The sequence below is a fragment of the Candidatus Phyllobacterium onerii genome, assembly GCF_028331445.1.
GTDB lineage: Bacteria > Pseudomonadota > Alphaproteobacteria > Rhizobiales > Rhizobiaceae > Phyllobacterium > Phyllobacterium onerii.
In genome coordinates this window covers 284589-398068 of the sequence record NZ_JAQMHX010000001.1, presented here as the reverse complement: position 1 = coordinate 398068, position 113480 = coordinate 284589, and the positions used below count along the sequence as shown (strand labels likewise).

Genomic DNA, 113480 nt, shown 5'->3' with positions numbered 1-113480 from the left:
CGAGCATTTCCGCGCCGGTGATCGATGCAACCGATATTCTGAAAGCTGCGCTCGAAGCGATGCGCCGGGCTGTATGCAGTCTGGCAATCGTTCCGGGTCATGCGCTGATCGACGGGCGCGACGTCGCCCCGGGGCTTCCCTGCCCGGCGACGGCGCTGATCAAGGGCGATCAACGTTCCGTATCGATCGCGGCGGCCTCCATCCTCGCCAAGGTGACACGCGACCGGATGATGTCACAGACCGGCAAATACTTTCCGCTTTATGGTCTGGAAATGCACGCCGGATATGGGACGGAGTACCATCGCAATGCCATGGAGGCACATGGTCCGGTGGTCGGTCTGCACCGCTTCAGCTTCTCGCCGCTGAAAGAGCGCCAAGCCTAAGGTCTGTTGGCATTCACGCCATGGCGGCCTGCAAACGGCGTTTTTCTGCGCTGCGGTGCTCACGTACCAAAATGTACGCTGCGCTCCGGTACTCGAAAACCACCGTTTTTGCCGCGACCAGACATGAATCTCAACAGACCTTCGTATTTCAACTCGGCACTACCAGATTTCACTCATCGGTTGAAATTCTTGCGCCAGATTCGGACTTTCTTGCATCGGAATCGCCAACTCTTGTGCGAGATTCAAGGATTCCTGCGTAAAATATCTACGGGATTCAGATCAAAGTGAGAATTAAAAAGAAAGCCGCCTTTCGGCGGCTTCGTGAACGTTCGAAATTCCCGTTCTTAGCTTTAGTTAAGGCGGGATTTTACTTCGGTCAGCGATGACTTGAAGAAGTCAGCGGATGTCTTGGCGTCCACCTTCTTGCCAAGAATATGGCTGGCCGCTGCGACAGCGATATCGACGGCGGAAGCCCGAACCTCGTTGACGGCTTCGGTCTCGGCCTGAGCGATCTTCTGCTCGGCGAGCTTCTTGCGGCGCGTCACATATTCTTCGGTTTTCTGCTTGGCTTCCTCGAGAAGGCCATGGGCTTCACGCTCGGCAGCGGCGACGATCTCGCCCGCTTCCTTTTCGGCTTCCTTACGCTTGCGCTGGAACTCCGCAAGCAGGGATTGTGCTTCCTCCCGCAGGCGGCGGGCTTCTTCCAGCTCATCGCGAATTTTATCAGCGCGACCGTCGAGCGATTTGTTCACGACTGCCGGAACCTTGAGATAGATCATCAGCGCCAGGAAGATGACGAGACCGACCAAGGCATAGAATGTTGCGTCGAATTCCATTGTGGTTCTCCTCAGCCCCGAACAGCTTTGACCGCGGCGGATATGCTTGCCTTGTCGATGCTACCGCCGAGGATCTTCTTGACGATCTCGCTTGCAGTATCTTCCGCAATCGTACCGACTTCCTTCATCGCCTTGTCCTTGATGGCGGCAATGCTGGCTTCGGCGTCGCTCAATTTTTTCTCGAGAGCAGCCGAAATGTCCGCCTGTTCGGCGTCGGCTTTTGCCTTGGCTTCATCGCGGGCGGTCTGAGCAATGCCACCGGCCTTCTTCTTGGCGTCGGCCAGTTCCTGCTCGTAGGCAGCAAAGGCGTCATCCGAGTCCTGCTTCATACGAGCAGCCTGATCGAGATCGGTCGCGATGCGATCACGACGGGTTTCGATGATACCGCCGATGCGTGGCAGAACCACCCGGGACAGGAACAGGTAAAATGCGGCAAATGTTACCGCCAGCCAGAGAATCTGCGATGCAAAATGGCTGGAGTCGAAGGGCGGGAAAACACCTTGCTGATGCGGCACACCGGTTTCAGTGTGCGTCTCTGCTGCGTGGGCGTCAGGCGTCGCGCCCGGTACAGCCGGTTCCGGTGTACCATGCGTGTCGGTCTGAGCGACTGTTTCCGTTGTGGATGCGGCGTTCGCCGAAGACACAAACATATATAATCCCCTTGAAGTCGGGCGTTTCCCAAATCAGCAAACATGGTTTGCTGCAGATAAGAAACTGGCCACGCAAAGCGCAGCTAGTGGTCCGATTCTAACATTTGCATTCCGCCTATACCAATCACTCACAAATGTTAGAATCGAAAGACCACTAGCAAATTCAACTTGCTAGTGGAGCTTTGGATTTGACATTCGCCTGAGAGACCGATGTCACGCGGGATGCGAATGTCAAATCCGCTCCACTAGTATCAAGCGCCGTTCAGATTAAACAGCGAAGAGAAGCAGAAGAGCGATGAGCAGCGAGAAGATGCCCAAAGCTTCGGTAACGGCGAAGCCGAATACCAGACGGCCGAACTGGCCATCAGCTGCTGAAGGGTTGCGCAACGCACCGGAGAGATAGCTGCCGAAAATATTGCCGAGGCCGAGGGCCGTTCCGGCCATACCAAAACAAGCAAGACCTGCACCGATGTACTTTGCTGCTACCGGATCCATATTAAACTCCTTTTAGATCGATTCATCATTGATAGATTGCGTTTGGCGGAACTCCGCCGGTGAAGTCTTTTTTAGTGACCGCCGGGATGGACTGCGTCGTTCAGATACATGCAGGTCAGCACGGTGAAGACGTAGGCCTGAAGGAAAGCCACCAAAAATTCGAGACCGGTCAGCGCCACTGTCATCGCAAGCGGCAGCACGGCTCCGCCTATACCGAGCGCACCGAGAGCGCTCAAGGAAGCGACGAAACCAGCAAACACTTTCAACGTGATGTGGCCAGCAAGCATGTTGGCGAAAAGACGAACCGAAAGGCTGATCGGACGGGAAAGGAACGAGATGATCTCGATCGGCACCACCAGCAAAAGCAGCGGCGCGGGTACGCCGGATGGAATGAACACGCCGAGAAACTTGAAGCCATGCTTGGCAAAACCATAGGCAAGCACGGTGCCAATCACCAGAAGAGCAAGCGCAAAGGTGACGATGATCTGGCTGGTGACTGTGAAGAAATAAGGAAACATGCCGAGCATATTGGCAACGAGCACGAACATGAACAGCGAGAAAACGAACGGGAAGAACTTCATTCCGGCGTTGCCTGCCGATTCGCGCAAGGTCGAGGCGACGAACTCATAGGCCATTTCCGAAATGGATTGCAGGCGGGTTGGAATGAGACCGCGATTGGAGGAGGTCAGATAGAGAAATGCCGATGCAACGCCAACCGTTGCAACCATGAAGGCAGACGAATTGGTGAAGGATAGATCAATTCCACCCAGATCAATGGGAATCCACTTGGTGATATGGAATTGATGAATCGGATCGTTGGACACTGTAACCTCGTCTCTCTCGCATCATTCCCGCAAGCATCAGCCCGCAAGGCTATTCCGGTTTGTCGCGCTCGGCGTCCTTGATGGACTGCAGACCACTGTTTTCCGCCACACGTCCCGCAGAGCGCAGGATATTCAGCGTTCCAGCACAAAAACCAAGGAGGAGCAGAATGATAAGCCCCCAAGGTGAAGTACCCAAAAATCGGTCAGCTAACCAGCCCAACCCCGCACCAACCAGAACGCCGGCGATAAACTCGCTCGACAGCTTCATGGCCTGCGCGACACCGGAGGCGGTTTCCGTCCCCTTGTCGTCTGAACCGGACTTTCGCGCTGCACCTCTAGAAGCAAGTCTTGCCCCCAGAGCACGGCGACGGCTCTCCAGTTCCTCCGAAGTCAGCATCTTCCCTGCACCCGGCGTGCTACCGACAGAACCTGACTTATCGGGATCCTTACCCGTGGCCAATGGCATGTCCTTTACACGCTGAATGCGAGGCTTCACCCCCGCTTCGAAGTCGCGCGCAACATATTGTTACGGTCCACGCTAGTCAAGGCGCATACCCGAGACTCTCAAGGGTAATTTTCGTGGTGAAATTCAATATGTTAGCCAAATATGACTATATGTCTCACCTCTTGATCGAAGTTTTGCGGTCGAATCCCTGCGGATCGTGCAGATGTGGGGCGCTTGAACGGAGCCCAATCGAGTGGTGAGACACGACAATTCCAGATGTCGCGCAGCATGGTTCAACCCTGCGTTTCTTGCGGGTCGCATCGTTCCAACCGTAAATGAAAGCGGACAGCATCATGCGATTTGAGGGCTAAAGCAGAAAGCACCGAGCCAGCAGATGCATCGGAGGGATGGCCGCTTCGACCTTTGGGCAATGGCCCTGCCCTCAAATCTGGAGGTGCACTATGCGGAAATTTCCGTTTAGCGTCACCCTTATGTTGAAGAGGACCCGGACAGGCTGGCAAGTCGTGTTCCAGGTCCAATTCTTCACATGAGGAACGGGGGACGGGCGAAAGCTCGTTCCCCACTCCAGAACGAATATAGCAGCTTTCGCGTTGTTTCCAAGCGCCCGAGGATCAAATCCAGCCGCCACCGTAGGTGCGATAAAAGATGTGCTGGCCGATCCTGTCGATGCGCTTCATCGTGTGGGCCCACATCGCCCGGACGTAGACCGCGTGATAGTGCGTGGCCGAGCCAATCTCGGGCAGGAAAATCCGCCCCGATGTGACGGCCATGGCGACTTCCTGCGCCACTTTCCACTGCTTGGGCTCCGTTACATTCAGTTTACGTCCTTCGCAAGCAAAGGAAAACTGGCAGCGGTTGATCCAGTCATCGTTCTGGTAGACGACCTTGCAGATGGTTTTTGGATAGGCCGGGTTGCGGACGCGATTGAGAATGACCTGTGCGACGGCAGCCTGGCCTTTGACGCTTTCACTTCTCGCTTCAAAATAAATGGCGGTTGCCAGGCATTTCTGTTCTTCCTTGGTGAATACGACGGGGGGCAAGGGCGTCGCAAGCCAGTCATGGTCGCCGGCGCCGAGCTGCGGAATAAAGCGGCCCGGGAGTTTCGGCTCATTCAAGATCGTGTCGAACGGAGATGTCTTGGAATAATCCGGAGCTGCAGGGGCATAACCGAGTGCCAGAACGTCCGGCTGATTGTTGTTGACGAGGTTTGCCAGCATCGGCGGCAGATCCGGTTCAGGCTTGTCGGGGGCGCGGTTGTGGAATGCGAGCGCGATCTCGAATTCCTTGCCGGCAATCTTCGGCTTGGCAAAGGCCATCTCGACCTCAACGCCATGGCTCGGGCGAATCAGCATGCTTTGGCGCTGCAGGATAGAACCGGCGCTGAACGCCTTGGGCGGTGCTTTTTTGGAGATTGTGACGATGCGGCCCTGCTTTTCAGCGCGATTGATACGATCTTCATCCGGTGTCGCGCCGGGTGCTTTCTGCGAGCCGTTGATGACGATCGGGCCAATGCCGGGAGCATTGATACCACTCGCGGGTATGCTGGACGTGATCGCTTTTTCGTCAACGAAGGACATGTTGGCCTTCTGGATGGAGCCGGCCGGAGATTTTTCCAGATAGGAAGTCCAGCGGCCTTGCCCGGACTCAGAACCGGACAGCATGCTCGCCATGTCCTGGTAGGCGGTGACGGTTGGGGAGAGCAAGTAAATCGCCGCTCCGATGACCAGTGGGCCAATGATATTCCGATCTGTCCGGTTACTCAGCTGGGAACACGCCCGCAACAATCCAGAGAAACGCACGCCGATACCCCACTCACAACCGAACAATTCTGGTCGTAAAAATGAAGCATTAACCTTGATGGAGGGTTAACGGAGTGCGGAGAACGGTAGTGAAAATCCTCCCCCTACCGCTTCTTCTTTGCCCGTCCGGCGAAGGGATTGTCCGAGGTGCGGAGCACAAGACGAATAGGAACACCCTGAATATCGAACGTCTCGCGAATCCCGTTGGCGAGATAGCGCACATAGGATGTCGGGAACGCATCGGGACGCGAGCAGGAAATGACGAAGCCCGGCGGGCGTGTCTTCACCTGCGTGATGTACTTGATCTTGAGGCGCCGGCCGGCGACAGCGGGTGGCGGATGATGCGCAAGGACGCCTTCCAGCCAACGATTGAGGCGGCCGGTCGAGATGCGGCGGTTCCAGATCTCGTCCGTCGAGGCAACAGCAGCCATCAGCTTGTCGATGCCTTGGTTGCGCTCACCCGAGATCGGCACGGCGCGGATGCCCCGAATCTGTGGCAGGAGGCGCTCGGTCTTTTCGCGCAGGTCAGCGAGGACCATCTGGCGGTTTTCGACGAGATCCCATTTGTTGAACGCGATGACCGGCGCCCGACCTTCGCGGATGATCAGATCGGCAATCTGCAGATCCTGCTTCTCGAAGGGGATCGTCGCGTCGAGCACGATGATGACGACTTCGGCAAAGCGGATGGCACGCAGCGCGTCGCCGACGGAAAGCTTTTCGAGCTTGCCCTGAACCCGCGACTTGCGGCGTAGGCCAGCGGTGTCGAAAAGCTTGATCTTGCGGCCGTTCCACTCCCAATCGACGGAAATGGAATCGCGGGTGATACCGGCTTCGGGACCGGTGAGCAGCCGGTCTTCGCCAAGCATGGTATTGACGAGAGTGGACTTGCCGGCGTTGGGGCGGCCGACAATCGCGATGCGCAGCGGCTTCGACGCATCATAGGCCGGGATATCGTCGGCGTCGGGATCATCGATATCATCGCCGATCAGTTCATCGAGCGAGCGCGGAACCGCAGGGATGGTAACGGCGATGCTATCGCCTGCATCATCCTTTTTGTGCTCATCGGGGAAGACACGCTCTTCGCCCATGATTTCGACAATGGCATCGCGCAAGTCCGGGAAACCCTGGCCGTGTTCGGCCGAAATCGGCGTCGGCTCGCCGAGACCGAGCGCATAGGAATCGTACATGCCGGATTCAGCGCCGCGCGCCTCCGCCTTGTTGGCGACCAGAATAACCTTCTTGCCTGCACGCCGCACGAGATCGGCGAAGGTCACGTCGGTCGGAGTGATGCCGGCCTTGGCATCGACAAGGAAGAAGACGAGGTCAGCTTCGCCGATGGCAAGTTCGGTCTGAGCGCGCATACGGCCTTCGAGCGATTCGCTGTCGACCTCTTCGAGGCCTGCCGTATCGATGACATCGAACTTCAGATCATAAAGCTTGGCGCCATGGACGCGGCGATCGCGGGTGACGCCGGGCAGGTCGTCGACAAGCGCGATCTTGCGGCCGACGAGCCGGTTGAACAGCGTGGACTTACCGACATTCGGACGGCCGATTATTGCGACGGTAAAGCTCATTGAATTCCTGTTCTTCAGCCGGCGGCAGCGGCAGGTGTGGCGCCGGTGCTCTTCAACAGATCAAGCATGGTATCGGCAAACTGGCGCACATTGGCAGGTGCAGCCTGATCATCGGAAATCTGCTGGAACAGCTTGGTCGCATCTGCACCGCGGCCGGCCTTCCAGGCGGCAAGACCAAGCGCTTCGCGGGCGGAGTGGCGCATGGGATTGCTTTCGGATGAAAGGGGCTCGGCGCGGGACGCCACGTCATCATAGGAGCCGGTATCGACGAGGATGAAGGCGGCGCGGAGCTTGGCGAGATCGCGGATGGCCTGCGGAATGGATGTATCGGCGGAGACCTTGTCGAAGGCGACGACCGCACCGGCAAGATCGCCTTTCTGGGCGATGACACCGGCCGCACGCATGCGCGCCAACACCGGATAGGCGCCGTAACCATCCTTTTCGAGCTGGTCGAGGGTCTTCAGCGCTTCGTCGTTCTTGCCGTCGCGGACAAGGTTGAGTGCGGCGAGAAACTGATCGCCGGACTGCGAAGCCTGCTTTTCCGTCCAGTACTCGTAGAAGGCAAAGACGCCAGTGCCGACAACAAGAGCCACAACCGCGCCAATCAGGAGCGAGCCATAGCGCTTCCAGAATGCCTTCACCTTGTCGGAGCGCAGTTCTTCATTTACCTCACGGAAAAAGCCGTCGTCAGTCATGGTGCCTCTGGGTAGCCTTGTGCCACCGGATCAATTGATAAAACGCGGTGCGGCTCTCGCCGTCCGCGCATGGAGTTCAGGGGCTTTTAGTCGGAAAAGTGACGCGATGTAAGGGCTAAGTTGAAAATAGCCCCTATATCAGTTCACATCGGCTGAACGCCAATCAAAAGCGCATGCAATTTCCATACGAAGAGCACGTAGAGCACGAGGCCGATGACAATGCCGATCACATCGTTGGAGACCGGGCCGGGAACGATATAGGGCGCCGCAAGCCCTGCCCGCTCCTGCCGTTTGATGGCGATGCGATCGACGACGGCCCAGGCCAGGAACGACAGAAACAGGATGAGCGACGCAAGATCGCCATTGGCGAGGAGGTGTGCCAGCGCCCAGGTCTTGATGGCGATCAGCATCGGATGTTTCAGCGCGGGTTTCATGCGGCCGGCTTTTGCGATGAATATACCGAGGAAAATGAAGGCGAACAGCATCAGCAGCGCGGTGATGTGCTTCATCCAGACTGGTGGCTCGTAGAGCACCGGAGCGTCGGGCCGGGCCAAGCCATAGCCCCATACGAGAAGCACGAAACCGACGAGCGAAATGACCGAGTAAAGGCCTTTCCACGTGTTCTCGCCCCACTGCTCCATCCTGGCGAGACGCCATTCCGGCGCAACGATGCGTACCGAATGAATTCCAAGAAAAACGATGATCCCAAGAATCAGTATCAGCATGACCGCCTCCCTCAATGCTGGCGGGAAGATAGACCCATGCGGCACGGGTTAGAAGGTGTATCGCTTGCGGTGGATCGCCGCGTCCGATCATCGCCACATTTCACCTGTAGCCACAAACATCCCTCCCCCGGAGCCGCGTATCCCGCATCATGCGTTCGATCTGTACCGTTCTCGCCGCGTCCCTCGCGTTCTCATTATCTGTGCCTGCCCTGGCAACAAGCGGGGTGGAGCTGCGCGGTTCGATTGGCGCCAAGCCGCAATACGTGCTGATCTCGTTTGATAATTCCGGCAGCAACGAACTTTGGGACCGCAGCCGGGCATTGGCACAACGTTCAAACGCCAAATTCACCTATTTCCTCTCCTGCGTATTTTTGATCGATCGCGACGACCGCAAATCCTACCAGGCGCCGAATGAACCGGCGGGACGCTCCAACATCGGCTTTGCCACCTCGAAGGAGGATATTGCCCAGCGCCTCGACAATATCTGGCGGGCTCGCAATGAAGGCAATGAGATCGCCAGCCATGCCTGCGGGCATTTCGACGGCAAGACCTGGTCGAAGGCGGACTGGGAACATGAATTGACGACATACAAACAGGTGCTCGGCGATGCCTGGAGCAAATATGGCAGCGACCCGGAGCCAGCAGGCTGGAAGCACTTCGTCGATACGGAAATACGCGGGTTCCGCGCGCCTTATCTTTCGGAAGGTCCCGCACTGCTTTCAGCGTTGAGGGACAAGGGCTATGTCTTCGACGGCAGCGGTGTATCGCGCGGTCCGGCTCTGCCGCTGCATGCCGGCGGCCTCTACCAATTCGGACTGCCGACGATCGACGAGGGGCCGAAGAACAAGCCCGTCATCGCCATGGACTATAATCTCTTCGTGCGCCATTCGGGGGCAGTGGAGCGCCCCGATCACCTCGACGAATTCGAGAACCGCGCCTACGACGCCTTCAAGGGCGCCTTTGAGCGCCAGTATGAGGGAAAGCGCATTCCGTTCCAGATCGGCCTGCATTTTACGCTGATGAATGGCGATGCTTATTGGCGTGCGCTGGAGCGTTTCACCAGCGAGGTTTGCGTCAAAGCGGACGTGCGTTGCACGACTTACAGCGAATATTTGAAGGAGACTGGCGGAACAATGCCGGTCGCCGGCGCGGAACTGGTGAAACCTGCCGCGAGCGGCGGTATCTGACCGCCCACTAACGCGGCTCTCAAGCTTCTTCGGCTTGTGTCCGCAGATAATGCTGGTCAATCTCGGGCAAGGGTTCGTCGTAGATCACCGATTCGAAGGCGCGTAGACGTTTGTAGATCGACAGCAATTCGACGATCGTTGACCATGAATTGACGAGATACTGGAACGACTCGCGCACCTGGTCGAACACGTTGGATATCTGCGTCATCAACCCCAGCGAAAGTTTGCCCGCGGCGATCGAAGGGATGAGCACGAGCAGCGAGAAGATGTTGTCGGCCTGGAGATAGAGGATGCGGGCGACATTGAAATACAGATAGTTGAAGTACAAACGGAAATAGTTTTTCCTGACATTCGAAAACAGCTGGGCCATCGTCGGTGGCTGTGCCCTGCTCTCATCGTCCTCGCCGTATACCAATTCCTTACGATATGCCGCCTCGACACGCTGATTGCGGAACTCCAGCCCTGGCAATCTGTACCCGACCACAGCGAGAAAAACCGTCCCGAACAGGGACCAGCCTACCGCGGCCCATACCAGCGCAAAGGGTATTTCGCCGATGATCGGAAGTTCGGTTACTTCCTTGGAAAGCGTGAACAGCACGGGCAAGAAAGCGATCAATGTCATCACCGAGCGAACCAGACTGACACCGAGGCCTTCCACGGTCGTGGAAAATCGCATGGTATCTTCCTGAACGCGCTGCGAGGCACCCTCGATATGCCGAAGCTGTTCCCAATGCTCCATGTAGAAATTGTTCATAGCCGTGCGCCAGCGGAAGATATAGTGGCTGATGAAAAAGGCATTTATCGAGCCAATCGTGACCGCCACGAACGCAATACCCGAGATATCTACGAGGCCGAGATATAACTGTTCGGCGGTGACGGGGGTCGTTTTGGCGAGCGCCGCCTGGATGAGATCATAATACGGCCCGTACCACGCGTTGAAAGCAACGCTGACCTGAACGGAAAAATAGGTGGCAAAGATGATCAATGCGGAGCCGAGGACGGACCAGTTTTGCCATGGATGCGGACTGTAGAACGCCCAAAAAGCATAGAACAACAACGTTGCGGCGGCGTAGTAAATGTAGAACCAGAGAAATGGCTTCGACACAAAGAGTGCAACGCCGACAATCGCCGGCGTACCCGGCGCGGCGGGTGGCAGACCAAAATTGCCGCCAAACTGCTGGCCACCAAAATACCAGAGGAAGATGGCCGCCAAGGCCCAAAGTATCGCGGAAATGAAAAAGAGCTTTGGCCTGGGAAAGAATGAGACAAACACGTGGCGGGTTCCTCGAGTGAAAAGTCTGCAGTTTGGTGGTGTTACGAGTTGCACGACTTTAACAGCATGAATAGGGCAAAGAAGAAACCGTCGTAATTAAATTGCTGTAATGATTTGGCTATGTGGCGCTAACACTGCTGCGCAACAGCTGTGCGTGGTTCGACACGCTCACCATGAGGGTGTTGGGTTGATTGCAGGAGCCAGAGATTGCAGGAGCCAGAGATTGCAGGTTTCAGATCATCGGGTCCTGCCGGCTATACCTGCAACCAACCCAACCTCCTCATGGTGAGCCTGTCGAACCACGCTCAATGTTAGAATAATCCGGTCAATCAGTTGCTTATCAACGCTTTTGACGCCCAGCGGAAAATGCAAAGAGCGCCGCCACAACGAGACCCGCTGCCGCAGCAAGCGTGGCGATGGTGAAGTCGCCGGTGATGTTGGCGACATATCCGCCGATCAGCGGTCCGATGATCTGGCCGATACCGAATGCGGCGGTCATCACCGCCATGACGCGGCGTTGTGAATGCGGCAGAAGCACCCGTCCAGCCTGAAAGCCGAAGGCGGTGATGACGATGAACGTCAGCCCCAGGAGGAGACCGCCCAGCAAGGGCCCGGCCGGCGATGGCAGGACGACGCTCGCTGCGACGCCTATCGCCTGAACAGCACACCCCAGAGCGAGCGCGACAAACGGACCGGCACGCCGCAAGAGCGGTGTCCAGAGCCAGACAGATATGGCGCCCGCAGTGCCTGTCACGAACCAGACCAGCGCTTCCATCCACGGGCTGCCATGGCTTGAGCGAACGATGGCGATGATAAACGTTGCGGTAATGATGTAGCCGAAGCCGAACAGGCCATAGGCAATGTTGATCTTGATGAATTCCGGCGTCCAGACGATGGGCGGCTCCGTTGCAGCCGAACCGCTGCGCACCGGGCCTTGCCGTATCAGCGCGAAGACGGCGATGAGGCCGAGAGCGGAAAGAACGGCCGCGCCGATCCAGTCTTCCCGCCAGCCATGGCCGGTGGCCGAACTGAAAGCAACGAGCAGAGATGAAATCGCTATTCCGGTGCCAACGCCGCCGAAATGCATCGCCTGCAAATCTTGCCGGTTTGCGGCGGCGAGATGACTGAAGACGATCGTTGCGGTGAATACCAGCATGAAGGCGCTGGCAACGCCTGCAAAGAAACGGATGATGGAAAAGAGCATCACTCCATCGCTGACGCTCATGGCGAAACAAAGCGCGGCGCTTGCGGCGAGAGACACATAGACCAAAGGTCGCTCGATGCCCGACGCCCAGCCGAAACCGGCGATGATCGCGCCGAGCAGATAACCGAAATAATTGGCCGAGGCGATAAGACCGGCGTCGCCCGGTGTCAGGCCAAGCTCGCTCATCATGCCGGGGAGGATCGGTGTGAAGATGAACCGGCCGATACCCATGCCAACCGCCATGGCCACCAGACCGCCAAGAGCGAAACGAACGGGAGATGCGGCAGGTTGGATCATCGGCGGGACATTATCGCCGCGTCATCGGGTGACAAGCCAATAAATTTGATCGTTACGTGATTTTGTGTGATCGGTTGGGGAGCAGATCGTTATCCAATCGTCTGCTTGATCTCCACACCGCGGCGCGTGATGCGGTAGACAGCCGCCGGGGGCAGATTGCAGAAGGCGCGGCCTATGCACACGGCCTCGAGGTCAAGTTCGTCCAATACAGCTGTCGGCACCGGACAGCGAAAGCCATAGGTGAATTGGTAAAACGCGCCATCGTTGCGCAGATTGCTGAAGGCTCCGTTGAGAATAGCCGCGACCTTGTCGGGCATGCTCAGGAACGGCAGGCCGCTGACGACGGCACCCGCCGGTTCAGCCTTGAACAAATCCTGTCCGCCGAGCTGTGAGGCATCCATCTGCAGGATTCGCATACCCGGGAAGCGCGTCTGCAACAATCTTGCGAATTCAGCACCGTATTCGATCAACGTCAGGTTACCGGGGCTAACACCCCGCGCCAGCAAGGCATCCGTAAAAACGCCGGTGCCCGGGCCAAGTTCGAGGACGGGACCGGAACCGGCACCGATTTCGCTGGTGATGAGCCTTGCCAAAGCCGCACTGGAGGGAGCGATCGCGCTGACTCGCGATGGATTTGTGATCAGGGCGCGAATAAAAGTCCATACGTCGCTTGTCGTCATGAAATTGTTCCACCGTGTTCACTGCCTGATTCGGCCAGCGGTGCGGGCATCAGCGACCCCAATTGCGCAAATATTACGGCTTTTTGCAACTGCGCTGCAATTAGTTTGCCGGTGCGGGCATTGCGCCCCGCAAGTCGACCCATCCATGAAGTTTGTTTGAGACGCTTCTTGCCAAACTCAATTAATTAGGTAAGTTACCTAATAATATGAATTTCGTGAAGGCGCATCCATGCTCGTGGGAATCGATATAGGCGGAACGAAGACGCAAATGATGGCGGCCAACGGCCTGGCGGTCTCCGATATATCGATGCCGACCTCTGAGTGGCGAGCGCGGGAAAACGCTGAAGCCGACGCAGCCACGCTCGTTGCAGCCTTGACGAAAGTGACCGGAGGCAAACTGCCCGGAGTTCTGGTTGCGGGTTCGCATGGCTGCGATACCGACGAGGAATGCGGGGCTTTTCAACAGCGGCTTGCGCAGCTGCTGCCGGCAACGGTTGTACTTGTCCTCAACGATTCAGAACTGCTTCTTCCAGCGGCAGGCAAGGATGTCGGCATCTCTGTTATCTGCGGCACAGGCTCCATCGCCGTTGCCCGGAGCGATGACAGGCGCATGATCGCCGCCGGCGGCTGGGGATGGTATCTCGGCGACGAAGGCAGCGCCGCCGGTCTGGTCCGGGAGGCAGCACGCACAGTGCGCAGATCGCTCGATTCGGGCGAACCTCTGGAGCCGCTGGGCCGCAGCCTGCTTCAGGCACTTGGCATCGACAATCCCGTTGAACTCGGGCGTGCGCTCGGCGATCAGGGAAGCGCCGCCAGGATTGGCAGTTTCGTACCGCTGGTCTTCGCGGCAGCCGATGCCGGATCGGCGCTCGCTCTCGATGTCATAGCACAAGGCGGCAAGGCGCTCGCGGCGTTGGTCTCGCGCCTGATCGATCGCGGCGCACCGGGGAACGATATCGTTACGGGGGGCGGCGTCATCACGCGCCAGCCTCGTCTTTTCGAAGCGTTTCAATCGGCACTCGCGACCGTCGCACCGGACTGGAGATTGACGCTTCTGCGGGAACCGCCGGTGGTCGGCGCCATGGCACTCGCGCGGCAACTGCAGGCGGGAGAGCGTCCGGCCTATCTGCCGCTTCCCCATATAGCCGGCACCATCTCTAACGAAGACGACTGGAGGGCGGCATGAGCGAACAAAGGATTATTCCTGCGCGCAACTGGGGCCAATGGGTGATTGCCATCCTCCTCATCGCGATCGTTGGCTTTCTACTGGCCATGGTCATCATGAGCCGCCACATCACATGGTCGGCGATCCCGCAATATCTTTTCGACGAAACCATTCTCGAAGGCATCAAGCTCACCATCCTTTTCACGGTGCTTTCGATGCTGATCAGTATCGTTGCCGGCGGTGTGCTGGCGATGATGCGTCTCTCGCCGAACGCGATCGTCAGCGGCTTTGCCAGTCTTTACATCTGGTTCTTCCGCGGCACGCCGCTGCTCGTCCAGATCATCTTCTGGTTCAACATCCAGCTCTTCATCCCGAGTATCGATATCGGCTCGATCCATTTCGATACGAACTCGATCATCACCGCCTTTGTCGCCGCCTTGCTGGCCCTCAGCCTCAACGAAGCGGCCTACATGGCGGAAATCATGCGCGGCGGCTTGATGGCGGTCGACAGCGGCCAGCAGGAGGCCGCGAAGGCGTTAGGGTACACGCCGACCCAGTCGATGCTGCGCATCATCTTTCCGCAGGCGCTGCGGGTCATCATCCCGCCGATCGGCAACCAGACGATTTCGATGCTGAAGACGACCTCACTGGTTTCGGTGGTGGCGGCGCAGGATCTCCTGACCCGCGCCCAGAACATCTACGCCAAGAACTTCCTCATCATCGAACTGCTGATCGTTGCCAGCATCTGGTACCTCGTGATGACGACGGTCGCTTCGAGCTTGCAATACGTGATCGAACGCCGGCTTGGCCGGTCCACCAGCGATGCACCCATGGCCTGGCGTGCTGCCCTGCGCCTGCTTCGTGCCGAAGGGAGCAATGGATGACCCAGCAACCAGAATTCACGACCAGCGGCGCTATGGTGGAAGCTCTCGACGTTCGCAAGTCATTCGGCGCGCACGAAGTCCTGAAGGGGATCAACCTGACGATCCGCAAGGGCGAAGTCGTCTGCCTGCTCGGCCCGTCGGGGAGCGGCAAATCGACATTCCTGCGCTGTATCAACCATCTCGAACGCATGAGCGGCGGGCGCATCCTCGTTGACGGCCATTTGATCGGCTACAACGAGCGCCATGGCCTGCTCTACGAGATGAGCGGCAAGGAACTCGCTCGGCAGCGCCAGGACATCGGCATGGTGTTCCAGCGATTCAATCTCTTCGCGCATCATGACGTGCTCACCAATATCTCGCAGGCACCGATGCTGATCCGCGGCCAATCGCGCGAACAGGCCTTCTCCCGTGCCAGGGAGTTGTTGAAGCTCGTCGATCTCGAGGGTCGGGAGGATGCCTATCCTTACCAGCTTTCCGGGGGCCAGCAGCAGCGGGTCGCCATTGCCCGCGCACTTGCCATGAACCCGAAGCTGATGCTGTTCGACGAGCCCACCTCGGCCCTCGATCCGGAACTCGTCGGCGAAGTGCTGGCGGTCATGCGCAAGCTTGCGGCCGATGGCATGACCATGCTCGTCGTCACGCACGAACTAGCCTTTGCACGGGAGGTCGCCGACCGCGTGATCTTCATGGATCAGGGCGTCGTGGTCGAAGAAGGCCCGGCGCGGCAGGTCATCGACGCGCCGCAGCACGAGCGAACCAAAACATTTCTCAGACGAATGCACTGACCGGACCGGCAACCATTTGTCTGAAGGCCGCACGTCTTTCACGTGCATCAAGAAAAGGGGAATGCCATGAATACCAGATTGTTGAAACTGTCTCTTGCCACCATCGCCATCCTCATGGCGGGTACGGCTGGCTTTGCCGCCGGCACCGACCAGAAGCTGCACGACATGCTTCCGGAGAAAATCAAGACCGCGGGCGAGATCAAGGTGGGAACCGAACCGCAAACGCCGCCTTATGATTTTTATGGGGAGGACAACAAGACCATCATCGGACTGGAGCGCGAGCTGCGCGACGAGATGGGCACGCGTCTTGGCGTGAAGTTCACGGACATGCCGGCGCAGTTCGCCAGCATCATTCCGGGCATACAGGCCGGCCGCTTCGACATCGGCATGTCGGCTTTCGGCGATTTCGCCGAGCGTGAAAAGATCGTGGATATCGTCAACTACATGCTTGAGGGCACCAGCATCATCGTGCTCGAGGGCAACCCCAAGAACATCCACAAGTTGAAGGATGCCTGCGGTCTGAATGCCGGCGCGGTCCAGGGCTCGATTCCGCTCGAACTGCTCGACAAACAAAAAGGCCTGTGCCCAGCGGACAAGCCGCTCAACGTCATGCAGTTCCCCTCCAACGACCAGATCAAGATCGCGCTGCAGAGCGGGCGCGTCGATCTATCCATGGATACGACCGGCGTTGCCGCCTACAGCCTGCAGCATCAGCCGGAAGGCAACAAGAAGATCGAACTCGTTCCCGGTGCGCAATACGCCGTCGGGTATCAGGCCGTGCTCGTCGGCAAGGAAAGCAACCAGCTGCGCGACGCCCTCGCCGCCACGCTTCAATCGATGATCGATGACGGCTCCTACGCCAAAATCTTCGACAAATGGGGTCTTGGCGAAAACAAGCTCGACAAGATCACCATCAACGACGCCGCCCGCTTCGCCGACTATCTGAAGCTCGACTGACGCAGCCTTCTCTCAAGGCCGGAGGGCATCGCGTCTTCCGGCCCATAAATCTCATCAGCATACGGAATGAAAAATGACCGACAGAGTCCCCTACCGCGAAGCTATCGCCCTGCAGCCCGCCGCTCTCGAAGCCTGCCTGAACAGCGTTTCCAGGACGCTGGATACGATCGATCTTGAGCCGCTGAAATCGGGAACGATCGTCCTCGCAGGCATCGGCGCCAGTCTCTACGCGGCGGTCGTTGCGGCGGCGCAGATGCGCAATCAAGGGATGCGTGCCTTTGCGCTTGCGGCGACCGACCTTTACGACCCATCCATCGATGCGGGCGATGCCTATATCGCATTTTCCGCTTCCGGCCGCAGTATCGAGCCGGCGAAGGCGATGGAAGTGCGCCCGGACAAGCCGACCTACGGTATCGCAACGGCAAGCGGAACGCCGCTCTCCAAGGTCGTTCATCACATGATCCCGACGAATAGCGGCATGGATAGCGGTCCGAACACCACCAGCTATCTTGGCTCGTTGCTGACGGCGGCATTGCTTGCAGACAAGGCCGGGCGCCCTTCCGGTACCGATTGGACGGCGCTGCCCTCGGCCGCAAAATCGGTTCTCGAAACGGTCAAACCGCAGGTCGAAAAGGCCGCGAAGATGCTTGGCAACCGCAAGGCCATCGACTGCGTTGGCGCAGGCTGCGCCTATGGTACGGCGGGATATATATCGCTGCTGATCCGCGAGGCGGCCCGTATTTCGGCCCAGGATTGGGACACGCTGAACTTCCTGCATGGCCCGATGGAACCGAACGACAAGGATAGCGGCGTCATCCTTTTTGGCGATGGCCGGGAAGTGCAGCTTGCCAGGGACCTTGCCGGCTTCGCCATTCCGGCGGTGTTGATCACAAGTCGCAGCGACGTGACTGACGCCGACAATCTCGTCGTCATCAACGTGCCCGCATTCAGTCCCGGTATTGGCGATGCCATCCTGCAGGCCATTCCGGCGCAGCTGATTATCGCCACGCTCTCCGAGGATGCGGGGCTCCCCGTCTGCAACTTCCGTTACCGGCAGCCGGACACCAAGCTCGCTGTTTCGTGAAGGAAACTATTGGCGGACAGGTTCCGCCAAAGTCCCCGGAAAAAGGAAGGCAGCGCTGCTGTCTTCCCCGAGCAAACCGGCCATGGCGAAATCAACGCCCAGACGCACCGCGCCAAGCACCGTCGCCTGGTTTGAAAGTTCGCTGACCCTGATCTCCACCGGCCAGCAAAGCTCCCTCACGACCTTGTCGACACCTTCGAGCAGGATCGCATTCTGTCCGACACCCCCCCCGAGTACGACGAGCTCGGGATCGAGTATACTGACGCAGGATGCAACCAGATTGCCGATATCGTTCGCGTGGCGTTGGATGCAGGACCGGGCATGACCGGAAGTCTGCGCGCGTGAAAACAGCTCTGCCGTCGAGAGCGGAGGCTCCCCCTCCGATGCAGGCCAATTCTCCTTGCAACGCTGCAGGAGCTGCACCGAACCGAGGTAGGTTTCAACGTGCTGGAAGCGGGGCTTCTCCGTTTCGGACCAGGGGAAAGGCAAATGCCCGACCTCGCCCGCACCGCCGCGAAACCCGCGAAACAGCTTGCCATCCAGGACAATCCCTACACCGACCTTGACGCCGATCTGCAGATAAATGGCAAAGGAATGATGTTTGGCCGCTCCCTCGTGATATTCCGCCAGCGCTGCGCAATTAACATTGTTCTCGACCACAATCGGCACATTGTAGGCGTCTTGCAGCCTCTGTAGCGTCTGCGCAAAATCATCACGTGCTGGAAGCCGCTCGAGTGTCTGCGAGATTATATTGGGCAGAGCAATCGCGATTACCCGTAGCGGCCCGTGGCTTTTCCCGCATTGCGACAAGAGAGATTCGATCGCCGTTTCGATTGCCCGGAACCGCTGCACCGGGTTTTCGCCATCAACGCCGACCGGCTGCTGCAACTCGACAAAATTCTGACCATCGAGCTTCGACGCCATCGCATGGATCTGGGTGGTGCCACAATCGACGCCAATCGCAAAACCGGCCTCCGCACCGAGCCCATACGTCACCGCGGTGCGGCCAACGGCCCCCCTTGCGACACCATTCGAGGCTACAAGCCCATGGGCTTCGAGTTCGCCGACGGCGGCGGACATTGTTGGCTTGGAAAAAGCCAGCGCGGCGCTCAGTTGCGGCCTCGTGACCGGTCCGGAACGCGAGATCATTTTCAGGACTGATCGAGCGCTTTCTGTAAGTGGCTGATGGACGATCGGGGCAGCAATGGTTTTCAAGGGATATCGTTTCAAAATCTGTCCGGAAAAGGCTTCGCATGAACTGCCACGCGACATGGATGTTCGGTAAGGCAGTTTACAATATATGTCTTCGATACAGAAGTCCCGCCCGTCGACGAACGTCGCCTTCGAAACGTCACCCTGCTGCTGCGGGTTTCCGTCCATCGGCGATGACACATGCTTCAGGCAGCTTTTCGCCGTCGAAGACTGAAATGACGGTTTTTGCCGCAATCATGTTGGTTCGGGCGAGAGCCTCCACCGACGAGCCGGCGGAATGCGGCGTGGCGATCACATTGGCCAGTGCGACAAGTTCGTCCGAAACCGGCTTGAAGGCGGGATCGCCTTCACTGACATAGACATCCAGCCCTGCCCCGGCGATCCGGCCACCCTTCAATGCAGCCAGAAGGTCCCGGTCATCGACAAGCCCGCCACGCGCGGTGTTGATCAAAATGGCGGTAGGCTTCATGAGCGCAAGCGCGGCACTATCGATGAGGAACCGCGTTTCCGGGGACAAGGGAGCGTGCACACTGACGACATCGCTCTGCCGGAGGAGCGTCTGCATATCGACATAGGTGATGCCGTTGCCTTCGCCATATTCCCGGTCGGGACGGGGGTGGCAGACAAGAATGCGCGTTTCAAAACCCTTCAAGCGTTGCACCAGGCTCTTGCCTATACGGCCAAGCCCGATGATGCCGACGGTTTTCCCGGAAAGGTCGGAGCTTGTCAGAATGGACCAGTTGCCCGCCAGCATGCGGTTTTGCGATTCACGCAGGCGACGGGCGACGGCAAGCATCAAGCCGATGGTGTGGTCGGCGACCGAAGCATCGTTACCGCCCGCGCCGATGGTGAGGACACGGCCGAGGTCTCTGACAGCATTGACATCGACCCGGTCATAACCCACCCCGCGCCGCGCCAGAACCTGTAGATCCGGCAGAGCGGTCAGCAGTTCGCGTGTGACATAAGCCTGACCGACGATCCAGCCGGATGCGCCTTCAAGCAGGCTGGCCAATTGCCGCGTTGCCAAGCTGCCATCGCCCTCACCCTTTTGCCATTGGACGATATCAACCTCGCACCCATGCTGTTTAAGGTAGGCGTGCGCCTCTTCATCGAAGAAAGGCGAGGTAACAACGACGCGTCTATGCGAACTCTTCATAATCTCATATCGATTGACGGGATTGGATCCCTGCTGGTCAGCAGAGTGTGGACACTATCGCCACTCCTGTGGCTTTCAAAGCAAAAATCGGTACGAAAACAATTTCGGGGTTTCGCCATCTATCAGCCGATTCCGGTCCCGATCAACTGTCCGCTGCAAGACAGGGAGTTGACGCGAGCCCGAAATGAGTTTTTTAATGGCCGCGTCGCTGGACTAATCAACGGCATACCGGCGATTGAGAGCCCATGTGCTCCAGCCAGGTGGGAGCACAGACATGCCCCAAAGACCCAATTTCAAACTTTCATGCCCTGATTGCGGAGAAATCTATCTCCACATACCCCATGGTATAACAAACTCAACGGTCATCCACTGCAGCATGTGCGGCAGCACCCTGGGAACCTGGCTGCAGACGGCAGCCTCTTTTATTGCCGATGGCGGTCAAAATGAAGGGTTCGGAATGCGTGACGCACCAATCATGGGGGAAGCGGCAAGAGATGCGCCACAATGACTGGTCATATCATGTCTATGGCCCCGTGTTCCTTATCGGCGTTGCACTTGCGGTAGGTTTCGGCTGGTTGTTGCATTGACCGGCAGATTTCTGTTCACGCCTGCTCGCTGCGAATGAATTCGCCATGCTTTGCCTCGTGCGGAATTGACCAGCCGAAATAGACTTCCGCATCGGTGATTTGGCCATCGCGCACCACCAGGATCTCCGTGTTGCGAAACCGATGGCCGTCGGTGTTGCTTCCTTCATAGGTAACAAAGACCTTGTCAGCGTAGGGCACGAGGTGAATGAACTCGAAACCCTCGACCATCTCGCTATTCGGCCAGCAACGCGCGAAATAGGTGGCGCGGTCAATCCGGTTGTCGAGTGGACTGGTGAAGTGAAAGTCCTCGGCAATCAGCGCCTCTATCGCCGCACGGTCCTTTGCGACGTAGGCTTCATAGCTGGCGCGGGCAATCTCGGTTATATCCTTCGTCATCGATCATTCCTTCATAAGCGAAGCGATCGTTTCGTCTCGCCGACAGTCGGTCAACAATCGTACCTGGACTAATTCGCCGGGGCCGGGTTTTTCGTTTGAGTATCTCCCCCGGAGCCCGTTTGAGGCGTGGGGTTGGGGTCGACCGGAGTGTTCGTTACAGGCTGATCTGTCGAAGACGCTGCCGGGGGTGCGCTCTGCTCTGCGCTGCCGTTGCTTCCAACTCCTGCCGCGTTGTCGACGCGCTCGCCATACAATTCAGCCGCGCCCCATGCGACAAGCGCGAGGAGGAGCGCTACGATCAGCACGTTTAGTACTGGCCGTCCGAGTGGCCCCTGGCGCGCTTCATTCGTTGTTTCACGGACCGGGGATTCTGAAGGTTTGTTGTCCATTGCGCCATCCTTTCACTGTAAAAGATGAACCGATCAACGACAATATGGTTCCCCGAAATTCTATGATCGCTGGCGAACGCCGGCGCCCTTCATCAGGACGCCGGCTGCAGATATGTTGTTAGTTGGGTACGCAGAATCCGCGTGGCGTTAAGTGAAATCCGCGTGGACATGCCCGGTATACCGGACGATTCCGCACACAATTTCCGTAGCGGTTGACATGCCAACCGGGGCCGCACCGCGCAACTCTTCGGTTGGGAACACAGCGTCCCCACCGGTTCACGTGCCATCCGCGACCACAACGCCAACCCACCTGCTCGACCGGAGTCGATACTTCCGGCGACCCGGTCGCGGGTGTGATCGGAGCCGCCATGGCTGGCGCACCGAACGAGAACAATCCACCGATTAAAACAAGTGCAGAAAGTCCTGATTTGAGTGACATGCAAGATACCTCCTTTTCAACATGCCCCGTGCCTTAAAAAATAAGTCGTCAACATGAATGGGAAATGAACAGAAGCGTGCATCGCTTTCTATGTTTGGAACCATGAACCGGCTTCAATGACAAGCCAGAATTAAGGTGCGCTGGAACGCGAGAAGATAGACTATACTGTTTTCAGCAGTGGGCCGTGCAGTGAAGCGCCGCTCGAGAAATGATAATGAACGACAATAGATCCTGGCTTCTTGAAATAGTTGTGTTTGCAATCATCCTTGTTGTGCTTCTCTCGGCGAGTTTTTCCTTTCTACCCTCGTAATACGGTTGCGGCACGTCAAACCGGCTACCTGCAGGGGATCGTTGCGCGGCCTTGCTGGAACTTGAGGCGAATGTAGAGCGTTTTGCGGTAATACAATATTGTAGGAGGAAGTGATGAACGCTCATGCCATGCCAACGAAGGACGAAATCGTGGCCCTCGAGAAATCCTATTGGGACGCGATGAAGGCGAAAGACGGCCGCCGCACTTCGGAACTCTCGGGAAAGACTGCCCTCGTTACCGGCACACAGGGCGTTATGCGTATCGAGAAAGAGAAAATGGGGAAGATGACCGAGGAAGGAAAATGGAGCCTCGAATCCTATGTCTTCGAAGATGTCGAAGTATCCACACCCTCCCCGGATATTGCGCTCATTGCATATACAGTTCGGCAGAGCGTCAAGATGGACGGCAAGTCGCAAGATATGAGAGCAGCCGATAGTTCTGTCTGGATACGCGGGTCGAATGGATGGGAGTGTCACGCCCACAGCGAGACACTTTTAAAGTGATCCAGCGCCACTAGAACCTTGTAATACGGTTGCGGCAGGATGTTGCCCGGTCATCAGATGATAAGCGTCGCGCTGCCCCAGGCGATCAAGGCGATTCCGGCGGCGCGACCAACCCATTGGCCGGCAGGAAACACCTTTTCAACCAGCACCAGAACGGCAAGCGCGGCGATCCACACCAAATTCATCACCCCACCAACGAACAACAGCGCCATCAGCATCCAGCAGCATCCGACACAAAAGGCCCCGTGCAGTACGCCCAAACGCAGCGCGCCAAGCGCGTGGGGACGCCAGTGGCTGGAAAGGAATGCCGTCGGCGCCCGGCAATGCGACAGGCAGGCGCTCTTGAGCGGCGACAATTGATACAGGCCCGCGGCGATTAGGACGATACCCGAAAGCCAGCGGCTCTGCGAACTCATCGTCGTTGAGACGAATGCCTCGCGTTCGAGCAGCCAGTGCAGGCCGGCTGCCACAATGGAGAATCCCAGCCAGACCAGGAGGTAGCCCGCCATAAATACGCCGGTGGGCGCCAGCTTGTCCTGGATCTGACCCTGCGTGAGCGCCTGACGGTGCACGCGCGCATAGAGCAGGACAGTCGGCGCGGCGCTCGGCGACATCATGGCGACCATCATGATCCACCACATGGCGATCATCAGCGTCCAGATTGGCATCCCCCAGATCCGAGGTTCCGCCTCCATGGCCATCCCGCTCATATCCATGCCCGGCATGTCGGAGGTCGTGTCGCCGGTTTGCAAGTGTGGGAACAATGCGAGCCTCGACATCTCCCACGCATTCATGTCGAGCCCTGCACCCGCGACTATATAAAGCCAGGCCAGCAGGCACAGTATCACCAGACCCGCGATCGTGATGAGCCGATCGCGTCTGAGCAGGCGTTCGAGGGGCGACGCGCTGTCCATGCGGCGCGTCAGGCTCGCACGACCCCTTGATTGTTGAGATGCAACCGCGCGAACTGGCCGTAGCTGTCCTTCATGGCCACCTGAACCGGCCCGGTGGTGCTGCTCGAAGCGCTACCAATCTCGGCGACCGCATATTCGAAGCCGTTCGGCAACACGATCTGAGCGCGCGAGTCGGCGCCGGTCACCTTGTTGCGGATCGGTTCGCCTGCCGTTTCGATGTAGTCCTTGACGAAAATGCGGCCCCTGCGGCCGTCGATGTCGAGTTCGAGGTCGATCTTCGTGAAAACCGGATCATTCATTTTTGTCACGGTTGAGGCGTAGACGGCGAACATCGTCGCGAACGGGTCGGTGTCCTGGCCAGTCATGATGCGCAGCAGCGCTTCCCGCTGCCGGTCGGTTGCGCGCTCATCGACGAAAGCGATGGCTTCGCCGTTGCCTTCGTGGATGGCGCCGGGCCACTTGAAGATTGCAGCAAGCCGCAGGCCGTCGAGAACCGTCTCGCCATGGTGACCTTCATCGATCTGGATGCCCGCAACGGCATGGCAATGGCCCTTGTCGGGCAGTGCATTGAATTGACAGTTGCAGCCATACTCGCAGGTGCAATTGACGAGTTCGCGTCCCTTGATCTCCCAAGAAGTCATGCTGTCCTCCCTGATCTCGAAATATCAAACAACCATCATACACCTGTGCCAGCAGCGCCGCCATCCCGCCGCGCCATGGAGGACGGCAGCCCAACACGCTTTCTCGCCGGTCCAGGGGCCGCCCGCCGCCCAACGCGCATTTGGACAGAAACAGGAGCTTGACCACCACCCCAGACCGGAACATACATAAAGGCGGGTCAATTCTCGGCGGAAATGCCGGGGCAGTTCTCGGTGGGTAATCAACAGACATGATATCCGAAGCGAGCACGACTCGCCGCCCAAACACCACTGGTCTGCGGCGATTCCTGGATCTCCAGCAGCAGCGCGATTGGATGCACGGCAAGACGATCCTGCGCGATGCCGACGAGCGCTCGGAGTCCCTGGAACTGCGTCTCAGATACGTTGCGCGATTTGAGAAGCTGCTAACCCGACCGCAGGCGCAAGAGGTCCTGGAGATTCTCGGGCGCTACGGCCGCGACTGCATCCCGATCCCGCGCCGGACCGAGCGGTATTACTGGTCGGTTTCCTGTCTGCCGTCGACTCCGGGCAAGGCGCTCGTTCGCGTCAATGCGAGCTGGATGGAGCTCTTCTCGCTCTATGCCGACGACGGGGACATCCGCGCGCTATTCCTGGTGCACCTTTCCGATTTCACCACCGACCATTCACTCGATCAGGGCCGGGTGGACGAAGCGTTCCTCGAGCGCTGTGTCATGACGCCGGAAGACGTCAGCTATTTCTTCCCCCGCGGCGAGGATATTTTCGGCATCAAGGTCCGCGGTCACTCCTCGATCGGCAAATTCCTCGCGGCGCCCCGTGCGTTGCAGGCGATCCGGGCGTTCAACCTGACGCACATGAACCGGGGCCGGAACGCCTATCAGGCGAGCCACTGCTACAGCCTGGCGGATCACATGCTGCGTGGTCCTATGCGCTGAGCGGCGTCAGTCGCGCGATATGGACAGCCCCGCGAGAAGCGGAGCATACGCGACGAGCCTGCGGGATACGAACTCCGTAAAGAGCCGCACGCGCTTCGTCTTGCGTGTCTCCCCCTGTGTGAGAAGCCAGAGCGTTCCGTACATGTGCAGCTCGGTGCCCGGCACCCTCACGAGTAGGGGGTCGGCATCTCCGACGAAGCACGGCAGTGTCGTGATCCCGAGCCCTTGCCGTACAGCAACGATCTGCGCCCCGGCGTCCGTGGTCCTGAATGGAACCCCCGTGGTGCGAACCTCACCCTCGCTGGCCCAATCCGGAATTCCATGAATGCTTATGACGATCCACCGGATGGGATCAGGCGCGCCCGCACGCCATGCGGCTAGTCGGTCGCGGGACATGTAGACGCCGCCGAACAGCTCCGGTCCCTTCAGGCCGTGAAGGTTGAGCGGCAGGGTTTTGCGGTCGTAGACGACGCGGATCGCCACGTCAGCCTCCCGGTTGGTCAGATTTGCCAGATCGCCAGACGACAAGATTTCCATCTCGATGTCCGGATGCAGACGGGCGAAATCGGCGAAATCCGGCATGAGGAGGTGTGTCGCGAGGGGCGGAGCCAACGTCACCCGCAGAAGCCCGCGAACGCTCTGGTCGCGACCGAAGACGCGCGTCTCGAGCTGGTGCGACGACGCTTCCATCTGGTTCGCGAGCTCGAGGACCTCCTCACCCGCAGCCGTCAGGCGGTAGCCCGAAGGCAGCTTTTCGAACATCTGCGACCCGAGGCGTTCCTCGAGCTGTGCGATGCGCCGCAGCACTGTGGTGTGGTTCACACCAAGGCCCTCGGCGGCGGCCCGGACTGAGCCTCCGCGCGCCACGGCAAGAAAATAGCGAATGTCATCCCAGTCGATCATGGTGCAATCCTGCACCGCGCGGTGCGCCTTCCAAAGCCCGTATCTAACGCATCGTACAGCAGTGCGAGCCGCCATCATAGCTTATGTCGACGAACGCGGCTCAATTCCGAACGGCGAACGCCGATCGTCGCGGCTGGCGTCAATCGTCCAGCCGGATCGATTTTGCACCACCGATGTGCGCGTTTCCGCACTCCACAACTGACGCCGGCGGACCCATTTCGAGGTTCTCGGAGGCAGACGCTGTCCGATACGACGAAAGGAGAAGTCATGGGAAAGCTTGAAGGTAAGGTTGCAGTCATCACGGGCGGATCGAGCGGCATGGCGCTGGCGAGCGCCAAGCGGTTCGTTGAAGAAGGCGCCTATGTTTTCATCACGGGCCGTCGGCAGGAAGCGCTCGACGAGGCCGTCAGGTTGATTGGCCGGAACGTGACCGGCGTGCGCGGCGACGCGGCCAATCTCGACGACCTCGACCATCTGTTCGACACGGTCAAGCGGGAAAAGGGCAGGATCGACGTCCTGTACGCAAGCGCCGGCATGGGCGAAGCCGTCCCACTGGGCGAGATCACCGAGCAGCACTTCGATGCGGCCTTCAACCTGAATGCGCGCGGCACGCTGTTTACGGTTCAGAAGGCGTTGCCGCTGTTCAACGATGGCGGATCCATCTTCATGACCGGGTCAGTTGCTTCGCTCAAAGGTTTTCCTGGTTACAGCGTTTATGCGGCGAGCAAGGCGACGTTGCACGCATTCGCGCGCGGTTGGCTCAATGAGCTGAAGGGCAGGAATATCCGGGTGAACGTGCTGCACCCGGGGCCAATCGCCACACCGATGCAGGACCAAGTCCTCACCGAGGAGGCGAAGCAGATGTTCGAATCCCTGATCCCGCGGGGAACGATGGGGCGTCCTGAGGAAATTGCAGCGGCCGCGCTGTTTCTTGCTTCGGACGATTCAAGCTTCGTGAATGGAGTGGAATTGTCTGTCGACGGCGGCTTCTCGGCCATCTGAAATCGCGTCGGAAGTAGCTGACCGTCCGGCCGCGCGGAAGTCGTTCACGGCAGGACGTCTACCCAAAGGTCGCCACACGGATAACCCAGCGCCGTTGAAGGCCGGGGAATCAATATCAACACAAATCGGAGAAGTATCATGAGCTATGCGATTGTAGGATTCGGTAAGATAGGCCAGGCTCTCGCCCACGCCTTCGCCCGTAAAAATATCAAGGTGGCCGTCGCGAGCCGCCGGCCACCCGAGGCGGTGGCGCCGCAGGCTCGGGCCATTGGGCCCACGGTCGTCGCCAAGTCGCTGCGGGATGCACTCGAGGCCGACACAATCATCTTGGCGGTCCCGTTCGGGGAGCATCGCGAGGTTGCGAAGGCCCTGCCGAGTTGGGAAGGCAAGACAGTCATCGACGCGACGAACGCGTTTCCAGTCCCTGAAGAGCTGAACGGCCTCCCGTCCTCCGCCTTCGTTGCGAAGGCGTTCACCGGCGCCAAGCTCGTCAAAGGTTTCAATCACTTGATTGCGGCCACCCTGGCTGCCGATCCGATCGTCGAGGGCGGGCACCGGGTCGTCTTTCTGTCGAGCGACGATGAAGACGCGATCGCTCCCGTGGCGGATTTGGCCAAACAACTCGGGTTCGCACCCGTCAAGCTGGGAAAGCTCAACGAGGGTGGCGCGCTGGTGCACGCACGCGGCCGCACCTGGGGCCAGCTCATCTTCCAGGATTTGTTCAAGAAGGAGCAGTAATCGATCTACGATCGTGTGATCGACGCCGAGAACTGGTCGCGCGCTAGAGCAGCGCGCGACCGAATACTCCCTTCACTCCCACTCGATCGTACCGGGCGGCTTTGAAGTGACGTCGTAGACAACGCGATTGATGCCCTTGACTTCATTGATGATGCGCGTTGCGGCCTGACCAAGAAAACTCATGTCATAGTGGTAAAAATCGGCGGTCATGCCATCGACCGAGGTCACAGCACGCAGGGCGCAGACGAACTCGTAGGTACGGCCATCGCCCATGACGCCTACGGTCTGCACCGGGAGCAGCACGGCGAAGGCCTGCCAGATGACATCGTAGAGACCGGCCTTGCGGATCTCGTCGAGATAAACCGCGTCGGCCTCGCGCAGGATTTCCAGCTTCTCACGCGTGATGCCGCCCGGGCAGCGTATCGCGAGACCCGGTCCCGGGAAGGGATGCCGACCGATGAAATGGTCCGGCAAGCCAAGCTCCTTGCCGAGCACCCGCACTTCATCCTTGAAGAGTTCGCGCAGCGGCTCGACCAGCTTCATGTTCATGCGTTCGGGAAGGCCGCCGACATTGTGGTGCGATTTGATCGTCACCGACGGTCCGCCGGTGAACGACACGCTTTCGATCACGTCGGGGTAGAGCGTGCCCTGTGCAAGGAAATCAGCACCGCCAAGCTTTTTGGCTTCCTCTTCAAAGACTTCGATGAAAAGCCTGCCAATCGTCTTGCGCTTCTTCTCGGGGTCGGATTCGCCCTCGAGTGCGTTGATGAAACGATCCTGCGCATTCACGAGAATCAATGGCAGATTATAATGCTCGCGGAACATCTGGACGACATCGGCGGCTTCGTTCTTGCGCATCAGGCCGTGGTCGACGAGGATGCAGGTCAGCTGGTCGCCAACCGCTTCATGGATCAGCAGGGCCGCAACAGAAGAGTCGACACCGCCGGACAAAGCACAGATGACTTTCTTGTCGCCAACCTGCTTGCGGATGAGATCGACCGCCTTTTCACGGTAGGCCGACATCGACCAGTCGCCTTCAATTCCGGCAATGCGATGGACGAAGTTTTCCAGAAGCTTAGCCCCGTCCGGTGTGTGCACCACTTCCGGGTGGAACTGGACGGCGTAATATTTTTTGGCCTCGTTGGCGATCGCCGCGAAGGGCGCACCCGTGGAAGTGCCGACGACCTTGAAGCCATCGGGTATCTCCATAACCTTGTCGCCATGGCTCATCCACACCTGATGGCGTGTGCCCTTGGCCCAAACGTCATCGAACAGCGCGCATTCTTCCTGAATGTCGAGAAAGGCGCGGCCGAATTCGCGGTGATGCCCGGCTTCGACCTTACCGCCGAGCTGGGCGCACATGGTCTGTTCACCGTAGCATATACCGAGAACCGGGATATTTGCGTCGAAGACTTCCTGCGGTGCGCGCGGACTGCCGATATCAACAGTGGAGTGCGGACTACCCGAGAGGATGACTGCTTTCGGGTTGATGCGGTGGAAGGCTTCGCCTGCGGACTGGAACGGAACGATCTCGGAATAGACGCCAGCTTCACGCACGCGCCGTGCAATCAGCTGCGTCACCTGACTGCCGAAATCGACGATGAGGACTGTATCTGGATGAGTGGGTGTGTTCATGGCGGGCCTTTAAAGCAAATGTCGAGTCGGCGCAATGGGTTACTGGCGCCTACGACGAAAGTGATTCCGATCGTTCACAGGATGGATGAAGAGGGTTGTCCTCAACGTCAATGAGGATTATCTCCCCCCTTGCGGGGGAGAAAGCGATTTCAGCATCTTAGCTCATGCTAAGTGCTAGAAATCGCAAGAGAGGGGATATGATTTATTCTCTCTATTCGTTCAATGCTTCACGCAAAATGTGTGAACAGACACCGTCTAGATTGTTTGTCACCTCATCGTTCCAAAAACGCAGGGTCCTGAATCTCAGACGTGCGAAATGCAGATCGCGCTTGATATCTGCGTTGGAAGACGAGTGCTGGCAACCATCGAGCTCAATGATGAGCCTGGCTTCCAGACAGACAAAATCGAGGATACAATTTTCAAGGGGAAACTGGCGCTTGAACTTCAAACCGCCCAATTGCTTGTTGCGGATTGCCTGCCACAACGTATTCTCGCCCTGTGTCGCATCCTGGCGCATATGGCGCGCAAACGTGCGGATCCTTGGTGTTACCTCACGACGTATGTTTGCCTCCTGAAAATCCCCTCTCTTGCGATGTCTAGCACTTAGAAAGAGCTAAGATGCTGAAATCGCTTTCTCCCCCGCAAGGGGGGGAGATAATCGCATCGGCTTTTGCACTAATCCGCGCTTTCCGCGAGCTTGGCACAAAATGCAAAATAATCTTCAAGGGATTCAGCAAAAGCTTGCCTCAGGTCAGACGCTGACGATGCCTGAAACGTGATCACGTCACGTAAATCGATAGTCTCGCCATGAAAAACATTGGCGCGTTCGTCGAACTCGATAATGGCATCGTGGCCGTCGCAATGCATCCTCGTCATCATTCGATTATGCAGCAATATCATACGTCGAGAAATAGGTCCAAAGTATCAAATAGAGATACTGCCAGCCTCAATCGCTGCAGTCATCGCTTCGACCGCGACTGCCAGTTTTTCATCGATGACGTGCAGATATTCCTTCCAGTCATCCACATGGCGAAGGTCCGCCGAACCATCTGAAATGCCGCGCAAGCCGATGAGCGGCAGCTCGAAGCGCTGGCACGCGCGCAACACGGCGAAGGTTTCCATCTCCACCATATCCGCATCGATCTGATCGTAGGCGCTGCCGGAGACGATGTTGGCTCCGGTCGACAGGGAAGCTTCCTTCACACCGGGTATGCGATAGCCAAGCGGGACCACAATCGGCAAATTCAGAAAGGGAGTTGCGCCTTTTTTGAACCCAAGCGCGGAAGCATCCATGTCGCGGTACGAAACGCTGGTGACCTGGTAAACTTCTGTCTGTTCGAGCGTGCGCGAACCGGCTGAACCTAACGACACGACGAGGTCTGGCAGCGCACCATTTACCGCAAGGCTCGCCAGCGTTGCCGACACGCTTACCGCTGCCTCCACCGGACCCACGCCGGTAATCAGCGGTGTAAAAAGCCGCTGCAGATGCAGCCCGTATTCCGCGTCGACGGCCATGACAAAGAGGACATTTTTTCCGCCGATCATTGTTACATCCTCGAACACATCAGCCTGCATTGAGCCTCCAAAGCGACACATTGAGAAGCGACGCGAAGGCCACCCACAACAGGTAAGGCACGAACAAAAGCGCCGATACCGGTTCAGAACTCCACGTCAACTTGATGAAGCCGATGATGGTTATCAGTAGTAGTACGATGACGATGAGCGCAAGACCCATCTGCTGGAAGCCGAAAAATGCCGGCGACCAGAGAAAGTTCAGCGCCAGTTGCGCCCACCAGAACTCCTGGGGTACGCTCAATCCACGATCCCACACCCGCCACCCGGCGATGGCTATGAGGATGTAGAGGATTGTCCATACCGGAGCAAAAATCCAGTTCGGTGGATTGAAGGAAGGTTTGACGAGACCGGCGTACCATTCGCCGGGAAGAGTGATGTAGCCAATGGCGAGACCGCCGCCGATAACCAATACGAGAAACAACAGAAGCGCTTGAGAACGGGACATGCATATCCTCTCTTCAACGAAGGTCGCAGCCCGTTTGTAGCTTTATTTTTCCCGCCTGAGAACTGAAATGAAGAAGCCATCGGTTGATGTGGATAGCGGAGAAAGGATTGCTGTTGCATCCTTGAAAAGCGGTTTCAATTGGGACTGAGCGGAGACCGCCTGCTCCCATAAAGGCTGCGTATCGACGGCACTGTATTCGCGGTTGGCATCAAGAAAGGCTGCGACCTGGTCGCCGTTTTCTGGCGCGAACAGCGAACAGGTTATGTAGACCAGCCGGCCGCCCGGTTTCACGTAAGCCTTCGCCGCATCCAAAACCTCGCGCTGCTCCACTTCGCGGCGCTCGAGCTGCTGCTCGCTGAGGCGCCACTTCGCGTCGGGCCTGCGCCGCCACGTGCCTGAACCCGTGCAAGGCGCATCGACCAGAACCATATCCATCTGGCCTTCGAGCGGGGAAAGATCACCGACATTGGCATGGGCCTGCGCATTGCGCACCCCTGCCCGCTTCAGCCGGTCGAAAATGGGTGCAAGGCGGGCGCGCTCGGCATCATACGCATGGATCTGCCCCTTGTTGCCCATCTCTGCCGCGAGCGCCAGGGTCTTGCCACCCGCCCCGGCGCAGTAATCGAGCACCTGTTCGCCAGCCTTGGCGTTTGAGAGTTTCGCCGCGAGCTGCGAGCCCAGATCCTGCACTTCGAACAGACCCCGCTGAAAGGCGGGTTCCGCCTGCACATTCGGGTGGCGGCCCATGGCGCGCAGCGGCGGGACGCGCACTGCAGTTTCCAGCAAGGGCGCGGGATTGGCGCGGGCACGCGCGAGTTCCTTCAAGACCTTGTCGCGATCGGCTTTGAGCGTATTGACCCGCAGGTCGACCGGCGGGCGGTCGCTGAGGGCTGCCGCTTCCTCGACCCATTTGTCGCCGAAGATTGCCTGGAAATGCGGAATGCACCATGCCGGAACATCGGCGCGAACATGATCCGGTGCGGAGTTGAGATCGCGGTCAGCCCAGACCGCCAGGCGTTCGGCTTCCAGCGGTTCCGGCGCGAATTTATCGCCTTCGAGAGCGACATTGATATCCTCGATGTCGAGTTCCGCATCGGAAAGCAGGACACCAAAGGCGATATGACGCGCTGCGTCGCTATCCATGCGCCAGGCAAGCGACAGTTTCCGCCTGAGGGCATCATAGACGATATTGCCGATGACCGCGCGATCGCCCGCACCGGCAAAGCGGTGCGATAATCCCCAATCCTTCAGGGCGTCGGAAGCCGGCCGCTTGCGATTTTCAATATCGTCCAGAACTTCGATTGCCGCCTGCAGGCGTCCACCAAGTCGCATATGCATTCCTTCATCTTATCAAGAGTGTCGCATACATGGGCCCGGCAAGAAAAGAAAGCCGGAGCGTGAACTCCGGCTTTCTGATCGTTGGGAATAGCGCTAACGGTGCCGCTTCTTACCCTCCCCCTTGTGGGGAGGGAGGCTGCGTTAGCAGCAGGTAGGGGTTATTGGTCAAAAAAAGAAAGACCCCTCCCCGTCGCTTTGCTCCGCCCCTCCCCACAAGGGGAGTGTAAGGAACGTCGAGTATTTACTCGGCAGCGACGCCTTTTTCTTCCTGCGAGATAGTGCTCGCCTCGTAACCGTGCGCTTCCTTCAATGCCGCGCGAACACCGGCCTCGTATTCCGGATGGACACGCTGGAAATGCACAAGCTGCCGTTCGATGATTGCCCCCGGCACGCCATCCATCGCCGCAGCGATGTTGGAGAACAGGCGCGAGCGCTGACCGGCGTCGAACAGGTTGAACAAGGCCGTCACCTGGCCGTAATCGTCATTGCCGATACGGTGGTTGTAGCGGTCCGCATCACCCGAAAGCTTCAACGGCGGCTCTTTTGCCGAAGGCTGTTCGACAGCACCGGAGAAGCTGTTCGGCTCGTAATAGGCGTCGACATTGCCGGACTTCTGGCCGAAGAAATTCATCTGGCCATCCTTGTGGTAATTGTGGACCGGGCATTTCGGCTGGTTGACGGGGAGCGCTTCATAATGCGTGCCGAGGCGATAGCGATGCGCATCTGCATAGGAGAAGACGCGGGCTTGCAACATCTTGTCCGGCGAATGACCGATGCCGGGCACGACATTCGAGGGCGAGAACGCGGCCTGCTCGATTTCGGCGAAATAGTTGTCGGCATTGCGGTTGAGTTCCATGACACCGATTTCGAGTGGCGGGAATTCACCATGCGGCCAGACCTTGGTCAGGTCGAACGGATTGTATGAGGTTTGTTCCGCCTGCGTCTCGGTCATGATCTGGACCTGGACAGTCCATTTCGGGAACTCGCCGCGCTCGATGCCGCCGAACAGCTCTTCCTGATAGGTTTCGCGCGACTTGCCGATGAGCGTTTCGGCCTCGGCATTGGTGTAGAACTTGTGACCCTGCTGCGTCTTGAAGTGGAACTTCACCCAGACGCGCTCGCCGGCATCGTTCCAAAACGAATACGTATGCGAGCCGTAGCCGTTCATGTACATCGGCGCGACGGGCAGGCCGCGGTCCGACATGAGGATCGTGACTTGATGCAGGCTTTCCGGCGACAGCGACCAGAAATCCCACATGGCAGTGGTGGAACGCATATTGGTGCGCGGATGACGCTTCTGCGTGTGGATGAAATCGGGGAACTTCAGCGGATCGCGGACGAAGAAGACCGGCGTGTTGTTGCCGACGAGATCCCAATTGCCTTCGCTGGTGTAGAACTTCAGCGCAAAGCCGCGAACGTCACGCTCGGCATCGGCTGCGCCAAGTTCACCGGCAACCGTGGAAAAACGCAGAAGCAGCGGCGTTTCGGTACCCGGCTGCAAAGCCTTGGCCTTGGTGTATTTGGAAATGTCGCCGGTGATTTTCAGTGTGCCGAACGCGCCCCAGCCCTTGGCGTGAACAACACGCTCAGGGATGCGCTCGCGATTCTGATGCGCGAGCTTTTCCAGGAGCTGATAGTCGTCCAGCAGAACCGGACCGCGCTCGCCGGCGGTTCTGGAATTCTGGTTGTCGGATACCGGTGCACCGGCGGTTGTCGTCAATGTTGGACGGTCAGCCATTGGCTTCTCCTCGAATCTCGCGTTTTGACAATAGGAACCGCAGGCGCGCTAGCGCTGCCGCGTTCTCAACCGCACCATAGAACCTTTCTAATCATAGTTTCCAATTGATTTTAGAATGATTATTGATAGGATTTACTTATCATGTTTTCAGTTCGCCAAATGCGCTATTTCGACATTCTCGCCAACACGCTGCATTTCCGCAAAGCTGCGGAGATGGCACGCATATCTCAGCCTGCCCTCTCGGCGCAGATCGCGGAAATGGAACTGCTCCTCGGAGCCACGCTGTTTGAGCGGACGCGGCGGACGGTCGTGCTCACCGAGATGGGTAGGCGTCTGCTGCCGCGCATACGCGGCATTCTCGATGAAATTCGCTCGCTTGAGGAACTTGCGGGACAAAGGCGTGGCACCTTGAGGGGGCGGCTGCGGCTTGGCATTATTCCGACGATTGCACCTTATCTGCTGCCGCTGCTGATCCCGGATCTCCGCGAGACCTATCCAGAACTTGCGATCGAACTGCGTGAAGCCGTTACCTCGAAGCTCGTCGAGGATCTGCGCCTTGGCGATCTGGACGCCATCATCGCTGCCCTACCGATAGAAGGCGAAGGTACGGTCGCCAAACCGCTGTTTCGCGATCGCTTCCTCATCGCAACATCGAACAATGACATCGACGTTCTCACCTCGCCCATGACTCAGGAAGACGTCGCGCTTGAGCGGTTGCTTCTGCTGGAGGAGGGTCATTGCCTGCGCGATCAGGCGCTGGCCGTGTGCAGCAATGTGAAGCAACGCCAATTGGTCAACTATGGCGCGACCAGCATGGCGACGTTGCTGCAGATGGTCGGCCATGGCATGGGACTGACGCTGATCCCCGAGATTGCCGTGCGCACCGAAGCCGGCCGCAATAACGTCCGCATCGTCGCTTTTGCCGATCCGGAACCTTCACGCGAAATCGGCTTGATCTGGCGCAAGCAGAGCGAGCGGCGCGAGGACTTCGAAGCGCTGGCGATTACAATCGTCGATTGCAGCCGCCGGTTGATGATTTCGGCGGATGAACTGGACGATCTTGCCGCTTAAACCACAGGTGGGACAGCGAGATGCAACGCCAGCATGACCCACAACGCCCCATTGAGGATAAAGCCGAGGACGAAGATCGGCTGGCGAAGGGCAAGCCGGTTGGATGTTATGTGCACACAGGTGTGGACCGCTCGCATTGCGACAAAACACCAGGCGATGATTACGGCAAGCAATGTGGCGCCGTTGACGGCATAGAGCGCCAGGCAGACGACATAGAACAGCATCGGCAATTCGTAGAGATTGATCAAGTTGCGAACCGTCGCAACGCTGGCCTCCGGCTCTTTCAACGGCAGCTTGAAATCCCTTGCGCTGGCCTGGCCGCTGAGAACTGCTTGCCGACGGCGAAGCATAAGGACGGCATAGACACAATAAATAAGAAAAGTCAGCGCGATCATTGGCCAGAAAATTGCGGTTTGTGACATGGTCCCTCCTGCTGTTCGTTTATACGTTCTTTTCAGGGATGCGATTTGTGCGCAAGCCCGGTATTGCCTGCAGACTGGTTGCCAGATGGTCGATAAAGGCGCGAACCTTGCGCGGCAGGAAGCGAGCAGTCGCATAGACCACGTGCACATCCATCGACGCATAGGCATAATCGCGAAGAATCCGAACGAGCTTGCCCGAATCAAGCAGTGGCTGGATCAGCGGGACTTGCGCCCCGCCAATGCCGAGACCAGCGCACAGTGCTTCATTCAGGACAAAGGCATTGTTGGCAAGGAACGTAGAGCGGATTGGCGCTACGAGAGCGCCACCAGGGCCGATCAGGGGAATCGATTCGCCCTGTGGTGACCATGCGAACCGGATGTAGCGATGCTGGATAAGTTCGTCCGGTGTCCGGGGCTTGCCGTGGGCAGCGATATAATCCGGCGAAGCCACGAGTATGCGTTCGAATGTGGCAAGTTTTCTGGCAATAAGATCGGAGGATTTCAGATCGCCGAAGCGGATCGCAACATCAACGCCTTCTGCAATCAGATCTGCAAAGCGGTCATCGAGGACAAGTTCAATCGTAAGGTCAGGATGCAGGCGCTGAAACTCGATGATTATGGGTGAAAGATGCATCTGGCCAAAACCGACAGGACCATGAATACGAAGGTTTCCGCGCAGCGTCGTGGATAATTCGCCAGCGCTCTCTTCCGCCTCGTCCACCGCCTGCAGGATTTGCCGTGCATGCTGATAATAGGTTTCGCCAGCTTCGGTAAGCGCGAGCTGGCGCGTAGATCTGTGAAACAGACGCACGTCCAGATGCCGCTCCAAAGCTGCCACCTGCTGGCTGACCGCCGGCTGAGTCAGGCCAAGTTCGCGCGCCGCCGCGGATAAAGTGCCAAGCTCCGCAACACGGACAAACGTCTTCATCGCAGCGAATCTATCCATTATTACCTCAAAGGATTGCTTATGAATGTTATCATTTTTTGACTACTACGCAAAGTTGCATGAATGAATCATATCTGTTTCAGAATCTGAAACGGAGATTTTGAAATGACCAAAAAAGCGGTTGTTGTTGGTGCCAATGGCATCATCGGTGGCAATCTGATTTCGCACCTTGTCGAATTGGGCGACTGGGAAATTATTGGCCTGTCGCGCCGCGGCGGTGCCCGAACCGGGAAAGTCAGCCACATTGCGGTCGACCTGCTCGACATAGCGGAGGCCAAAGCGAAACTCGCACATCTCACCGACGTGACCCATGTCTTTTACGCGGCCTATCAAGACCGGCCGAGTTGGGGCGAGCTTGTGCCGCCAAACCTCGCCATGCTGATGAATGCGGTCAACGCAATCGAGCCAATCGCGCCCGAGCTCGAACACATCAGCCTGATGCAGGGTTACAAGGTCTATGGCGCGCATCTTGGCCCATTCAAGACACCGGCGCGCGAGACCGATGCCAACCACATGCCGCCGGAATTCAACATCGATCAGCAGGATTTTTTGGAGGCATTACAGAAGGGAAAGAGCTGGACGTGGTCGGCATTACGGCCGTCGGTCGTCGTGGGCTTTGCGCTCGGCAATCCCATGAACCTTGCTTCGGTGATCGCCGTCTATGCCTCGATGTCGAAAGAACTCGGCATTCCGCTGCGCTTTCCCGGTAAACCCGGCGCCTATGACAGTTTGCTGGAAATGACGGATGCCGGGCTTTTGGCGCGGGCAACGGTGTTTATCGCAACGAACCCGCACTGTGGCAATCAAGCGTTCAACATCAACAACGGCGATCTTTTCCGCTGGAGCGAGATGTGGCCGAAGATTGCGCGGTTTTTCAATCTGGAGGTCGCGCCGCCGCTACCGATGTCGCTGAACGTCGTCATGGCGGACAAGGAAGATTTATGGAATCGCATGATCGAGAAGCATGGTCTTGCCAGGACACCCTACAAAGATGTGTCGTCCTGGGGCTTCGGCGATGCGGTCTTTGGCTGGGATTATGATTTCTTTGCCGATGGCTCCCGGCTGCGGCGGGCCGGGTTCCATGAATATGTCGATACGGAGGAGATGTTCATGCGTGTCTTCCGCGACCTTCGGGAACGGAAGATCATTCCATGACAGGTCAACGTTAATCAGGCGGGATCAATGTCAGTCTGCGGAAAATCATTGCCGTTGTAGAGCAAGGGCATTCCGTAAAAGCGGGCGCAGGCATAGGCGAAACAGTCGCCAAAGTTGAGATTTGCTGGATGACGGCCCTTGCCGTAGCGATCAAAAGCTTCAAGCGCGAGAAAAGCCCCCTGCGGTGGTATTCCCACCAACTCGATCGCTGCCAACTCCAAAAAATCCTGAACGGCGGGCGTGGCTGTCTCAATCGGAAGGTTCAGGATTCGAGCTATATTGACTGCGGTCTCCCACACGGCAGCTGGAGAGGTTACACGCTGGGGTGACGTCTCCATTTTTGTAGCGAGGGAACGAGCATCGCTCTCGCCGGTCATCATCGATACCATCGCCGAAGCATCTATGAACATGACGTCAACCGAGCAGGCAAGTATACAAGAAGTTAGTCATACAAACTGTCCCGAAATTGCTTGTCTGCCGGGAGCCCTTTTTCCACATTTCCTTTGCGTCTCAACTCCCGGGCGAAATCGGACACAATATCAGCCAAGCTGAGTTGCGCGTTCTGCTCATCCAAAGCACGCTGCAAAGCTTTCTTCACTGCTTCGGTCTTGGAGGTGGCCTTAATCGCAGCTTGATAGCGGCGAGCCAGCTCATCGATCCTGTCGTCTTTAATATAAAGCGGCATGGTATATCCCAATAATTATATTCTCGATATAATGTAGAGGATATACCACTCGACATCAATAGGCTAGACCGGCGCTAAGCGGTGTAAGGCTCGCCCTGGCGTCGTTGTCTGTCGTAGTTCAGAAAGAATTCGTCGAGTTGCGGCGGCGGAACATTGGTGCCTGCCAGCATGGCATGCGCCTGCCCGCGGTGATGGATCTGGTGCACAAAAAGGTGCGATAGCAAGAGGTAGATCGGCTCTTGCGAAGTGTCCCCAGTCCCCCATGTGATCGATACGATCTTGTCGAGGTCTTCGGGCTCGATATCGTCACAGAAGCCGATGAGGCTGCTATCGAACTCCGTCTGCGCCTGCTTCAGGTCGGACGCTTTGGGATAGGGTATATCGCCGACGAGGCCGATATTCCTGCGTCCTTTGCCGATCATATCGGCCATGTAAATGTGATCGACGATAAGATTATGGTTCAGCGTCAACTGGATGGACGGGAAGAAGCTGGTACGCTCTTGAGCAAACTCGGCGTCGGTAAGTTGCTCACATGCAGTGAGCAGCCGGAAATTCGACCAGGCGCTGTTGCGCGCCATGGCCGAGAAGTGATTGCGAAGGGCTATATCAGACATTGCCCTTCCCTTTTGGATCAGAGCATTTCTGTTTTTCTTCGAAATACGGAAATGCTCTGTCCTTTTGTTTTGACGCAACTCCGGACGGAAAACCGGTTCCCACTTTTCCTGGAATTGCTTTAGTTGCCGCCCGGATAGTTTGGGCTCTCGCGGGTGATCGTGACGTCATGGGTGTGGCTTTCGCGCAGACCTGCATTGGTGATGCGAACGAATGTAGCCTTTTCGCGGAATTCTTCCAAATTTTTTGCACCGACATAGCCCATGGATGCTCGGAGACCGCCAGCAAGCTGGTGCAGGACACCTGAAACCGGACCCTTATAGGCAACCTGGCCTTCGATGCCTTCCGGAACCAGCTTCAGTTCGTCACGCACTTCCGCCTGGAAGTAGCGATCAGCCGATCCCCGCGCCATGGCGCCGACAGAGCCCATGCCGCGATAGGCCTTGAACGAGCGGCCCTGATAAAGATAGACCTCGCCGGGGCTTTCTTCCGTACCCGCAAGTGCCGAACCTGCCATGGCAGCAGATGCACCAGCGGCAAGCGCCTTGGCGAAATCACCAGAATATTTGATGCCGCCGTCGGCGATGACTGGCACATTCGACTTATGTGCCGCTTCGACTGCAGACATGATTGCGGAAAGCTGTGGTACGCCGACACCGGCGACGATCCGCGTGGTGCAGATCGAACCCGGTCCAATACCGACCTTGACCGCATCGGCGCCCGCATCGATCAGCGCCTGTGTCCCCGCGGCAGTGGCGACATTTCCGGCAATGATACGCACGGCATTCGACATCTTCTTGGCGCGGGTAACCGCATCGAGGACGCGCTGCGAATGGCCATGGGCGGTATCGATGACGAGAACGTCAACGCCTGCAGCAATAAGCCGCTCGGCCCGCTCGAAACCATCTTCACCGACGCTGGATGCGGCGGCTACACGAAGCCGGCCTTGCGCATCTTTGGCGGCGTTCGGGTTAAGCCGCGACTTCTCCATGTCCTTGACCGTGATCAGGCCAACGCAATAACCCTTGTCGTCAACGACAAGCAGTTTTTCGATGCGATGCTGATGCAAGAGGCGCTTTGCCTCTTCGTGCTGGACGTTGTTCTCGCGCACGGTGATCAGGTTTTCGCGCGTCATCAGTTCGTAGATTTTTTGGGCGGGATCGGAGGCAAAGCGCACATCGCGGTTGGTGAGGATGCCGACAAGGCGACCCGGCTTGCGGCTGCCCTCACCAGAGTTTTCGACCACAGGAATGCCGGAGATGCCATGGGCGCGCATCAATGCCTGCGCATCTGCAAGTGTCGCGTCCGGCCCTATGGTGACGGGATTGACGACCATGCCGGATTCGAACTTCTTGACCTGGCGGACTTCCTCGGCCTGCAATTCAGGTGTCAGATTGCGGTGAATGACGCCCATGCCGCCAGCCTGTGCCATGGCGATAGCGAGGCGCGATTCGGTAACCGTATCCATTGCCGCTGACAGCAACGGCAGATTGAGCTCGATATCGGGTGCGATGCGGGTGCGAATGTCGGTCTGGCCGGGCATAACCTCGGAGTGACCTGGCTGGAGCAGGACATCATCAAATGTCAGTGCGAGTGCGCCTGTCGCAGATTCAACGATTTTTGCCATGACCAATTTCCTTGCAATACGGGTAATACGACTAAAGGGCGCACCACGGTGGTGGAGCGCCGATCAAGTTCTGTTCAAGTGAATTGGCACGGGCTGGTAACATGGATATGTCGGTTTGAAAAGGCGAAAATTGTCGCGTGCCACAATCTCTGGCGCTTCGGGAGCACTACAGCGCATAATATTGTAGCTCCGAGGCCGATTACCGCAAATCTCCATTTGTCTGGCGAACCACGCCATCACATGCTAGGCAAAGATCTCCGAGAATGGTCATGCAGGACTGGTTGTGCGTCCGAACTATCGTCGAAACTCCATGCTCCGGCGTTCGCAAGCGATGTGGGGCAATGCGCGCGTCTGGCGCCCACGGTTGGTATTCTGGGCAGGCGCGCTCGCCATAGGCGTCGTGAGTGTCGGCTTTGCCGAGCTTGCCGACATCGCACAGCATATGTTCAAGCAGGTGACCGGGATAGCGGGCTGGACCGCCTATCTTCCGCTGGTCATCACTCCCGCGGGCTTCGCGCTGAGCGCCTATCTGGCGATAACCTTATTTCCGAATTCCCAAGGCAGCGGAATCCCGCAGGCCATCGCCGCCCGGCACCTGACCGATGACGATGACCGCGAACGGCTTCTCTCGCTCAAGATGGCCGCCGGGAAGATACTATTGACGGTGCTCGGTCTGTTGTCCGGAGCCTCCATCGGACGCGAGGGCCCGACCGTGCAGGTGGGGGCTTCACTCATGTTGCAGGCAGCACGCGTCGGCGGCATGGCTCATGCGCGCGGACTTATCCTCGCGGGCTCGGCCGCAGGCGTTGCCGCAGCCTTCAACACACCGCTTGCAGGCATAGTCTTTGCAATCGAAGAAATGGGCCGGTCCTATCAATCCCGCGCCAACGGGCTGGTGCTGACGACGGTGATCCTGTCCGGTCTCGCAGCGAGCGCCCTTGCCGGCAAATACACCTATTTTGGCGAGACGACGGCGAGTGCCGCATTTTCCGACTGGCTTCTCGTCATTCTATGCGGAATCGGTGGTGGCGCATTCGGAGCGATCTTCAGTGCAGCAGCACTCCAAGCGTCGCGCCGGGTAAGACGTTGGGCGGGAACCCAACCGATGCGCCGATTATTGCTTCTCGCGACGGGATGCGGTCTGGCAGTTGCCGTGGTTGGTATCCTCTCCGGCGGGATGACTTTCGGCACAGGTTATGAACAGGCGCGATACGCCGTCGAAGGCAATGCCCTGCCGTGGTACTACTTTCTCGCGAAGCTCATCGCCGGCCTCCTGTCTATGATATCGGGCATTCCGGGAGGCATATTTGCTCCATCGCTTTCGGTGGGCGCAGGCTTTGGCAGCGCAGTCGGCCAATTGCTCGGCAGCAGTATCGGGCTGGCGGCTATTCTCGGCATGGCAGGGTATTTCGCTGGCGTGGTCCAAGCCCCGATGACGGCCTTCGTCATCATTCTCGAAATGACGGGCAGCCACGACAGCATCATTGCGCTCATGTGCACGGCAATGCTCGGCTATGGTACCGCGCGCATCATCTCGCACGAGCCGTTATATCACGCGCTGTCGCGTGTGTTCATCGCCGACGCGATACGGCGCCGGCGCGCCGAGGGTGCGCAAGCCGCTGGTCAGACGTCGAATTGATAGGTTGCCGGCACGAATCGATAACCCGTTTCCTGCTTTTCGACAAAACCCACACCAGGGAATGGCATGTGGTAGCCAATGAACGGTACCTTGTCGGCCGCTATCATGTCGAACACCTTCTTGCGTGTTGCCGCGCCCATGGCCTTGTCGGTGTCGAAGGCAACTTCCCAATCGGGCCGCTGCAACGAGGCGACGTAATGATTGGCTGTGTCAGCGGTCAGGACAAGATGCTTGCCGGCTGATTCGACGTGGAAAATCATGTGGCCAGGCGTATGGCCATACGCCGCTTCGCTGGTGATGCCAGGGACTACCGCATCGCCCGCCTTGATGAAGGTGAACTTTTCGGCGAGCGGCTTGACCTTGGCATTGACAGCCTTGGCATTGCCTTCCGCCGGAGTGCCGGTGCGCGCCGCGTCCGTCCAGAAGTCATACTCAATCTGCCCGCCCACGTAACGCGCGTTGGGAAAGCCGGGTGTTTCACCATTCATCAGGCCGCCGATGTGGTCGCCGTGCATGTGGGTGATGACGACAAGCGTCACCTGATCAGGTGTGTAACCCGCGCCTTTCATATTCGCTTCCAGTTGACCAAGACCGTTTTCGCGGCCGCCGGCACCAAATCCTGTGTCGACGAGCACCAGTTCAGATCCGGTATTTATGAGAACCGGCGTGAAGCCGTTGACGAATTTCGTTTCGGGCAGGAAATTGGCGCGCATCAGCTCGGCGACTGCCTCCTGGCTCTGATTGGCGCCGAAGGTTGGAAATGGACCATCGCCGGGGCGAAGCCCGTCAAGCAAGGTGGTAATCTCGAAATCGCCCAGCTTGAAACGTTTGAAGCCGGGTGACTTGATGTCCGATTGTGGAACAGCCGCCTCCGCAATGTCAGAAACCATCTGCGACATTGCCAATCCGCCGGCCATGGCGCTTGATGCGAGAAAAAGGTTGCGGCGGGAAATCTCGAATGCAGACATAGGACTATCTCCTTGAGGCAACAATATAAACGCGGCAACGTCGGCGTCGCCGCTCCGTTCCTGCTGAATAGACCAAAAATCGTCGCGTCTGGATCACTTCTGATTGATCGCCGCTTGAGCCCCGGCATCGCGAGTGCTATCGGAACTCGCAAGGCCCCCGAGTCTCATAAAACGAGATTCACCGCCTGCTTTCTCACCTCCTGAGAACTGGAATTCAACTTGAACCGTATCGTTCCGCTCGTCCTCGCCGTCGCCCTTTTCATGGAGAACATGGACTCCACCGTTATCGCGACGTCGCTGCCAGCGATCGCCGCTGATATCGGCACCAGTCCGATCGCTTTAAAACTGGCACTGACCGCATACCTCGTCTCGCTCGCGGTCTTCATTCCAGTCAGTGGCTGGATGGCCGACAGGTTCGGTGCCAAGAACGTTTTCCGCGCCGCGATCATTGTATTCGTCGTCGGATCCATCGCCTGCGCCGCCTCGGGCTCGCTCCTCGAATTCGTTCTATCGCGCTTCCTGCAAGGTGTAGGCGGCGCGATGATGACACCTGTCGGCCGTCTCGTGCTGGTGCGTTCGACGCCGCGCAATGAACTCGTCAGCGCCATGGCATGGCTGACGATGCCGGCGCTCGTCGGCCCGCTGATCGGGCCACCCGTTGGCGGTTTCCTGACGACCTATTTCAGCTGGCACTGGATTTTCCTGATCAACGTTCCGATCGGCGTCCTCGGAATCATCATCGCCACCCGCTATCTGCCGTCGATCGAAACTCTGGTGCAGCGGCCGCTGGACATTCCAGGTTTCTTTTTAAGCGGCATCGCCGCCTCGGGCATAGTCTTCGGCCTCTCCGTCGTCAGTCTTCCAGCGCTACCGACATGGGTGGGCATAGCGACGCTTCTGACCGGCATCGTTTCCGCTGTTCTTTATCTTGTCCATGCGCGCCGAACCGCGGAGCCGTTGCTTTCTCTCAATCTTCTGGACAATCCGATATTCAGAGCAGCAATCGTCGGCGGCAGCCTGTTCCGCATTGGCGTCGGGGCAATCCCGTTCCTGCTGCCGTTGATGCTTCAGATCGGCTTCGGCCTGACGCCATTTCAATCCGGAATGATCACCTTCGTATCGGCACTCGGCGCCATGAGCATGAAGCTTGTTACAAAATGGTTCTACCGCAAAACCGGCTTCCGCAATTCGCTGATGTATGGCTCGTTCGTCGCCGCGATATTCGTCGCGGTCAACGGGTTCTTCACGCCGGAAACGCCCTATTGGCTGATGATCCTGCTGCTTCTCGTGGGTGGATTTTTCCGTTCGCTGTTCTTTACAGGTACAAACGCTCTCGCCTATGCGGATATCCCCAACGAGCAGACGAGCCAGGCAACGCCGATCAGTTCAGTCGCCCAGCAGATTTCGATCGCGCTTGGTGTGGCCGTTGCTGGCGGCATTCTCGAGATTACAACCAAGATACACGGCGGGCCGCTGCAGCTCTCCGATTTCCATATCGCCTTCTTTATCGTGGCGGCAATTTCGGGTCTGGCGTGCCTGTCGTTCAGGGGTCTGCAGCCTGACGCGGGTTCAGAGGTTTCAGGTCACCGGCCGCTGATCAAGGTTGCTGCGCCGGCAGAATAGCCTTGTCAGTCGTAGATCTCGCTACGATGGCCGATCCCTACCACCAGAACAATCAACTTATGGTCCTGCAGCTCACAAATTATTCTATAATTTCCAACTCGATACCGCCAAAAATCTCCAAGGGTCGAGCCCTGCAGGGCCTTGCCGCTCTGTCTTGGATTGTCGAGGATGGCAATTCGGTCTCGCAAATAGTTGCGAATTCGCTTGGCTTCCGGTCGCCCAAGTTTTCGTAGTTGCGTTAAAGCCGCTTCATCGAATTCAATCGTCCAGACCAAGTTCACGCCCCACCTCTTCGAGCGTGTAAGTGCGGCTTTCGCCATTTCTCAGCCGACGCACAGCCTGTTCAGCCTGGTAGAGGTCTTCCAGATCATCCAGATGTTCTTCGATTGCCTCGCGAATATAGTATGCTTTGGTCCGTCCCGTTCGGGCAGCAAGCGCATCGAGCCTATCCTCGATTTCAGCGGGTAGACGTATCGAGGTTGGCATAGTGAACTCCGTTGAGATACATGTATCTCAATATGACAGAGAGCCAGAATGGTTTCAAGTGCAGGCAGTCGTTGTAAGAACGAGCTAATCGAGTTGCTCCCGGTCATCAGGTAACCCCTTGAAGTCCCTCGCCAGCAAATAAAGCTCGACGGATTCCGCACGTGACGCTGGGGGCTTCACGTGGTGGACGGACTTGAAATGCTTTTTCAGCAATGTGAGCACTTCATTTTCAGTCCCGCCCTGAAACGTCTTGGTGAGAAAGTGCCCGCCGGGTCGCAGAACAGAGACGGCAAAGTCCGCGGCGACTTCGCAAAGGTGGGTTGTGCGTATGTGATCGGTACGGCGGTGGCCGGTGGTCGGCGCAGCCATGTCCGACAGGACGATATCCGGTTGGCCGCCCAGTGCTTCCATGAGCCTGTCCGGCGCTGCGTCATCGAGAAAATCCATCTCAAGCAAGGTGACGCCCGGCAATGGATCGATATGCAGGTAGTCGATGCCAACGACAGTTGGAACGTCATCCGGGGAGCCCACGATCGAAGCCGCGATCTGGCTCCAGCCACCGGGTGCGGCGCCAAGATCGATAATGCGCTGACCTTTCTTGAGGATTTTGTAGCGGTCATTGATCTCGATCAGTTTATAGGCGGCACGCGAACGATAGCCGTCCGCCTTGGAGCGCTGCACATAAGGATCGTTGATATGACGCTCGAGCCAACGGCGCGACGATTCCTTGATCGTGCCGGCCTTCTTCTTGATCTTGGTATGAAGACCGCGCGTGCCTGTGCCGCCGCGTCCCCCTGTCGTCGTCTTAGCCATAAGGGCCCCTATTCCTGGGTCATGCGGTTGCACGCAACCAGCGATTGCGCCACGCGCCATCACGCGACATGAGTTCAGTCAAAATACCTTCGCGCAGCCCGCGATCGGCCACGCGCAGTTTCTGGCTGGGCCAGACGTTGCGGATAGCATCGAGGATGGCACAACCGGCAAGAACGAGATCGGCGCGATCAGCGCCAATGCACGGATTGGCAACCCGTTCATCGAAGCTCCACGACAGGAGCTTGCTGGTCATTTCGGTGACGTCATCGTTCTGCATCCAGATACCATCGATACGGCGGCGATCATAGCGCTCGAGACCGAGATGAATACCGGCGAGCGTCGTGACCGTGCCGGACGTGCCGAGCAGATGAAAGTTCTGGCTCTTGACGAGATCGCCGAGCTTGTGACGCTCGGAGAAATCGTTGATCAATTCGGCAACATGATCGACCATGACCGCGAAATTGTCGGTGGTCACATCACGCCCGCCAAAGCGTTCGGCCAAAGTGACCACGCCGACGGGAAGCGATGTCCAGGCAATGATATGTTCTGCAAGCCGCGGCGAGCGACGCTCGGAAACATCGATCAGTGCAATCTCCGAGGAACCACCGCCGATATCGAACAGCACGACAGCGTCGGTTTCACGCTCGACCAGCGTGCCACAGCCGGATACGGCAAGACGAGCTTCGGTCTGGCGATTGATAATCTCGAGCTCGAGGCCGGTTTCGCTTTTCACCCGCGCCAAGAACTCCTCGCCGTTTGACGCCTGACGGCAGGCTTCGGTGGCGATAAGCCGGGCGCGGCGCACATCATGGCTCTCAAGTTTGTCGCGACAGATCTTCAGCGCCTCGATAGCGCGATCCATGGCGTTGTCGTTCAGGCGCCCCGTCGCGCCGAGGCCTTCGCCGAGGCGGACGATACGGGAGAAGGCATCGACGACGCGAAACTGGCCCGGACGCGTGGGCGACGCCACAAGCAATCGGCAATTGTTGGTGCCAAGATCGAGTGCGGCATAGAGCGGTCCTCCGAAATGCCTGGATGGGAGCCGCTGCGTGGCTTGAACCGGGGCTGCCGGAGACGGCTTTACTGTCACTACGGGCGGTATCGCATCGACAGGTTTGATCCCGGCGCGGCCTCGACGACGAAAGCGATTGGGCCGCCGCTTCTTGGCGGCTTTGGCCGGAATATTGGCAGGCGGAATCGAAACGCTCGAGACAACGACTGGCTCGGTCGAAGCAGGCGCCTGTTTCGACTTGCCGCGCTTTCTGCGGCGCGCACGTTTCTTGTGGTTCTTATCGAAGCGTCCTTCCAGGGAATCGGATTGGCTTTCCTGCCTGTGATGTGCAGGATCCCCATGCGGTCCGGGCCCATTCTTGGTGGGACCTTTAGTGCCGTTGAGCACCATGTCACCACCAGACGCCCCTCCATTCGGCGCGATTGGCGCGCCTCTCTCGGGGTCTTTCAAAGTCTTATCCTTCGAGCGCCGCGCGAACCCATAAGGACGCAAGCAGGACGCTTTTCAATTAACGTTGGATACAATGTAACATCATTTGCCGAATATCCAAGAGACCATTTGATATCTCTGTCGCGACGGGCTTGGCGCGCTCATGGGCCCCTGGAGCCTTGTGCACGAGGCTCCAGGGGTCAGGATAGTTCCGCAATGTGCCCCGCAGGATTGTCGACAGCCTTCCAGCCAGTCGATTGGAGCTTGGCCGAACTTGCAATCAAGTCACCGTTCAGCGTTTTCCAGCGATCGCCCTGGCCTGTTATTTGTGCCGCAATGTTTAATATCCACGGAGGGCATGAAAACAACCCAGGATTGCGGCCACGCCGGCGTCGTATGGCGGCCAGTATCTGCGGTACCGTTACTGGATTTCTGTCCGATACAATGAATGTGCCATGATCGGTTTTCGGTTCGTTCAGACTGTGGATGATGGCGCGGCAAAGAGCAGCGCGATCGAGCAAGGATCGTTGACCGGCCAAAGACTTCAGCGGTAACGGGAAAGGCAATGCCGCTAGTTTCACGAGCATCGCCATATTACCCTTCACACCCGCGCCATAAACGAGCACGGGACGCAGGACCGTATAGTTTCCCCGTTTCATCGCCGAGGCGATTTCGGCCTCGGCTGCAAGCTTGGCCCGACCGTAGTCATCGGTTGGTTGCGGCAGATCGCTTTCCAACGCGACACCCTCGTGAACGCTCGCACATTGCGCACGGATCGAGGAGACAAAGACAAACTTGCCCGAGATGGTTTTATGCGCAGCCTGGGCAAGCTTTGCCGCCAGAACGCAGTTTACTGCGTGATAGGTGTGCGCGGCGTTGACCAACTGGGTGTGAGCGATAGCCGCCAGATGCACGACATGAGCGACATTCTCGAGGATGCGCTCGAATGCTTCGACAGGCTCGTCCGGTGCAGGCAGCCGTACAATTTCCGTGTTCGAACCGTGGGCGTTTCGCGTAGCACTGATCACTCGATAGCCGGACGCTTCCAGTTGCCTGACCAATTCCACACCGATGAAACCCGAGGCTCCCGTCACGAGAACAACGCCCGCTACCATATGATTGAATCCTTCCAACAGTTATCACTCATATCAACAGAGACGTTTCCACATCAATGCGGCTTCGGGGACTAAATCGAAAGGACTAATCGGGAGCAATAGGGCTCGTAGCATACCTATGATAAGCGATGGAACAGGGACCGCGATCACTATCGTTATGGAGTAACGCCTATGCGTCAGCCCGATTTTCAGCCGCTTGAGACAAAAGACTTCCTGATATTGGCCGCGATCATGGTGGCCATTCTTTGGGGATGTTGGGAAGCTGGAACGATACTGGCCAACTCAAGCAATCCAAGTGGCCATCAGTCCGGCATCATCCAGGATCACCTGAACGCCTGATCGGGGCCTTTCCACGTCCGGATCGTTGGACGCAGACCAGGTCTGACACGTAGGTTTCCGATCTTTTGATCTCTCACATTCACACATGTTCCCGTTGAAAATTCTCGCATAAGTTGTATTAGTGCGCGAGCACAATTTTGAGATGTCCCCTCCATGTCTGAGAACGATCATCAACCGGTGAAGTTGACCGGCGTCTTGCTACTCGCTGCTGTTGCGCTGGTATTTCTCGCTGTCATCTGGCTGATAGGAACCACATTCGCGCGAACAACAATTGTCTACGATGGGAGCACAGCAACGGAACGAATGACCCATGTCAGCGTTGTATCACGCTGACCCTATTTCCGTCAGCGGAGGCTTGGCGCCGACTTAGCCTATTATGCCCTCCCCGGGGCGGTGCCAAGCCTCACCTGCCCCGCTAAGCGTTTGCCAATCAATCGAACTTGACGAGATTATGGACCGGCAAAGGACCGCCGGGAAACTGGACAAGCCGTGACCCAACGGCGGCCAGCCGCTTTTACCAGGCTCACGCTGTCAAGCGCGATCGGTTGCCGGAGCGTTTTGCAGGAAGTCTTGGTTAGGCGACATGAAAAAGCCGGTGCAGTTCTCTCAGCACCGGCTTAACGGATGCAATCAGATAAGCCGATTGTGCTCGACGAGCTGCCGCAGGCGGCGCAGCCTTCCATCGCTGTCGGGGTTTACGCGGCGGGGCTTCTTAGCTGCCGGTTTTGCGGTCCGCACGACGGTGTCAAGCGATGCGGTAACAGGGGTTTTCAGCCTTTTCAGGAAGGTAATCGTGCGATTCAACATGGTGAATATCCTCCAAACGCCCATAAAGCCGCAGTGGACCAGGAATCCAGCGGAAAAACTTCGACTTTTGAGGCAACTGAACGAGTTTTAGCACCATTCAAACGGGGGCGCCAGAACTATCAGGAGCCGCAATTAAGCCGCAAATGACGACCTACAATCGCGAATCGTCTTTTGGCCAAAGCTTGGCTCTTCGCGGCGTCAGAGGTTCTCGACCCGCCAATCTCATTCCAAATGACCGATTCTGTACGCACTCGGTTTTTGGTTCTTGTAATGCAAGCGGCCCGCAATCGAAAAAGCCTCGTCCAGCAGTCCAGTTTGTAACTTTGTAGGAGAGCCGCCATGGCCAAAGGTCAACAGAAAAGCAATCGCGAAGTGCGAAAACCCAAGAAAGAGAAGGTCGCTCCCAAGGCCGACGTTCCTTTCAGCTCCATGATCAAAAAAGCCGAAAGCACTGCGCCCAAGGCCAAGTCAAAGGGCTAAGCCAAGCAAGCCCCGGCGATAGCCGGGGCTCTATTTTGCCAGGATCTGATAACGCAAGTGGGTGACCAGCGGCGACTGGATAGTTCTTGTATTTTTCAGCTCGATCGTTTCATTGCCCATCTCGTCGAACAGGCGTGTCCCCCGCCCGAGCAAAACCGGTGCGAGTTGGAGAACGATTTCATCCACCAGCTTCGCTCGCAACAGCTGCTGGGCAGCATTCGCTCCCATGACAATGATATCCTTTTCACCTGCAGCTGCTTTCGCCTGCTGTACAGAGCTTTCGACACCGTTGTTGATGAACGTGAATGCCGCGCTTTTCATCTTGAGCGGCTCACGTTTTTCATGGGTGAGCACGAAGCTCGGGGCGGGAAACGGCGTGTCTTCCCAATGGGGCAGCCCGAGATCGAAAGTTCGCTTCCCGAGGATCACCGCACCGATGTTGGCAGACATCTCCCGTGCCATGTCGCGGTCGATTTCAGAGCTTCCGTCAAACAACCAATCATGCAACCGTTCGCCGCCCTCGCCCATGGCATCTTCGGGGCTGATATTCGGTCCGGCGATGAAGCCATCGAGTGACATCGTAAACGATGCAATTACTTTTCCCATGCAATTCCCTCCAGAAAAAGCGAATAGAGGCTAACTTAGCATGTCGTCCTTATCAACGGAGTCCAGGTTGGCAACAGTCAAGGTAGCCCTGGAATTCGCGTTCACGCGGGCTTGGCATAAATGCGAACGAAACAGGAACAAATTCCTTTTCATATATGCAAGGTTGTGGCAATCTTCCTGGAAAAGGAGATTCTGATGAACGCTATATCCCAACAACCGGAAGACGAAATAGACGAAGCACTGGCCTATCATCAGGGTGACGTGAGAGCGACAATCGCTGCTCTTTTGGCGGAGCGGGAATTCCTTTTGCGGGAAATCGAGTATGCTTCCCTCGCCATGTCCTATGGTTTTGCCCGGGGCTGGAAACCCGGAACGGGTTCGACGCGTCAAACGACAGCACGATAGACTTGGAAGGTTTCGCGTGCGATGGTTGTATATCCAATAATGCGAGATGCAATGAAACATAGTCCAAAACAGATGCCTGAAGTTGGCGTCCACCCGAAACGGGTCCTGAGCCCTTCGGAACAGAAAAGTCTGGCAACAACCGCTGCTGCTTCTGCAATCATCAATGATGAAACACATAAGTGGGAAAGCAAGACGGCACGTCTCAAGGCTTTGCGGCTTGCAAAGGAAGCTGAAGAACAGGCAGAAATCGCTGCCCGGCCGCCGGCTGCTCCAAAAGCAAAGAAGACCACCCGGACAGCTGCCAAAGCCAAGTAGTAGTTACTATCCGGGCTCTGGGCGTCACTCGATTGCTGTGCAATGACGAATCGGTTGCCGTCTTATATTCGCGTACCAATGCCGGCTGGCGAAAATATTTCGAAATAGAAAAGCCCCGAAAAGACTGGGGAATAGACTTTAGTTCAGTCTTTCGAGATTATTTCTCAGGCATTGGCATTGACGAAACAAGCGCTTAGCCCTATGTATCCACCATCGGTATTTGGTAGTTTGTAATTAGTTTTATTGCGCCACAGGCGCTCTGAAAGATCCTTCTTCAAAAATCGAGCTAAAAACTGCATGGCGCGTCGTGCCCTGTATTAAAATATTTCCATTGAAAGGGTTCATCATGAGCACTGGAACAGTAAAGTGGTTCAATTCCACAAAAGGCTTCGGCTTCATTCAACCAGATGATGGTTCAGCAGATGTATTCGTACACATCTCTGCCGTTGAGCGCGCTGGTATGCGCAGCCTCAATGACGGTCAGAAGATCAGCTTCGAATTGGTCCGTGACAACAAGTCCGGCAAGATGACTGCTGATCAGCTTCAGGCTGGCTGATAAATAATTCGTCTTCGCGGTCTTTGACCACGGATGTACTGGCACTGATAGCAGAGACGAATTTGAGAAGGTCGGGTTTTCCCGGCCTTTTATTTTGTCCAGATTCTGGTGCTGGCGCGAGAAACCAGGACATTTCCGCGCGTGAGGAAAGAAATCTCTGGAAAGAACCAATTCGCCAACACACAGTGCGACTCATCATGCCCTTTCTTCCAAGGGTATCGCATTGCTTGAAGGAGTAGCCCGGTCATGAAAGTTCTCGTCCTTGGCAGTGGCGTCGTCGGCGTCACATCGGCCTGGTATCTGGCGCAGGCGGGCCATGAGGTCACTGTCATCGACCGGCAGCCTGGCCCGGCGCGCGAGACGAGCTTTGCCAATGCCGGAGAAATATCGCCGGGATATTCCTCGCCATGGGCCGGACCCGGTGTCCCGGTCAAGGCAATCAAATGGATGCTGATGCATTTCGGCCCACTCGTCGTGCGGCCAAAATTCGATCCATACATGGCGCTATGGCTGGTCAAGATGCTGCGGAACTGTACGTCTGTGCGTTATGCTCGCAACAAGTCACGCATGGTCCCAATCGCTGAATATAGCCGCGATTGCCTCAAGGCGCTGCGTTCGGAAGTCTCCATTCCCTATGATGAACGCACCCAGGGAACTTTGCAGCTGTTCCGCACGCAGAAGCAATATGACGGAAGTGCCAGCGACATCGAAATATTGAAGGGATTTGGCGTACCTTACGAGCTTCTGGATCCTGCGGGATGTGTTGCGGCCGAACCGGCATTGGCCCATGTCAACGGCAAATTTGTGGGAGGTTTGCGCCTGCCCGGCGATGAAACCGGCGACTGCCAGATGTTTACCGAGAAGCTCGCGGCTCTCTGTGCCGACGCCGGAGTGAAATTCCGATTCAACACTACGATCACCTCGATCAACACCAGCACGAACCATATTGCCAGCGTCTCGACCGAGACGGAGGAGCTGACGGCAGACGCCTATGTCGTTGCATTCGGCAGCTATTCGCCATTCCTGTTGCGGCGCATTGGTGTGCATATTCCGGTCTATCCGGTAAAGGGATATTCCATCACAGTTCCGATCACCGATGCTGACGCGGCTCCCGTTTCAACCATCATGGATGAAACTTACAAGGTTGCCATTACGCGGCTCGGCGACCGGATTCGCGCCGGCGGCACTGCTGAGATTTCGGGCTATGATCTCGCTTTGCGCGATGCGCGACAGGCGACGCTGAAACATTCGGTTGGTGATCTGTTTCCGAAAGGCGGCGATTTGAGCAAGGCAAGTTTTTGGGCGGGCTTGCGACCGATGACGCCGGATGGTCCACCCATAATCGGTGGCGGTACGAGGTATTCGAATCTCTATCTCAACACCGGCCACGGCACACTTGGCTGGACCATGTCCTGCGGCTCTGGCCGCGTGCTCGCCGATATAATTTCCGGTAAATCGCCGGATGTGGACGCATCTCCGCTGAATATCAGCCGCTACGGCTGATATTCATTCGCCGGCTTCAACTATCCCCGATAAACCATTTAAAACATTACAAATTGTTTAGATTGATATTCAGTTTTCGTTCATCTCGTCGGGCCTAAAACCGGAGTGTCCCAAGACAACCCGTGGTTTAAATCAAGCCGCGTAACTGACGAGGAAACGAAATGAAAAAGATCGCTCTGGCAGCACTTGCCATCTCCCTGATCGCGACCCCTGCCGCGTTCGCCCAACAGCAGAATTACAAGGGTGGCCATTACGGTCATCAGCAGGACCGCGTGGTAAAGAAGCGGGTCGTTACGAAAACCGTGGTGGTGAAGAAGACCCGCTGGTCGCGTGGCCACGCACTCCCCTCGAACTACCGCCGCAATGTCGTCCGCGATTATCACCGCTATCATCTGAAGACGCCACCGCGCGGTTACCAGTGGGTCAAGGCCGACAATGATTATGCTTTGATCAGCATCACTTCGGGTATCATTTCAGCACTCGTTCAGGCACGCTGATGGGAAACTATTTTGACAAGGCGGCGCCATGGCGCCGCCCTTTCATATTCAATCGACAAACACCCGAACGCTAGCCGCGCGGCCGACTGAATCGATGACTGTGAGCGTCGAATATCCACCGCCGTCAGGAACCCATTGGTTGACGCGGCGGCGCGATGTTTCCGGCAAGGGCTTGCCATTGGCCAGCCAACGGAAGGGCGCGCGGCCGCCTTGCAGTTTCAGCGCCAGCGGCATGATTTCACCGCCTGTTGTTGCACCAAGCTCGATGCGTGCGCCTTCAGGCGGATAGACGATCTGCGGTGCCGGCTCTCGCGTCGAGGAAGCAAGCAAGCCACTCGAATTCATCGAAAACCGCCGCTGACTGATTGGCAGTTGCGCCTGCGCTATGCGGGTAGCTCCCGCTGGAGCGGGCTGCAAAGGCGTGATGGCGACGCCGGATTTTGCGAAACCTTCGAACAAGATCGGCGCGGCTGACCCGAAGCCAGTCAGCCCCGGCACTGCGCCATTGTCAGGCCGGCCAACCCAAACACCGAGCACGTAATTGCCATCGAAACCAACCGACCACGCATCACGGTACCCATAGCTCGTGCCTGTCTTATAAGCGATGCCGCGTTGACCGGAACCGAGGGGCGGCATGACACCGGAGAGAATATCGGCAACGTTCCATGCCGCCACCGGTTCAAGCAGCGGCTCGCCCGCGATCGAGCCGGGCTTGTCCTGAATTCCATCGCCGAGTTGCATTGGCCTGCCGCGATTAGCAAGGCCGGCATAGAGCTGGACGAGGTCCTTCAGGGTGATGCCGACACCGCCGAGACCAATGGCAAGGCCCGGTGTTTCATTTGGCGGTAATACCGGCCGAACTTCCGAGCGGCGGAATCGCATCATCAGCCGTGCAGGACCGACTGCATCGAGCAAGCGGACAGCCGGAACGTTCAGCGACAGCTGCAGCGCCTGCCGGATACTGACATCACCCTGATAGCTCATATCGAAATTGCGCGGCCGGTAGCCGAAGAAGTCGGCGGGCCGATCCTCGATGATGGTTTCCTGGCTGACCAGGCCATCCTCGAAGGCGAGGCCATAGATAAAGGGCTTGAGCGTCGAGCCCGGCGAGCGATTGATCCGGGTCATGTCGATCCAGCCCGAGCGGCTTGCATCGAAGTAATCAGCGGATCCAACCTCGCCGACGATCTCCCCGGTGCGCACGTCCGCCATGATCATCGCAACCGACACCTTGGGACCGAGCTTGCCCGCTGCGTCCCTCGCGACTGCTTCCAATCCCTGCTGGACCTGCCGGTGCAGTGTTGTCAGATGCCGTCTGACGGACGGCTCCTTGCGCTGGGCGGCCTCCGCCAAATGTGCTGCATAGGCTGGCAATTGCAAACGCCGCGACGGAATTGGTGCAGGACCCGCCCGTTCGGCCTCGCCCTCACCCACAACTTTCTCGACTGCCATTCGGTGTAGAACGCGGCCACGCGCTGCTTCCGCCAAGGTGAGATTGCGGTCGGGTCTGCGTCTTTCTGGCAATTGCGGCAGAGCGACGAGCAACGCTGACTGCGCGACAGTCAAGCGACGCGGCTCCTTGCCAAAATACGCAAGACTTGCGGCGCGCACCCCTTCGAGATTGCCGCCATAGGGCGCGAGTGACAGATAGAGGTCGAGGATTTCGGCCTTGCTCAAACGTCGCTCGATCTGCAGGGCGCGGGCAAGCTGCTGAAGCTTCGCCGTGAGTGATCTGCCCTCGCGCGGCTCGATCAGCCGGGCAAGCTGCATGGACAGCGTCGAGGCGCCGGAAACAATACGGCCATTGCTGACTAGCTGCACGGCGGCGCGTGCAAGCGCGACGGGGTCGATGCCCCGGTGCTGCCAGAAGCGCTGATCTTCATAGGCGATGAGCATCCGCACGAATTGCGGATCGACATCCTTTGCTGTCGTGCCGAGCCGCCACCGGCCTTCGGAGGTCGCAAAGGCGCGCAACAACTGCCCGTCCGCATCCAGCACCTCGGTTGAGACTTCCCGCGCCTTTTCCAGAGGCGGTGGAAAAGCGCGGTCGGCCAGGTCGAGGCCAAACGCAAGCACCGTAGCCAGCACCAGATTGCCCGAAATGCCGATGCAGAGTTTGCGTGTGGACCACATTATTGTGCTGCGACGACCTCCATGCGACCGGTTGCCGTGCGCGCGGAGAACTGAGGACGATACATGTCCTCGACGCTGGCTGCCGGATGGTCGTAGGTGCCGGGTGTTACCGCACGGACCACATAGGCCAGCGTGATTTCGCCGTTGTCCCCCGTCGCTCGGTCAAAGGCGGCGACAAAGCGATCGCTGCGAAACTCCGTGTGCGCCGCCTCCACTTCACCGACCCAGTCGAAATTCGACAGGCTGGCGCTATTTACAAGGCCAGGATTATCGATTTCGAAACCGGCCGGCAAAAGATCGGTGATGAGCACCCGCGACGACCAGTTGTTGTTCTCGGTCACTTTCAAAACAACCACATAGCGCTCGTTCTGCTTGGCCTGGCTGACATTGGCCTCCTTGCCATCGAGCGTGTAGTAGGTGCGCTCGATGTTGAAACCATCGCCGCCGGCGGGCAGCGGCTGCGACGGGGATGCCACCGTCGTCACCACTGCCGACACAGGTTCGGCAGTGGCATTGGTGATGGTCACCGGTTGGGCAAGCAGTTCATCGCCGGTCAATCGTGCCGCATAGCCTCCGCTATGGGCAGCGCCATTGATGTCGAGCTGCAGATCCCTGTCGCCGTCCTGAACAGCCCGCGCCGCAAGCAGCATCCATGTTTGCTCCTGCGTGCTCGTATAGGTCTTGTGTTCCCATTCGTTGGCAACGATCTTCGACAGTTGCGGGATAATGGGCGGGACCGGCCGGCTCTCCGCAGCAAGCGCCAAAACGGCAGCATCATCGCGCAGCGACGAGCCGTAGTCGGAACGAACCAAGCTGACATTGGTGACGGTCGTCGCCTGTTGCAGGGCATTGGTGAAGATGCTTTGTGAACGTTGCGCATCGCCATAAAGCGACAAGGCGGCGGCAAGATGCGCGCGTGACAGCGGCGTCGGGAACTCGCCGAGTTTCGTGTCTGCGTAATAACGCAGATCACTAATGGCCGCCTTGCGGTTACGCGCCAGAACGTAGAGCGCATAGGCAATTTCATTGCCCTGATCCTTGACATTCACGTCGTAGCTCAGCGAGTTCTGCAAGTTTTCAAGCGCCTGTACGAGGGCCTGTTCCGGCACATTGTATTTCTGTTCGCGGGCACGGGTGAGGAAATCCGTGACATAGGCATCCAGCCAGAGGTCACCGGACCCCGGAGACCAAAGACCGAAGCTGCCTGCAGAGGATTGATACGACAGGACACGGTAGATCGCTTCCTGCACGCGTTTCTGTACTTCGCCATCATCGGCAATTCCAGACTGCCTCGCGAGATCGCTCATATAGAGCAACGGCAGGGCGCGGCTGGTCGTCTGTTCGGCGCAACCATAGGGGTAGCGATCGAGCGTCATCAGCAAGGCTGGAATATCGAAGGCGGCCGAGCGGGTGACATTGAGACTGACGGAAGCCCCCTGCAGGACACTGCCAGCCAGCAACTCGCTATCCACCTTGAGGCTGCTGTTGGGTCCAAGCTTGATCGGCCTGCGCACGGTCATCGGCAAGGTTGCCGGTCGAACCGGGACATTCAAGGTCTGCTCGAGCGAGAGACCAGCGGCATTGGACAATTTGACCGACACGATCCCGTCGCCCGGCCGATTGCCGGTTAGTGGCAGCGTAAGGTTTGCCTTACCACCTGCAGCCAGATTGACGGTTTGTGACGCGGCCGGTTGATCGACCTTCACCGCGGGATTGCTCGTGACCTGCACCTGATAGTCGCCTGCCGGCGCGTCGGTATTGGCGATATCGAGCCGCAATGCCGCTTTGTCGCCGGGAGCAAGGAATTTCGGCAAGCTCGCGGTGACGACTACGGGATCGCGAATGACCACGTCGGACGTGGCGTGGCCAACACCCGATTTCGACCAGGCGACGGCCATAATACGGGCGGTGCCGTTGAATTGCGGAATGTCGAAATTGACATTGGCCTTACCCTGTGCGTCCAGCTTGACCGGCCCGGAGAAGAAGGCGATCAGCTTTTCGGTGGGTGGGCTGCCTTGCATCGGCATCTGTGCGCCGTCACCGCCAGTGCGCAGCTTGCCCGTTGCACCCTGCGAGCCATCGATCAGGCGGCCGTAGAGGTCGCGAATCTCGAGACCGAGTTGCCGTTGGCCGAAGTACCAGCCATCCGGATTCGGTGCTTCATAACGGGTAAGATTGAGAATACCGACGTCCACTGCAGCCACGGTGACGAAAGCGCCCTCGTTCGCACCGGCACCAGTGACCTGGAGGGCGATGTTCAACGGCTTGCGCGGTTCGGTCTTCGGCGGCGTATCCAGCTTTACGGCAAGCTTGCGATCGCCCGGATTGACGTTGAGCCATTTGACACCGATGGCACGCATCGGCATATGGGTTTCCTGCGCGTCACCCGGACGGAACAACGTGGCGGTGACGTATGCCCCCGCACCCCAGTCAGCGGTGACAGGAATATCGACTTCGCCACCCTCGGCCGGAATGCTGGCGCGCTTTGTCACCAGCAAATTCTCGGCCCCGACAGTCACCAGCAGTTCGCCGGCGAAACGCGGCGAAACCTTCAATTTCGCCGTCTCGCCGGGGGCATAGTTTTCCTTGTCGAGAGCGATCTGAAGACCATCAGGCGTTTCGGTGGAAGTAGTTGCCACATAGTAGCCGGCATCGAATTCAACGCTTGAGGCGGGGCCATCAGCGGCGGCGGTTTCCACCTCGAGACGGAACTGACCCCAGGTAACCGGGACTGAAATATCAGCGCCATCCGCCGTCGTATCGATTACCCCATTCGCAACTTGCTTGGTCGAAAGGATGGGCTCGTATTTCCATGAGTTGCCGTCACGATACCACTGGTAGTTGCGCTCAACGCTGATGAGTTTCCATTGAAGCCCCTGCAGGGCCTGTCTCTGGCCATTCTCATCGACAGCAATGACATGAAATTTGCCAACGGAGTTTTCGGCGAGAGCACCGGAGAACTCCGGCTTGATGCCGATCATCGAGCCCAGCTGCTTGACCGGCAGCGTCAACGTACGCTCTACGGCGCGGCCGCCTGCTTCCTGCATGCGCACGACGACATTTGCGTTGAGGAGCTGCGTGGTGGACGGAGCATCTGCCACCGATACATCGAAAGTCGCCTTGCCATTCTCGTCGAGTGGCTGCAAGTCTTCGAGCGGTACGCTCGCATTTTCACTCGCCTCTTCATCGGCGAGCCCAAAGAGATAACCCTTGAAATCTGCGCTTTCATGTGTCGGCTTCAGCGCGAGTTCGCCTTCAAGTTCCAGGCCCGCCGCGGGAGCGCCATAGAGAAAGCGGCCGTCGACCTTGACCGGCGTCGGCTTGCCGATTTCGATGAATTTGGCGTCGCTGGTCAGATCGAACTCAACCCGGTCGGGCACGAAATCCTCAACCAGGAATTGCTTTTCTGCAATTGGCGATCCTTTCGGATCGGTGAATATCTGCATCGTCCAGGTGCCGCGCATGGAGTTGGCTTGCAACTCCAGATCGAGCGTATGCCCGCCGAGATTTGCGCCGTCACTGACCATCCGGCGATCCTCCACGCCGTCCGGCCGCTTGAACACAAATGTCAGCGGCAGTTTTTCGACGGCATTGGCGGCGTTATCCCGAGCGAGCGCGGACGCGTGCACCGTTTCGCCGGCGCGATAGATACCGCGTTCGGTCCATGCCAGAATATCGATTGCGCCCGGCGCGGGACGGCCGGTGACACCGCGGTCCGAAAGGTCGAAGCCTGCCCGTGTCATGTCGAGGAAAACATAGTCCGCATCGCCGTTCTTGGCGGTGATAACTGCAGGAGCGGTGGCTGCAGTGCCACGCATCAGCCCGGCGGTAAATGTAGCGCGGCCCTCGGTATCGGTGACGGCAGTGCCAAGGATCTCGTTGTTCTTGGCAAGAAGCTGAAGCTCGACACCGATGAGTGGCTGGGCCGACGCAAGCGAGCGAGCAAAAACATTGAGGCCGTCATTACCCGCATAGGTGGTGAGGCCGATATCGGAGACGACGAACCACTGTGTAGCCTGGGCGTCCCACTCATCGCTTTTTGCGTCGGGTGAAACGGCAGTCAGGACATAGATGCCGGGCTTGCGTTGCGGCAGGGCCTCATCGACTGGGAAACTAGTGACGACATCCTTGTTGAGGTCGGACTGAAGATCGATCGTGCCCTGCCAGACAAGTTCACCCGATTCATCCTGCAGACGCTGAGCGCTATAGCCATCCATCTGCGTCAGGAATTGCGAACTGGTCAGAAGCGGGGCCAGCCCTCGATCACCGATGCGATAGAGCTTGAGATTGGCGCTGGTCGTATTGACCGAAACGATGGGAATGCCGCGACGCGCTGTGCTCGGCAGCACGAAGCTATCGCCGGTAAAGCGCACCATGGCGGAGCGGTCCTTGATGTAGATATCAAGATCGACGGGCGCTTCAAGGGATTCGCCCACCGCCGATGGCAGTCCAGGACGCAGGGCGAGCTTGTAGCGCTGGCCATGTTCAAGGCCCTCGACACAGATCTCGCTGCCCTTGGCCTCCAGCGCTTTCGGCGCAGTTCCGTTCAATGTCACGAACGGCGTATAGTCGGTGCCCATTTTCACCAGAGGATCCGAGAACTGGACACATGCGCGAGGGTTAACGCTATCCGCGTCGATCGTATGATTGGTGACGCGGAAGCCCTGCCGCGACCTGAGGTCGAGATAGGCAGCCTCAACCGGCTTGGCGTTGACGAGGGCAAGGCTGGCTTTGTACGCGTCAAGCGAGGCGCGATAGTTCTCGGAGTTCTGCAACGCATCGCCGAGCACTGCCAGCGCATCTGCGCGGCTTTGCGTTGTTCGCGTCAACTGGTAGCCGTTGAGCGCGGCTAGCGCTGCCTGTCCGGCGATATAGGTATTTTTCTCGGCGCGATTGGCTGCACGTGCCGTCTCGATCCAGAGTGGGCCATTATCGGGTGTAACCGCCAATGCGCCTCTGAATGCTTTGAGAGCGTTCTCGATATTACCCTTGGCAACCTCGGCCCGTCCGGCCGCGACGAGACCATCGGCACCTAACGCCTTCTGATCGTCGGTGAGGTTCAGGCTTGCCTTGACCTGCCGTGCATCCTGCGCGAGTTGATCGGACACGAATTGTAACTTTGGCGGGGCGCCGATATCGGGCTCATCGGCGGTCTCCACAACCTTGCCGGCAACGGAACCCGGCGCCGTTTTCAGCTGATTGAAATCGGATTTGAGAAAGCACCATTTCACCTTGGGGTTGTAGGTGAATGCCTTGCAGGACTGGTCGGCGAGACAGACCAGCTCGCACTGATCCTGTGTGACATCCTGTTCCGTACGCAGGTCAAAACCGAAATAATCGCCGTCCTTCGTCGTAATGACATCGCGGTTCATTTCCGCCGCGCCAACCGGCGCGGAAAGAGTGAAAAGAGTGAGAAGGAAGGCCGAAAAGCCGATGACCGAACGCAGAGACATAAAGTCCTCCCACTGCCACTATTTTGGTGTGGGGGCACTGTTCAAACTTCGGTATAACTTGTCAACAGATCATGCGATCCGGTTCCATTCTCTCGCTCGATTTCGCTACGAATCCAGCGCTGGAAGTGCAGCGTTTGGGGGCTTGGTTTGCGGTTATTTGGTGTGATTAACCAATAACCCACGGAAGACGGTACGCGTGTTGGGAAAGGCGCAACGAGCCTGCCGTCCGCCAAGGTATCTTCAACAAACAGGTCCCAGGCGAGCATGATGCCCTGCCCGCTGATTGCTGCTTCAAGACCAAGCCACGGATCCGAAAAAGTTGTTCCGTCGAAAGGCAACGGCCCTTCAAGACCAGCGGCGGCCTGCCAATCATCCCAGCTGAACATCGGATTGTCGTAACAGATGATCGGTTGGCGGAAAATGTCGGCAGGTCGTTGCAACCTGAGAGCCACATTCCGCGTGCAAACCGGAAACATCCTTTGCGGCAGAAGCCGTTCCGGAGCGCCATCCCGCCAATCGCCTTTTCCAAGCCGGATGGCGAGATCGATGTCCGAACTTTTCAGATCGACGATGCCGGGTGACGGATCGATACGGATTTTGAGATCCGGATGGGCACTGCGCAAACGGCCAAGACGTGGAACAAGCCATTTTGAGGCGAAGGTAGGGGCGACGGAAAGCATGAGTGTCTGATCCGTCCCATCGGCCATTGCCACGGCCTTTGACAGTGACTGAAAGCCTTCTTCCAGCTTGGCAAGAAAGCCTTTGCCGAACGCCGTCGCCACCAACCCGCTGCGGGTTCGCTCGAAGATGGCATGTCCAATCTGGCCCTCGGTGCGTATCAATTGCTGGCTGACCGCGCTGACCGATACGCCGAGTTCCTCCGCGGCCTTCGGCAGTGAACCCAAACGTCCGATCGTCTCTACTGCCTTCAAACCGTTGAGATGGACTTTGTTTAAATTCTTCATGAAGATTTTCTTTACGAAGGTTTCGCCAATCTGGATTGCAAATATCACGTATCCTCAACAGAATAGCGCATATTTGAACATAAGGGAGTCAGATGATGAAGATTTTCTTTCTGCTCCGAGCCCTGATAGCACGGTTCTGCGGCGGGCAAATCGAGTCCGGAGATGCTGAGTCCAGCTGGCAAAGCGATCCACTTGCGCACCCGACGTTACAGGCCATGGACCTCGATCAGCTGGCCGATCTGCCATTCGATCCACGCGCCGTATGCAGGCAATAGCGCAGCTACACAGTCAAACGTCGTGCCGCCATTGCCATGCGGCGTTCCCACCACACGAGAGACAGGCTTGAGGCCACGATGAGGATTGCGCCGAGAAAGACGTTTAATTGCGGCACCTCATGCCAGATGAGATAACCGTAAAGAAACGCCCAGATGAGACCGCTATATTCGATGGGCGCAAGAGCCGACGCCGGGGCGTAGCGGAACCCTTCATAGAGGAAATATTGTCCGGCTGAGCCGACCAGGCCAAGGCTGATCATCAACACCCAGCCGGCAAGGTCCGGTGTTTTCCATAACCATGGAAGCATTGCCCCACAGACAACGGCGAAAAGAAAGCTGGTGGCCATCATCTGGTTGAAGGTGCTTTCGCTACGGCTGACGAGGCGCACGAGAATGACGCTCCAGGCCCAGCAGAACCCGGCGAACAGTACCATTCCCGCAGGCACGAGATCAGGCGTTTCCGCCGGGTTTGCTGCGAGGATCACCCCCACAAATCCCGCGATGGAAGCGATCCAGCGAACCAGTCCCACCTTCTCCTTCAGAACAAAGATCGACAGGATGACAACCATCACCGGGGCGGAGAAATACATGGTGGTGATTTCGGCAAGCCCGAGGTGGCGCGCCGCGGAATAGTAGGAGAGCCATGCGCCGAGCATCAGCGCCGCGCGAATAGCGAGCGATCGCTTGTGCGGGCTCTTCAGGATCGACGGATGCCGCTCATGCCGCACCATGATTGCCGCAAAGATGACGATGATAACACTGCGCATGAACAATATCTGCGGCACCGAATAGTCTGCCACCAGCCACTTCACCAGCGCATCCTGAATAGCAAAGAGTGAATAGCCGAGCGCCGCCAAGGCAATGCCGGTGAGCGGACTGGGTTCTTGCCCGATAAATCGACGAAGCATGGGGACCTTGCGGAGGGTAGGCGGTGCTGCTGTTTCGCCTATCAAGAAGACAAACTGATTACAACTGCATTCGGAAAACATTAACTTTATTGGTAAAACTCTAATGATTTTGAGCAGCGCGGCCCTAAAGCATATTGGACGTAACACCTTGCTTCATAATGAATTTTGACGACCGCGGAGCTATTGTTGCCCAACACCGCTTGCTGCATAGTTGCTTGGCCGGATTAACATTTGGCCCGAAGACACGAACGTTGCAGGGGGGAAAATGCTGAGGGACGACAAAAATACGAAGGCCGACTACGAGCCTTATATTACTCGCTCTGCACCCTATGTCGTATTCCTGCTTTTGTGGCTTCCGTTTGTTCTTGTCGTAGGCAGGCTATTCGGCAATCAATGACCAAGAACGAGAGAGGGACCCCTTAGTTAGGGGCACCGAATTCAGATATTGCGGCTATATGAATTAGACTGTCGCCTGCTTGGTGATCAGGCCGGAACCGGCCCAGGCTTGCGGATGTGTTTCGCAGCTTCTACTACCAGCGGATCAAAGCCGTTATCCTCTTGTTCAAGGATCGCGAAAAACTGCTCGCGCATGCGCGGCTCCCAGAAGTGGTTGATGTGGTCAGCAACACCTGCCACCGCCTCATCCTTCGGCTGTGTATGGAAGAACGTGGCTATCTGGTTGGCCATATAGACGAGCTTTGTCGCCGTCGATTTGTGGCTTTCACTATCCATATTGCACCAATCTTACAGTGGGACTTTGAACGAGAGTCGATGCAGCCGGATCGGGATTCGGCTTGGGAAGCACATCCGCCGCTTTTGTATCCAGCTGGGCCAAAGCGGCCGGGACGCGCTCTGGGCGAGTAAATACATCGAATTCATCACCGCGCACAAGCGCTACAAGCGTCATGCCCGCGGCATGCGCTGTGCGGATCGCCAACGCTGTCGGCGCCGATACGGCAATCAGGATCGGCGCGCCGATGATCGCCGCTTTTTGCACCATCTCAATGGATACGCGGCTGGTAACGACGACCGCGCCAGTCTTGCCCTCCACACCAGAACGGCAGAGAGCCCCGGCCAGCTTGTCCAGCGCATTATGGCGGCCAACATCTTCGCGCGCTGCAACGATGCCCTTTCCGGGAACATAGAACCCGGCGGCGTGGACTGCGCCGGTTTCACTATGCAGCGGCTGAACCTGCGAGAGCAGCTTGACCGCGTCCGCGATTTCATCCGGGGTTAGCTTGAGTTTGGCCCTATCGACCGAAGCAACGGGTTTCAACGCCTGCTCGATCGACTCGATGCCGCAAAGGCCACAGCCGACAGGTCCGGCCATGCGGCGGCGGCGATCCGTCAGTTCCTGGCCCGCTTCACCTGCAAGCACGATCTGGATATCGACGCCCTCGTCATGTTCCTCGACGGTGATTTCGCTGATTTCGTCGAGCTGCGAAATGATGCCCTCTGACAGGCTGAAGCCGACAGCGAAATCCTCCATGTCGGCTGGTGTCGCCATCATGACCGCATGGGTCGTGCCGTTGTAACTGAAGGCGACCGGGGTTTCTTCAGGCACCATCCTGTTGTCTGTCGCGTAAACATCACCCGCACCCTTGCGGCGACGGGTGATGCGCGGAACGACAAGCAGTGCGGGGCGCTTTTCGGGCATGGTTACTCCGCGGCGTCCAGCACCGGAGCAATACGCCTGCTCTGGCGCGCCTGCTCGTCATATTCGACCTGCCAGTCGCTCGGACCGTTCGAGGCGCCGACCTGCACCGCTGTAACCTTGTATTCCGGACAATTGGTCGCCCAATCGGAGAAATCGGTGGTGATGACATTGGCCTGCGTCGTCGGATGGTGGAAGGTCGTATAGACGACACCCGGCGATACGCGATCGGTGATCAGCGCCCGCAGAGTGGTTTCGCCTGCGCGGCTGGTGATCTTCACCCAATCGCCATCGCGAATGCCGCGCTGCTCGGCGTCATGGGCGTGGATCTCCAGCCGATCCTCTTCATGCCAGACGACATTGTGCGTGCGGCGTGTCTGCGCCCCGACATTATATTGCGACAGGATGCGACCCGTCGTGAGAAGCAGCGGGAAGCGCGGTCCAGTCCGCTCGTCCGTCGCAACATATTCGGTGCGGATGAACTTGCCCTTGCCGCGCGCAAAGCTGTCGATATGCATTATCGGCGTGCCCAATGGCGCCTTTTCGTTGCATGGCCATTGAACGGATCCTTCCTTGTCCAGAAGGTCGTAAGTAACGCCGGCGAAACTCGGAGTCGTCAGCGCGACTTCGTCCATGATTTCGGAAGGATGGCTGTAGCTCCAGCCAAGTCCCATGGCATTTGCGAGGTTCTGCGTAACTTCCCAATCGGCGTAGCCGTTGAGCGGGCTCATAACCTTGCGCACGCGATTGATCCGGCGCTCGGCATTGGTGAATGTTCCATCCTTTTCAAGGAAGGTAGAGCCGGGCAGGAAAACATGGGCGTAATTAGCAGTTTCATTGAGGAAGAGGTCGTGCACGACGACGCATTCCATGGCGGCAAGACCGGCAGCGACGTGCTTGGTATCGGGGTCCGACTGAAGGATGTCCTCGCCCTGAATGTAGATGCCCTTGAAGGTGCCATCAACGGCAGCGTCGAGCATATTCGGAATGCGAAGGCCGGGCTCGTCCTGCAGCTTCACGCCCCAGAGCTTGTCGAAGATGTCGCGCGTCGATTCATCGGAGATATGCCGGTAACCGGGAAGTTCGTGCGGGAAGGAACCCATATCACAAGACCCCTGCACATTGTTCTGACCGCGGAGCGGATTCACGCCGACGCCCTTGCGGCCGATATTGCCGGTCGCCATGGCGAGATTCGCAATAGCCATAACGGTTGTCGAGCCCTGGCTATGCTCTGTGACACCAAGACCATAATAGATCGCGCCATTGCCGCCAGTTGCGAAAAGCCGTGCAGCCTCACGCAAAGCCTGGGGATTAACGCCCGACAGCTGTTCGATGGCTTCCGGGCTATGCTCCGGAGAAGAAACGAAGGCTGCCCAATCCTGGAACTCATCCCAATCGCAACGTTCGCGGATGAACTTCTCATTGAAGAGCCCTTCGGTGACGATCACATGGGCCATCGAGGTGACGACGGCAACGTTGGTACCGGGACGCAACGGAAGGTGTTGTGCAGCTTCAACGTGGGGTGAACGCACCAGATCGATGCGGCGTGGATCGACGACGATCAGTTTTGCACCCTTGCGCAGCCGCTTCTTCAAGCGGGAAGCAAAGACAGGATGACCATCGGTCGGATTAGCACCGATGATCATCACGACGTCAGTGTGCTCGACACTGTCGAAGTCCTGTGTACCTGCAGAAGTACCAAATGTAGTTCTGAGGCCATAGCCAGTTGGCGAATGGCAAACGCGGGCACAAGTATCGACATTATTGTTGCCAAAACCGGCGCGCACCAGCTTCTGGACAAGATACGTCTCTTCATTGGTGCAGCGGGACGATGTAATACCGCCGATGGAATTACGCCCGTACTGATACTGAATGCGGCGGAATTCGTTGGCGACGTGCTTGTAAGCTTCCTCCCACGTGACTTCGCGCCATGGGTCCGAAATCTTCTCGCGGATCATCGGGTTGAGAATGCGGTCCTTGTGGGTCGAATAGCCGTAGGCAAAACGGCCCTTGACGCAGGAATGGCCGCGATTGGCCTTGCCGTCCTTCCAGGGCACCATGCGAACCAGTTCTTCGCCTCGCATCTCTGCCTTGAATGAGCAGCCGACGCCGCAATAGGCGCAGGTCGTCACTTTCGAATGTTCCGGCTGACCAATCTCGATGACTGATTTTTCGGTCAATGTTGCTGTCGGACAAGCCTGGACACAGGCGCCACAGGAAACACATTCGCTATCGACGAAATTCTCATGCATGCCTGGCGAAACGCGGCTGGAGAAACCACGGCCTTCGATGGTCAGTGCAAAGGTTCCCTGCACTTCCTCGCAGGCTCGTACGCAGCGCGAGCAGACGATGCATTTGGCCGGATCGTAGGTGAAATAGGGATTAGACTCATCCTTCGGCATCCAGCGATCATTTGCAACGTCATTTGCCTTGGCGAAAACGTGGTTATCGCCCTCATAGCCATAACGAACATCACGAAGACCCACGGCGCCGGCCATGTCCTGCAGTTCGCAATCGCCATTGGCCGCGCAGGTAAGGCAATCAAGCGGGTGATCGGAGATATAAAGCTCCATGACGCCTTTGCGGATATTCTTCAGACGTTGCGTTTGGGTATGGACGACCAGCCCTTCCATTGCCGGCGTCGTGCAGGAGGCTGGCGTGCCATTACGGCCTTCGATCTCTATCAGGCAGAGGCGGCAAGAGCCGAACGCATCCACCATATCAGTGGCGCAGAGCTTTGGAACCTTGATACCGGCTTCCATGGAGGCGCGCATGATCGAAGTGCCTTCGGGCACAGTGACCTCGTTACCGTCGATGGTCAGCGTGATCATCTTTTCGGAAAGAGATTTCGGCGTACCGTAGTCGATTTCTTCAATGAGAGACATGAAACAGCTCCTATTCCGCCGCTACGGCGATTGGCGCGGGGCGGAAATCTTCAGGAAAATGGGTGAGAGCGCTCATGACCGGATAGGGCGTGAAGCCACCCAAGGCACAGAGCGAGCCAAACTTCATCGTGTTGCACAGGTCCGTCAAAACCTCGATCTGCTTTTCAGGTTCGATGTTGGCCGAGAGGCGATCGACGACTTCGACACCGCGTGTTGAACCGATGCGACAGGGAGTACATTTGCCGCAAGATTCGATTGCGCAGAATTCCATGGCGAAACGCGCCTGCTTCAGCATGTCCACGCTGTCATCGAAAACCACCAGACCAGCATGACCGATGAGGCCATCCTTTGCGGCGAAGGCTTCGTAGTCAAAGGGCGTATCGAAAAGTTCGCGCGGGAAATAGGCGCCGAGAGGGCCACCGACCTGCACAGCCTTGACCGGACGTCCTGTGGCCGTGCCGCCACCGATATCGTCGACGATTTCGCCGAGCGTAAGACCGAAGGCAGCTTCGAAGAGCCCGCCATGTTTGACGTTGCCGGCAATCTGCAGCGGGATGGTGCCTCGAGAACGGCCCATGCCGAAATCCTTGTAGAAAGGAGCGCCTTTATCGAGGATGACGGGAACGGAAGCCAGAGAGATGACATTGTTGATGACGGTTGGCTTACCGAACAGGCCCTTATGTGCTGGCAGGGGTGGCTTGGCGCGAACAATGCCGCGGCGGCCTTCGAGGCTTTCAAGCAATGCCGTCTCTTCGCCGCACACATAGGCCCCTGCCCCGACGCGGACTTCAATGTCGAAAGCGTACGATGAGCCAAGCACGGACGAACCAAGTACCCCGCCCTTACGTGCGATCTCCAGCGCTTCGTTCATGACTGCGATGGCATGCGGATATTCTGAACGCGTGTAGATGTAACCCTTGGTTGCGCCAACAGCGATGCCAGCGATTGTCATGCCCTCGATCAACACGAAGGGATCGCCTTCCATGATCATACGATCAGCAAAAGTACCGCTATCCCCTTCGTCAGCGTTGCAGACGATGTATTTCTGCGAACCAGTGGTTTCGAGAACCGTCTTCCATTTGATACCGGTCGGGAAGCCCGCACCGCCGCGACCGCGCAAGCCGGACTCCGTCACCTGGGCCACGATTTCGGCAGGCGTCAGCTTGAGGGCGTTTTCCAGACCCTTCAGACCATCATTGGCACGATAATCTTCGAGGGAGACGGGATCTGTAATGCCGCAACGGGCAAAGGTCAGACGTGTTTGTTTGGCGAGGAAGGGGTGATGATCGATGAGGCCGAGCCAGAGAGGGTGCACCCCGCCCTCGGCCATGCCATTGTCAAGCAGTGCCGCCACATCGGAGGCCTTGACCGGGCCATAAGCGATGCGGCCGTTTGGCGTTTCGACCTCGACCATCGGCTCCAGCCAATACATACCGCGCGAGCCATTACGGACGATTCGCGCATCGAGGTTGCGTGTGTCGATTTCAGCCTGCAGGGATCTGGCGACCTTCTCGGCGCCAAGCGCCAACGCGCCGGAATCGCGCGGAACGTAGAAAGTGACTGTCATAGCCGCACCTCCGCCGCGATTTCCTCGAGCTGCTCGGCGTCGAGACGTCCAATCACCTCATCGTCGAGCATCGCGGCAGGGGCGCAGGCACAAAGGCCGAGGCAATAGACCGGCTCAAGCGTCACTGCACCATCGGCGGTCGTGCCATGCCAATCGATGCCGAGAAGCTGGCGCGCCCGGTCGGCGAGCGCATCGCCGCCCATGGACTGGCACGCTTCAGCGCGGCAAAGCTTCAGAACATGCCGGCCAGCAGGGTGATCCCGGTAATCATGATAAAAGGTAAAAACGCCATGGACTTCGGCGCGGGAAATGTTGAGGGCCTGTGCAATCAACGGAAGCGTTTCTGGTGGAACATAGCCGAATTCGTCTTGCAACTCGTGCAGAATTGGAAGAAGCGGGCCTTCTTTGCCCTTCAATTGATCGATAATGCCTATCGCTCTGCTGGCGATATCGGTACTTGCGCTTTGCATATCGTGCAACGCCCTCCCTTGTTTCTCCCCACACCCCGAAATAGATCAAAGATGCGTGGCATTATCAATACCGCAGTCTCGTTGAGCGATAGAAATTTTCTATCAAACCATATTCATACTTACAGCCAATGCGCGTGCCTCGTGCAACAGCGCAGAAACCAACGGCGTATGAGGTTCGCGATCCGCAGCGACCAGTCCGACGAGGTGGCGCGCATCAGGCTCGACGATGGGTATCGCACGGATCGGCTCGGCAAATCCCAGCGTCTCCGCAAGGTTGAGCGGCATAATGCTCGCCCATTTTCCGGTTCTTATGTGCGAGAATAGCACAATCATGGAATTAGACTCGAGCGTCGGGTGGACCTCAACCCCCGCCTCCTGCAAATGCTTGTTGATGAGGCGGCGATTCTGCATGTCCATGGTGAGAAGGCAAAGCGGCAATTGCCCCACCTCCGCCCATGTGACCGACTTTCGATCGGAATAGGTATTGCCCGACGAAGTAATCAGCTGGTAGCGCTCGGTGTAAAGTGGCACGGACGTTACGCGTCCGAGAGGCTCATTATCCAGGTAGCTGATACCGATATCGATCTCGAAATTGCTGAGCAGCGTCAACACTTCAAGCGATGTTCGCGAGGTCACGGAGAATGTAACATCCCGGTGCTTTTCGCGGAAAGGCGTTGTCAGCCGCGAGACCATGGCAAGTGCCGTGGGAATGGCTGCGATCTTCACGTGCCCGGCAAGGCCGAAGCGGGCGGCGCGGATTTCCTCGCGCATCGTGCGGGTATCGCCGACAATGCGGCGGGCCCATTCAAGCACGCGCTGACCTTCCGACGTCAGTCCCTTGAAGCGTGACGCACGCTGCACGAGTACAACACCGAGCGTATCCTCAAGCTGGCGGATAGCTGCGGAAAGCGTCGGCTGGGTGACGCCGCACTCTTCTGCCGCCCGGCCGAAATGCTTGTGGTGCGCCAAAGCTATAAAAAATTCCAGCTTGTCGATCATGCGGGGTTGCTCCTCTTGAAGCGACCCTAGCGATGATCTTGCACAATCAGCAAGCCAAGTTTTTCAAACGGTCAGGAACTTGCGCACTTCCGGCTTGTCGAGGCTAGCAGCGTCACCGGAATGGACGATCTCGCCCCGATCCATAATGTAGACGTGATCGGCGAGTTCGCGGCAGAAGTCGAGATACTGTTCCACAAGAAGGATTGCGAGGCCCGCCTGATCACGCAGGAACTGGATCGCCCGGCCGATGTCCTTGATGATCGAAGGCTGGATACCCTCGGTCGGTTCATCGAGAACCAACAGTTTCGGCCGTGTCACCAGCGCGCGGCCGATGGCGAGCTGTTGCTGCTGACCACCGGAAAGATCGCCGCCGCGGCGCCCGAGCATAGTCTTCAACACCGGAAACAGTTCGAAAACTTCCGGGGGGACATTGCGATTGCCGCGCGTGGCGGCAGCGAAGCCGGTTGCAAGGTTTTCGCGGACAGTCAGCAGCGGGAAAATCTCGCGCCCCTGCGGAACAAACGCGATGCCGGCGCGGGCACGATCATAGGGCGGCTTCTTTCCCAGAGCCGATCCTTCAAAACTGATCGAACCGGAGGAAAGCGGGTGCTGACCGACGATGGCTCTGAGCATGCTGGTCTTGCCGACACCATTACGCCCGAGCACACAAGTGATCGATTTCGGTTTCACTTGCAGCGACACACCGCGCAGCGCCTGCGCGGCACCATAGTGCAGCGACGCATTTTCAATTGTCAGCATGGGAGAATTCCTTGCTCTTTTTGACGCAAATTCCGGACGGAGCCACTCTTTGGAATAGGTCTTTATCGGCCAAGATAGACCTCGATCACACGCTGATCATTACTGACGAAATCGAGCGAGCCTTCTGCCAACACCGAACCTTCGTGCAGGCACGTCACCTTCACATCGAGTTCGCGGACGAAATGCATGTCGTGTTCGACCACGAGCACCGATCGCGTCTTGGCGATTTCGCGCAGCAGCTTGGCCGTTTCGGCGGTCTCGGCATCGGTCATCCCCGCAACTGGCTCATCGACCAGCAACAGCTTCGGGTCTTGTGCCAGCAGCATCCCGATCTCGAGCCATTGTTTCTGACCGTGCGAAAGGTTCGCTGCGAGCCAGTCTCGTTTGCCGTTCAGGCGGATCGTATAAAGAATATCCTCGATCCGTTCGGCTTCGTTCGCGCTCTGTTTATGGAAAAGTGCCGAAAACGCCGAACGCGGACCGGAGAGGGCCAGCACCAGATTGTCTTCAACCGTGTGGCTTTCGAAAACCGTCGGTTTCTGGAATTTGCGGCCGATGCCGAGCAAAGCGATTTCCGCTTCGTCGTGCCTGGTCAGATCCACCTCACCATTGAAATAAACGTCGCCAGCATCCGGCTTTGTCTTCCCGGTGATGATATCCATCATCGTCGTCTTGCCGGCACCATTCGGACCGATAATGGCGCGCATTTCCCCCGTCTGCAGCACAAGCGACAGATTATTGATGGCACGGAAACCATCGAACGAGACCGAAACGCCATCGAGATAGAGGAGGGTATCCTGGGCTTTCATGATCTATTCCGCTGCCTGAGGTTCGGGAAGGTGCACATTCTCGGCGGCAACTGGTGGAGGCGCGCTGTCCTTCTTTCGCGCGGCGCGGTCAGCCAATTTTGTTCTCCATGAGCCGTAGAGACCAAGGATACCTTTCGGCAAAAACAGGGTGACTATGATGAACAGCGCGCCCAGCGCGAACAGCCAGATTTCCGGAAATGCAGCCGTGAAATAGGTCTTGCCAAAATTGACCAGTACAGCGCCGATGATGGGTCCGATAATCGTGCCACGGCCGCCCACGGCGACCCAGATGACGGCCTCGATGGAATTGGCCGGTTCGAACTCCGACGGATTGATAATGCCGACCTGCGGCACGTAGAGCGCACCGGCTATGCCCGCCATCATTGCCGAAATTGTCCAGACGAACAGCTTGTAGCGATCGACGCGATAGCCAAGAAAGCGCATGCGGCTTTCCGCATCGCGGACGCCGACCAGGACCTTGCCGAGCTTGGAGCGAATGATGAAACTCGACACGAAGACGGCCAGCGCCAGAAACAGTGCGGTCGCCGCGAACAGCATGGACCGGGTGGTTCCAGCCTGGATGTTGAAGCCGAGGATATCCTTGAAATCCGTCAGGCCATTATTGCCGCCAAAACCCATGTCGTTGCGGAAGAATGCGAGCAGCAGCGCATAGGTCAGCGCCTGGGTAATGATCGACAGGTAAACGCCGGTAACGCGGGAGCGAAAGGCAAGCCAGCCGAAGCCAAAGGCAAGAGCACCCGGCACCAGCACGACCATCAGAGCTGCGAACCAGAAATTATCGAAGCCGTACCAGAACCAGGGCAATTCCTTCCAGTTCAGAAAGATCATGAAATCTGGGAGCACCGGATCGGCATAGACACCGCGCGGGCCGATCTGGCGCATCAGATACATGCCCATCGCATAGCCACCCAACGCAAAAAATGCGCCGTGACCGAGCGAAAGGATCCCGCAAAACCCCCAAACCAGATCAAGCGCGACTGCTAGCAGCGCATAAGTCAGGTACTTGCCGATCAGGGAAACCAGATAGGTCGGGATGTGCAGAGGCGAAGTTTCCGGCAGCAGGAGATTTGAAAGTGGTACGAGGAAGGCGATTGCGACAAGCAGCGCAATTACAATCCCGCCGCGCCGGTCGACATGGGTGAAAAACCATTGGGTGATCATGCCTCTATCGCCCTTCCCTTGAGTGCGAAGAGACCACGCGGACGCTTCTGAATGAACATGATGATAAGCACAAGCACGACGATCTTGCCGAGGACAGCGCCGGCGAAAGGCTCAAGGAACTTGTTGGCGATGCCAAGCGACATGGCACCAACCAATGTGCCCCAGAGATTGCCGACACCGCCAAAGACAACAACCATGAAGCTGTCGATGATATAGCCCTGGCCGAGATTGGGACTGACATTGTCGATCTGGCTAAGCGCCACGCCTGCAATTCCGGCGATGCCGGAACCGAGGCCAAAGGTGAGTGCATCGACCCACGGCGTCCTGATGCCCATAGACGAGGCCATGCGGCGATTTTGGGTGACTGCCCGCATGCGCAAACCGAGCATGGTCTTCTTCAGGACCAGTTGCACGATGGCAAAGACGGATAAAGAGAAAACGATGATCCACAGGCGCGACCATGTGAGTGTGAGCAAGCCAAGGTCGAAAGACCCGGCCATCCAGGATGGGTTGCCGACCTGCACGTTCGACGCGCCGAACCAGGAGCGAATTGCCTGTTGCAGCACGAGCGAGATGCCCCAGGTTGCAAGCAACGTTTCAAGAGGACGTCCGTAGAGAAAGCGGATAATTCCGCGCTCGATGACCACGCCTATTCCGCCGGAAACGAGAAATGCGGCAGGAAGCGCGATGAGCAGCGAGTAGTCGAACATGCCAGGTGCCGACGTTCGGATAATCTGCTGCACTACGAACGTCGTATAGGCGCCGATCATGACCATCTCGCCATGTGCCATGTTGATGACGCCCATGACACCGAAGGTAATGGCAAGGCCGATGGCCGCGAGCAACAACACCGAACCCAATGACAGGCCGTAAACGACATTCTGGATGGCGTTCCAGAATGCGAGCTTGGTATTGATGCTGTCGATAGCCGCCTTCGCCGCTTCGCCAACCGGTCCCTGCACGTTCTCAAGTGGAGTAAGCAAACTCAGAGCATCGCGGCTGTTGCCGGCACTCACTTCCGTGATGGCGGCAATTTTCACATCGTCTGCCGCATCGGAACTGAGCACGGCAGCGGCTTTGGCCTGCTGCATGAGCGCTTTGACGCCGGTATCCTTCTCAACAGCAATGGCTTGATCCAGCAGCGGGATTGACTCCGGATCGCGGGTCTTCAGGATAGCCTCCGCGGCTGAACGGCGCTCGGTGATATTATCGCTCATCAGTGTCAGGCCACCGATGGCAGCTGCGATATCACGGCGCAACCGATTATTGACCTTGATCTTTTCTGCAGCCGACCGCGATACGGGATCGAGTTTCGTTCCGGTCAGCGGATCGGTTGCGGCGTAGTCCGAACCGTCACGCTTGCCGAAAAAGACGGTCTTGTCGGCTTTTGCCACGTAAAGATCACCAGCGCTCAGCGCATCGAGGATTTTGGAGACGCGGGGATCGCCGGTCTTGACCAAATCCGAGATGGCCTTGGTCGTGTCCTCGAAATTGTCGCCCGCAAGCGCCTGAACAAGCGGCCGGAGCTTCGCGTCATCAACAGTCTGCGCATTGGACTGGGCAATGTGACAACAGACGCCAAGCATCAGAATGAATACGGACAACAGGCGGTTCAATCGCATCAATCAATCCTGTGTTGAAATTTCGGCGGAAACTCCATCCCCACACGTAAGGCGGGGATGGAGTCAGCTTCGGATGTGCCCCGGACCCGAAGCCTGGGAGTGGAGGTTCAAAACCCTAATTGGTAACGCCGCCGCACTTGCCGCTGACAATGTTGAAATTGCCGCACGACATGGGCTTGCGCCAGTCAGAGATCAGGTCTTTGGAGCCCGGTAGATAATCGGACCATTCGTCTCCGACGACGAGGCCGGGAGTCTGATAGACGATGTCGAACTGGCCATCGTCCTGCACTTCACCGATCAGCACAGGCTTGGTGATGTGATGGTTGGGCATCATCGTCGCGTAACCACCGGAAAGGTTTGGAACGGAGGTGCCGACAATTGAATCGATAACCGCGTTGGAATCCGTGGTACCTGCGGCCTCAACAGCCTTAACCCACATGTTGAAGCCAATATAGGTTGCCTCCATCGGGTCGTTGGTCACGCGCTTGTCGTTCTTCGTATAGGCGTGCCACTCCTTGATGAACTCGGCGTTGGCGTCCGCATCAACCGACTGGAAATAGTTCCAGGCTGCGAGGTGACCGACGAGCGGCTTTGTGTCGAGACCGGCCAATTCTTCTTCGCCGACCGAGAAGGCAACGACCGGAATGTCTTCAGCCTTGATGCCCTGGTTGGCGAGTTCCTTGTAGAAAGGCACGTTCGCATCGCCGTTGATTGTCGAAACCACGGCCGTCTTCTTGCCCGTGGAACCGAACTTCTTGATATCGGAGACGATCGTCTGCCAATCGGACTGGCCGAATGGCGTGTAGTTGATCATGATATCCTCATCCTTGACGCCTTTGGCGTTGAGATAGGCTTTCAGGATCTTGTTGGTCGTCTGCGGGTAGACGTAGTCGGTGCCGGCGAGAACCCAACGCTCGACGCCTTCTTCCTTGGCCAGGTAGTCGACAGCGGGAATAGCCTGCTGGTTTGGAGCGGCGCCTGTGTAGAACACATTGCGCGAGCTTTCTTCACCCTCGTACTGGACAGGATAGAACAACATCGAGTTCAGCTCTTCGAAAACTGGCAGAACCGATTTACGCGAGGAGGATGTCCAGCAGCCGAATACGGCGGCGACTTTATCCTGCTCGATCAGCTGGCGTGCCTTTTCGGCGAAAAGCGGCCAGTCCGATGCAGGATCAACCACCACAGCCTCAAGCTTCTTGCCAAGTACGCCGCCCTTCTTGTTCTGTTCGTCAATCAAGAACAGCATCGTGTCCTTTAGGGTCGTTTCGGAAATAGCCATCGTCCCGGACAGCGAATGCAGAATGCCGACCTTGATCGTGTCGTCCGCGGCGCTCGCAGGTGACATGGCCAGGGACGCACCCATGGCGGCGGCCGCCAAAGTCCCGATAAATCTGGCTGGTAAATTGAACATTCAGGTGAACCCCTCTTTTGGTTGTTGGTACCGAAGGAGTTCCAAGCAACGAGCGTGCCAAGTCGTGTTCGTCGGTTAAAGACATCTGAATTATTCAAAATTATCAGCATATTATGGGTTTTCACAATCAACGCATTTTTTGCAAGATGTTTGGTTCGGACGCTTTCGCAACCCCCTTTAGCTCATACTTTAGTCACATAGCTGTATATGCTGATTTAATAGGCATGGACAGAGAGTAAAGATGCTTTGATATGGCATTGGCCTCCGTTTGATGTATGGTACTTCGACACCAACGCTTCCAAGGACATAAAATGGACATCCGTCAGATTGACGAAGATTTTGCCGTGACCGGCCAGATTTCACCCGATGATGTGCGCGATATTGTTGCCGCAGGCTATCAGGCGCTGATTTGCAACCGTCCGGACGGCGAATCGCCGGACCAGCCAGATTTCGCTGAAATTTCTCAGGTTGCCGAAAAAGCAGGCATTCCGATTTATTATGTTCCGGTTATCTCCGGTCAACTGACCCAGGACGACGTCGATGCCATGGCCAAAGCGCTGGAGGAAGCGGAAGGACCTGTCCTCGCCTATTGCCGCTCCGGCGCACGCTCAACCAATATTTATGGCATCGTCCAACAGCAGAAGGGCTAGCTCTAGAAGAACGCCTGGATACCCGTCTGCGCGCGGCCTAGAATGAGGGCGTGCACGTCATGCGTGCCCTCATAGGTATTGACGGTCTCAAGGTTCTGCGCGTGCCGCATGACGTGATAGCCGATCTGGATGCCATTGCCACCATGCATGTCACGGGCGACGCGGGCGATATCCAGCGCCTTGCCGCAATTGTTGCGCTTGATCAGACTGATCATCTCTGGTGCAACTTTGTCTTCGTCCATCAGACGGCCAACGCGCAACGAGGCTTGTAGTCCAAGCGCGATTTCCGTCTGCATGTCAGCGAATTTCTTCTGAAACAGCTGTGTAGCGGCGAGTGGCCGTCCGAACTGCTTGCGATCAAGCCCGTATTGCACAGTACGCTGCCAGCAATCCTCCGCAGCGCCCATTACACCCCAAGAAATGCCGTAGCGCGCGCGATTGAGGCAACCGAACGGCCCTTTCAGGCCGGAAACATTCGGCAGCAAATGCTCTTCACCGACAACCACGCCATCCATGACGATTTCGCCCGTTATCGACGCGCGCAGCGAGAGCTTCCCGCCGATCTTCGGCGCAGAAAGGCCCTGCATGCCCTTTTCCAGGACGAATCCCCTGATCTGGCCATCATGCGCGTCAGATTTAGCCCAGACGACAAAAACGTCGGCTATGGGTGAATTGGAAATCCACATCTTTGAACCAGACAACCGGTAGCCATCCGCGACTTTTGTCGCGCGGGTCTTCATGCCCGCCGGATCCGAGCCGGCGTCGGGCTCAGTCAGGCCAAAGCAACCAATCCACTCTCCGGAAGCAAGTTTTGGCAGGTATTTCTTGCGCTGTTCCTCGGAGCCGTAGGCATAGATCGGATACATGACCAGCGACGACTGGACGCTCATCATGGAGCGATAACCGCTGTCGACACGCTCGACTTCGCGGGCCACGAGGCCGTATGCCACATAAGATGCTCCGGCGGTGCCGTATTCCTCAGGCAAGGTGACACCGAGAAGGCCGGATTCACCCATCAGTCTGAAGAGGTCGGGATCGGTCTTCTCCTCCAGATAGGCCTCTTCGATACGCGGCAGCAGCTCGTTTTGCGCGAAGGCACGGGCGCTGTCGCGGATCATCCGCTCGTCTTCAGTCAATTGATCTTCCAAGAGAAAGGGATCAGTCCAGACAAAGGACGGCTTCGAATTGGCCATTGGGGTTTCCTCCTTGATTTTCCGAAGACTGCCGGAAACTCACTGCAGCGGCCATCTGACGCGATTTTCTCTTCTTCCGGTGCTCACGTACTTATACGTACGCTGCGCTCCGGTTCTCGAAAACCACGCCATCTGTTCCGCCGCAGCGACTTTTCAAACAGTCTTTTCAAGAGACCTATCATCAAATTTGTGTCTAAAGCCAGATGGATGTCCAAATGTTTCCTGAGGACAGCCAACCCGCCGGATTTCCGTCGAAGGACGAATCCAGTATAGGTTTTCGATGGCTATCAAGCAGCTGACCGAAACAATCATAAACCAGATCGCCGCGGGCGAAGTCATCGAACGCCCGGCGAGCGTGGTGAAGGAGCTCGTCGAGAACGCCATCGATGCCGGCGCAACCCGCATCGATATCGTTACTGCAGGCGGCGGTAAGAATTTGATCCGCGTCAGCGACAATGGATCGGGGATTCCGTCTGACGAGTTAACTCTCGCCGTTGCGCGTCACTGTACTTCAAAGCTCACCGACAATGTTCATGACATACGCGCGCTCGGCTTTCGCGGTGAAGCACTGCCATCAATCGGATCGGTATCGCGGCTTTCGGTGAAATCACGGATAGCCGAGGCGGATTCCGGTTTTGAGATCAACGTTCACGGCGGACGACTGGAGGGACCTCGCCCGACGCCAATGAATGGCGGGACGATTGCCGAAGTGCGTGATCTCTTTTTCGCGACACCGGCACGACTGAAGTTCATGAAGACCGACCGTGCCGAAGCTTCCGCCATAAGCGATGTGGTCAAGCGCGTCGCAATCGCTTTTCCGCATATCCGCTTTTCAATTGCCGGAAGCGACCGCACACCTTTGGATCTCGCCGCAACCGGCACGGGATCGACAGGTATGCTGGAGCGCATTTCGCAGGTGCTTGGCAAGGAATTTCCCGAAAACGCCATTGCTATCGATGCAATGCGCGATGGTGTACGCCTGTCGGGCTTTGCCGGCATTCCTGCATTCAACCGCGCCAACAGCCTGCAGCAATTTGCCTATGTGAACGGACGCCCCGTCCGCGACAAGCAAATCTGGGGCGCGATACGCGGCGCCTTTGCCGATGTGATTTCGCGCGACCGGCATCCGGTAGTCGTGCTTTTCCTCAACCTTGATCCGGCTCTTGTCGACGTCAATGTGCATCCAGCCAAAGCCGATGTGCGCTTCCGTGATCCCGGACTGGTGCGGGGTTTGATCGTGGGGGCCATTCGCGAAGCACTCGGTCAATCCGGTATCCGCGCCGCGACCAGCGGTGCCGAGGCGATGCTGAATTCATTCCGACTTGGCGGCGTAGAACCAATCCGACCAGCAGCAGCCCAGCGCTGGCAGGGTGCAGCGGCGGTCAATCAGAACTACAATGTCCAGCAATCGCCCTATCGCCCATTCGCAATGGAGCCAGCCGCACGGCATGGTGGAGAGGGTTTTGCGGAAACGGTTCAGGCCTTTCTTTACGATGGTGCAACGGCGCTTGCCGCAGACACACGGGCCGGGATGGCTGAGGCTCCACAGGAGCTGCTTTCAGCGCCGCTTGGGGCCGCAAGAGCACAGATTCATGCTAATTATATCGTCTCACAGACCGAAGACAGTCTGGTCATTGTCGATCAGCACGCGGCCCACGAGCGGCTGGTCTATGAGGCACTGAAAAACGCGCTTCATTCGAAGTCCCTGCCAGCGCAGATGCTGCTCATCCCCGAAATCGTTGATTTGCCAGAAGAAGACGTCGGGCGGCTTGTGGCCCACGCGGAGACACTGGCGCGCTTCGGCCTCGGTATCGAATCTTTCGGGCCAGGTGCGATTGCTGTTCGTGAAACACCCTCCATGCTGGGAGAAATCGATACGCAGAAACTGATCCGCGATCTCGCTGATGAAATTGCCGAACACGATACGTCGGACGGTCTCAAAGCCATTCTCAATCACGTCGCTGCAACCATGGCGTGCCATGGCTCTGTTCGCGCCGGACGACGCTTGAAACCCGACGAAATGAATGCCCTGCTGCGCCAGATGGAAGAAACGCCAGGCTCCGGGACCTGTAATCACGGCCGCCCCACCTATATTGAACTGAAGTTGACAGACATTGAGCGCTTGTTTGGCCGCAGGTGAGTCTTGACCGGCATGGCTACGGGCGCCTAAATGAAATGAAATTGATAAAACCGGAACACATTTTATGAACAGATTTGAAGGCCCTGGCTCGCGTGAAGCTAAAATCCGCTATCTCGACGGTGATTTCCAGGTCCTGTCGCCTGGCTCCTACGTCTTGTGTTCTGTTACCTCCGAAAAGATCCCGCTTGACGAATTGAAGTACTGGAGCGTGGCGCGGCAGGAAGCCTACGCCGACGCACGGATTTCATTGGAGCGCGAGATCGAGATGAACCCCGCTCTGCGTCAACGCAGCAAGGCCTGAGATGCTCTCGAGGCGCGCGGTACTACTTTCGCTTCTTGCTGCCGCTACACTGGCAAGCGGCTGCACCACAGACAGCGCGAGCCGCGAGCCGCCCTATAGCGGACCAACCAAAACCATACGCGGCTATCTGCGAGGCCCACCCTATACGTGGCTTACGGCAAGTTCGGTTGTATACATCAACGCCTATGACGCCACAGGAGGGAATTCCTCCCACATGCCCAAGATTGGCGGGATGAGCTTCACTCTCAACCGCAATGGCCATTTCCCTGTAGCATATGAGATCGAGATTCCAGCGAGCGGCTCGGTGCCGCGCGTTGCGCTTTCCGTCGAAATTCGGCGTGGAGGCAATATTCTTTTCTCGAATGACCGCAACTTCAGCCAGACGACCGGACGCAATCTCGATATACCCATGCGCGAAGCACCGCCAAGGATTCGGAGTTTCCGCGGGCGGTTATGAGCGTTTGAGAGAACGCATCCTGGCGCGATCTCGCGTTTCCCGAATGATGCGTAACGCAGTCTGCGGATGACTGAAGACGAGCTCCACTTCCAGAACCAGGACCTGCGACGCGAGCTCTTTCACCGCCGGGCTACCGTCCAGCAACCGGACCTGGTCCTTTGTCGTTGTAATCAAGGTAAGGCCGTCCTTGTCGGCGTCCCTTAGAAGATCGGCAATGTCTTCGTCCTTATAGGGATGATGGTCGGGGAACGATCTTGTTTGCTCGACCTTGGCGCCCGCCTCTTCAAGCGTCCTGAAGAATTTGGATGGATCGCCAATGCCCGCAAAAGCGAGTAACGGTCTATCTGCAATCCCTTCCAATGCTTTGGGTTTGAGGACGGCCTCGTAAACTGGTTTCGCCGCACGCGCAGCGTTCCGAACCAGTTTGTCAGCACCGTTCGCTGTGCCGATCTTCAAGAGAGCGTCGGCCCGGACGAGCTGGTCGGTCAAGGGCGCGCGCAAGGGACCACCCGGGAAGACATGGCCATTGCCGATACCACGTCCGGCGTCTACGACAAGCAGAGCATAATCGAAGTGAAGACGGGCACTCTGGAAGCCATCATCCATGATGATGAAGTCACACCCCGCGTCATGCAGGGACTTTGCACCGGCAAGACGGTCTGTGCAGACGACGACCGGTGCATACCGCGCGAGGAGCATCGGCTCGTCACCGACGTGGCGGGCACTGTCGTGGCCCAGATCAACGCGGTGCAGACCGGAGAACGCGCCGCCATAGCCACGCGAAACAATGCCTGGCTTGAGACCCGCTGTGGTCGCTGCCTGCGCAAACGCTATGGATGTCGGCGTTTTGCCTGCTCCGCCCAAAGTAAAGTTACCTATGCACAGTACAGGCACGGGTATGGCTGGCGGTTTGGCCCGCCGAAGACGCCGTCCGGCAACCATTCCATATATTTTTGAAAGAGGGCTCAGAGCCCGAGCGCGCCAGTCCGGTTTCTCCCACCAGAACGGAGGCGCCTCACTCGTCATTTCCAGCCGCCTTCGCGATTGCTCAGACGTGCCTGAAGAACCAGCGGCTGAATAAAAGGCTCAAGCGCTGTCATGGTGCGGGTCAGCGAACCCCGCATGTCTTCGACGGTCTTCAACCCGGCATCGATCATGATCTGGCGTTCTGCGGGATTGTTGAAAAGGTAATTCACCGCGCCAGCCAGCATGTCCTTATCACGTACAAGCTTGGCGCCGCCATTCTTGATCAGACGCTGATAGGAGTCGCGGAAATTCTGGACATTTCGCCCGGAAAGAATAGCGGATTTCAGCATGGCAGGTTCAAGGGGATTCTGCCCGCCCTGGGCTGTCAACGAGCGGCCGACAAAGGCGATTTCTGTCAGTCGCAGATAAAGTCCCATGTCGCCTATCGTATCGCCAAGATAAATGTCGGTATCGGGCTCAATCTGATCGCCACGGCTACGCAGCGCGACCTTCATGCCCAACTTCTCAATCTCGGCTGCAATCTGCGCTGCACGATCCGGATGGCGGGGAACGATGATGGTCAGCAAATCGCGATGCCTTGCCTTTAGCATATGGTGGACCTGCGCAACGACCGCCTCTTCGCCCTGGTGAGTTGAAATGGCCGCCCAAATCTTGCGCGTTCCGATCATACGCTGGAGCAAAGCAAGCTCTGCGTTGTTTACCGGCGGCACGGCCGTGTCGACCTTTAGATTGCCCGAAACCGTCACCGGTCTTGCGCCAAGTGCACGGAACCGCTCGCCATCGACTTCGGATTGGGCAACGACATGCGCGAGGTTTTCGAACAAGGCTTCGGCGATTGACGCGCGCCTGTGCCACGATGCGAAAGAGCGATCCGACAAACGGCCGTTGACGAGAACTTGCGGGACCCGGCGCGTCCCGAGTTCGAGGATCGTCATCGGCCAGATTTCGGATTCGCAGATGACTGCCAGATCTGGCTGCCAGTGGGTTAGAAAACGATCGACTGCAGGCTTGAGGTCGAGCGGGACATACTGATGAATGACCCGGTCGCCGAGGCGTTCCTGCACCATCTTCGCAGATGTGACGGTGCCCGTCGTCAGAACCACATGGATGCCTGTGTCGATAATTGCTTCCACAAGCGGTGTGACAGCCGACGTCTCGCCGACACTGGCCGCATGAACCCAAATGAGTGGACCCGAAGGGCGGGCAACGCTCGCATTGCCGTAGCGCTCGCCATGACGACCACGCTCTTCCTTGCCTTTGCTCGCGCGGAAAGCCACATAGGCGCCAACGACCGGAAAGGCTGCGGCACCCACCCATCGATAGGTGCTCAGGACAAATCGAGCCCAACGTTCACTCATACCCTACCATCCACCAACTCATGCACCCGAACGGTGTTCGCATTCAAACTGTTGGTCAATTCGACACGTTTGGCTTCAAGCATTGCATCGTCGGCATCCTCCGGCACGAAAATAGGGTCGCCAATAATCAGCCCCGACCTGCCAAAGGGCAAGGGAATGGTGGTCTTGTCCCAGCTCTTCTCCAAGACTTTTCTTTTAGACGTCAGGTAGCAAATCGGGAGAATTGGACGGCCAGACAGCTTGGCAAGAAGGACGACGCCAATTCCGGATTCACGCGGCGTCCCGTGCGGGATATCAGCAATCATGGCAGCGGTCTTACCTTCCTTGAGTGCTTTTTTCAAGGCGAGCAAGGCGCGCGCACCACCTTTTACCGTCCCCCTGGCCCGATCTCTCCCGCCGGAACCGCGCACGATCTCGACGCCAAAGCGTTCAGCGACACGTGCATTGAGTTCAGCGTCCTTGCTTTTCGAGAACATGGCAACAAAGCGAACACCGCGCGGCATCAGGAACGGCGCCATCAGGTGCTGGCCGTGCCAAGCAACCGCGATGAAAGGTTCGCCGCCGCGCTTCATTTCCTCGAGGTCGGAGGAACCGGGAATCCTCGGGTTGGTAGCATTGACCAGCCGGAAAAACTGCGTGATCAGGAAAGCGATCATCGAGCGGACCATCGGCGATTTTGCCAAGGGGCCGCGTACCCTTCGCCAAAAACGTTTCAGCATCCCGCTTTTTCGCCGGGGAGACTTGGTTGCCACTGGGATGTGTTCACTCATGCCGATATTAGATCAGTCTGCCTTGCCTGTGACAGGATCCAGCAACTTATGCATGTGCACGATGAAATAGCGCATGTGCGCATTATCGACCGTCTGCTGTGCTTTGGATTTCCACGCACGCTGTGCGGTTTCGAAATTTGGGTAAATGCCGACAATATCGAGCTTGTCGAGATCGCGAAATTCCACACCGCCCAGTTTCTTCAGCTCGCCGCCAAAGACGAGATGAAGCAGTTGCTTTTGATCTGATGCGTTTTCGCTCATGGTTGCCCATCCAAATGATCGAATTGAAGTTACTGCCTGTTTATCCGAAGGCGGTTTCAGCGACAACGGCCAACATGTTATCCAATAGTAGACCGCTGGCGGCGACGAGCGCCTCATGCCGGTAATCGCCGGTGCTGGTATTGCGTAAGCCGTAAGTGAGCGGCTTGCCATCGGCTGTCAAGACATTGCCGCCCGCCTCCGAAAGGATGAGGTCCGCCGCAGCCAAATCCCAGTCATGCGAGTTGGGGCGCACAAAAGTTCCAGCAATATCGCCACGCGCCACCATGGCGATCCGGTAAGCCAGTGAGGCCACATAAGGAGCATGTTCGATGGAGGCAAGGAAACGCTCGGGCAGTCTTTTCAAAAATGCACCAGGTCCCGCTACCTTGAATGGCTGGTTCTCGGCCTGAACGCGAATAGCACTGCCATTTTGCTCCGCGCCGAAACCCGGCAATGCCGTGAATATTTCCTCGCGCGCAGGACAGTCGAGTACACCCGCGACAGGCCGCCCATTTTCAATGACAGCAACGCTGACACACCAGACATCCTGCCCTTCGATAAACGCCCGAGTTCCATCGATCGGATCGACCACAAAGAACCGTTGTCTCGGTGAGGCTACCCGTTCATCGAGGGTCTCTTCCGATATCCAGCCATAGTCGGGCCGGGCCGTCAGCAACATGTCCTTCAGATACTTGTCTGCGGCAAGGTCTGCCTCTGTGACCGGCGAATTGCCTGTCTTCATCCAGATTTGCGGCGCTTGCTTAAAATACGAGAGCGCTATTCGACCTGCTCCCTCTGCAGCCTCACGTATCAGTTCGAGATCTTCGCGATTTTGTTTATTTGCCGGCAAGAGTCATGCCTTCGATCAGGAGAGTCGGGCTGGCAACACCGAAATTGCGATCAATATCGTTGGCGGCAACGAGATTGAGAAACATCTCTTTAAGGTTGGAGGCGATGGTGACTTCGCTCACCGGGTAAGCAAGTTCGCCGTTCTCGATCCAGAATCCCGAAGCACCTCGACTGTACTCACCGGTAACCATATCCACGCCATGGCCGAACAGCTCTGTAACGTAGAAGCCCGTCCCGACAGAACGGATGATTTCTTCGGGTGTCTTGTCTCCGGGTTCTATAGCGAAGTTGGTCGAAGATGGGACCACTGTCGAGCCAGAACGCACACCCCGGCCATTTGTCGTCAAGCCCAATTCCTTGGCGGTCGAGGTCGAGAGGAACCAGTGCCTGAGTATACCATTCTCAATCATGTTGAGCGGCACGCCCTCCATCCCTTCGCCATCGAAGGGACGTGAGGAAGGGCCGCGAACCCGCAATGGATCGTCGGTAACATTGATCGCCTCCGAAAGAATTTTCATTCCCATACGATCCTTGAGAAAGCTGGTCCTGCGCGCAACTGATGCGCCATTGATCGCGCTGGCGATATGGCTGGCAATGCCACGGGCTACGCGCGGATCGAAGACGACGTTAACGCGGCCGGTCTTTGCCTGACGTGCACCAAGACGCTTGACAGCCCGCTCGCCGGCAGAGCGACCAATGGCTTCAGCATCTTCCAAAGCCTCGAAATAGATACGCGACGAAAAATCATAGTCGCGTTCCATGGCAGTGCCGCTTCCCGCAATGGCACTGACCGAGCGCGAAAAGCGCGAACCCATATATTGCCCGGCAAAGCCGCCAGAGGTAACGAGCACTAGCCCTCCCATTCCTGCCGACGCAGATCCGCCACCGGAATTGGTAACGCCTTCGACAGCAAGAGCAGCTTCTTCCGCGGCCAACGCTGCCTCGGTCAGCTGTGCTGCGTCGACTACCGTCGAATCATAAAGATCAAGGTCACGAACGTTGCGCACGAGATTTTCGGGGGCAGCAAGCCCTTCGAATGCGTCATCCGGTGAAACCTTGGCCATGGCGACGGCGCGCTCCGCCAAGACGTTTGGATCAGCGCCGGCATTGGCCGAAATACTTGCCACCTTGCGCCCAACGAAGACGCGCAGTGAAAACTCGTCGCTTTCCGAGGACTCGGTCGATTCGACTTTTCCGAGCCGAACAGTCACGCCCGTCGAGCGCGAACGTACGACAACCGCATCGGCGGCATCAGCCCCCGCACGCTTTGCCGCTTGCACAAGCGCTGCCGCATTGTCTACGAATTCGCGGGAATTTACCGGCTCGGTCATTTTCGTCTCTAACGTTGATTGCATGATAGGATGCAAGGACTTATCTGACGAAAGTCAGATGCATTCCTTCCTATATGGTGCAAATTGGGGTCTATCAAGGCAAGCCAACGCAACAATCTCACAGCCGAGGTCACAAATATATGCTCTCGCAAAGCGGCAACCTCTATTTTCAGGCACTGGCACTTCTCGCGGGGGCAATAATTGCGGCGCCGCTGTTCAAGCGTCTTGGGCTCGGTACGGTTCTCGGATATCTCGCTGCTGGCCTACTGATCGGACCTCTGGCCAATCTCATTACCGATGGCGAACAGGTCCTGCATTTCTCCGAACTTGGCGTCGTGTTCCTGCTTTTCGTCATCGGTCTCGAATTGAAGCCCTCGCGTCTCTGGACATTGCGCCACGCGATTTTCGGCCTTGGTGCCGCACAGGTCATCGTAACGGGTGCTGTGCTTACCGGGCTGATCCTCGCTTTGAATTTGATGATCTGGCAGGCGGCAGTTGTGACCGGGTTTGGTCTGGCACTGTCTTCGACAGCATTTGCCATGCAGATATTGGAGGAGCGCGGCGAAACAACCACGCAGCACGGTCAGACTTCGTTCGCAATCCTGCTATTTCAGGATCTGGCCATCGTTCCCTTGCTGGCGATGATCCCCGTCCTGGCGCCTGGTTCTGCGCAGCACGAGGCTGATCCGCTCGGCCAGTTTCTTATCGCGGTCATCTGTATTGGTGCAATCGTCGCGGTCGGACGCTATCTCCTCAACCCTCTGTTCCGCTTCATTGCTAATACGGGCGCGCGTGAAGTCATGATTGCCGCGGCGCTATTCGTCGTGCTGGGTGCAGCTGTCCTGATGCAGTTCGCCGGGTTATCGATGGCCATGGGCGCGTTCATCGCCGGCGTTCTTTTGGCGGAATCTTCCTACCGGCATGAGCTCGAAGCCGATATCGAACCATTTCGCGGTGTGTTTCTCGGCCTGTTCTTCATGGCTGTCGGGCTCTCGCTGGATCTCGATGTCATTCTCTCCGACTGGCTGGCAATTCTGCTTGCGGTACCGGTCTTCATGGCGATCAAGGCGCTCGTCGTCTATCTGCTGGCACGGCTGTTTCGCTCCAATCACAATGATGCAATTCGGATTGCTTTCTTTCTACCGCAAGGTGGCGAGTTCGGCTTCGTATTGTTTTCTGCGGCCGCTGCAGCCGGCTTGATGAGTGTGTCCACAGCCTCAGAACTGGTGGCAGTCGTAACGCTTTCGATGGCGGTCATGCCGTTATCCGTCGCGCTTGGAAACAAATTTCTAGCCAATACGAGTGCGCAGGACGAGATCGACGAGGACTTCGATGGAGCGGGTGCCGATGTGATGATGATCGGCTTCTCGCGTTACGGCCAGATCGCGGCGCAAATTCTGCTTGCTGGTGGAAGCGACGTGACTGTGATCGACGCGTCCGCAGATCGGATACGCGCCGCAGGACGGTTCGGATTCCGCATTTATTTCGGTGATGGCACGCGCAAGGAAGTTCTGGAAGCTGCGGGAATACGGCAAGCCAAGATCGTTGCCGTCTGCACGCATATAAAAGAAACGACGGATCAAATCGTTGAAATGATCCAGGCGAACTATCCGGATATCAAGCTGTTCGTCCGTTCGTATGACCGCGTTCACACGTTGAAGCTACGAGCGCGCGGGGTTCACTACGAGCTACGCGAGACCCTGGAGTCCGGCCTGGTGTTTGGCCGCCGCACGCTGGAAGAACTCGGCGTCAGCGAAGAACTTGCCCATGAAATCATGGAGGATATCAGGCGGCGCGATGAGGACAGGCTGCATATCCAGGCGTCGGAAGGCCTGACAGCCGGCAACGATCTGTTGTTGACGCGGCCGGTGACACCAGAACCACTGATCAAGCCGACGCGCGAAGCCAAGCGTATCGACACGGTTCCCGATGAAGAAATGGAACCCGATGCCACTCCGGCTGAATAGGCGTATTCACTCAAGTTCGCGATGCTCGACATAGGTGATGGCGGCATCGACCGCTCGTTTCAAGTCTTCCTTGATGCCGGCCGAGTCGCGCAATACCTGCTCAACGCGGAGAAAATCGAGAACACCGAACCGTGCGACGTTTGGGCGGAGGAAAATTGCCGGCGGATCGGTACGCAGGCGTGTCGCGATGATCGACTGCATCATCAACTGACTGGCGCCGAACATCGCATCGATCGACGATGGAAATTTACCGATATCGCCTTCCGGTCCTCCGACGACGTCGATAGCGATGACGAACTGTGCCTTGTCCTTTACGTGATCGAACGGAACGGGGTTATAGATGCCACCATCGATGAGAATGCAATCGTCCCGAAATACGGGGCGGAACAATGCCGGTATGGCTGCTGAAGCGGCGATGGCGCTGTAAAGATCACCTTCGGCGATCGGCACCTCTCTTTGACCGTAAAAGTCGGTGGCGGTTACACTCAGTGGAATAGTCAATTCTTCGAACGTATCCGGAATGCGATCGGGAAGAAAACTCTTGAGCACCTTTTCAATATTAAATTGGCTGAAGCGGATACCACCGCCTAGCATTTCACCAAAACTGGCAGGGCGCATACGCCACAGCCGTGCCGCAATTTCGGCGCGCCGCGACAAGGTGGCGATCGCATACTCGCGGATGTCACGGCCGGACATGCCCGCCGCCATGCCTGCGCCCATGATTGCACCTATGGAGGAACCGGATATTGCCGTTGGCCGTATGCCAAGCTCGTCCAGGGCCTCGATGACATTGATATGAGCGAGCCCCCTCGCCCCGCCGCCGCCGAATGCAATGGCGAAAGTCGGCGTATCGGCGCTATTACCCGCGCCATCTGATCCATGCATCTCTTGCAGATCGCGAGCGATCATGGCGCTCCCATCCTTCTCAGGATTGTGGCGATCCGACGATGAGAATGGCCGGATCCGTTTCAAGCAATTTTTTGGCCGCGGCTTTCACCTGATCGAGCGTAACAGCATTGATCAGCTCGGCGCGCTTGTCGATATAGTCCCGGCCCAGATTTTCGTCCTGCAAGCCGATAAGCGTACTGGCGACAGCCGACGACGAGTCGAGATTGTTCACCGCATAGGACCCTACAAGGTACTTCTTGGCTTCGACAAGTTCATCTTCCGTTGGGCCGTCCTTGGCCATTTTGGCGATCTCGGTTTTGATGATCTGCAGGGTTTCGTTAGCGCGATCGGCCCGGGTTGCCGTGCTCACCATCAGCGCCGCCATATGATCGCGTGTAACGAGATTCGAGCCCGCCGAATAAGCAAGACCGCGCTTTTCGCGCACCTCATTGTATATGCGCGAAGAGAAGGTGCCTCCGCCGAGAATATGGTTCATGATGTAGGCTGGAAAGAAATCCGGATCCTGACGGCGAACACCGGGATAAACCATGGAAATCGATGTCTGCGGCAGAGCGTAATCGACGCGCGTGATCTGACCAAATGCAAGCTTGGCTTCACTGATAGTCTCGAGTTCAGCCTTCTCAGGAAGGTCGCCGAATACCTTGTCAAGCAGCGGGCTCAACTCTTCCGGGCTGATTGAACCGACCACTGCAACGATCAGATTATCGCGGGCGAAGTTGCGTTTGTGAAAGGTTGCCAGATCATCGTGGGTGATCGAGTTCAGGCTCGCTTCAGTGCCTTCTGAACGACGCCCATAGGGATGATCGCCATAAAGTACTTCTGCGAATTTACGTCCAGCTATCGTGTTGGGATCGCGTTCAGATGACTTGATCCCCGCAATAATCTGCTGACGAATCCGGTCGATCGGGGCTTGATCGAAACGAGGCTTGTTGACCGCCAGTGTCAGAAGATCAACGGCTTGATCTCGCTTCTCGGCGAGCATACGAATGGATCCCGTAACGTCGTCATCGTCGGCGTTGAAGCCCATCTCAGCGCCGACGTCGTCAAGCTTCTCCTGAAAAGTTTCCGAATCGAGATCCCCGGCGCCTTCATCGAAGAGGCCGGTCATCAAATTGGCAAGACCTTCCTTGCCGTTAGGATCCTGTGTCGATCCGCCCTTGAATGAAAAGCGCATGGAAATCAGCGGGACGAAATCGTCCTGCACCAGCCAGGCCTTGATGCCTTTCGGCGAGACAACTTCCTTTATTTCGACTGCATAACTTGGAGCAGCAGAAAACAGGATCAGGAAAAACAGGGCGGCAAATCGCTTCATGATTGGCGCGGTCATTGGACGGCCCCTTCTGCAGGCGCTTCTGGTTGTTGTGCTTCTGCGGGCTCGTTGTCCGATTTCTGATCAGGTTTGCCGTCCTCGGGCATGAGATAGCTCGTGACAGAGCGGCTATCGACAAGATAGCGCTGCGCCACAGTCTGGATATCCTGAACCTTTACCGCACGGATGCGGTCTGGCCATTCCTGGATGTCCTGAATGGTTTGTCCGGTCGAGAGCGTCGAGCCATAGATGCGCGCCATGCCAGCCTGACTGTCGCGGGCGAAAATCACGCTCTTCAGGAAGCGATTGCGCGCCTTCTCAAGTTCGTCTTCCGTCACACCATCCTTGATGATTCTGGCGATCTGAGCGTCAATCCCAGCTTCGACTTCGGTAAGGGTTGCTGTACCGCGCGGCGAACCGTAGACACCGAAACTGCCGGTATCCAGCGACCCGCCTTGATAGTACGCGCCGGCGCTTGCAGCAGTTCCGTCAGTGATGACCAGTGACTGGTAGATGCGACTGCGGTTGGATCCACCCAAGATTTCACCCAAGAGATCCAAGGCTTCAGCTTCTCCGGGTTTGGCACTGGTATAGGAAGGAGCAAGCCACATCTTCTGGAAACTCGGTTGTGAGACCCGCGGGTCGGCCAACGAGACAGTACGCTTGGTATTCTGCTCCGGCTCCTGCGGACGCTCGCGTTTTCCAGGCTCTGCCCGGCGCGGAACCTTGCCATAAGTCTTTTCCGCAAGCGCCTTCACCGTAGCCAGATCGACATCACCCGAGACCACAAGCGTCGCGTTGTTCGGGGTGTAATATTTGACGTAAAATGCCAGCGCGTCCTTGAGATTTAGCTGCTGCATTTCGTGCAGCCAACCAATTACCGGCATCCGGTAGGGATGGTTCTGATAGAGCGTTGCATTAACCTCTTCCGCGAGCAAGGCCGAAGGGTTGCTGTCGGTCCGCGAGCGGCGCTCCTCAAGCACGACATCGCGTTCGGTCTTGACCACATCGTCATTCAAAATGAGGTTTTCCATGCGGTCGGCCTCATAGGTCATGACCATTTCGAGAGCCGATGGGGCGACCTGCTGATAGAACGCAGTGTAGTCGTAAGAGGTAAAGGCGTTTTCCTGTCCACCGATCTCGGCAACCTTGCGGGAAAATTCACCCGCCGGAAAGGTCTTGGTGGCTTTGAACATGAGATGTTCAAAAAAATGTGCGATGCCCGATTTGCCGGGTTCTTCATCTGCTGAACCGACGTGGTACCACATCATGTGGGTGACGACAGGCGCGCGATGATCCGGAATCACGACAACTTCGAGTCCGTTGTCCAGATGGAACGACGAAACGTCATCTTTATTGGTTGTCTCAATCGCCTTCGCGGTTTGCGGAACAGTATCTGCGCGTGCTGGAACGAAGGAAACAGCCGCAAGGGTCGATGCGCCGACCAGGACAAATACCGCAAGGGCGCGGCTTAAAACGAAGGACATACAGATCGATCCAGTTCTGTTTCACAAAAAGCGATACAATCGCGGTCTTTACGACTTCAATGTGACAAGCCGTATAACCGTTCCGCCGTATGGACGTTCTTCAACCACGACAAATCGCGAATCGAGTTCGACCACGGCTTCAGCCTCTTCCTCAAGCACCAGAAGTGTGTCTGGATTGAGCCAACCGCCGTCAAGTGCGGATTTGAATGCCATCTCGCCGAGGCCTCTCCCATAGGGGGGATCGGCGAAGACCAGATCAAATGGCTCGATGGTGCCTGCGTCGCCAAGTTTCGTCGCATCACGGCGGAATATCTTGGTGTTACCGAGCAGACCGAATGCCTCGACGTTGGTGCGGATCAGTCCGCGCCCTTCCGTCGATTCTTCAATGAACACACCATAGCGAGCGCCGCGAGACAATGCCTCAAGGCCCAGTGCGCCAGTCCCGGCGAAAAGGTCGAGTACGCGCGTCGATTCAAACTTTTCCGGGTAGTTGTGCACCAGAATATTGAAAAGGCTTTCGCGCGTACGGTCGGTCGTCGGCCGTATTGCGTTGGAGACGGGCGTCGCCAAGGCACGCCCGCGAAATCTGCCACCGACAATTCGCATGGCTTCAGGTCCTAGGATTTGGGTTTGTCGCCACGCGGAGGACGACTTGCGCCGCCACCGGTCCGGCCTCTCGGTGGACCTTTGGGCCCGCCATATGGCCGGTCTCCGCTTTTACCATCCTGGCGGCCGGGCGCTCGGGTTGGCTTGCCGCTCGCCCCATAGGGGCGTTCGGCCCGCGCTGGGCGGTCACCCTGAGCCGGACGCTCACCCCTCGCTTCCCGCTCCTTCAATTCGGCACGCTCCCGCTTGCCGACTCGCGGCGGGCGATCCGGACGAGGTCCGTCCCTCGAACTTTCTGGCCTTGCCGCGCTGAACGCCCGCTTCGGTCGTTCGGCATTGTCGCCTTCGCTTCGCGGGGCGCGCGGAGAAAAACTGCGTGGCTTGTCGCCGGCATAGCCAGCTGACGAACGGCCACCGGTGGGGCGATCCCCGACAGGACGATCACCGGCAGGCCGAGCGGAGCCTTCGCCGAAACGCTTCGGCTTGTCAGCCCGCGGGCTGTCCGAACGGCCTCGCTCTTCTCGCGCTGCCACGGCCTTCGCCCTCGCCTTGCCCATCGGACGCGCGCCAGGCGCCATCCAGACATTGGCGCCGCGAGACTTGCGCGGAGCAGCGGCTTCGTCTTCCTTGCGCTCCCGATCAGCTTTCGATGACACGCCGTGTTGGGCGCGCGTCTTTCGATCGTCTTCGCGTGGCGCGCGTGCCGGGCGATCTTCACGACCGCCGCGAGGCACCGCCGGTCGCTCATTGCGATCCGTGGTCCAGCGCGAAAGGGTTTCCTCCCGCTTCTCATCCTTCGATTTGCGTGGCCCTCGGGACTTGGCGACAGGAGCACTGGAAATCCATTCGGATGAGCGGCGCTCCGGACGCTCGCTCGGTTGCTGGACCGCCTCGCCCTTCACCGCGTCATTGGAGAACACGTTGATTATTGGCGCATCGAAATCCGCACCGGATTCTTCGATCAGCCGTTCCCCGAGCTGGTCGCGCAAGGTTCGGCCATTCATTTCGCGCACCGAGCCTTCCGGCAGATCGCTAAGCTGGAACGGTCCATAGGAAATACGGATCAGCCGGTTAACTGAAAGTCCAAGCGCGCCAAGTACATTCTTGACCTCGCGGTTTTTGCCTTCGCGCAAGCCAACCATGATCCAGACGTTCGAGCCTTGTTCGCGTTCCAGGGTCGCTTCGATCGCGCCGTAGAAGACGCCATCGACTGCAATGCCATCCTTGAGGGTATCGAGCTTTTCCTGGGTAATGCTGCCATGAGCACGAACACGATAGCGGCGGAGCCAGCCGGTAGACGGTAGTTCAAGAGCGCGCGACAGGCCGCCATCGTTGGTGAGAAGCAGCAAGCCTTCCGTGTTGATATCGAGACGACCGACGGAAAGAACGCGCGGCATATCCTTAGGCAAAGATTCAAAGACGGTCTGGCGCCCTTCCGGGTCACGGTTGGTCGTAACAAGACCTGCGGGCTTGTGGTAGAGCCAAAGACGTGTGCGTTCCTTTTGCGGCAAAGGCTTGCCATCGACTTCGATGCGATCGGCAGGCATGACATTGATAGCCGGGCTTTCGAGCCGCTTGCCATTGACGGAAACGCGGCCTGCGGCGATCATCGTTTCGGCCTCGCGCCGAGAAGCTATGCCGGCCCGCGCCAAGCGCTTGGCTATACGTTCGCCTTCTTCGGCTGGTGCTTCGTCACGTGAGGGTTTGTGCTGGTCAGCCCCACGTTTGGCGGGAGCAGTGTCGAACTTGCGTGGGCCTCTGGCGCGATCGCCGTCGTTGCCTCGCTTGTCGAAGCTGCGCTTTTCAAAGGGACGTTTGCCGCCCTTCCCGTCATCATTTGAACTTGTCATGGAATGTTTGCCTTTCAGCAGCGCTCACTAACAGCTATGAGGTTTTCTTGCGAGTAAATTCTGGACGATGAGCGCCGCGTGAACCAAAAAACTGATCCAATGAGTGTGGCTCTAGCCGAAGCGCATGACGCCGCGACGCGCGCCGAGGTGCCGATCGGTGCGGTCCTGGTCAAGGATGGGACAATCGTGGCGCAGGCGGGCAATCGCACGCGCGAGCTCAACGATCCAACCGCACATGCGGAAATCCTCGTCATTCGCGAAGCCTGCCGCATCCTTGATGACGAACGCCTCACCGGTTGCGATCTCTACGTAACGTTGGAGCCCTGCACCATGTGTGCGGCGGCAATTTCTTTCGCCCGTATAAGGCGGCTCTACTACGGCGCACAGGACATCAAAGGCGGCGGCGTGGACAACGGAGCGCGGTTTTTTGCTCAGCCGACGTGCCACCATGCTCCTGAGGTATATTCCGGCTTTCAAGAACAGGAAGTGGAAGTCATGCTCAAGGAATTCTTCCGCACCAAAAGACTTTAATTTTCCGCCCTGATCTTCGCGGAAAAATCGGTATCTGAGCCAGCATCCTGAGCCCGCTGGTTGATCGAAGCTGCTCTTATCGTCGCGTCCAATGGTCCGCGATGATCGATGGCGCCGATATCATAAAGGTAGCCGGGCAAATAACCTGACAGAATGACCCGGTAATCCAGCGGCAGTTCCGGAGTTATGGCGCGGACCATGTCGAAAACCACCGTCGTGCAATTGGCCGTTATTGTATTATAGAATTTTGCTGTGCTCGCCCGATGATTGGCGTTGTCGATATAGGACAGGAAGAGTGCCTGTCGCATCTCCGGTTTGAGGTTGATGCGGTAGCGATAAACGTCTTCCTTGCGGATATTGGTACGCAATCGAATGATATCGCGCTCATCTGCGGCAATCATCGCCAGCTCGAATTCCTTGAAGAACCCTCCGACTTCGGAGAACACTTCATGACGCTCCTTGCGTATCTCTGCGGAGAAAACTACGTGATCGCCGTTATTGAAGCCGAAGCTGACAAGCGTGTGGGCGATAGCGGGGTTCGACCAATAGGACAGAAACAGGTCGACGGACTCCAGATCTTGAAGATCATAGGTCCGAACTTCCCAGCGTGGTGTGTAGTCAGTCGGCGTACGCCATTCAAAGTTGCGAATGTTAGATATCGTTACAAAGTTGCCGTTAAGTGAGCCGGTCACAGTCTGCGCAACATCATCGGCCCAAATACGATTCAGCGAGGGTTTGATCGTGCTCCACCAGTAACCGAGGCCAATCATGACCGGTACCAGCACGACGAGTGCGCGCCAGCCACGACCTTTAAACTCGAGCCAAAGTACGGCGAAAGCGATCGCCGCCCAGAGCAAGAGGCAACCGATGTTACCGGCAATGCCAAACGGCAATTGATACCAGAGTGCAAACCCTCCCCACAGAAAGCCAATAAGCGTCAAAATTATAAGGATGATCAGGCCAAGAAATCGCAGGATGAACAATTGTTGCTGTCCTCGATGGGAAGATGGAAGCGACGCGCTCCCCTTGTAAACGAAAGCATCAATCCGTTCCACAATTCTCGTTGCTAGAATCGCACTGTCAGATCGGCTTTGACACCGTGATCCTGCACTTCGCTGGCAATCTGCCCACGATAGGAAAAGCCAAATGTGGTGGCCGGCGCAAGATCAATGTCCAAACCCACCTCGACCAGTGCAGCATCCCGAGCGATCGGCAATGCCGATATCTCGAAGCTATCCATACCAGCAAATGTAAGCGACGATAACGGCGTGACATCGCCGTAGGCATGCCGCCAGCCTGCCATGCCCCGAAGCGTCGCCGTGGCATCGCCGAACAACAATTCCTTTGAGCCGCGCAATCCAAACGTGGTAAATGTGACATCGGTGTCCGACGAAGCACCGGCCAGCGCGGCCGAACCACCCTTTTCAGCGAAACTGTCAACATGCAGATTGGCATAGGACAGATTGGCGAAGGGCTCGAGAGTTCCGCTTTCGGCCTGGATTTCGTAGCCAAGTTCGCCAAAGATTTGTGCAGTTCCACCACCATAGTCTGCAGTCAGATGTTCCTGCGATCCTGTGAACTGGACCAGACGATTGGTGTCGATGGCATGCCACGTATAGCTAGCACCCGAGCGCAGATTGAGAGTCCCAAACTCGGCACCGCCATAGATACCTAGATGATAATTATCGACATCGGCTGAAGCACCCAGGTCCGGTTCGTCGATGTTGGTACGGCTGTAACCAGCGAGCGCTCCGACCCGGACATTTTCACCGAACGGCACGTCGCCGCCAATGAGAATGCCACCCACGGACCGATCGAGACCGGGTACTTGGTCATTGCTGTTCCAATCGGCCCATGACCCGAGCCCCTGCGCCCAAATGGCGAAGCGATCGCCTGCCGCTGCTTGGGGCTCGACACCGTCTGGCCCATAAGCAAGAACCGGAAAGGATGGCGCCGCGACAACTTCGAATGCAGCGCGAAGCCGGTTGTTGGCCGCATCCCGTATGAAACGGCTGTCATCCAGCAGCACGCTCTTGAGAGAACCGTGGATTTCACCGGGCAGCTGGGCGATTGTGAGCAGTGCGGTAGCCCTGTCCAATCCCAGCAATTTTCCGATAAGGGGATTTTCGTCCGCGATTGGATCCAGCGCGATGAAATCGTCGATGGATTTTGCGGCACGGCGTTGATTGGGTGTCTTCGCGATTTCGGCAAAGTCGATGTCGTTACGGCGCAGGATCAGCTTGACGTTGCTTGGATCATAGGTGAGGGCGGGATCGAGGAACTGGAGGTTCGATGTCACACCGCCGAACTCGCTGCCGTTCAATCCGCCCGTAGCCGTTAGGATGGTATAGGCCGTACCGATGCGCCAACTGCCGGCTGAAGCGATGACATCCACCTGTGCGCCGCCCAGCGTTGCATTTCCGGAGACCAATGTCCTGTCGCTGTTGCCAGCCGGATCGACTTCGACCTGATAGGTCGACCCTTGGTTGAACGAGAGATTGCCGTTAACGTGCAGCGTACCCATGGAATTGCCCGGAGCCAGGAGACCACCATCGTTAATTGACGTGGAGCCCACGGTGCCGGTTCCACCCAACAGCCCGGTCTTCTCGACACTAATGATCCCGCCGAGTGTGCCATTGACAATCAGATTGCCCCTCGCAAGGTTGGTATTGCCGGTGAAGCCGCTGCTGTCTCCCGTCTGAATCACGTTGCCTGAAAGCACATTGAATGCGCCCGGCCCACTCATGCGAGCTGTAAGATTATAGTCCGTCGCGGGATCGAGATTGAACGTGCCGCTGCCTGGGCCGAAAGCGATGCTATCTGTTTGCAAAGTTCCGCCTAGAACGTTGAGCGTTCCTGACGAACCAGGTTCGGAAGCGATGCTTATGATGGGACTCGCAACTGTACCGCCGCTACCAAGGGTCAACGTTCCGGTGCCGGAATTTCCAACGATCAGTTCCGATGCAGCAGAAAGTGCAGCCCCTGTGCCAGCGACATTGACAATGCCAGTCCCTGAGCCGGCTGCGATATTCTGCGCAGGTACCCCAGCCCCTCCGCCAATATCAACCCTATCAAGACTTCGAACAGCGGCACCGTCCAGCACCGAGAGCGAACCACTCCCGCCGAGGCCGACGAACAGAAACGCCCGGGATCAAGCACTGAATTCGCACCCCGGATGGTGACTGTGCCATTGGCCTCGGGGAACCGCGCTATAGCGACGACCGTATCGGTCGATACACGGCCACCTGCAATGATATCCAGAGAACCTGCGCCTCGAATGCCGACGCTTAGCCGAGATCCGGCCTCCCAGAGGGAACCAGTGCCATCAACGCGGACCGTTCCCGAGCCGCCGACTTCTGACCCGATCGCCGTCGCTGCAGGGTCGCCATTAAAATCCGCACCGGCATCGAATACCCTTGCACCGTTCTCAACAACGAGAGATCCCGTTCCGGCTCCGCCGATCAACATCTGATGGCCATAATCGAACGACGATCCCGCCCCAGTCACCAGGACGCTGCCGATACCGCCAAGATCCCCACCAGCTTCTGTCACCATTCGAGTCACAATCAGATCGACGCGCGTGAGAAAAGCAACACCACCGTCGCGTATGATCAATTCCCCTTGAGCATCACGGCCAACATTAAGCAGAAATCCCACATCCCAAGGGCTGGGTTGTGGCCCGGGAACCGACAGGATTCCACTCTCGACCTGACCACTCGTTACGATTTGTTGGGCAACAACCGGCCCGACAGGAATGAGGATAAAAACGGAAAAAGAGAACGTTGTCAGACCCGCGCGCAAGGCACGACTAGTTTTATCCGCCATCCTGACAACAATCATTCGAACACCCCCCAACGCCCCAAGGGTTCGACTAGTGTCAGAAATAATAACACTTAAGTATTAGGGTGCGCAAATATCGTTGTAGTTGCAATTAGTTGTCGGTGCGACAACCTTCGCGGCCGGTCAGGAATACCGCCTCAACAATTGTGGATGTTACAGATTGCGCGCTTGGTGAACCCTATTCCCAAGGAATAAGATTCTTCCAACTAAAGCCCTTGTTTTTCTTTGCAGCGGCTTTGCGTTCCCGTTCTTTCTTGGCCTCGTCTTCACCCAGCTCATTGGCTGCAGCGGTTGACGCTGGCGCACGATATTCGAGTGGCGGCTCGCTCAGGTAACGACGAGTCGTTGGCGATCCGGCTGTTGACGCAAGCTTGCGAGCGCGAAAATCTGCGGCCGCACTGCTTTTCGATCCTTGATTGGCAGGGGACTTGTCATTGAAGAACCCATATTCCGGCTTGCCTGCAGATCGCTGGGCAAGAGGCATGTCGTTCTCTACTTCAGGCGTAAAGTTCGGATTGTTCTGGTTGGCAGTAGCTGTGTCGCGTATGCGCTTGCGCCGCGCCTCGGGCGATTCCGGCCAATTTGCCCTATCGGTGGTCACGACATCATTCTGCGGTGCTGGCAGTTGTGCTACCTTGCCCTCGGCCGGGCGGACGAGCTCGGGACGCGGGTTGTAAGCGATCTGGTTCTTCTTCTTGGATTGTCCGAAGGAGGCCATGTTCGATACGTCGTCGAGAAGCTGGCTGCCAGCAGTCTTGTCCGTACCATAGGTGGGCGACGACACGCAGCCGCCAAGCGCCAGTGACGCGACCAGTGCACCGAAAACCGTTATGCGTCCGTTCAAATCCATACTCGCTATTTCCAACCCATGTCTGGGCAGTTCCGACTGCCGATCAATTTTGCTTGATCTATGCCCTGCCTCTAAAATCAGGCAACTCAATGGCAAGCCTTTTACATGAGGCCAATTAGATTAAGCAAGTCTGTGCATGTTTTTACAGAGGAATATGCGGATCACTTTATCCAGCAATCCGCATTTCTTCTCTAAACAGCAAGCTTTCCAAGTTTTTCCAGCTCGTGTAGAGCCTCGGCATCACGGGCCGAAACATCAGGAAATGCCGGGTCCAGGCCGACATCATGCGTATATCGCCACGAACGGGCACATTTCATGCCCGTTGCACGTTGGGATACAACTGCAACGCCCTTCACATCATCGGCGACAAACGCATCCGCAGGTGCTTTTTCGCTTTTTATCGTGATGTCGCTGGTGATGCAGATCTCCGCCATATCCAGACCTTTCACCGCGGCAAGCAATTCCGGATCGGTAATGTAGACCACAGGCGCCGCCTCAAGGGACGAGCCGATGGTTTTCTTTGCCCTCTCCAGTTCAAGCGCGCCGGTAACGACACGGCGAACATCCTTCACCTTGCGCCATTTGGCGGCGAGTTCGTCGTTCTTCCATTCCTTTGGCGTTTCCCGGAACTGCTCAAGATGTACCGATACTGCATCCTTGTGAAGGTCCAGCCAAGCTTCCTCCATCGTGAACGGCAGCATTGGGGCGAGCCATGTGACGATGCGGTCAAAAAGCAGGCGCACGACCTGAAGCGAGGCTTTGCGCCTGATGCTCGACGGCGCGTCGCAATAGAGCGAGTCCTTGCGGATGTCGAAATAAAAGGCGGATAGTTCGACATTCATGAAGTCGATCAACGCGCGGGTGATACGCTTGAACTCGAAAGCGTCATAGCCCGTGCGTACAACCTCATCGAGTTCGGCAAGCCGATGCAGCATCAGCTTCTCGAGCTCCGGCATATCGTCATAGGCGATCTCGGCGCCTTCATCATGAGCAAGCGTGCCAAGCATCCAGCGGATCGTATTGCGCAATTTGCGATAGGCATCGATGTTGGTCTGGATGATGTTCTTGCCGAGACGCTGATCTTCCCAATAATCGGTCGTCATGACCCAAAGACGTAGGATATCCGCACCGGAATCCTTGATGACATCCTGCGGGGTCACCGTATTGCCGAGCGATTTCGACATCTTTCGTCCTTCCTCATCCATGGTAAACCCATGGGTGACAAGGGTGTCGTAGGGCGCGCGACCACGCGTACCGCAGCTTTCCAGCAGCGAGGAATGGAACCAGCCGCGATGCTGATCCGAACCTTCGAGATAGACATCGGCAGGCCATTTCAGGTCGGGCCGGTCCTCCAACGTAAACACATGGGTTGAACCGGAATCGAACCAAACATCAAGAATATCGCGGACCTGCGTCCATGGCTCATTGGCCTTTTCGCCAAGAAACCGCTCGCGAGCGCCTTCGGCAAACCATGCGTCGGCTCCTTCCTGCTCGAATGCTTCGAGGATGCGAGCGTTGACGCCGTCGTCCTTTAGGACATTGCCGTCTTCGTCGGCAAAGACGCAGATCGGCACACCCCAGGCGCGCTGGCGCGACAACACCCAATCAGGGCGATCTTCGATCATCGCACGCAAACGGTTCTGGCCACCGGCAGGGACGAAACGTGTTTCGTCAATCGCGGCAAGTGCCCGCGAACGCAGCGTCGTCTGATCGCCGAGGTCCTTGTCCATATAGACGAACCATTGCGGTGTATTGCGGAAGATCACCGGCTTCTTCGAGCGCCACGAATGCGGATAGGAATGCTTCAGGCGACCACGCGCGAACAGCGCACTACGCGCGATGAGTTCTTCGATGACAGCCTTGTTGGCATCGCCCTTTTTGCCATTGTCGTCGATAACGCGCGCGGCACCGCCTTCACGGTCGGGGCCGAAGCCCGGCGCGTCCTTTGTATAATAGCCGGCATCATCGACGGTGAACGGGATTGCCGAAGAAATGCCGCGAGCTTCAAGATCGCTGCGCGCGTCCGTCCATGCATCGAAATCCTCGCGGCCATGACTGGGAGAGGTATGCACGAAACCTGTGCCGGCATCGTCGGTGACATGATCGCCGGGCAGCATGGGCACAGGAAATTCATATCCGCCGCTAAGGCCTTTAAAGGGATGAGCAAGCGTGATCGCCGCAGGTTCATCAGCCGAAACGGTCCTGATGCGCTTGAAGGTCAGCTTGGCTTTCGTTGCCGATTCTTCGGCAAGGGCATCTGCAAAGATCAGCTTTTCACCTGGACGGGGACCGAAATCGTTCTCAGCCGTCTCAACTTCATAAAGACCGTAAGCGACGCGCGGCGAGTAGCTGACGGCACGGTTACCTGGGATGGTCCAGGGGGTCGTCGTCCAGATGACGACATGCGCGGACAATAAATCCCGGGGTCCTTCAGCAACAGGAAATTTCACCCAGATCGTATCGCTTTCGATATCTGCATATTCGACCTCGGCTTCGGCGAGCGCGGTGCGTTCGACCACCGACCACATGACCGGCTTGGAGCCGCGATAGAGCTGGCCGGACATGGCGAATTTCAATAATTCACCGGCAATGCGGCTCTCTGCATGGAAGGCCATGGTCGTGTAAGGATTTTCGAAATCGCCTTCGATCCCGAGGCGCTTGAACTCCGCCGACTGGACCTTGATCCAGTGCGTAGCGAACTCACGACATTCCTTGCGGAATTCGTTGATCGGCACCTCGTCCTTGTCCTTGCCTTTGGCGCGGTACTGCTCCTCGATCTTCCATTCGATAGGCAGACCGTGACAGTCCCAGCCGGGCACATAATTGGAGTCATAGCCGCGCATCTGGAATGAACGCGTGATGACGTCCTTGAGGATCTTGTTCAGCGCGTGGCCGATATGGATGTTGCCATTGGCATAGGGCGGACCGTCATGCAGAACATAGAGCGGTCGCCCATTCGCGTCTTCGCGTAGCTTTTTATAGAGGTTCATCTCCTGCCAGCGTGCGACGAATTCCGGTTCCTTGGCAGGAAGTCCCGCACGCATCGGAAAGTCCGTTTGCGGCAGATAGAGTGTTTTCGAATAGTCGAGTGTCGTGGACGTGTCGGTCATTTTACCAGCTTGTGATGGGGCCCGCGCGTTATCGCAGCGGGCAAGATTCGAAGAAATCATATATTAGAGCGCAAAGGCGCCGCCCCGGACCTTCCGCACCAGAAAGCCGAAGCTTCAGGAACGCGGCAAGGCCGGGCCAGTAATTCGTATCGCCCGAATAGGTATGGACTGCGCGCCAGTCCAGCAAACGGTTTTCATGCCGCGCTTTTAGCAATCACTGCTCATAGAATAAAGAGGGAGGCGCAATAAACTTCGCGTGCGTCGCCTCAGCCCCTTAAAGCGCGAAGTCGAAGCGGTAGGTTGCCTGCACGCCCAATGTCGCCTGATTGGCTGAACCGCGTTCCCTGACCAGGCTTGAATCTGCCGCTGGCCCCATCAACCGGCTATATTCGGCATAGGCGCTCGTGGTGATCTTATCGGTGGTCTGCCAGGTGATTTGACCGCCGACCCCAAGCGATTTAAGGCCGCCGCCCGGCGAATACTGTGCGAGGCCCGACGCCACGGACTCGCTGGCAGCCACACCATAATATTCCTCAAAATAGTCTTTGGAGGCAACGGTTGCACGCGGACCCGCAGACACGCGCACTGTCGGTGTTATGTCCTTGAAAGCATCGATGGCAAAATCGGCAACGACGCCATCATGAGCGCCGATACCGCGCCGCACCTCGACTCGGCCGCGAATATTGTCTGTCGGATAGAATTCTGCAAAGCCACCGAGCTCGAATCCCCAGTCGACATCGTGAAGGCCTTTGAGATCATCAGAGTCACCACGGTCGCGACCGGTTATCAGTTTTCCGGTGATCCCGGCCCGAAAAACGCCTGTGTCGATGAAACCGAGGGAGGCATTGTCGTTGAGCGAAGAAAAACGAACCGACTTACCTGCACGGCCAAGGGAGATAACCGGGGCAGCGCTGAGCATATAGTCCTTGGCGCCTTCATACTTTGGAGCAACGAAGCCTTTCGCACCAAGCGTCAGATACCAGTCGCCTGACCACCAATGATCCCCGCGCGTGCTACTGGTTGGCTGGCTGTCCGGATAATACTCATCAGCAAAAACTGCAGTTGATCCCGCAAAAAACAGTGCGCTCGAGAGAGCGCCAATCAGGCGAATAGACATGAAATCACTCCGGAACCCTGCCTGGGAGGTGGCAAGTTATCCGGAGAAACTACCGAAAGATAGATAAAATTGGCTTTATTGTCTTGGTAAACAATTTACCAATTCAATCGAAGTTGATCGCCTGGTCGAGCGCTGACAATGGCCGCACACCCTGCAACAAGGCCCGCGATTCCTCTTCATCACGCTTAATTTGCTGCATCATCGGTTCCAGGCCGTCGAATTTTTCCTCGCCGCGCAGATAACCAAAGAATGATACAGCGCAGGTTTCACCATAGAGATCGCCATTGAAATCGAAGACATAGGTTTCGAGCAGCGGTTCACCATCTGTGTCGACTGTCGGCCGCCGGCCGAAGCTGGCAACGCCATCGTAGAGTGTGCCGTCCGCCCTGCGGAAGCGCACGGTGTAAATGCCGTGTTTCAGATGTGTTTCCGGCGGCAAAACCATGTTGGCTGTCGGAAATCCAATCGTACGGCCTAGCTGTTTGCCGCGAATGACCTCTGCCCGAATACGGTGGCGATAACCAAGTAGACCCGCGGCCTCCACCACCTCCCCTTCGCCGAAAAGCTCGCGAATGCGGCTTGATGAGATTGCGTGGCCGCCCTCATCGCGAAAGGCATCAACCAGGGTGACGTGAAAGCCACGCTTTTCGCCGGCATCCATCAGAAAGGCGGGTCCGCCTTGACGGTTCTTGCCGAAATGAAAATCAAAACCAGTAACGATGCGGCTCGCTGCCAGGGCGCCGACCAATATCTGGTCCACAAATACGTCTGCTGTCAGTTGCGAAAACTCGCGGGTGAAGTGGCACTCGACCACTGCATCAAAGCCCAATGCTTCGAGAATAGAGGCTTTCTCGGCGGCCGGGGTCAAGCGGTCGACCGGCTGGTCCGGTACAAACACGCTGCGCGGATGCGGCTCGAAAGTCAGCACGAGAGAAGGCTTTCCCGCCGCCTGTGCCGCCTCGAGCGCGCGTTCCAGCACGGCCTGATGACCGCGATGTACACCATCAAAATTGCCAATCGCGACCACGGCATCCTTGAGGTGCTCGGGCAAATGGTTCGGATCGCTCAGACGCAGGATCGACATGAACTTTAGCCTCAGGCCAGCATTGTCATTGTGGCCACAGGATTGCTGCCGTGCTTCGCCAGAAATGCAAGCAGTTTCTCAAGGTCTTGAACGCCGCCCATGACGTAGTCTCCAGCATGGATACCACCGGAAATATAGAGAGCATCGATCCCGAAAAGGTCGGCGCCCTTGATGTCAGTCAGCATACCATCGCCGATAGCGAGGACGCGGGCGAGATCGACAGGCTCGCCGCGCACCTCCGTAGCAGCGGCAACAGCCGCCTCGTAGATTGGGCGATGCGGCTTGCCGGCAATCAAAGTCCGGCCGCCAAGTTGGCCATAGTCACGGGCAAGCGCTCCTGCGCACCATATGAGGCGGTCGCCGCGCTCGACGACAATATCCGGATTGGCGCAAATGAACGGCAGATCACGCGACCGCAATCGAGTGAGCATTTCGGCATAGTCTTCGGGTGTTTCCGTCTCGTCATCAAAGAACCCGGTGCATACGACGACGTCTGCTTCGCGTTCCTCGACAAGTTCGACGTCCAACCCTTCATACAGCGTTTCATCGCGCTCAGGCCCAAGGTGAAAGACGTGGCGCGGTGAATTACGGATCAACTCGCGTGTCACGTCCCCCGATGTGATAATGCGATCGTACGAAGATTCGGGCACGCCAAGCGCGTGTATCTGCTGTGCGACGCTATCGAAACGGCGCGGTGCATTGGTTATAAGGACGACCGTCAGACCGGCTTGCCGCGCACGTGAAAGAGCCGCCGATGCGGAAGCAAAAGAATCGACTCCATTGTGCAGAACACCCCAAACATCGCAGAGGAGGACATCGTAACGATCCATCAATTCGTCGAGACGCTGCAAATGTATCATATCGGTCATGCCGATCCTTTCCGAGAACGTGAAGCCCGACATCGCTTACCCGATTGCTTGAAATGTGTCACCCATGATCATCGGCGATTGTTTTGGATGGCAACATTGACATCATACATATGAACACGTACTGATGTGTTTGTTAGAAATAGAGCAAGCTATGTCACATTCCCACAAAGGCCACGACCACGCGCCGAAGATCACGGTGGATAATCAGCGCAAGGTGTTGATTGCGTTTTTCATTACATTCGCCTTCATGATCGTCGAGGTCATCGGCGGTTTATTGTCCGGTTCGCTGGCGCTGATCGCCGACGCGGGTCACATGGTGACCGATGCCGCTGCGCTGGCTCTGTCCTATGCGGCATTCCATTTCGGCAAACGGGCCGCCGATGAGCGGCGCACATTCGGCTATTTGCGCTTTGAAGTCATTGCCGGGCTGATGAATGCCATAGCGCTCTTCGCTATCTTGATCTGGATTACCATCGAAGCAATCGATCGCTTCCGCAACCCCGGTGAAGTACTGGCAGGGCCGATGCTGATCGTGGCGACGATCGGGCTTCTCATCAATATTGCCGTATTCTGGATTCTTACGCGCGGCGACAGCGACCACGTCAATATCAAGGGCGCGATCCTGCATGTGCTGGGCGATCTGCTTGGTTCCGTCGGGACAATCATCGCCGCTATCGTCATCTATTATACGGACTGGACGCCGATAGATCCCATCCTCTCGGTCTTCGTATGCCTACTTATCCTGCGCAGTGCCTGGGCATTGCTGCGAAATTCAATGCATATTCTCCTTGAAGGTGCGCCGGCGAACGCTTCGCCTGAAGAAATCGAGCAGCATTTGAAGAAAACCATACCCGGTTGCGCCAATGTTCGGCACGTTCACGTCTGGATGATCACATCAGGGAAAGCGCTCGCGACGTTGCATGTGCTGCCGCAAGCGGACGCCAACCCGCGTTTGCTGGTCAAGCAGGTTGAAGCCGAGTTGAGAAAGAAGTTCGGGATTGAACATTCGACCATCGCCATCGACTGGCCGGATACCGCGCCGGAGGATTGCTGCCTTGGCATAGAGCCGGGCGGCGGTCACGAAGAACATGACCATGCGGATCACGACCACGCGCCGCATAGTCATGGTCACGAGGATCATAAACATTGAGCAAGGCAGCAATTCCATCGCAGCTCGATACGACGATCCTTGCAGAGACGTTTCGGCTGCTTGGCGATCCGACGCGACTGCGCATCCTGTTCTTTTGTCTAGATGAGCCGAGGTCCGTTGGGGATATCGCGGCGAGCCTCGATCTGTCGCAATCGCTGGTAAGCCATCACCTGCGACTGTTGCGCGGGGCACGGCTGGTACGGGGCAACCGGCAGGCAAAGCAGATCTTCTACGAGCTTGCCGACAAGCATGTCAGCGACATGCTTGTCGATATGGCGCATCACGTTTGTGAAGAGCAGGCCGACGACTAGCGCTGCTCTTTGACCCGTCCTTCTATCATTAAGCCATCGTAATTGGCATGATTAGAACCCGGAGAGTACGATTTTGCCCTTGGCGCGGCCGCTTTCGATCAGCGTATGTGCTCTCTTCAAATTCGCTGCGTTGATCTTGCCGAAGTCATCGGCAAGAGTTGTTTTGATCGTCCCCTCGTCAACGAGTTCCGACACCTTGTTCAAAATTCTATGCTGAGCATCCATATCGGGTGTCTTGAACAGCGCCCGTGTAAACATCAACTCCCAATGCAGCGAGATGCTCTTGCGCTTCAACAACATGACATCGAGGGTCTTCGGATCGTCGATGAGTGCGAAGCGGCCCTGGGGCGCGAGTAGCGCGGCGATCTCCGCCAGATGCGTGTCGGAGTTGGTGGTTGAGAACACGAATCCCGGAGCGCCTATACCCAGCGCCTCAACCTGGGTTGCTATGGGTTTCGAGTGATCTATGACGTGATGAGCGCCGAGATCACGGGCCCAAGCCTGCGTTTCCGGACGCGACGCCGTGGCGATGACGGCGAGGTTGGTCAACTTTCGCGCGAGCTGAATAGCGATCGATCCAACTCCACCGGCCCCGCCGATGATAACGATGGCATTGGCCGCCCCGAGGACAGGTGTTTCGACATGAAGCCGATCAAACAACGCTTCCCACGCGGTAATCGATGTCAGCGGTAAGGCGGCCGCGGCGCTGAAGTCCAGCGATGATGGTTTTTTGCCGACGATACGCTCATCGACTAGATGAAATTCTGAGTTCGTGCCGGGACGATCGATCACTCCAGCGTAGAACACTTCATCACCCGGCTTGAAGAATTGTGCCTCGGGACCCACTGCGGCCACGACGCCTGATGCATCCCAGCCAAGCACCTGGGGGCTTTCCCCTTCCGGTTTTACCCTGACCCGGACCTTGGTATCGACGGGATTGACAGATATCGCCCTCACCTCAACCAACAGGTCTCTGCCGCTTGCTTCGGGTTTCGGCAGGTCGATATCGACCAATGAAGTTTCAGCGGTGATGGGTTGCGATTCGAAATAGGCGACAGCGCGCATGATCGTTGCTCCTGGAAAAGTTGACCTGCCCGAGATGCGCCTTATACTACATAAGTGCAAGAATGCACATATAATGCATATAGTGTCAAAAAGGATACCGTCATGCCGCGCGTGCGCCACAAGACGTTTGATTGTTCCGCCGGATGCCCCGTGGAAGGTGTTCTCAACCTGATCGATGGCAAGTGGAAAGGCGTGATCCTCTACCATCTCATGTCAGGTACGCTGCGGTTCAATGAGATTCGCCGCAAGCTAGTCAATGTCACGCAGCGCATGCTGACCAACCAGCTGCGCGAATTGGAAGCTGATGGGCTGATCATACGCAAGGTTTATGCCGAGGTGCCGCCCAAGGTCGAGTATTCGCTTTCGGAGCGCGGTCGTAGTCTGGAGCCGGTTATCAACGCCTTGAAGGCATGGGGTGATGCCAATCTCGCTCTCGACAAGGAAGCAGCCTGACTCTTCGTTTCATCAATACATCACATTTATATGGAATAAAGGCTTGGCTGTAGTAGTTGCGAGCGCCGTGCGATTGCCGATTTTGGGTTCACGCAGAAAAGATTCATCTCAGCTTTCCCTTGACTCTTCAGTGTCATCCCACTATCTCCGGCCGCAGTTAGCACTCACCTCTGTCGAGTGCTAATAACGCGGATGGCGCAGCTGTTCGCGACATCGTTTTGACACCAACATCAAGGGTTCTAACCATGGCCAAGACCAAGTTCCGCCCGCTTCACGACCGCGTCGTAGTACGCCGCGTCGAATCCGAAGCAAAGACTGCAGGCGGCATCATCATTCCGGATACTGCCAAGGAAAAGCCACAGGAAGGCGAAATCGTCTCCGTAGGCACCGGCGCTCGTGACGAAGCAGGCAAGCTCGTACCACTCGATGTCAAGGCAGGCGATTTGATCCTGTTCGGCAAGTGGTCCGGTACGGAAGTCAAGATCGGCGGCGAAGACCTGCTGATCATGAAGGAATCCGACATTCTGGGTATCCTCGGCTAATCACCGTCATTTCAACAAAACTTCGATCAAACCGGGTTCAATCCCAGGAGAGATAAAATGGCTTCCAAAGAAGTAAAATTCGGCCGCGACGCGCGTGAGCGCATGCTGCGCGGCGTCAACATCCTTGCAGACGCTGTCAAGGTAACACTTGGCCCGAAAGGCCGTAACGTTGTTATCGACAAGTCCTTCGGCGCTCCGCGCATCACCAAGGACGGCGTAACCGTTGCCAAGGAAATCGAACTCGAAGACAAGTTCGAAAACATGGGCGCACAGATGGTGCGTGAAGTCGCTTCGAAGACAAACGACATTGCCGGTGACGGCACCACGACCGCTACTGTTCTTGCCCAGGCTATCGTTCAGGAAGGCGGCAAGGCTGTTGCTGCCGGCATGAACCCGATGGATCTGAAGCGCGGCATCGATCTTGCTGTTGCTGAAGTTGTCAAGCAGCTCGGCAAGAGCGCCAAGAAGATCAAGACTTCGGAAGAAGTTGCGCAGGTTGGCACGATCTCTGCCAATGGCGAGACTGAAATCGGCGAAATGATTGCCAAGGCAATGCAGAAGGTCGGCAACGAAGGTGTTATCACCGTTGAAGAAGCCAAGACCGCTGACACCGAGCTCGAAGTCGTCGAAGGCATGCAGTTCGACCGCGGCTACCTGTCGCCTTACTTCGTCACCAACCCTGAAAAGATGGTTGCTGATCTCGAAGACGCCTACATTCTTCTCCACGAGAAGAAGCTCTCGAACCTCCAGGCTCTTCTGCCGGTTCTTGAGGCTGTTGTTCAGACCTCCAAGCCACTCGTCATCATCTCTGAAGACGTCGAAGGCGAAGCTCTGGCTACGCTCGTCGTCAACAAGCTGCGTGGCGGCCTGAAGATTGCGGCTGTAAAGGCTCCTGGCTTCGGCGATCGCCGCAAGGCAATGCTGGAAGACATCGCGATCCTCACCGGTGGTCAGGTCATTTCCGAAGATCTCGGCATCAAGCTCGAAAGCGTTACGCTCGACATGCTCGGCCGCGCCAAGAAGGTGTCGATCACCAAGGAAAATACCACGATCGTTGACGGTCATGGCAAGAAGGGCGAAATCAACGCCCGCGTCGGCCAGATCAAGCAGCAGATCGAAGAAACCACTTCCGACTACGACCGCGAGAAGCTGCAGGAACGTCTTGCCAAGCTCGCTGGCGGTGTTGCCGTTATCCGCGTTGGCGGTGCAACGGAAGTAGAAGTGAAGGAAAAGAAGGACCGCGTTGACGACGCCCTCAATGCAACCCGTGCGGCTGTTGAAGAAGGCATCGTTGCTGGCGGTGGCGTTGCTCTCCTTCGCGCTTCGGCTGGTCTTACCCTCAAGGGTGCAAATGCCGATCAGGATGCTGGCATCAACATCGTTCGTCGCGCTTTGCAGGCTCCGGCTCGCCAGATCGCAACGAACGCAGGCGATGAAGCTTCAATCGTTGTTGGCAAGATCCTTGAGAACAAGAAGGACACCTACGGCTACAACGCGGCTAATGGCGAGTACGGCGATCTGATCGCTCTCGGCATCGTCGATCCGGTCAAGGTTGTCCGTACTGCTCTGCAGGACGCCGCGTCGGTTGCTGGCCTTCTCGTCACCACCGAAGCCATGATCGCCGAAGCTCCGAAGAAGGACAACGGCGGTGCTCCCCAGATGCCAGGCGGCGGAATGGGCGGCATGGGCGGTATGGACTTCTAAGAAGTCTTCATCCAAGCAAATACGGAAAAGGCGGGTTTTTCGACCCGCCTTTTTTGTTATCACAGCTGTTTAACGTACTCTTGTACAGGCTTGGCAAGATTCCCTATTCTGCCGCGTCAGCAAATCCCGGCTGTACCTGGGCGTCCCCGTGGGCTGCATCGAAACGGGCCCGGGCCTCGCTGACACGTTGCTCGTTCCTGATCGCCCAGTCGCCCAGTCCACGCACGGGCACCAGCAGATCACGCCCGAGATCGGTCAGTTCGTAGTCGACACGCGGCGGAATGGTCGGATAGACCGTTCGCGTGACGAAACCGTCGCGCTCGAGGCTGCGTAATGTGCTCGTCAGCATCTTTTGCGAGATACCATTGATCGCCCGTCTCAACTCGTTGAATCGCATTGAGCGATTG

113 protein-coding genes (2 of these 113 cut by a window edge) are annotated in these 113480 nt (G+C 57.3%); 35 read left to right on the top strand and 78 right to left on the bottom strand.

Translation table 11 applies throughout. The annotated features are described in order from the left end of the window. Positions 1 to 383: the 3' portion of a ribonuclease HII gene (locus PHA01_RS01950; RefSeq protein WP_271892982.1), read on the top strand. 277 nt of this gene lie to the left of the window's left edge; the window shows 383 of its 660 coding nt (coding positions 278-660); its start codon lies beyond the left edge, outside the window; its stop codon occupies positions 381 to 383. Positions 384 to 733: 350 nt separating this feature from the next. Here the strand turns inward: PHA01_RS01950 and PHA01_RS01945 are convergent, their stop codons facing one another. From PHA01_RS01945 to PHA01_RS01905, 9 genes are all read right to left on the bottom strand, one after another. Continuing rightward, positions 734 to 1219, bottom strand: a complete 486-nt coding sequence (locus PHA01_RS01945; protein ID WP_271892980.1) for a F0F1 ATP synthase subunit B — start codon at positions 1217 to 1219, stop codon at positions 734 to 736. A gap of 11 nt (positions 1220 to 1230) precedes the next feature. Next, a complete protein-coding gene (locus PHA01_RS01940; protein WP_224512310.1) occupies positions 1231 to 1869 on the bottom strand; it encodes a F0F1 ATP synthase subunit B in 639 nt (212 codons plus the stop codon). A 267-nt stretch (positions 1870 to 2136) separates the two neighbouring features. Beyond that, positions 2137 to 2364: a F0F1 ATP synthase subunit C gene (locus PHA01_RS01935; RefSeq protein WP_008125314.1), complete on the bottom strand. Its 228-nt coding sequence runs from the start codon at positions 2362 to 2364 to the stop codon at positions 2137 to 2139. A gap of 71 nt (positions 2365 to 2435) precedes the next feature. Beyond that, positions 2436 to 3188: a F0F1 ATP synthase subunit A gene (locus PHA01_RS01930; protein WP_112525816.1), complete on the bottom strand. Its 753-nt coding sequence runs from the start codon at positions 3186 to 3188 to the stop codon at positions 2436 to 2438. A 49-nt stretch (positions 3189 to 3237) separates the two neighbouring features. Further along, positions 3238 to 3648 carry an AtpZ/AtpI family protein gene (locus PHA01_RS01925; protein ID WP_271892974.1) on the bottom strand — a complete coding sequence of 137 codons (411 nt, stop codon included), beginning with the start codon at positions 3646 to 3648 and terminating at the stop codon, positions 3238 to 3240. Positions 3649 to 4265: 617 nt separating this feature from the next. Then, complete coding sequence (locus tag PHA01_RS01920) at positions 4266 to 5324, bottom strand: cell wall hydrolase (protein ID WP_417020909.1); 1059 nt, start codon at positions 5322 to 5324, stop codon at positions 4266 to 4268. A 233-nt stretch (positions 5325 to 5557) separates the two neighbouring features. After that, positions 5558 to 7027 (bottom strand): ribosome biogenesis GTPase Der, encoded by a 1470-nt coding sequence (gene der, locus PHA01_RS01915; protein ID WP_271892972.1) that lies wholly within the window; start codon positions 7025 to 7027, stop codon positions 5558 to 5560. 14 nt (positions 7028 to 7041) lie between these two features. Then, complete coding sequence (locus PHA01_RS01910; protein ID WP_271892970.1) at positions 7042 to 7722, bottom strand: tetratricopeptide repeat protein; 681 nt, start codon at positions 7720 to 7722, stop codon at positions 7042 to 7044. A 143-nt stretch (positions 7723 to 7865) separates the two neighbouring features. After that, the gene (locus PHA01_RS01905; protein WP_271892968.1) at positions 7866 to 8447 is read right to left on the bottom strand and encodes an NnrU family protein; all 582 of its coding nucleotides are present in this window, start codon (positions 8445 to 8447) and stop codon (positions 7866 to 7868) included. 149 nt (positions 8448 to 8596) lie between these two features. Between PHA01_RS01905 and PHA01_RS01900 the strand changes: the two genes are divergently transcribed. After that, a complete protein-coding gene (locus PHA01_RS01900; protein WP_271892966.1) occupies positions 8597 to 9634 on the top strand; it encodes a polysaccharide deacetylase family protein in 1038 nt (345 codons plus the stop codon). Between the two features lie 19 nt (positions 9635 to 9653). Here the strand turns inward: PHA01_RS01900 and sbmA are convergent, their stop codons facing one another. The 3 genes from sbmA to PHA01_RS01885 all read right to left on the bottom strand — a co-directional run bounded on the left by sbmA (position 9654) and on the right by PHA01_RS01885 (position 13088). Continuing rightward, complete coding sequence (sbmA, locus tag PHA01_RS01895; RefSeq protein ID WP_271892964.1) at positions 9654 to 10907, bottom strand: peptide antibiotic transporter SbmA; 1254 nt, start codon at positions 10905 to 10907, stop codon at positions 9654 to 9656. 340 nt (positions 10908 to 11247) lie between these two features. Further along, complete coding sequence (locus PHA01_RS01890) at positions 11248 to 12408, bottom strand: YbfB/YjiJ family MFS transporter (RefSeq protein ID WP_271892963.1); 1161 nt, start codon at positions 12406 to 12408, stop codon at positions 11248 to 11250. Positions 12409 to 12497: 89 nt separating this feature from the next. Continuing rightward, positions 12498 to 13088, bottom strand: coding sequence for a class I SAM-dependent methyltransferase (locus PHA01_RS01885; protein WP_271892962.1), 591 nt, complete (start codon positions 13086 to 13088; stop codon positions 12498 to 12500). 229 nt (positions 13089 to 13317) lie between these two features. Between PHA01_RS01885 and PHA01_RS01880 the strand changes: the two genes are divergently transcribed. The 5 genes from PHA01_RS01880 (at position 13318) to PHA01_RS01860 (ending at position 17963) form a co-directional block, all read left to right on the top strand. Then, on the top strand, positions 13318 to 14274 hold the full coding sequence (locus PHA01_RS01880) for an N-acetylglucosamine kinase (protein ID WP_271892961.1): 957 nt from the start codon (positions 13318 to 13320) through the stop codon (positions 14272 to 14274). Further along, entirely contained in the window at positions 14271 to 15137 is an 867-nt protein-coding gene (locus tag PHA01_RS01875; protein ID WP_271892960.1) for an amino acid ABC transporter permease, read from the top strand. The genes PHA01_RS01880 and PHA01_RS01875 overlap by 4 nt, the downstream gene beginning before the upstream one ends. After that, a complete protein-coding gene (locus PHA01_RS01870; protein ID WP_271892959.1) occupies positions 15134 to 15922 on the top strand; it encodes an amino acid ABC transporter ATP-binding protein in 789 nt (262 codons plus the stop codon). The genes PHA01_RS01875 and PHA01_RS01870 overlap by 4 nt, the downstream gene beginning before the upstream one ends. A gap of 66 nt (positions 15923 to 15988) precedes the next feature. Continuing rightward, positions 15989 to 16879, top strand: a complete 891-nt coding sequence (locus PHA01_RS01865; RefSeq protein ID WP_271892958.1) for an ABC transporter substrate-binding protein — start codon at positions 15989 to 15991, stop codon at positions 16877 to 16879. Between the two features lie 73 nt (positions 16880 to 16952). Further along, positions 16953 to 17963, top strand: a complete 1011-nt coding sequence (locus PHA01_RS01860) for an SIS domain-containing protein (protein ID WP_271892957.1) — start codon at positions 16953 to 16955, stop codon at positions 17961 to 17963. A gap of 6 nt (positions 17964 to 17969) precedes the next feature. Here the strand turns inward: PHA01_RS01860 and PHA01_RS01855 are convergent, their stop codons facing one another. From PHA01_RS01855 to PHA01_RS29320, 5 genes are all read right to left on the bottom strand, one after another. After that, complete coding sequence (locus PHA01_RS01855; RefSeq protein WP_271893907.1) at positions 17970 to 19235, bottom strand: ROK family transcriptional regulator; 1266 nt, start codon at positions 19233 to 19235, stop codon at positions 17970 to 17972. A 79-nt stretch (positions 19236 to 19314) separates the two neighbouring features. After that, positions 19315 to 20331, bottom strand: coding sequence for a phosphoglycerate dehydrogenase (locus PHA01_RS01850; protein WP_271892956.1), 1017 nt, complete (start codon positions 20329 to 20331; stop codon positions 19315 to 19317). A gap of 602 nt (positions 20332 to 20933) precedes the next feature. Beyond that, complete coding sequence (locus tag PHA01_RS01845) at positions 20934 to 21314, bottom strand: nuclear transport factor 2 family protein (protein ID WP_271892955.1); 381 nt, start codon at positions 21312 to 21314, stop codon at positions 20934 to 20936. A 68-nt stretch (positions 21315 to 21382) separates the two neighbouring features. After that, complete coding sequence (locus tag PHA01_RS01840) at positions 21383 to 21703, bottom strand: hypothetical protein (RefSeq protein ID WP_271892954.1); 321 nt, start codon at positions 21701 to 21703, stop codon at positions 21383 to 21385. 118 nt (positions 21704 to 21821) lie between these two features. After that, positions 21822 to 22073 carry a GCG_CRPN prefix-to-repeats domain-containing protein gene (locus tag PHA01_RS29320; RefSeq protein ID WP_417020908.1) on the bottom strand — a complete coding sequence of 84 codons (252 nt, stop codon included), beginning with the start codon at positions 22071 to 22073 and terminating at the stop codon, positions 21822 to 21824. A gap of 492 nt (positions 22074 to 22565) precedes the next feature. On the opposite strand from PHA01_RS29320, the gene PHA01_RS01835 reads away from it, so the two are divergent. Beyond that, positions 22566 to 22955 (top strand): nuclear transport factor 2 family protein, encoded by a 390-nt coding sequence (locus PHA01_RS01835; RefSeq protein WP_271892952.1) that lies wholly within the window; start codon positions 22566 to 22568, stop codon positions 22953 to 22955. Positions 22956 to 23008: 53 nt separating this feature from the next. Here the strand turns inward: PHA01_RS01835 and PHA01_RS01830 are convergent, their stop codons facing one another. Together PHA01_RS01830 and PHA01_RS01825 are read right to left on the bottom strand one after the other, a co-directional pair. Next, positions 23009 to 23869 (bottom strand): DUF2182 domain-containing protein, encoded by an 861-nt coding sequence (locus PHA01_RS01830; protein ID WP_271892951.1) that lies wholly within the window; start codon positions 23867 to 23869, stop codon positions 23009 to 23011. 8 nt (positions 23870 to 23877) lie between these two features. Then, positions 23878 to 24510 (bottom strand): DUF1326 domain-containing protein, encoded by a 633-nt coding sequence (locus PHA01_RS01825; protein ID WP_271892950.1) that lies wholly within the window; start codon positions 24508 to 24510, stop codon positions 23878 to 23880. 248 nt (positions 24511 to 24758) lie between these two features. Here PHA01_RS01825 and PHA01_RS01820 point away from each other — a divergent pair, with 248 nt between their 5' ends. Continuing rightward, a complete protein-coding gene (locus tag PHA01_RS01820; protein ID WP_271892949.1) occupies positions 24759 to 25442 on the top strand; it encodes a hypothetical protein in 684 nt (227 codons plus the stop codon). Between the two features lie 6 nt (positions 25443 to 25448). On the opposite strand, the gene PHA01_RS01815 is transcribed toward PHA01_RS01820, so the two are convergent. Next, positions 25449 to 26345, bottom strand: a complete 897-nt coding sequence (locus PHA01_RS01815; protein WP_271892948.1) for a LysR family transcriptional regulator — start codon at positions 26343 to 26345, stop codon at positions 25449 to 25451. 267 nt (positions 26346 to 26612) lie between these two features. On the opposite strand from PHA01_RS01815, the gene PHA01_RS01810 reads away from it, so the two are divergent. Continuing rightward, the gene (locus tag PHA01_RS01810; RefSeq protein WP_271892947.1) at positions 26613 to 27347 is read left to right on the top strand and encodes an SDR family NAD(P)-dependent oxidoreductase; all 735 of its coding nucleotides are present in this window, start codon (positions 26613 to 26615) and stop codon (positions 27345 to 27347) included. A gap of 138 nt (positions 27348 to 27485) precedes the next feature. After that, on the top strand, positions 27486 to 28085 hold the full coding sequence (locus tag PHA01_RS01805) for an NADPH-dependent F420 reductase (protein WP_417020888.1): 600 nt from the start codon (positions 27486 to 27488) through the stop codon (positions 28083 to 28085). Between the two features lie 72 nt (positions 28086 to 28157). Here PHA01_RS01805 and guaA read toward each other — a convergent pair whose 3' ends face one another. The 7 genes from guaA to katA all read right to left on the bottom strand — a co-directional run bounded on the left by guaA (position 28158) and on the right by katA (position 34816). Then, positions 28158 to 29720, bottom strand: coding sequence for a glutamine-hydrolyzing GMP synthase (guaA, locus tag PHA01_RS01800; RefSeq protein ID WP_271892945.1), 1563 nt, complete (start codon positions 29718 to 29720; stop codon positions 28158 to 28160). A gap of 211 nt (positions 29721 to 29931) precedes the next feature. Next, a complete protein-coding gene (locus PHA01_RS01795; protein WP_334311995.1) occupies positions 29932 to 30258 on the bottom strand; it encodes an endonuclease domain-containing protein in 327 nt (108 codons plus the stop codon). A 137-nt stretch (positions 30259 to 30395) separates the two neighbouring features. After that, positions 30396 to 30599, bottom strand: a complete 204-nt coding sequence (locus PHA01_RS01790) for a type II toxin-antitoxin system HicB family antitoxin (RefSeq protein WP_271892944.1) — start codon at positions 30597 to 30599, stop codon at positions 30396 to 30398. Positions 30600 to 30644: 45 nt separating this feature from the next. After that, positions 30645 to 31283 carry a 5'-methylthioadenosine/S-adenosylhomocysteine nucleosidase gene (locus PHA01_RS01785; protein WP_271893904.1) on the bottom strand — a complete coding sequence of 213 codons (639 nt, stop codon included), beginning with the start codon at positions 31281 to 31283 and terminating at the stop codon, positions 30645 to 30647. Between the two features lies 1 nt (position 31284). After that, on the bottom strand, positions 31285 to 31740 hold the full coding sequence (locus tag PHA01_RS01780; RefSeq protein ID WP_271892943.1) for a TspO/MBR family protein: 456 nt from the start codon (positions 31738 to 31740) through the stop codon (positions 31285 to 31287). A gap of 42 nt (positions 31741 to 31782) precedes the next feature. Then, positions 31783 to 33072: an RsmB/NOP family class I SAM-dependent RNA methyltransferase gene (locus PHA01_RS01775; protein ID WP_271893903.1), complete on the bottom strand. Its 1290-nt coding sequence runs from the start codon at positions 33070 to 33072 to the stop codon at positions 31783 to 31785. A 247-nt stretch (positions 33073 to 33319) separates the two neighbouring features. Further along, positions 33320 to 34816, bottom strand: coding sequence for a catalase KatA (gene katA, locus PHA01_RS01770; protein ID WP_271892942.1), 1497 nt, complete (start codon positions 34814 to 34816; stop codon positions 33320 to 33322). Between the two features lie 141 nt (positions 34817 to 34957). On the opposite strand from katA, the gene PHA01_RS01765 reads away from it, so the two are divergent. After that, positions 34958 to 35887: a hydrogen peroxide-inducible genes activator gene (locus tag PHA01_RS01765; protein ID WP_271892940.1), complete on the top strand. Its 930-nt coding sequence runs from the start codon at positions 34958 to 34960 to the stop codon at positions 35885 to 35887. On the opposite strand, the gene PHA01_RS01760 is transcribed toward PHA01_RS01765, so the two are convergent. Together PHA01_RS01760 and PHA01_RS01755 are read right to left on the bottom strand one after the other, a co-directional pair. Further along, positions 35884 to 36309 (bottom strand): MAPEG family protein, encoded by a 426-nt coding sequence (locus tag PHA01_RS01760; protein ID WP_271892939.1) that lies wholly within the window; start codon positions 36307 to 36309, stop codon positions 35884 to 35886. The genes PHA01_RS01765 and PHA01_RS01760 overlap by 4 nt on opposite strands. Positions 36310 to 36328: 19 nt before the next feature. Then, positions 36329 to 37255: a LysR family transcriptional regulator gene (locus PHA01_RS01755; protein WP_271892938.1), complete on the bottom strand. Its 927-nt coding sequence runs from the start codon at positions 37253 to 37255 to the stop codon at positions 36329 to 36331. Between the two features lie 105 nt (positions 37256 to 37360). Here PHA01_RS01755 and PHA01_RS01750 point away from each other — a divergent pair, with 105 nt between their 5' ends. Beyond that, complete coding sequence (locus PHA01_RS01750; RefSeq protein WP_271892936.1) at positions 37361 to 38410, top strand: SDR family oxidoreductase; 1050 nt, start codon at positions 37361 to 37363, stop codon at positions 38408 to 38410. A 14-nt stretch (positions 38411 to 38424) separates the two neighbouring features. On the opposite strand, the gene PHA01_RS01745 is transcribed toward PHA01_RS01750, so the two are convergent. The 4 genes from PHA01_RS01745 to guaB all read right to left on the bottom strand — a co-directional run bounded on the left by PHA01_RS01745 (position 38425) and on the right by guaB (position 41334). Further along, entirely contained in the window at positions 38425 to 38820 is a 396-nt protein-coding gene (locus PHA01_RS01745; RefSeq protein WP_271892934.1) for a type II toxin-antitoxin system VapC family toxin, read from the bottom strand. Between the two features lie 32 nt (positions 38821 to 38852). After that, positions 38853 to 39095, bottom strand: coding sequence for a type II toxin-antitoxin system VapB family antitoxin (locus tag PHA01_RS01740; protein WP_271892933.1), 243 nt, complete (start codon positions 39093 to 39095; stop codon positions 38853 to 38855). Positions 39096 to 39169: 74 nt separating this feature from the next. After that, complete coding sequence (locus PHA01_RS01735; RefSeq protein WP_271892932.1) at positions 39170 to 39709, bottom strand: DinB family protein; 540 nt, start codon at positions 39707 to 39709, stop codon at positions 39170 to 39172. Positions 39710 to 39828: 119 nt separating this feature from the next. Further along, positions 39829 to 41334 carry an IMP dehydrogenase gene (guaB, locus tag PHA01_RS01730; protein WP_114428360.1) on the bottom strand — a complete coding sequence of 502 codons (1506 nt, stop codon included), beginning with the start codon at positions 41332 to 41334 and terminating at the stop codon, positions 39829 to 39831. Between the two features lie 310 nt (positions 41335 to 41644). Between guaB and PHA01_RS01725 the strand changes: the two genes are divergently transcribed. After that, the gene (locus PHA01_RS01725) at positions 41645 to 42973 is read left to right on the top strand and encodes a chloride channel protein (protein ID WP_271892930.1); all 1329 of its coding nucleotides are present in this window, start codon (positions 41645 to 41647) and stop codon (positions 42971 to 42973) included. Here the strand turns inward: PHA01_RS01725 and PHA01_RS01720 are convergent. Next, entirely contained in the window at positions 42958 to 43941 is a 984-nt protein-coding gene (locus PHA01_RS01720; protein ID WP_271892929.1) for an MBL fold metallo-hydrolase, read from the bottom strand. The genes PHA01_RS01725 and PHA01_RS01720 overlap by 16 nt on opposite strands. A 219-nt stretch (positions 43942 to 44160) precedes the next feature. Between PHA01_RS01720 and PHA01_RS01715 the strand changes: the two genes are divergently transcribed. Next, complete coding sequence (locus tag PHA01_RS01715; RefSeq protein WP_271892927.1) at positions 44161 to 45564, top strand: DHA2 family efflux MFS transporter permease subunit; 1404 nt, start codon at positions 44161 to 44163, stop codon at positions 45562 to 45564. A 5-nt stretch (positions 45565 to 45569) separates the two neighbouring features. On the opposite strand, the gene PHA01_RS01710 is transcribed toward PHA01_RS01715, so the two are convergent. The 5 genes from PHA01_RS01710 to PHA01_RS01690 form a co-directional block, all read right to left on the bottom strand. Continuing rightward, complete coding sequence (locus PHA01_RS01710) at positions 45570 to 45839, bottom strand: type II toxin-antitoxin system RelE family toxin (protein WP_271893902.1); 270 nt, start codon at positions 45837 to 45839, stop codon at positions 45570 to 45572. After that, positions 45823 to 46050 carry a type II toxin-antitoxin system RelB family antitoxin gene (relB, locus tag PHA01_RS01705; protein ID WP_224512386.1) on the bottom strand — a complete coding sequence of 76 codons (228 nt, stop codon included), beginning with the start codon at positions 46048 to 46050 and terminating at the stop codon, positions 45823 to 45825. The genes PHA01_RS01710 and relB overlap by 17 nt, the downstream gene beginning before the upstream one ends. An 84-nt stretch (positions 46051 to 46134) precedes the next feature. Beyond that, the gene (locus PHA01_RS01700; protein WP_271892926.1) at positions 46135 to 46863 is read right to left on the bottom strand and encodes an RlmE family RNA methyltransferase; all 729 of its coding nucleotides are present in this window, start codon (positions 46861 to 46863) and stop codon (positions 46135 to 46137) included. A gap of 19 nt (positions 46864 to 46882) precedes the next feature. Further along, on the bottom strand, positions 46883 to 48325 hold the full coding sequence (locus tag PHA01_RS01695) for a Ppx/GppA phosphatase family protein (protein WP_271892923.1): 1443 nt from the start codon (positions 48323 to 48325) through the stop codon (positions 46883 to 46885). 179 nt (positions 48326 to 48504) lie between these two features. Further along, the gene (locus PHA01_RS01690) at positions 48505 to 49419 is read right to left on the bottom strand and encodes an NAD-dependent epimerase/dehydratase family protein (protein ID WP_271892922.1); all 915 of its coding nucleotides are present in this window, start codon (positions 49417 to 49419) and stop codon (positions 48505 to 48507) included. Between the two features lie 171 nt (positions 49420 to 49590). Here PHA01_RS01690 and PHA01_RS01685 point away from each other — a divergent pair, with 171 nt between their 5' ends. Together PHA01_RS01685 and PHA01_RS01680 are read left to right on the top strand one after the other, a co-directional pair. Beyond that, positions 49591 to 49758 carry a hypothetical protein gene (locus tag PHA01_RS01685; RefSeq protein WP_271892921.1) on the top strand — a complete coding sequence of 56 codons (168 nt, stop codon included), beginning with the start codon at positions 49591 to 49593 and terminating at the stop codon, positions 49756 to 49758. 153 nt (positions 49759 to 49911) lie between these two features. Next, a complete protein-coding gene (locus PHA01_RS01680; RefSeq protein ID WP_271892920.1) occupies positions 49912 to 50091 on the top strand; it encodes a hypothetical protein in 180 nt (59 codons plus the stop codon). Positions 50092 to 50388: 297 nt separating this feature from the next. On the opposite strand, the gene PHA01_RS01675 is transcribed toward PHA01_RS01680, so the two are convergent. Next, positions 50389 to 50565 carry a hypothetical protein gene (locus tag PHA01_RS01675; RefSeq protein WP_271892918.1) on the bottom strand — a complete coding sequence of 59 codons (177 nt, stop codon included), beginning with the start codon at positions 50563 to 50565 and terminating at the stop codon, positions 50389 to 50391. 339 nt (positions 50566 to 50904) lie between these two features. Between PHA01_RS01675 and PHA01_RS01670 the strand changes: the two genes are divergently transcribed. Next, positions 50905 to 51045 (top strand): hypothetical protein, encoded by a 141-nt coding sequence (locus PHA01_RS01670; RefSeq protein ID WP_181872327.1) that lies wholly within the window; start codon positions 50905 to 50907, stop codon positions 51043 to 51045. A gap of 30 nt (positions 51046 to 51075) precedes the next feature. Here PHA01_RS01670 and PHA01_RS01665 read toward each other — a convergent pair whose 3' ends face one another. Beyond that, positions 51076 to 51651, bottom strand: coding sequence for a dihydrofolate reductase family protein (locus PHA01_RS01665; protein WP_271892917.1), 576 nt, complete (start codon positions 51649 to 51651; stop codon positions 51076 to 51078). A 195-nt stretch (positions 51652 to 51846) separates the two neighbouring features. On the opposite strand from PHA01_RS01665, the gene PHA01_RS01660 reads away from it, so the two are divergent. The 5 genes from PHA01_RS01660 (at position 51847) to PHA01_RS01640 (ending at position 54927) form a co-directional block, all read left to right on the top strand. Next, positions 51847 to 52056: a hypothetical protein gene (locus tag PHA01_RS01660; protein WP_112526331.1), complete on the top strand. Its 210-nt coding sequence runs from the start codon at positions 51847 to 51849 to the stop codon at positions 52054 to 52056. Positions 52057 to 52107: 51 nt separating this feature from the next. Beyond that, complete coding sequence (locus tag PHA01_RS01655; RefSeq protein WP_271892916.1) at positions 52108 to 52371, top strand: hypothetical protein; 264 nt, start codon at positions 52108 to 52110, stop codon at positions 52369 to 52371. 346 nt (positions 52372 to 52717) lie between these two features. Beyond that, positions 52718 to 52927 carry a cold-shock protein gene (locus tag PHA01_RS01650; RefSeq protein WP_091881096.1) on the top strand — a complete coding sequence of 70 codons (210 nt, stop codon included), beginning with the start codon at positions 52718 to 52720 and terminating at the stop codon, positions 52925 to 52927. Positions 52928 to 53173: 246 nt separating this feature from the next. Further along, positions 53174 to 54430 (top strand): D-amino acid dehydrogenase, encoded by a 1257-nt coding sequence (locus tag PHA01_RS01645; RefSeq protein ID WP_271892914.1) that lies wholly within the window; start codon positions 53174 to 53176, stop codon positions 54428 to 54430. A 161-nt stretch (positions 54431 to 54591) separates the two neighbouring features. Then, positions 54592 to 54927 carry an RcnB family protein gene (locus PHA01_RS01640; RefSeq protein WP_112525901.1) on the top strand — a complete coding sequence of 112 codons (336 nt, stop codon included), beginning with the start codon at positions 54592 to 54594 and terminating at the stop codon, positions 54925 to 54927. A gap of 48 nt (positions 54928 to 54975) precedes the next feature. Here PHA01_RS01640 and pbpC read toward each other — a convergent pair whose 3' ends face one another. Genes pbpC through PHA01_RS01625 form a run of 3 tightly spaced genes read right to left on the bottom strand, consistent with a single transcriptional unit; the run spans position 54976 to position 63478 of the window. Beyond that, positions 54976 to 57060, bottom strand: a complete 2085-nt coding sequence (gene pbpC, locus PHA01_RS01635) for a penicillin-binding protein 1C (protein ID WP_271892913.1) — start codon at positions 57058 to 57060, stop codon at positions 54976 to 54978. Beyond that, positions 57060 to 62513, bottom strand: a complete 5454-nt coding sequence (locus tag PHA01_RS01630) for an alpha-2-macroglobulin family protein (protein ID WP_417020887.1) — start codon at positions 62511 to 62513, stop codon at positions 57060 to 57062. Before PHA01_RS01630 ends, pbpC begins: the two co-directional genes overlap by 1 nt. 41 nt (positions 62514 to 62554) lie before the next feature. Then, complete coding sequence (locus PHA01_RS01625) at positions 62555 to 63478, bottom strand: LysR substrate-binding domain-containing protein (protein ID WP_271892912.1); 924 nt, start codon at positions 63476 to 63478, stop codon at positions 62555 to 62557. Between the two features lie 92 nt (positions 63479 to 63570). On the opposite strand from PHA01_RS01625, the gene PHA01_RS01620 reads away from it, so the two are divergent. Then, on the top strand, positions 63571 to 63753 hold the full coding sequence (locus PHA01_RS01620) for a hypothetical protein (RefSeq protein ID WP_271892910.1): 183 nt from the start codon (positions 63571 to 63573) through the stop codon (positions 63751 to 63753). Positions 63754 to 63758: 5 nt separating this feature from the next. Here PHA01_RS01620 and PHA01_RS01615 read toward each other — a convergent pair whose 3' ends face one another. From PHA01_RS01615 to urtA, 12 genes are all read right to left on the bottom strand, one after another. Further along, entirely contained in the window at positions 63759 to 64661 is a 903-nt protein-coding gene (locus PHA01_RS01615; protein ID WP_271892909.1) for a DMT family transporter, read from the bottom strand. Between the two features lie 483 nt (positions 64662 to 65144). Next, complete coding sequence (locus tag PHA01_RS01610; protein ID WP_271892907.1) at positions 65145 to 65393, bottom strand: formate dehydrogenase subunit delta; 249 nt, start codon at positions 65391 to 65393, stop codon at positions 65145 to 65147. Further along, positions 65386 to 66318 carry a formate dehydrogenase accessory sulfurtransferase FdhD gene (gene fdhD, locus PHA01_RS01605; protein ID WP_271892906.1) on the bottom strand — a complete coding sequence of 311 codons (933 nt, stop codon included), beginning with the start codon at positions 66316 to 66318 and terminating at the stop codon, positions 65386 to 65388. Before fdhD ends, PHA01_RS01610 begins: the two co-directional genes overlap by 8 nt. A 2-nt stretch (positions 66319 to 66320) precedes the next feature. Beyond that, positions 66321 to 69200: a formate dehydrogenase subunit alpha gene (gene fdhF, locus PHA01_RS01600; protein ID WP_271892905.1), complete on the bottom strand. Its 2880-nt coding sequence runs from the start codon at positions 69198 to 69200 to the stop codon at positions 66321 to 66323. 10 nt (positions 69201 to 69210) lie between these two features. Next, positions 69211 to 70767 carry a formate dehydrogenase beta subunit gene (locus PHA01_RS01595; protein WP_271892904.1) on the bottom strand — a complete coding sequence of 519 codons (1557 nt, stop codon included), beginning with the start codon at positions 70765 to 70767 and terminating at the stop codon, positions 69211 to 69213. Then, entirely contained in the window at positions 70764 to 71237 is a 474-nt protein-coding gene (locus tag PHA01_RS01590; RefSeq protein WP_112525925.1) for a formate dehydrogenase subunit gamma, read from the bottom strand. The genes PHA01_RS01595 and PHA01_RS01590 overlap by 4 nt, the downstream gene beginning before the upstream one ends. A 102-nt stretch (positions 71238 to 71339) precedes the next feature. Next, complete coding sequence (locus tag PHA01_RS01585; protein ID WP_114428346.1) at positions 71340 to 72236, bottom strand: LysR family transcriptional regulator; 897 nt, start codon at positions 72234 to 72236, stop codon at positions 71340 to 71342. Between the two features lie 63 nt (positions 72237 to 72299). Then, positions 72300 to 72995 carry an urea ABC transporter ATP-binding subunit UrtE gene (gene urtE / locus PHA01_RS01580; RefSeq protein WP_262294055.1) on the bottom strand — a complete coding sequence of 232 codons (696 nt, stop codon included), beginning with the start codon at positions 72993 to 72995 and terminating at the stop codon, positions 72300 to 72302. A gap of 62 nt (positions 72996 to 73057) precedes the next feature. After that, positions 73058 to 73804, bottom strand: coding sequence for an urea ABC transporter ATP-binding protein UrtD (urtD, locus tag PHA01_RS01575; RefSeq protein WP_271892902.1), 747 nt, complete (start codon positions 73802 to 73804; stop codon positions 73058 to 73060). Positions 73805 to 73807: 3 nt separating this feature from the next. Then, the gene (gene urtC / locus PHA01_RS01570) at positions 73808 to 74986 is read right to left on the bottom strand and encodes an urea ABC transporter permease subunit UrtC (RefSeq protein WP_271892901.1); all 1179 of its coding nucleotides are present in this window, start codon (positions 74984 to 74986) and stop codon (positions 73808 to 73810) included. Next, entirely contained in the window at positions 74983 to 76608 is a 1626-nt protein-coding gene (gene urtB, locus PHA01_RS01565; RefSeq protein ID WP_271892900.1) for an urea ABC transporter permease subunit UrtB, read from the bottom strand. The genes urtC and urtB overlap by 4 nt, the downstream gene beginning before the upstream one ends. A gap of 115 nt (positions 76609 to 76723) precedes the next feature. After that, the gene (gene urtA, locus PHA01_RS01560) at positions 76724 to 77974 is read right to left on the bottom strand and encodes an urea ABC transporter substrate-binding protein (protein WP_370637266.1); all 1251 of its coding nucleotides are present in this window, start codon (positions 77972 to 77974) and stop codon (positions 76724 to 76726) included. 359 nt (positions 77975 to 78333) lie between these two features. On the opposite strand from urtA, the gene PHA01_RS01555 reads away from it, so the two are divergent. After that, the gene (locus tag PHA01_RS01555; RefSeq protein ID WP_271892898.1) at positions 78334 to 78672 is read left to right on the top strand and encodes a protein tyrosine phosphatase family protein; all 339 of its coding nucleotides are present in this window, start codon (positions 78334 to 78336) and stop codon (positions 78670 to 78672) included. A 2-nt stretch (positions 78673 to 78674) separates the two neighbouring features. Here the strand turns inward: PHA01_RS01555 and PHA01_RS01550 are convergent, their stop codons facing one another. Next, entirely contained in the window at positions 78675 to 79865 is a 1191-nt protein-coding gene (locus PHA01_RS01550) for an acyl-CoA dehydrogenase (protein WP_271892897.1), read from the bottom strand. A 280-nt stretch (positions 79866 to 80145) separates the two neighbouring features. Between PHA01_RS01550 and mutL the strand changes: the two genes are divergently transcribed. The 3 genes from mutL (at position 80146) to PHA01_RS01535 (ending at position 82763) form a co-directional block, all read left to right on the top strand. Next, a complete protein-coding gene (mutL, locus tag PHA01_RS01545) occupies positions 80146 to 82005 on the top strand; it encodes a DNA mismatch repair endonuclease MutL (protein WP_271892896.1) in 1860 nt (619 codons plus the stop codon). 64 nt (positions 82006 to 82069) lie between these two features. Next, the gene (locus tag PHA01_RS01540; protein ID WP_112525945.1) at positions 82070 to 82306 is read left to right on the top strand and encodes a DUF2093 domain-containing protein; all 237 of its coding nucleotides are present in this window, start codon (positions 82070 to 82072) and stop codon (positions 82304 to 82306) included. Between the two features lies 1 nt (position 82307). Next, positions 82308 to 82763, top strand: a complete 456-nt coding sequence (locus PHA01_RS01535) for a hypothetical protein (protein WP_271892893.1) — start codon at positions 82308 to 82310, stop codon at positions 82761 to 82763. Here PHA01_RS01535 and lpxK read toward each other — a convergent pair. Genes lpxK through PHA01_RS01505 form a run of 6 tightly spaced genes read right to left on the bottom strand, consistent with a single transcriptional unit; the run spans position 82758 to position 88319 of the window. Continuing rightward, positions 82758 to 83789, bottom strand: a complete 1032-nt coding sequence (lpxK, locus tag PHA01_RS01530) for a tetraacyldisaccharide 4'-kinase (protein WP_271892891.1) — start codon at positions 83787 to 83789, stop codon at positions 82758 to 82760. The genes PHA01_RS01535 and lpxK overlap by 6 nt on opposite strands. Continuing rightward, positions 83786 to 85108: a lipid IV(A) 3-deoxy-D-manno-octulosonic acid transferase gene (gene waaA / locus PHA01_RS01525; protein WP_271892889.1), complete on the bottom strand. Its 1323-nt coding sequence runs from the start codon at positions 85106 to 85108 to the stop codon at positions 83786 to 83788. Before waaA ends, lpxK begins: the two co-directional genes overlap by 4 nt. Beyond that, positions 85105 to 85878: a lysophospholipid acyltransferase family protein gene (locus PHA01_RS01520; RefSeq protein WP_271892888.1), complete on the bottom strand. Its 774-nt coding sequence runs from the start codon at positions 85876 to 85878 to the stop codon at positions 85105 to 85107. Before PHA01_RS01520 ends, waaA begins: the two co-directional genes overlap by 4 nt. 12 nt (positions 85879 to 85890) lie before the next feature. After that, positions 85891 to 86139, bottom strand: coding sequence for a DUF4170 domain-containing protein (locus PHA01_RS01515; protein WP_224512456.1), 249 nt, complete (start codon positions 86137 to 86139; stop codon positions 85891 to 85893). A 40-nt stretch (positions 86140 to 86179) separates the two neighbouring features. Then, positions 86180 to 86989, bottom strand: coding sequence for a 3'(2'),5'-bisphosphate nucleotidase CysQ (locus PHA01_RS01510; protein ID WP_271892886.1), 810 nt, complete (start codon positions 86987 to 86989; stop codon positions 86180 to 86182). After that, positions 86976 to 88319, bottom strand: coding sequence for a TldD/PmbA family protein (locus PHA01_RS01505; protein WP_271892884.1), 1344 nt, complete (start codon positions 88317 to 88319; stop codon positions 86976 to 86978). Before PHA01_RS01505 ends, PHA01_RS01510 begins: the two co-directional genes overlap by 14 nt. 140 nt (positions 88320 to 88459) lie before the next feature. On the opposite strand from PHA01_RS01505, the gene PHA01_RS01500 reads away from it, so the two are divergent. Further along, the gene (locus PHA01_RS01500; protein ID WP_271892882.1) at positions 88460 to 90286 is read left to right on the top strand and encodes a monovalent cation:proton antiporter-2 (CPA2) family protein; all 1827 of its coding nucleotides are present in this window, start codon (positions 88460 to 88462) and stop codon (positions 90284 to 90286) included. Positions 90287 to 90292: 6 nt separating this feature from the next. Here the strand turns inward: PHA01_RS01500 and PHA01_RS01495 are convergent, their stop codons facing one another. Genes PHA01_RS01495 through PHA01_RS01475 form a run of 5 tightly spaced genes read right to left on the bottom strand, consistent with a single transcriptional unit; the run spans position 90293 to position 96447 of the window. Next, on the bottom strand, positions 90293 to 91195 hold the full coding sequence (locus PHA01_RS01495) for a patatin-like phospholipase family protein (protein WP_271892880.1): 903 nt from the start codon (positions 91193 to 91195) through the stop codon (positions 90293 to 90295). A 16-nt stretch (positions 91196 to 91211) separates the two neighbouring features. Beyond that, positions 91212 to 92522, bottom strand: coding sequence for a M16 family metallopeptidase (locus tag PHA01_RS01490; RefSeq protein ID WP_417020886.1), 1311 nt, complete (start codon positions 92520 to 92522; stop codon positions 91212 to 91214). Continuing rightward, positions 92519 to 93991: a M16 family metallopeptidase gene (locus PHA01_RS01485; RefSeq protein ID WP_271892878.1), complete on the bottom strand. Its 1473-nt coding sequence runs from the start codon at positions 93989 to 93991 to the stop codon at positions 92519 to 92521. Before PHA01_RS01485 ends, PHA01_RS01490 begins: the two co-directional genes overlap by 4 nt. Before the next feature lie 48 nt (positions 93992 to 94039). Further along, the gene (gene rsmD / locus PHA01_RS01480; RefSeq protein ID WP_271892876.1) at positions 94040 to 94597 is read right to left on the bottom strand and encodes a 16S rRNA (guanine(966)-N(2))-methyltransferase RsmD; all 558 of its coding nucleotides are present in this window, start codon (positions 94595 to 94597) and stop codon (positions 94040 to 94042) included. 11 nt (positions 94598 to 94608) lie between these two features. Beyond that, positions 94609 to 96447, bottom strand: a complete 1839-nt coding sequence (locus tag PHA01_RS01475; protein ID WP_271892874.1) for a pseudouridine synthase — start codon at positions 96445 to 96447, stop codon at positions 94609 to 94611. A 99-nt stretch (positions 96448 to 96546) separates the two neighbouring features. Here PHA01_RS01475 and PHA01_RS01470 point away from each other — a divergent pair, with 99 nt between their 5' ends. Beyond that, positions 96547 to 96978, top strand: coding sequence for a nucleoside deaminase (locus tag PHA01_RS01470; RefSeq protein WP_417020907.1), 432 nt, complete (start codon positions 96547 to 96549; stop codon positions 96976 to 96978). Here the strand turns inward: PHA01_RS01470 and PHA01_RS01465 are convergent. From PHA01_RS01465 to PHA01_RS01430, 8 genes are all read right to left on the bottom strand, one after another. Further along, positions 96975 to 97961: an Lnb N-terminal periplasmic domain-containing protein gene (locus PHA01_RS01465; protein WP_271892871.1), complete on the bottom strand. Its 987-nt coding sequence runs from the start codon at positions 97959 to 97961 to the stop codon at positions 96975 to 96977. The genes PHA01_RS01470 and PHA01_RS01465 overlap by 4 nt on opposite strands. A gap of 83 nt (positions 97962 to 98044) precedes the next feature. Then, positions 98045 to 99982, bottom strand: a complete 1938-nt coding sequence (locus tag PHA01_RS01460; protein ID WP_417020906.1) for an autotransporter family protein — start codon at positions 99980 to 99982, stop codon at positions 98045 to 98047. Further along, a complete protein-coding gene (locus PHA01_RS01455; RefSeq protein WP_271892869.1) occupies positions 99931 to 100818 on the bottom strand; it encodes a hypothetical protein in 888 nt (295 codons plus the stop codon). Before PHA01_RS01455 ends, PHA01_RS01460 begins: the two co-directional genes overlap by 52 nt. A 178-nt stretch (positions 100819 to 100996) precedes the next feature. Beyond that, positions 100997 to 101668 carry a hypothetical protein gene (locus PHA01_RS01450; protein WP_271892868.1) on the bottom strand — a complete coding sequence of 224 codons (672 nt, stop codon included), beginning with the start codon at positions 101666 to 101668 and terminating at the stop codon, positions 100997 to 100999. Between the two features lie 191 nt (positions 101669 to 101859). After that, entirely contained in the window at positions 101860 to 104778 is a 2919-nt protein-coding gene (gene ileS, locus PHA01_RS01445; RefSeq protein WP_271892866.1) for an isoleucine--tRNA ligase, read from the bottom strand. A gap of 274 nt (positions 104779 to 105052) precedes the next feature. Further along, entirely contained in the window at positions 105053 to 105895 is an 843-nt protein-coding gene (locus PHA01_RS01440; RefSeq protein ID WP_271892864.1) for a MipA/OmpV family protein, read from the bottom strand. A 103-nt stretch (positions 105896 to 105998) separates the two neighbouring features. After that, positions 105999 to 106979, bottom strand: a complete 981-nt coding sequence (locus tag PHA01_RS01435; protein WP_271892863.1) for a bifunctional riboflavin kinase/FAD synthetase — start codon at positions 106977 to 106979, stop codon at positions 105999 to 106001. 11 nt (positions 106980 to 106990) lie between these two features. Then, on the bottom strand, positions 106991 to 107839 hold the full coding sequence (locus PHA01_RS01430; protein ID WP_271893899.1) for a TIGR01459 family HAD-type hydrolase: 849 nt from the start codon (positions 107837 to 107839) through the stop codon (positions 106991 to 106993). A gap of 160 nt (positions 107840 to 107999) precedes the next feature. On the opposite strand from PHA01_RS01430, the gene PHA01_RS01425 reads away from it, so the two are divergent. Then, positions 108000 to 108998, top strand: coding sequence for a cation diffusion facilitator family transporter (locus tag PHA01_RS01425; RefSeq protein WP_271892861.1), 999 nt, complete (start codon positions 108000 to 108002; stop codon positions 108996 to 108998). Continuing rightward, complete coding sequence (locus PHA01_RS01420) at positions 108995 to 109309, top strand: ArsR/SmtB family transcription factor (RefSeq protein WP_271892859.1); 315 nt, start codon at positions 108995 to 108997, stop codon at positions 109307 to 109309. Before PHA01_RS01425 ends, PHA01_RS01420 begins: the two co-directional genes overlap by 4 nt. Before the next feature lie 51 nt (positions 109310 to 109360). Here PHA01_RS01420 and PHA01_RS01415 read toward each other — a convergent pair whose 3' ends face one another. Continuing rightward, positions 109361 to 110374 (bottom strand): zinc-binding alcohol dehydrogenase family protein, encoded by a 1014-nt coding sequence (locus tag PHA01_RS01415; RefSeq protein ID WP_271892857.1) that lies wholly within the window; start codon positions 110372 to 110374, stop codon positions 109361 to 109363. A gap of 102 nt (positions 110375 to 110476) precedes the next feature. Between PHA01_RS01415 and PHA01_RS01410 the strand changes: the two genes are divergently transcribed. The 3 genes from PHA01_RS01410 (at position 110477) to groL (ending at position 113073) form a co-directional block, all read left to right on the top strand. Further along, positions 110477 to 110827 carry a winged helix-turn-helix transcriptional regulator gene (locus PHA01_RS01410; protein WP_271892855.1) on the top strand — a complete coding sequence of 117 codons (351 nt, stop codon included), beginning with the start codon at positions 110477 to 110479 and terminating at the stop codon, positions 110825 to 110827. A 245-nt stretch (positions 110828 to 111072) separates the two neighbouring features. Next, on the top strand, positions 111073 to 111369 hold the full coding sequence (groES, locus tag PHA01_RS01405) for a co-chaperone GroES (RefSeq protein ID WP_106715529.1): 297 nt from the start codon (positions 111073 to 111075) through the stop codon (positions 111367 to 111369). 57 nt (positions 111370 to 111426) lie between these two features. After that, positions 111427 to 113073, top strand: coding sequence for a chaperonin GroEL (gene groL / locus PHA01_RS01400; RefSeq protein WP_271892853.1), 1647 nt, complete (start codon positions 111427 to 111429; stop codon positions 113071 to 113073). A 103-nt stretch (positions 113074 to 113176) separates the two neighbouring features. On the opposite strand, the gene PHA01_RS01395 is transcribed toward groL, so the two are convergent. Next, positions 113177 to 113480 carry the 3' portion of a winged helix-turn-helix transcriptional regulator gene (locus tag PHA01_RS01395; protein WP_271892852.1) on the bottom strand. Its footprint extends 104 nt past the window's final position, so only the last 304 of its 408 coding nucleotides appear in the window; the start codon falls outside the window, past its right edge; the stop codon is at positions 113177 to 113179.

Excerpts from the sequence above, each read along its gene's own strand:
- fdhD (WP_271892906.1), bottom strand. The coding sequence starts at position 66,318 with ATGCCCGAAAAGCGCCCCGCACTGCTTGTCGTTCCGCGCATCACCCGT.
- PHA01_RS01805 (WP_417020888.1), top strand. The coding sequence starts at position 27,486 with ATGAGCTATGCGATTGTAGGATTCGGTAAGATAGGCCAGGCTCTCGCC.
- PHA01_RS01640 (WP_112525901.1), top strand. The coding sequence starts at position 54,592 with ATGAAAAAGATCGCTCTGGCAGCACTTGCCATCTCCCTGATCGCGACC.
- PHA01_RS01675 (WP_271892918.1), bottom strand. The coding sequence starts at position 50,565 with ATGTTGAATCGCACGATTACCTTCCTGAAAAGGCTGAAAACCCCTGTT.
- PHA01_RS01485 (WP_271892878.1), bottom strand. The coding sequence starts at position 93,991 with ATGTCCTTCGTTTTAAGCCGCGCCCTTGCGGTATTTGTCCTGGTCGGC.
- PHA01_RS01725 (WP_271892930.1), top strand. The coding sequence starts at position 41,645 with ATGCTCCGGCGTTCGCAAGCGATGTGGGGCAATGCGCGCGTCTGGCGC.
- mutL (WP_271892896.1), top strand. The coding sequence starts at position 80,146 with ATGGCTATCAAGCAGCTGACCGAAACAATCATAAACCAGATCGCCGCG.
- PHA01_RS01740 (WP_271892933.1), bottom strand. The coding sequence starts at position 39,095 with ATGCCGCTTTATATTAAAGACGACAGGATCGATGAGCTGGCTCGCCGC.
- PHA01_RS01610 (WP_271892907.1), bottom strand. The coding sequence starts at position 65,393 with ATGGATAGTGAAAGCCACAAATCGACGGCGACAAAGCTCGTCTATATG.
- PHA01_RS01660 (WP_112526331.1), top strand. The coding sequence starts at position 51,847 with ATGAACGCTATATCCCAACAACCGGAAGACGAAATAGACGAAGCACTG.
- PHA01_RS01515 (WP_224512456.1), bottom strand. The coding sequence starts at position 86,139 with ATGAGCGAAAACGCATCAGATCAAAAGCAACTGCTTCATCTCGTCTTT.
- urtA (WP_370637266.1), bottom strand. The coding sequence starts at position 77,974 with ATGGGTGCGTCCCTGGCCATGTCACCTGCGAGCGCCGCGGACGACACG.
- guaB (WP_114428360.1), bottom strand. The coding sequence starts at position 41,334 with ATGGCAAAAATCGTTGAATCTGCGACAGGCGCACTCGCACTGACATTT.
- PHA01_RS01870 (WP_271892959.1), top strand. The coding sequence starts at position 15,134 with ATGACCCAGCAACCAGAATTCACGACCAGCGGCGCTATGGTGGAAGCT.
- PHA01_RS01835 (WP_271892952.1), top strand. The coding sequence starts at position 22,566 with ATGAACGCTCATGCCATGCCAACGAAGGACGAAATCGTGGCCCTCGAG.
- fdhF (WP_271892905.1), bottom strand. The coding sequence starts at position 69,200 with ATGTCTCTCATTGAAGAAATCGACTACGGTACGCCGAAATCTCTTTCC.
- PHA01_RS01935 (WP_008125314.1), bottom strand. The coding sequence starts at position 2,364 with ATGGATCCGGTAGCAGCAAAGTACATCGGTGCAGGTCTTGCTTGTTTT.
- PHA01_RS01435 (WP_271892863.1), bottom strand. The coding sequence starts at position 106,979 with ATGTCGATCCTGCGTCTGAGCGATCCGAACCATTTGCCCGAGCACCTC.
- PHA01_RS01440 (WP_271892864.1), bottom strand. The coding sequence starts at position 105,895 with ATGTCTATTCGCCTGATTGGCGCTCTCTCGAGCGCACTGTTTTTTGCG.
- guaA (WP_271892945.1), bottom strand. The coding sequence starts at position 29,720 with ATGAACACACCCACTCATCCAGATACAGTCCTCATCGTCGATTTCGGC.
- PHA01_RS01670 (WP_181872327.1), top strand. The coding sequence starts at position 50,905 with ATGGCCAAAGGTCAACAGAAAAGCAATCGCGAAGTGCGAAAACCCAAG.
- PHA01_RS01540 (WP_112525945.1), top strand. The coding sequence starts at position 82,070 with ATGAACAGATTTGAAGGCCCTGGCTCGCGTGAAGCTAAAATCCGCTAT.
- PHA01_RS01745 (WP_271892934.1), bottom strand. The coding sequence starts at position 38,820 with ATGTTCATAGATGCTTCGGCGATGGTATCGATGATGACCGGCGAGAGC.
- PHA01_RS01855 (WP_271893907.1), bottom strand. The coding sequence starts at position 19,235 with ATGTCGCGTGGCAGTTCATGCGAAGCCTTTTCCGGACAGATTTTGAAA.
- PHA01_RS01905 (WP_271892968.1), bottom strand. The coding sequence starts at position 8,447 with ATGCTGATACTGATTCTTGGGATCATCGTTTTTCTTGGAATTCATTCG.
- urtB (WP_271892900.1), bottom strand. The coding sequence starts at position 76,608 with ATGCGATTGAACCGCCTGTTGTCCGTATTCATTCTGATGCTTGGCGTC.
- PHA01_RS01410 (WP_271892855.1), top strand. The coding sequence starts at position 110,477 with ATGCCGCGCGTGCGCCACAAGACGTTTGATTGTTCCGCCGGATGCCCC.
- PHA01_RS01765 (WP_271892940.1), top strand. The coding sequence starts at position 34,958 with ATGTTTTCAGTTCGCCAAATGCGCTATTTCGACATTCTCGCCAACACG.
- PHA01_RS01845 (WP_271892955.1), bottom strand. The coding sequence starts at position 21,314 with ATGACGAAGGATATAACCGAGATTGCCCGCGCCAGCTATGAAGCCTAC.
- PHA01_RS01860 (WP_271892957.1), top strand. The coding sequence starts at position 16,953 with ATGACCGACAGAGTCCCCTACCGCGAAGCTATCGCCCTGCAGCCCGCC.
- PHA01_RS01885 (WP_271892962.1), bottom strand. The coding sequence starts at position 13,088 with ATGACGACAAGCGACGTATGGACTTTTATTCGCGCCCTGATCACAAAT.
- PHA01_RS01680 (WP_271892920.1), top strand. The coding sequence starts at position 49,912 with ATGTCTGAGAACGATCATCAACCGGTGAAGTTGACCGGCGTCTTGCTA.
- PHA01_RS01430 (WP_271893899.1), bottom strand. The coding sequence starts at position 107,839 with ATGATACATTTGCAGCGTCTCGACGAATTGATGGATCGTTACGATGTC.
- PHA01_RS01700 (WP_271892926.1), bottom strand. The coding sequence starts at position 46,863 with ATGGCTAAGACGACGACAGGGGGACGCGGCGGCACAGGCACGCGCGGT.
- PHA01_RS01750 (WP_271892936.1), top strand. The coding sequence starts at position 37,361 with ATGACCAAAAAAGCGGTTGTTGTTGGTGCCAATGGCATCATCGGTGGC.
- PHA01_RS01470 (WP_417020907.1), top strand. The coding sequence starts at position 96,547 with ATGAGTGTGGCTCTAGCCGAAGCGCATGACGCCGCGACGCGCGCCGAG.
- waaA (WP_271892889.1), bottom strand. The coding sequence starts at position 85,108 with ATGAGTGAACGTTGGGCTCGATTTGTCCTGAGCACCTATCGATGGGTG.
- PHA01_RS01450 (WP_271892868.1), bottom strand. The coding sequence starts at position 101,668 with ATGGATTTGAACGGACGCATAACGGTTTTCGGTGCACTGGTCGCGTCA.
- PHA01_RS01500 (WP_271892882.1), top strand. The coding sequence starts at position 88,460 with ATGCTCTCGCAAAGCGGCAACCTCTATTTTCAGGCACTGGCACTTCTC.
- PHA01_RS01735 (WP_271892932.1), bottom strand. The coding sequence starts at position 39,709 with ATGTCTGATATAGCCCTTCGCAATCACTTCTCGGCCATGGCGCGCAAC.
- PHA01_RS01685 (WP_271892921.1), top strand. The coding sequence starts at position 49,591 with ATGCGTCAGCCCGATTTTCAGCCGCTTGAGACAAAAGACTTCCTGATA.
- PHA01_RS01945 (WP_271892980.1), bottom strand. The coding sequence starts at position 1,219 with ATGGAATTCGACGCAACATTCTATGCCTTGGTCGGTCTCGTCATCTTC.
- PHA01_RS01475 (WP_271892874.1), bottom strand. The coding sequence starts at position 96,447 with ATGACAAGTTCAAATGATGACGGGAAGGGCGGCAAACGTCCCTTTGAA.
- PHA01_RS01920 (WP_417020909.1), bottom strand. The coding sequence starts at position 5,324 with ATGGCGAGCATGCTGTCCGGTTCTGAGTCCGGGCAAGGCCGCTGGACT.
- PHA01_RS01815 (WP_271892948.1), bottom strand. The coding sequence starts at position 26,345 with ATGATCGACTGGGATGACATTCGCTATTTTCTTGCCGTGGCGCGCGGA.
- PHA01_RS01850 (WP_271892956.1), bottom strand. The coding sequence starts at position 20,331 with ATGAAGAGTTCGCATAGACGCGTCGTTGTTACCTCGCCTTTCTTCGAT.
- lpxK (WP_271892891.1), bottom strand. The coding sequence starts at position 83,789 with ATGACGAGTGAGGCGCCTCCGTTCTGGTGGGAGAAACCGGACTGGCGC.
- PHA01_RS01820 (WP_271892949.1), top strand. The coding sequence starts at position 24,759 with ATGATATCCGAAGCGAGCACGACTCGCCGCCCAAACACCACTGGTCTG.
- PHA01_RS01830 (WP_271892951.1), bottom strand. The coding sequence starts at position 23,869 with ATGGACAGCGCGTCGCCCCTCGAACGCCTGCTCAGACGCGATCGGCTC.
- PHA01_RS01505 (WP_271892884.1), bottom strand. The coding sequence starts at position 88,319 with ATGACCGAGCCGGTAAATTCCCGCGAATTCGTAGACAATGCGGCAGCG.
- PHA01_RS01490 (WP_417020886.1), bottom strand. The coding sequence starts at position 92,522 with ATGACCGCGCCAATCATGAAGCGATTTGCCGCCCTGTTTTTCCTGATC.
- ileS (WP_271892866.1), bottom strand. The coding sequence starts at position 104,778 with ATGACCGACACGTCCACGACACTCGACTATTCGAAAACACTCTATCTG.
- PHA01_RS01875 (WP_271892960.1), top strand. The coding sequence starts at position 14,271 with ATGAGCGAACAAAGGATTATTCCTGCGCGCAACTGGGGCCAATGGGTG.
- PHA01_RS01780 (WP_271892943.1), bottom strand. The coding sequence starts at position 31,740 with ATGTCCCGTTCTCAAGCGCTTCTGTTGTTTCTCGTATTGGTTATCGGC.
- PHA01_RS01455 (WP_271892869.1), bottom strand. The coding sequence starts at position 100,818 with ATGATTGTTGTCAGGATGGCGGATAAAACTAGTCGTGCCTTGCGCGCG.
- PHA01_RS01690 (WP_271892922.1), bottom strand. The coding sequence starts at position 49,419 with ATGGTAGCGGGCGTTGTTCTCGTGACGGGAGCCTCGGGTTTCATCGGT.
- katA (WP_271892942.1), bottom strand. The coding sequence starts at position 34,816 with ATGGCTGACCGTCCAACATTGACGACAACCGCCGGTGCACCGGTATCC.
- PHA01_RS01520 (WP_271892888.1), bottom strand. The coding sequence starts at position 85,878 with ATGAGTGAACACATCCCAGTGGCAACCAAGTCTCCCCGGCGAAAAAGC.
- der (WP_271892972.1), bottom strand. The coding sequence starts at position 7,027 with ATGAGCTTTACCGTCGCAATAATCGGCCGTCCGAATGTCGGTAAGTCC.
- groL (WP_271892853.1), top strand. The coding sequence starts at position 111,427 with ATGGCTTCCAAAGAAGTAAAATTCGGCCGCGACGCGCGTGAGCGCATG.
- relB (WP_224512386.1), bottom strand. The coding sequence starts at position 46,050 with ATGCCAACCTCGATACGTCTACCCGCTGAAATCGAGGATAGGCTCGAT.
- PHA01_RS01865 (WP_271892958.1), top strand. The coding sequence starts at position 15,989 with ATGAATACCAGATTGTTGAAACTGTCTCTTGCCACCATCGCCATCCTC.
- PHA01_RS01810 (WP_271892947.1), top strand. The coding sequence starts at position 26,613 with ATGGGAAAGCTTGAAGGTAAGGTTGCAGTCATCACGGGCGGATCGAGC.
- PHA01_RS01650 (WP_091881096.1), top strand. The coding sequence starts at position 52,718 with ATGAGCACTGGAACAGTAAAGTGGTTCAATTCCACAAAAGGCTTCGGC.
- urtE (WP_262294055.1), bottom strand. The coding sequence starts at position 72,995 with ATGCTGACAATTGAAAATGCGTCGCTGCACTATGGTGCCGCGCAGGCG.
- PHA01_RS01495 (WP_271892880.1), bottom strand. The coding sequence starts at position 91,195 with ATGATCGCTCGCGATCTGCAAGAGATGCATGGATCAGATGGCGCGGGT.
- PHA01_RS01900 (WP_271892966.1), top strand. The coding sequence starts at position 8,597 with ATGCGTTCGATCTGTACCGTTCTCGCCGCGTCCCTCGCGTTCTCATTA.
- PHA01_RS01655 (WP_271892916.1), top strand. The coding sequence starts at position 52,108 with ATGAAACATAGTCCAAAACAGATGCCTGAAGTTGGCGTCCACCCGAAA.
- PHA01_RS01590 (WP_112525925.1), bottom strand. The coding sequence starts at position 71,237 with ATGCAAAGCGCAAGTACCGATATCGCCAGCAGAGCGATAGGCATTATC.
- PHA01_RS01615 (WP_271892909.1), bottom strand. The coding sequence starts at position 64,661 with ATGCTTCGTCGATTTATCGGGCAAGAACCCAGTCCGCTCACCGGCATT.
- PHA01_RS01585 (WP_114428346.1), bottom strand. The coding sequence starts at position 72,236 with ATGATCGACAAGCTGGAATTTTTTATAGCTTTGGCGCACCACAAGCAT.
- PHA01_RS01535 (WP_271892893.1), top strand. The coding sequence starts at position 82,308 with ATGCTCTCGAGGCGCGCGGTACTACTTTCGCTTCTTGCTGCCGCTACA.
- PHA01_RS01645 (WP_271892914.1), top strand. The coding sequence starts at position 53,174 with ATGAAAGTTCTCGTCCTTGGCAGTGGCGTCGTCGGCGTCACATCGGCC.
- PHA01_RS01910 (WP_271892970.1), bottom strand. The coding sequence starts at position 7,722 with ATGACTGACGACGGCTTTTTCCGTGAGGTAAATGAAGAACTGCGCTCC.
- PHA01_RS01890 (WP_271892963.1), bottom strand. The coding sequence starts at position 12,408 with ATGATCCAACCTGCCGCATCTCCCGTTCGTTTCGCTCTTGGCGGTCTG.
- pbpC (WP_271892913.1), bottom strand. The coding sequence starts at position 57,060 with ATGTGGTCCACACGCAAACTCTGCATCGGCATTTCGGGCAATCTGGTG.
- PHA01_RS01620 (WP_271892910.1), top strand. The coding sequence starts at position 63,571 with ATGATGAAGATTTTCTTTCTGCTCCGAGCCCTGATAGCACGGTTCTGC.
- PHA01_RS01940 (WP_224512310.1), bottom strand. The coding sequence starts at position 1,869 with ATGTTTGTGTCTTCGGCGAACGCCGCATCCACAACGGAAACAGTCGCT.
- PHA01_RS01825 (WP_271892950.1), bottom strand. The coding sequence starts at position 24,510 with ATGACTTCTTGGGAGATCAAGGGACGCGAACTCGTCAATTGCACCTGC.
- PHA01_RS01755 (WP_271892938.1), bottom strand. The coding sequence starts at position 37,255 with ATGGATAGATTCGCTGCGATGAAGACGTTTGTCCGTGTTGCGGAGCTT.
- PHA01_RS01840 (WP_271892954.1), bottom strand. The coding sequence starts at position 21,703 with ATGGACAACAAACCTTCAGAATCCCCGGTCCGTGAAACAACGAATGAA.
- urtC (WP_271892901.1), bottom strand. The coding sequence starts at position 74,986 with ATGATCACCCAATGGTTTTTCACCCATGTCGACCGGCGCGGCGGGATT.
- PHA01_RS01665 (WP_271892917.1), bottom strand. The coding sequence starts at position 51,651 with ATGGGAAAAGTAATTGCATCGTTTACGATGTCACTCGATGGCTTCATC.
- PHA01_RS01595 (WP_271892904.1), bottom strand. The coding sequence starts at position 70,767 with ATGACAGTCACTTTCTACGTTCCGCGCGATTCCGGCGCGTTGGCGCTT.
- PHA01_RS01775 (WP_271893903.1), bottom strand. The coding sequence starts at position 33,072 with ATGCGACTTGGTGGACGCCTGCAGGCGGCAATCGAAGTTCTGGACGAT.
- PHA01_RS01760 (WP_271892939.1), bottom strand. The coding sequence starts at position 36,309 with ATGTCACAAACCGCAATTTTCTGGCCAATGATCGCGCTGACTTTTCTT.
- PHA01_RS01630 (WP_417020887.1), bottom strand. The coding sequence starts at position 62,513 with ATGTCTCTGCGTTCGGTCATCGGCTTTTCGGCCTTCCTTCTCACTCTT.
- PHA01_RS01880 (WP_271892961.1), top strand. The coding sequence starts at position 13,318 with ATGCTCGTGGGAATCGATATAGGCGGAACGAAGACGCAAATGATGGCG.
- PHA01_RS01625 (WP_271892912.1), bottom strand. The coding sequence starts at position 63,478 with ATGAAGAATTTAAACAAAGTCCATCTCAACGGTTTGAAGGCAGTAGAG.
- PHA01_RS01720 (WP_271892929.1), bottom strand. The coding sequence starts at position 43,941 with ATGTCTGCATTCGAGATTTCCCGCCGCAACCTTTTTCTCGCATCAAGC.
- PHA01_RS01550 (WP_271892897.1), bottom strand. The coding sequence starts at position 79,865 with ATGGCCAATTCGAAGCCGTCCTTTGTCTGGACTGATCCCTTTCTCTTG.
- PHA01_RS01415 (WP_271892857.1), bottom strand. The coding sequence starts at position 110,374 with ATGCGCGCTGTCGCCTATTTCGAATCGCAACCCATCACCGCTGAAACT.
- PHA01_RS01790 (WP_271892944.1), bottom strand. The coding sequence starts at position 30,599 with ATGATGACGAGGATGCATTGCGACGGCCACGATGCCATTATCGAGTTC.
- PHA01_RS01425 (WP_271892861.1), top strand. The coding sequence starts at position 108,000 with ATGTCACATTCCCACAAAGGCCACGACCACGCGCCGAAGATCACGGTG.
- PHA01_RS01555 (WP_271892898.1), top strand. The coding sequence starts at position 78,334 with ATGGACATCCGTCAGATTGACGAAGATTTTGCCGTGACCGGCCAGATT.
- PHA01_RS29320 (WP_417020908.1), bottom strand. The coding sequence starts at position 22,073 with ATGGCGGCTCCGATCACACCCGCGACCGGGTCGCCGGAAGTATCGACT.
- rsmD (WP_271892876.1), bottom strand. The coding sequence starts at position 94,597 with ATGCGAATTGTCGGTGGCAGATTTCGCGGGCGTGCCTTGGCGACGCCC.
- groES (WP_106715529.1), top strand. The coding sequence starts at position 111,073 with ATGGCCAAGACCAAGTTCCGCCCGCTTCACGACCGCGTCGTAGTACGC.
- urtD (WP_271892902.1), bottom strand. The coding sequence starts at position 73,804 with ATGAAAGCCCAGGATACCCTCCTCTATCTCGATGGCGTTTCGGTCTCG.